The sequence below is a fragment of the Niabella hirudinis genome (genome assembly GCF_051201075.1).
Taxonomy (GTDB): Bacteria; Bacteroidota; Bacteroidia; order Chitinophagales; family Chitinophagaceae; genus Niabella; species Niabella hirudinis.
In genome coordinates this window covers 1-115,343 of the sequence record NZ_JBPEHJ010000004.1, presented here as the reverse complement: position 1 = coordinate 115,343, position 115,343 = coordinate 1, and the positions used below count along the sequence as shown (strand labels likewise).

Here is a 115,343-nt window from a genome sequence, read left to right as displayed (position 1 = left end):
AGAACGGGGCTTCTACGGGGAAGCTGTTTTTATAAAATACAGCATTGGCGAGGCCCAGGGTTACCTCCGGATCTGCTTTGGGCAGCACTTCTAAAAGGGTGCGGGAGGCTTCGTTCAATGTTGCTACCGACAGGTTCTTTGCTTCAAGGGCGGTCAGTATTTCTTCCCGGGTTGTTCCTCCGGCTCCGTTGGCCACCATGCTTAAGGCTATATGCAGGCTCAGGGGCGAAACGAACAGGTTTTCCTGGGGAAATACTGTTTTTTGCAGTTCCTTAAAAAAGGAGAATGCAAACCCCGATTGGGAGCCCTGAACGGTTGTGGCAACAACAACAGGAGTTGGTTTGTCTGACCGGGGATCTGGTTGTTCCTCTTTTGATGGAACTTTTTCTTTTGTGCAGCTGCCAAGTACCAGGGCTATGCCGCATATACCATAAAACGATCGCCATTTCATCATGGTCTGGCTGGTTTAAGTTGTTACATTGTTCCAGAACGCATGAATTGTTGCTTTCGCAACAGCAGGGGAATTAATTCCAGGTTTTTTTTTCTTTTTTGATCAGCATGGGCGCAAAAAGCAGGTAATACAGCACCATCCAAAGGTCCATTATCAGCACCCATTTGCGGAGATCGCGCTCGTTGAGCTGCTTCATTACCCGGGCAAAGATAAGCTGCTGGATGATGGATTTTCCTGCCAGGATGCCCAGTCCCACCCACCCACTGAACCCGATACAGCAGGCGACCACCAAAAAATAAAATAAAAAATGAGATAAGCTGTATAATCCTAAGATTATCTTGTGTTTTGGTTTATAGTACTTTGATGTGCTAAAATGACGGGTCTTTTGATATTTCCACTCCTTCCAGGTTGTTTTGGGGCTGCTTAGCGTATGCGCTGCGGGGTCAATTACGATGGCCGTATTTTTTGAATTGGCTACCTTATTGATGAAAAGGTCGTCATCGCCGCCCGGCAGATGGTTGATGGAGGAAAAGCCTTTATTGTTTAAAAAAAGGCTTTTTTTATAGCTCAGGTTCCGGCCCACCCCCATGTAGGGGATGCCGGCCAGGGCGTAGGACAGGTATTGGAGCGCACTATGGAAGGTTTCATAGCGGATCAGTTTATTCAGGAGCCCCGGATGTTTATGATAAGCGCCGTAGCCCAGTACAATATCGGCGCCATCTGCATAGGGTTCCTGCATTTTTTGCAGCCAGTGTTCAGTTGAGGGTACGCAGTCGGCATCGGTAAGCAGGAGAATTTCGTGCACCGCTTCGCGGATGCCCATCGACAAGGGATATTTTTTACCCGGGATATGTTGTGCGTTTTGCCGGAGATTCAAAATCGAAAGGCCACCGTATTTGGCATTCAGCTCCTGCAGGATAAACCTGCTGTCGTCAACTGAATTGTCGTTTACCACCAGTATCTGGTGGCTGCTGGTATACTCCTGGAAGATGAGACCGGGAATATTGCGGGCAAAATTGCGGGCTTCGTCCTTTCCGCATACAATAATGCTTACGGGCTGCTGCTGCGTGGTATTGCGTTTTTGGGGCCTGAAAAGCGCCAGCCGCAAAAAAAAATAAAAATAATAGAAGAGGAGAACAGCCGTAAAAAGCAGCAATGCAATAAATATAATATATCCAGGGGTTAGATCCGGCATGTCGCAAATATAGGTAACTTTTGTTCCTGGTTTCAGGTTTCAAATTTCAGGTTCAAAGTTTAAAGCCCGCCTGACCGGACGGGCAGGTTTCAGGTAAGATCCGTTGAACACCGGAAGCAGGCACTTTACTCCCGGTTTCCACGGCCGCCGTTTTCCGAAAACCAACAGCATCTTCATTTGAGTACTAAAATCTGATTTCTGATGTAATGAATGCCGGCCGGAGGATCCCAAATCCCAAATCAATGTCGTTTCCTTCACATAAACGTCTACTGTATTGCTCACGGATTTCTCAGAATAGTTGCAGGCAGCTCGTCAACTTTCCCTGTGTCATACTTTAAGGAAACGGTATTGATTGACCATTCACTATTGACTCATTCCCACATTCCCCATTTTCAAATTTCCACATTTTCACATTTTCAAATTCCTACATTCAGCCATTGTGTTAAATTTGCGGCCATTTATGGCGCAACTCAATTTTCAGCTACAGCATACGGATAGCGGGTCAGCCGCAAGAGCAGGGCTTATTCAGACCGACCATGGGTTGATCGAAACTCCTATTTTTATGCCGGTAGGCACAGCAGGGTCGGTTAAAGCGGTTACCCAGGCACAGCTCGAAAACGAGGTGCGGGCCCAGATCATCCTGGGCAATACCTATCACCTGTACCTGCGGCCGGGGTTGGAGGTGCTGGAGAAAGCGGGAGGACTGCACCAGTTTAACCAGTGGCACCGGCCCATCCTTACGGATAGCGGCGGGTTTCAGGTATTTTCACTGGCGGGCACCCGTAAGATTAAAGAGGAGGGGGTAACCTTTGCTTCGCATATCGATGGCAGCAAACACCTGTTTACCCCGGAGCGGGTAATGGACATTCAGCGGGTAATAGGGGGGGATATTATTATGGCGTTTGACGAGTGCCCCCCTGGCGGCAGCGAGTACAGCTACGCCCGCAAAAGTCTGGATCTGACGCATCGCTGGCTGAATCGCTGCTTTGACCGGTTTACGACTACACCCGATAAATATGGTTATACTCAAAACCTGTTCCCCATTGTGCAGGGCGCTACTTTTAAAGACCTGCGGAAGGAGTCCTGCGATTTTGTTACTCAAAAGGATGCCCCGGGCAATGCCATCGGCGGGCTGAGCGTAGGTGAACCGGAGGATAAGATGTACGAGATCTGCGACTGGTGTTGCCAGCATCTGCCGGCACATAAGCCCCGTTACCTGATGGGTGTGGGCACCCCCTGGAACATTCTTGAATGCATTGGCATGGGCATCGATATGTTTGACTGTGTAATGCCCACCCGCAACGGGCGTAATGCCATGCTGTTTACAACGGAAGGCGTCATCAATATCGATAATAAGAAATGGGAATTTGATTATTCGCCCATCGATGCGGGCCTACCCAACCCGATGAGCAACGGGTACAGTAAGGCCTACCTGCGGCACCTGTTCAAAAGCGGAGAGCTACTGGCTCTTACCATTGCCAGCGTGCATAACCTGGCTTTTTACCTTTGGCTGGTACAGGAGGCCCGCGGGCAGATCATCGCCGGCAGCTACAGCACCTGGAAAAATCAAATGATTGTTAAGTTAAAAACGCGGCTGTAAGGAATATCTTTTTTTCGGTTACTTTTACAGCTTATATATTTCATGAAGAAACTGGACTGGTACATATTAAACAAACTGTTGATATCGTTTGTCTTTTGCATGTTGTTGTTTACGGTGATTGCCGTAGCCATTGATACCAGTGAAAAATCGGATGATTTTGTAAAGTCGGGTCTTTCCTCCTGGCAGATCTTTACCAAATATTATATGGGGTTCATCCCGTATATCTGGAGTTTATTGTTTCCGCTGTTCGTATTTATCGCTGTTATCTTCTTTACCAGTAAAATGGCGCTGCGTTCGGAGGTGATCGCCATCCTTGCCAGTGGTACCCGCTTTACGCGTTTCCTACGGCCTTATATGATTGGCGGATTGCTGCTGGCTACCTTGCTTTTTTTTGGCCGGGCCTATTTTATCCCGATGGCCAATAATATTATGAGCAACTTCCGGAAGACGTATATTGATAAAAATGATCCGCTCAAGAACCGCTCAGAGAGTGCCTGCAGCACCTGCTTTTATAAGCGGGTAGATAGTATCACCTATATGGGAGTTAAGAATTTTGATGCCCTTACTCAAAAGAGCGGGGCGTTTTTTATGGACCGGGTGAAAAAAGGCAAGGTTGTGTACAACCTGCGTGCAGAATCAGTACGTTGGGATACGACCAAAAAAATGCGGAGGTGGGTGGCCGAAAACGTGGTAGAACGCCGCGTGGATAGCCTGGGAGAGCGGATCACCCACCTCAAAGAAAAAGTGGTGCGGTTAAATATGGCCCCGGACGAGCTGATCAAAGACGAATACCTGAAAGATAAACTGACCACGCCCGGACTAAAACGCCTGATCAAAAATGAGCAATTAAGGGGCACCGAAGGATTGAACGCTCTGAAGGTAGAATTGTATAAAAGGACTTCGACCCCTTTTACAGTGTTGCTGCTTACCTTTATTGGCGCTGTAATTGCCAGCCGGAAAACCCGCGGGGGAAGCGGTATGCACCTGGCCCTGGGAATCGTAATTGCGGCTGTATTCATTTTGGCCGACCAGTTTTCTACAGTGTTTTCTACTAAGGGAAGTTTTCCGCCGCTGCTGGCTGCCTGGATGCCCAACCTCTTCTTTTCTCTGGTGGCGCTCCGGCTCTACACCGCAGCGCCTAAATAATCTGATTTAAGAACGAAGATTTGAGACAGAAGCGATGAGCCCGATACGAAAGCGGTTCCGCAACGTCAACCGTCTTCACCTGGAACAGACCAGGCACCGGAGCATGTATTTTTAAACTGTTTTTCTTTTTTTTTGTTAAGCCTGTAATGTCCATTGAAAAATACTGAAATATAATTTGTTGTGGCAATTGCCTTTAACTATCTTTAGCGCAAACCATTTTTTTAATAGTTAAGACGAAGAGCATATATGGAAGAATTCAAAGTGAAGTTTAAAGAGCAGGCGGATAAGCTGGGTGCGGAGATCAAGACCCTGCTCCAGGAACATGGGAATACAGTTATCGGGGAAACCACGCTGGCGCAGATTTATCAGGGAATGCGGGGGATGACCGCGCTGGTGAGCGAAACCTCCCTGCTTGACGCCCAGGACGGTATCCGTTTTAGAAGACGTTCCATTCCTGAGTTGAGAGAACAGCTGCCAAAAGCCAAAGGGGGCACTGAACCGCTTCCGGAGGCCCTGTTTTACCTCATGATGATTGGCGAAATCCCCAGCGAAGAAGATGTGGAAAATCTGAGTGCTATTTTGCAACGGCGCAGCCACGTGCCAACCTATGTGTTTGATACCATGAAGGCCCTGCCGAGGGATACTCATCCTATGACGCAGTTTGTAGTGGGCGTTATGGCACTGCAGGCAGAAAGTGTTTTTGCGAAACGCTATGCAGCAGGATTCTCCAAAAAGGAATACTGGGAAGCAACATTGGAAGATACGCTCAACCTGATTGCACGGCTTCCGCATATCGCTGCATTTGTTTACCGCCGTAAATACAAGGGGGGTAAAGCAGTGCAACCCGATGGAATGCTCGACTGGGCCGCCAATTTTGCCCATATGTTGGGATACGACAATGAAGAATTTAAAGAACTGATGCGGTTGTACATGGTCATTCATGCCGATCATGAAGGCGGAAATGTGTCGGCCCATGCAACGCATCTGGTAGGCTCGGCATTAAGTGACCCCTACCTGAGCTATGCAGCCGGTATGAACGGTTTGGCGGGCCCCCTGCATGGGCTGGCAAACCAGGAAGTGATCAAGTGGATCTTCGAAATGCAAAAAGAATTGAATACGGAGGCGCCCACAGCGGAACAGATAGCCGAATATGTGAAAAAAACCCTGGGCGAAGGAAAGGTAGTACCGGGATACGGTCATGCCGTGCTGCGTCAGACGGACCCCCGCTTTACTGCTCAAATGGAATTTGGTAAAAAACACATGCCGGATGATCCGCTGGTAAATACGGTGTGGAGAATTTATGAAACGGTTCCCGGAATCCTGCAATCGCTGGGAAAGGTGAAGAATCCCTGGCCCAATGTGGATGCACACAGCGGCGCATTGCTGGTGCATTATGGAATGGAGGAATACGAGTACTACACTGTGCTCTTTGCCGTAAGCCGCGCGCTGGGCGTATTATCGAGCCTTTGCTGGGACCGCGCTTTGGGCATGCCGCTGGAGCGCCCCAAATCCGTAACTACTGCTGCCGTAAAACGCTGGCTGAATAAGGAGGTTGAAAACCTGGGCGATTAATTTTTTTTGGTACGGTTTTTTAGGGTTTGTAAGTAATAACCGATTATTAAAACTAAAATAAAAAGGAAGTTTATGAAAAATAGAGATAAGTACCTTTTGGGCATCGCCGGCGCTGCAGTGGCGGGCATTGCAATCGGGTTGCTGTTTTACACTGATGAAGGCAAAAAGACGCGTAAAAAAATGAAAAATACTGCCAATGATTGGGCCGACTCCCTGGGAAGCCTGATTGCATCGGGTAAGGAGAGCCTTTCGGATCTGTCGCATAAGGCCGCTGAAAAAGCTAAAAAAGGTTACAAGCGGTTTAAAGGCCAGACCCGGGATAGCTATGATGAACTTAAAGGCGAGTACAATGACCTGGCTGATGAGTATGCCAATAAGTAGGATGATATAAAAAATAATGGCTTTTTTATAAGCAGGTTGTCTGAAAGTTTGTTGTTGCGTCCGGAACCTTGGTTCAGAAAGAACAATATACTTTTGAGGCAGCCTTTTTTTGTAACTAATAAAACGCAAACTATGCTTGAACTGAAAGAGAAGCTGGAGACCGTTGCAGAAGATGTAGAGGGAATTGCAAAAACCTATTACCGGCTGTCAGTGCTGAATATTGTGGATAAGGGCAGTAAACTGGGATCCTCCTTTTTAGTCCTGGGGCTTGTTACAGGGCTTGCCTTTTTTATCTTTCTGTTTATCGGCTTTGGCGCCAGTTATTGGATCGGGCAGGCGCTGGGCAATCCCATGCTTGGTTTTTTTATTGTGGCGGGATTTCTCTTGCTTATTTTACTGCTGATACTGCTGCTGAGTAAAAAAACGATTCAGCCATTGATCCGTAATATCATCATCAAGAATATCTATGACTAAGCCCATTATTACTACGCATGAGGAGCTCATGCAGGAAAAGGCCCGGCTTAAAGCCAGGTTAAAGCAACATAAAACGGAGTTGCGGCAATCTGTTGAGGAAATAAAGGAGGCGTTTAATCCCATCAGCCAGGTGGCCAAAACCACTCGCAAAATCTGGAACGCCGATCGCTCAAATCCGTTGGTGTCAATGGGGGTTACCAGGCTTACGGACCTGGTGATCCGCAAAGGAATCCTGCGCCGGGCGGGATGGCTGTCGCGGTTGGTTGCTCCCGTACTGATCCAAAAAGTAGCCACCTACATCATCAGCGAAAAAGCCGCGGACAGGGTAGGGCAGCTGCTGCACCAGGCGGCATCCTGCCTGCGTAAAGCGGAGGCAGGAGGACAAAATACGGGCAATAAAAAAATGGCAAAGCCGGTGTAAACCGATGTAGACAGTTCCGCCTTGCAGGAAGCTGTGTAAACACATTCATGTTCCTGAACGATCCCCATTTGATACCCAAATTTGAAGTGATCCGATATTACCCAGAGACAAGGCAGCATAAAAAAAGTCTTACGAATATCGTAAGACTTTGATGATTAAGTGGAGGATATCGGAGTCGAACCGACGACCTCTTGCATGCCATGCAAGCGCTCTAGCCAACTGAGCTAATCCCCCCTGTGAAGTATTTCAAATCCGCTGGACCAACGGCCTTCTGCTGCTGGCGGAGCGCAAATATATATATTCCGGTTTATCAATCCAAAAATGTATTGACAAAATTCAGCGCCTGTCTGAATTTTAAATAAGCGCTCAATCTGCAACTTTTCAAAGAACAGCATTGCACGCTTAGAATGCTGTTTGAAAATGGCATTGGGGTAGTCCCTATAACTGCTATAGGCGTGCTTTAACGCGGCTTTAAAGGGGTAGTAATCCCGTTAATGCCATACTGTTTTGGCAACGCTAACGGACATCAACAAGTTCGGGAAGCGAAATTTCCAATGCGTTGGCCACTCTTAGTAACGTGCCAATTTTCAGGTTATGATTGCCCGCCTCCATCCGCGAGACATTTGACTTCTCCATTTGAATTTCCAGGCCGAATTCAGACTGCGACATTCCTTTGTCAGTCCTTAGCTGCTTGATTTTCAAGCCTAATTTCTTCAAAAGTTGCGCTTCCGTCACCAGTTGTCATTTGTGACAACAAATTTCTACCAAACCGCTACCTTTGGGGTTATCAGGAACAACATCAATTAATGTCAAATGAGAAAACTGCTGCAACCATCAGGATCAATCACCGAAATCATACAAGGAATAGGATTGGCCGCCATCGCCCTGCTATTGGTAGGGATCGCTGTTTTTATTATAAAGAGAAGAAGCCGGGAACAGTTCCGGCCCGAAAGTGATGAGCGTATAAAAGCGAAATATCCAGGCAGTAAAAACAAATGAGGCAGTATTAAAAGCCTTTCCTGCAAAATGTCCTTGCGGTATTTTGATCTGGTTTCCGGAAGCCGGGTGGTCTTTTTATTTATGGATAAATAAAAATTTCCTGTCGCGAAAAAAAAGTTGCCTAATATTTGAAAATATTATTTTTTTACGTTAAGTTTGATATGGTACTTATCAACGATTGTAAAAGAGCCAGGACGAGAACCAGACTTTAACCGAACTGTATGTGTGACAAAAAAATCATCAGACTATTTTTTGCTGTTCTCCTTATATCCATTACCTGCCGCCTTACCGCACAGGACAGCAGCAGGGTGCAACCGCAGGTTGTAAAGGATACCGTATTCAGAGGCCTGAACCGTCCGCCCACGGAGCTGTTGCCCTACCTGCCTGCCATCACGTTGCCGGCATTGCTGGATGCAAAAGTGGCCGGCGTTACCACTTTGCGGAAGTCTTCTGAGCCCGGCATACCCGCCTGGCTGCTGGTGCGGGGACTGCATGCGCCTGTTTCCAGGCAAAGCGATATCTATTCCATTGCGCCATTATATGTGGTGGATGGCATACCGTTGATACAAAACCATGCGTTTCCGTTTGGCATTAAGCAGTATGACTATGAACGGGTCGGTTCAGAAACGGACATTACCGCTATGTTAAACATCAACGATATTGAATCCATAGAGGTATTAAAAGATCCTGCAGATATTGCCTCCTACGGTGTGCAGGGCATCGATGGTGTGGTATTGATTCATAGCCGGAAGCCCAGCCCCGGAAAGTATCGCGTTCATGTAAATTTATACGGTGGGGTTTTGCTGCGCCCGGACAATATAAAAACCGCAAACGGCCGTTACGAGCGTGATTTCAGAAAGCCGTTTTATGATGCTTATGCCACGCCACAGCAGCAGGCTGCCTTTCCGGCCTATTTAGCCGACTCCTCCAATGCGGTTTATTATGGCCCTGCAAACTGGGATGATCTTTATTATCAAAATGCCTGGCAGCATTCCATCAACGCCGCCATCTCCGGTGGTACAGAGCGGGCTTATTTCAGGCTGGGCCTGGGCAATGTGCGCGAAAGCGGTATTATGCGCAATACCGGCGCCGACCGGTACAATGTGTCGGCCAACATTGGTATGGTGCCTTTTGATAACCTTACCGTAACCACACAAATACAACTGGGGCTTACAGACAGGACCCGCAACACCTTCCTGCGTGATCGTTTTGCAGAGCAGGAATACCTGCCCTCTCTTCTGGCGCCGCTTTCGCCCAATAAAGAATATTTGTCCAACTACTATGCATTGCTGGATCGCTGGTCCTTCGATAAAAACCAGGATCATTTCCTGGCCGGTATGATTAAAGCCGCCTACCAGTTAAAAAACTGGAAACTCAGTAGCTCCTTCCTGATGAACTATCATGATAATAACCGGGACCTGTATTTTCCTACTACGGTGAATGACGGCAATAATTTTGCTTCCTATTTTATAGGGCTGGATAAACGATCGGCCTGGAAAAACGAAATCAGCTATAAGGCCGGCCTTGGGGAAGATATCGTATTGCAGCTTACAGGTGCTGCAGAGGCACAGTGGGATCGCCGTAAGTACGATTATATAAAGGGATACCGCGGCGGATCCGATTTTGTCAAAATCATTGCCGGAGGCTCCTCTCCATCCTTCCAGGAAGGGACGGTATTTGCCTTTAAGGATTACCTGAACCACAACCTGGTTTCCTTTTCGGGACGTGCCAACCTGATGTTTAGAAACCGGTATGAACTTACAGCTGCTGTAAACCGGCAGGGATCTTCTTATTTTCAGAACGGGTACTGGTGGTTTACATCGCCTTCCCTGGCCCTGGCCTGGGATCTGAAAGACCAATGGGGGTTAAGCCCTGCATTTTCCCTGCTCAAATTGAAAGCCGGCATTGGCCGCACCGGCCGGTTATTTGATAACGATAGTTACGGATACGGACCCGTGTATACGGTAGATAACGGCTATAACGGGGCGCCGTTTATACCGTCTTATGGATCGATGCCTACACTTACGCTTCCCTTTAACCGGGGATATACCGGGTGGGGTATTGACTGGTCTTATGCAGACCAGGCCCATATTGGTTTTGAGCTGGGCATTGGCAACCGGTGGAATATTGCGGTGGCTTATTATTTGCGCAATGATAAAAATATGGTGGCCCCTGTACCGGTACCCACGGAATATGGTTTTACAAAGCAATATAAGAATGGGTTGGCAGTAAAGAACACCGGCCTGGAAGCCAATGTAGGAACCTCCATGGGAAACAGCACCTTTAAATGGAGCCCCAACCTGTTGCTGCATTGGAACAACAACCGTATTGCTGCCCTGCCCGATGGACTCAACAGCATTACAGCCGATGGCCGCCGTCTGCAAAAGGGACAAAGGGTAGATGCTTACTGGCTGCTGCAAAATGAAGGTGTTTATGATAGTGATGCAGCGGTGCCCCTCAACCCGGCTACCAATCAGCGTTTGACCTACTATGGTATTGCAATGAAAAAAGGCGATCCCCGATGGAAGGATGTAAACGGCGATTTTATTGTGGATGATAACGACCGGGTATTTCAGGGTAATATGTATCCCAAAATCAGTGGGGCCTTCAACCAGTCGTTCAGCTATAAAAACTGGGAATTGAACTTGCTCACCTCTTTTGCCCTGGGTAAATACCTGGTAAATGAGGCCACCGCCAACCGCTTTGATTTTGCTAACCGGGAAGTATCGGGCAGTATGAGCGGGGTAAAGGAAATTACCTTTTGGACACAGATCCCCGACCGTGAAAAATACCCGCTTTACAATCCATGGAGCCTGGTACAGCCTTACCAGCGGGACCAAACCCTGTTTTTGGAAAAAGCAGATTTCCTGAAGCTCAAATCAGTACTGCTTTCTTACAATATGAAGGATCTGGTCTGGGTAAAAAAAGCAAAGATCGAATCAATGAAAGCCTATATCACCGCCAACAACCTGTTTACTGTTACGCCTTATACCGGTCGCGATCCCGAGCTTTCGAACTACATGGGGTACGATGATGGGTACGGCATTCCCTTTGCCCGAAGCTTTTCCGTTGGCCTGCAGTTAGACCTTTAATAAAATAAGATTTCTATGAAATTGTACAATATTCTGTGGCTTTTTTTGATTGTTCTTTCTGCCCGTTGCGGAAAGGAATTGAACCTGCCCTCACGCCACCAGGTGCCTGAAAATAATATGTGGCAACAACGCAATGACGCCCGCTCCGGCGTGTTTGCCGCCTACGGGCTTATGCGCGCCGCCCTGGCCAACGAAAATGCTTTTTTTGCTTATGGAGAGCTGCGGGCCGGCAACTTTAAAGCGACCAGTCGCGCCGACATCAGTGCCGTAACCACGCAGCAGCTCAGCGCTCAGTTTGCTACCCTTGAGGAGTGGAAGGACTGGCGCCGTTTTTATGCGGTAATTGCGCAGGCCAACCTTTGTTTGCAAAAATTGCCGCAGGTGCTCCAAAAAGACTTTCGTTACAACGAGCAAAATATGAAGGTAGATATGGCTTCTGTACGTTTTCTGCGGGCCCTGGCTTACTTCTATATTGTGCGTATCTGGGGCGATGCGCCGTTGATTACAGATGCTGTAGACGGTAGCTTTGCCGGCCGGTCAAGAGATCCGCAGTCAAAAATACTCGACTTTGTTGAACAGGAATTTATTGCGGCGGCCGTAAACCTTCCGTGGAATTATGATGGCAACCAACCCGAGCAGATAGGTATTTATTATGACCAGGCGGGCAGCTTCTGGCTTTCCTGTATTGCATCCAAAGCCGCCTGTTATGCCATGCTGGCGCACTTGTATGCGTGGCGGGGCAACTATGCCGCCTGCGAGTCCAATGCAAGATTGGTATATGAAAATACCAGCCTGGGCAAGTATACGTTTACCTCATCCTCTACACTTACCGCAGAAACCAATGGTGTGTTCAGCGCCCTGGGTAATGGGGTTATTTTTTCGCTCACGGCAGATGCACGTTACCAGGAGTCGGCAGCAAAGGGACATATAGAAGACTGGACACTCAGTACACCGCTGGTAGATAAAACGGTGCCCGAGGTGTATATACCGGCCGATTCGGTTTTGCAGATCTTTAATGAGCCCAATGATCAGCGCTTTGCTATTAGCGTGGCAGGAGCGGTAAGCGGAGGCTATTTTCAGAATTTCAGCAACCCGGTACCGATGTTCAGCAAGATAAAGGCCCGCACATTTACCCAGGATCCGCTGTTCAATAATTTTCAATCGGCCATTGTCATTACGCGTTATGAAGATATCGTGTTGCTGAGGGCGGAAGCACTGTATTATCTCAATGATCTGAATAATGCCACGGTGTACCTGAATGCGGTGCGCACCCGGCGCGGGCTTGCCGAATTTAACCCGCAAACGGGAGGCAACCTGCTCAATGCCATTTTAAAGGAACGGCAACGGGAACTGCTGGGCGAAGGGCAACGCTGGTTTGACCTGGTGCGTAACCAGCGGGCGTACCTGTATGCCGGTTTATCAAAAGAGCAAATGGACCAGGGTGCAGGACTGTGGCCGCTTTCAAAGAACACACTGATCAATAACCCGTCCCTGCAGCAAAACAGTTACTGGAAATAATATTGAATATGAATACCATGAATACGGCAAAATATTATTACATGCTCTGCCTGCTGTTGTTGGTGGCAGGCGTTGCCTGCAAAAAAGACAGCACCTACCGGAATGATGACCCGGCCGGCAATAAGCTTCCTTACAACGTATATGAGTACCTGCAAAGGCAGGGGCGGGGTTTCGATTCGCTGCTTTTTATCATTAATAAATCCGGCTTAAAAGATACCCTGGCCACCCAGAATGTGACCTTCTTCATTCCTTCTGATGCCAGTATCAGCAGTGCCCTGGTCAATTATAACAACCGCCGCAGCGGTCAGGGCCTTGGCCCCGTGGCTTTGAAGGATATTGACAGCTCCTCGTTGCGGCAGCTGCTGGAGTATTATATAACAAGGGGCAGCTGGACGGCGGATGCCATTGCAGAAAACAGGGATGGCATCTACCTGCGTACCGTTGGAGACCGTACCACCAATGTTATACAGCAAACGGCCAGCACCGAAGGCGTAGAGAACGGAGGCAGCAATGTGCTCAAGTACAGCTTTACCTATAGCTCAAAATGGGAGGAAGACTGGTCGAGCAGCCGTACCAGTACTACCGACATCCAATTGTCCAATGGGATTGTACATGTGCTGGAGCCCGGTCATATTTTTGGGTTCGGCACGTTTCATATTCGTGCAGCAGAACGGCAGAACTATTGGAGCGACTACTATTATTACTCCGCCGGTACACTGTATTTACCCAATGGAACCACCCGGGCCTGGGGGCCGTTGGCTACAGCCGCTTTGCGGAATGGTAAGCGCGTATCAGCAGTGTCGGCTAATGAAGTGATTATGGACGGGGCCGACTATATTGGTAATGTGCTGTATAAAATAAAGATCACCTTAGACAACCGCGATAGTGTAACCGCCATAGATCCTGCAACAGCCCAGGCCAATGCTACGCTTAAAAAACATGGCCCCAGCTATTTTGACCGGGATAAATTTATCCTGCACCTCGATTATCAATACGACCAAACCAGCTCACCTGCGGGACGGTACATCATTATTGAAGACGTAAAACTGAATAAAAATTAACGGGCATGAACAAAAAACGCAATTATCTTTTAAGCGCTGTGCTGGCACTGGCACTGATTACGGGATGCAAGAAAACGCCTCCTGTAACAGAATACCTTAGTTCCAGAGTTGGCTTTGCTACAGATACGTACACGCCCATACTGGGAAGAAACCTCCTGGTGTTAACACAGTTTAATGCCGATAAGTCCAGCTATCCGCTCAATTTTGAACTGCGCAACCTACGCCATGCCGGTGGTAGCCCCGCTCCCGAGCTTACGGCATCGGTTACTGTAAAGGATTGGACGGGGCGTTATACAGGCCTCGAAACTTCCCTGGCCGAAATTGAAGCCAAGCGGCAGGAAGTGCAAAAGCCCTATTTCACCATCCGCCCCGGCTCGGGCGACCTGGTATTTGCGGCGGCTTCATCGGCCCTTATTCATGGAAAGCCCAATACGGATTCCCTTTATCTTTTTGATATTATGGTGTCTAATAATACCGGGGCCAGCAAGCTGTTTGCCAATCAGAAACTGCTCCCGTATAAAGAAATACCGTATGAGCCTTTTGAGTACAATAAAGAAACCCGGATGCCGCTTACCGAAAATTTTCAAACCTATCCGCCGGTCAATACAACTTCCATTACCGTTCCCAAACAGGTGCGTCTAAGTACTTCCACTAACCTCTATTATACTACAGACAGTCTTTTGCAGCCTTATATGACCGCGGTGTATTTTCGAAAAACAGGCAATGGAAGCTCACTTACTTTCCGTTTCCTGGATAAGGATTCGCTGCCCATCAACCCCGCTAAGTTCAGCAACACCAAATGGACGGAGCTGATACATGGGTTCAATATGCAAATGACCAGCAGCTATGTAAAATACGATGCGGCTTATCCCATACCGCTTACGCCTATTACTACCAAATATGCTTCGGGCGGCCTGGCCCGGGTATTGTTTGAGTATCCCCGCAGGGGCTTTGGCAACAGCCTGCGTAATGGCGTGTTTGGTCTCAATTTTTCTATTTATGAACAGGGAGACTGGGACATTGTCTTTCATTTCAAAAAGAACCTGAAGTTTGAGAACGATTAATAACTGCGAACAACAAAAGATATGAAAGGAACGATATACAGATTCATAGCCTGCTTATTCCTGCTGGGCATCGTAGGCGGCCAGCTGCAGGGCCAAACCATCAAGGCCACCGGTAGGGTAATAGCGGCAGATACGAAAGAGCCTTTGAACGGCGCTACCATCAGCGCCTGGAAAGGGCGGGTGCTCCGGGCTCTTATTACTACCGATCAGCTCGGAAATTTTAGTGTGCAACTCAAGCCGGGAGAGTTGATTGAGGTATCTTATGCAGGGTTTGTCACCGCAAGGAAGGAGCCTTCGGATACACTGCTGTTTGAACTGGAACGTTCTGCCGGCGATATGAACCAGGTTGTGATTGTAGGGTACCAGCGCAAACAAAAGGAAACCATCACGGGAGCCATCACGCGCATTACGGCGGATGATATCAAAGACATTCCTTCGGCCAACCTGGAGGAGCTGATGCAGGGCCGTGTGGCAGGGTTAAATGTGCAGATGAATACAGGAGCTCCGGGCTTCAGGGGCGCTGCCACCATCCGGGGGCTCTCCAGTATCGGAGCCACGGGAGCAGGCAATGACGCCTATGTAAATGCCAACTCGCCCCTGTATATTGTCGATGGTGTACCCATTGATGCAGATGCCGGTTTTGAATACGGCTTCCAGTCCATTGGGCCGGGTACCAGTCCGCTGTCGCTCATTCCCGTGGAAGATATTGAAACGGTAGATGTAATGCTCGATGCGCAGGCAGCATCGCTTTATGGTTCGCGCGGCGCCAACGGGGTTATTGTAATTACCACCAAGAAGGGTAAATCCAAAATACCCATCATCACCTATGTAGGTAATTTCTTTTTGAACACGGTGCCGCCCCTGCGCAATACCATCGGGGGGCAGGAGGAGCGCCTGCTTCGGGTAAATACCGTATACAATAATGGTGACTACGGGTATATTTACCAGATCAACAAACAGCCCTTTATTTCAGACAGTTTGAATCCCTTTTATAACAACGCTACTAACTGGCAGGGCATTTATTATACCCCCACTTATAACCACTCGCACAACCTTTCTCTTGCCGGCGGCGACCAGGTGCTGAACTATAAAGCAAACATGAACTATTATTCTGAACGAGGCGTTATCCGCAACACCGGTTTCGATCGTTATGCGGCTACCATGAGTTTAGGCTTCAACCCCAACGAAAAATTCAGGATCAATGCACAGGTTTTTGCAGCTATCGGCAACAAGCTGAAGGGGAGTGGCAACGGGCTTACCGAAGTGGGCGCAGGATCCAATGTGGCATCATCCCTGTTGCCGGGACCCTCTTTTTTCCTGGACGTATCCCAGTTCTCAGGGGCCATTTATAGTACCAATGATGCTAAAACACATAATTTTCGCTCCTTTGTGGATGCCTCCTACGAAATCATAAAAAATGTGCGGCTGAGTTCCAATACCAGTTATGATTATACCATGGACAGCGAAGACTTTTTTAAACCAGCAGCGGCGGATGCCAACCGTACCCGGCTTTATGGTTATTCTGCCCGGCGCTCCAGTTTGTATAACCGCAGCCAGGTCAATTATACGCAAACCTATAACGATCAGCACACCGTATACGCCTCGGTATTCAGCGAGTTAACAGTTGACAACAGCACCGGCTACGTAATTGAAAACCGCAATGGTCCCAACGATTATTACTGGGGGCCTTTTGGTTACAACTCCTGGTACTCCAACTATGCCGGAGTTCAATACAATAGCGGCCCGGGTACCAATGAGTATGAAACAACGCATACGATTGCGGTAGCGGCCAACCTGCAGTATAATTTTAATAAAAAATACATCATCGATTTTAGCTACCGGCAGGATGGAAGTTCCTACGCCGGCGCCAACAGCCGCTGGGCGCGTAACCCCTCCATGGGATTACGCTGGAATATAGAGAAGGAAAAATTTATGCAAAATGTAAAATGGGTCACTTCAGCCGCCCTGCGTTTTACCTATGGTATTAACCTGCGGCCTACATCCAATATTTATGCCTCGCAGGGCCAGTTTGGGGTAAGAGGCGCCTATAACAATGTGGTACGCATTGGCCCTATACTGGGCTACCTGCCTAACCCCGATCTGCGGCCGGAGCGCGTGGAGACCAAGAACCTGGGGGGCGATTTTTATTTATTTGCCAACAGGGTAGGCCTCTCTTTTAATATGTACGAAAAAAATATAGACGACCTTATTTACGAAACACCGCTGGCGGATGCTACGGGTTTTCAAAAAACATTTTCCAACGATGCGGCCCTTACCAACCGGGGGCTGGAGGTATCGCTTACCTTCCGGCCCGCCCGCCCCGGCAAGGATTTTAACTGGAATGTATATGTGAACGGATCGGCCATCAAACAAATTGTACGCCGGCTGCCGGCCAATGCCCTTGTTTGGTACAGCGATAATAACTCCGTAATTGCCCGTGTGGGTGCGGGGCAAAACAATTACCTGCTGATATCGCAGGGCGTCTTTGCCGCAGATAAGGATGTACCGGTAGATCCGGTAACGGGGCTGGGGTATCGTAATGGCTATACCACTTCTTATTTCCAGGCAGGAGATACGTACTTTAAAGATGTGGATGGCAACTATGTGATTGACGGAAACGACCTGCAGGTGGGCGGCAGCTTTGAGCCGGTTTTTACCGGGGGCTTTGGCGGCATGGTTATGTATAAAAACTTTAACCTTACGGTAAGTGGCTCCCTGCTGTTTGACCGGACCCTTCGCAATAACGCGCTTTCGCAGCGGCTGCGCAACTACCAGGATCCGCTGGAGCTGAAGGATGAAAACGGAGATGGTACGGTAGATCTTCCGGCCACTTTTGTAGATATCAGTGATGTGGATTATTACCGCGCGGGTCATACCAATGCCCGGTACCCCAATCCTTTTTTGGTGAACACCGGCACCGAATCGCTGAGGGACGGTCAGAGCCTGTTTGAGGAGGATGGTTCGTATATAAAATTCAACAGCGCCACGCTCGGGTATAATTTCAGCAAAACCTGGCTCAACAGCACCCTCCGGCTGCGCAATGCCCGGGTTTATTTTACGGTGAAAAACCCGTTACTTATTTCGCGCTACTCGGGCCCTAATCCCGAAACGGTAAACAGCCTCGGACGCGATTACTTAGGCAACTATCCCAATACCAGGGCCTATACCCTTGGGATAAACGTGGAGTTCTAAAAAACGAATTATAAAAAATAAATGATAGATACATGAAGTGGTTGCATCAAATATTATTCCTGCTGTTACTGACATCAGCTGCTGCATCCTGCAAAAAGTTCCTGAACGTGGAGCCCGCCGATCGTACCGGATCCAGCTCTTTCTGGAAAACAAGGGAAGATGTGGAAGCCGCTGTAATCAATTGCTACGGGTTTTTGTTTCAGAAGTTTAACGATTTCAACTCACCCGTAATTCCCGCTGTAGGCGATATGCGCTGCGGGGGCATTAATGGCAGCGTAGCCTCCGGTCAGTTGGGCCAGGGCTTCTATACCTTATCACAAAACGACCTGTCCAATACCACCAACCTGGGTGTGCCGGAGCGGTATCATCTCAATGATATTGATGACTGGGGGCCGTATTTTGAGTCCATCGCTAATTGTAATATCACGCTTGCCGAGATAGAGAAAATGAAAACCCTCAGTGATGCGGAAAAGAAGCGATACGTTGCCGAAGTAAAATTTGTGCGGGCCTTTACCTATTTTTATATCTGCCGTTTGTATGGTGATGTACCCTTTTATACCGAGCCTTACGATAAAACCCCCAGGCCCCGTACTTCCTTTATTACCATTTTTAATACTTTGATTGCCGAGCTGGATGGCGTAAAAGAAGACCTGCCCTGGACGGCTACCAACCCCTCCGATCTGGGCGTACGCGCCTGCAGGGCATCCGTGTATACGCTTATTGCACATATGAATATGTGGCTGGCTGGCTTTGATAAAGCCAACCAAACCAAATATTGGAAGGATGCAGCCGAAAAATGCGTGGCAGTAAAAAACAGCGGCGCTTTTGAGTTACTGCCCATTGAAGAAACCAAGCGTATTTTTAAGGGCAAAACCAAGGAGAGTATTTTTGAGTTTGAACTCAACCGCAATTTCGGAAACACCTCCCTCTACGTAAACCTGGGCCAGTGGATGACGCATTCACCCATTGTGGATTATGCGGCCAGTGACTTATACTTTGTGCGGTCGTTAATGGAACGTATTTACCCGCCAAACCTGCCGGATAAAAGAAGAGATACCTGGTTCTACCTTCCCTACGCCAATAACCAGACTTTTATGTTTTTAAAACAGATCAATGTAGCCGACCCAACCGGTTACTGGAGTTTTGAGGATAACCTGATGGTGTTTCGCTATGCCGATGTTTTATTGCTGGGGGCGGAAGCCCTGGCCAACCTCGGGACCGATGATTCCGAAGCCATCAGCCTGCTGAACATTGTGCGTACCCGGGCCGGTACGCCGCTGTTTATTGCCGGTGCAGAAGATCTGAAGGATGCCGTTTTCTGGGAACGGCAAAAAGAACTCATAGGGGAGGGCCACCGCTGGTACGATTTTGTGCGTACAGGGAGGGTAATGGATCCCAACCAGATCATTACCTCCCTCACGCAGGACCAGTTTGACCGGGGCGCCTGGACCTGGCCCATTGATGCCAAGGCCCGGCAAAATAACCCGGAGATTGTGCTCAACCTGTATTGGGTGCGGTAGCAATACTGTAGCGATGAAGCGATCGATTTTAATTCAAAAATAAAAACAATGAAGCAGAAAATTTACAGCCGAAGCAGACGCAACAAAATGTTGTCGTATTCTTTTTTTTTAGTAATTGTGGTTTTTAGCTTGGGATGGACTATTCAAAAGGAAAGAAAGATATTTGAAGATTGCGATGAAATTTCCTATAGCGGGTCAGGGAACCTAAGTGACCCGGATAAAATAAAATTTGAGTTTACCGATATTTATGCAAACGCGTTTTATTCGTTTACGGTCTCATCTGTTCATGGAAATTTTATAGTAGGGACAATTCCTGAAAGTCGTTATAATGTTACGGTGTATCATCCTCTAAGCAATTTTTCGTTACAAATAGGCGGAGAAACTCTTTCCGGCGTTCCATCTGATGGCGTTAGTATATCTGTTGATAGCGTCAAAACCGGAGGTTGTGATCAAATAATAGGTGTTTTTGACAATTGATCTGGCGTTTGAACATAATTTGTTTGATTGAAAAGTTTGAAACTATAAAAGGTGATCGTGTAAAAATAATAGTTCGATGAAAAAAATTCCACTAATCGCTTATCTGTGTGTTTTGCTGTTCCTTTCAGCATGTAACAAGCAGGAATATTTCAGGGATACCGGTCTGCAATCGGGTGTCTTTGATGAGAATATTTACGAGTTCCTGCAACAGCGCCCCTTTCTTTTTGATTCGCTGGTGCAGGTCATTGACCGCGCCGGTATGAAGGAGGCCCTGCAAAAGGAGGAAGTGACCTTTTTTGCGCCGCCCGACCGGTCGCTTATGCTGTTGATGAACGCCGTAAACGGCAACCGCTATGCAGCAGGAAAAGACAGCCTGGGCATTGCGGATATACCCGGCGACATCTGGCGCAAATACCTGGCCCGGTATGTGTTTAAAGGACGGTACCTGATGAATGATATCAGCCGTATCGACTTTGCAAGAGCAGCCCTGTATCCCGGCCAGAACATTGAATCCTACGACGGATATATCATGAATATGGGCGTGGTATATGGCGCTTATTCCGGCACGCAGGATGTGGGGCCGCGTACCATCTGGCTTACAGCTGTAGGCGATAACCTTACAGACCTGTCGCGTGCGCTCACCGAGCCGGTAGCTACCTCCAACCTGCAGCCCCAAAACGGAGTCGTGCATGCATTGGCGGGCATTATTTCTTTCGCCTATGGCTCCGATTTTGAGTCGGTGGTCAATGATAATGTGCCTTAGATACAGGCCGGTATGAGACGATGTTAAAAAAACGACTTTAAAGAGCAATTATGTATAAAACGAATTATATCCTGCTGGTTTTTTTGAGCGGTTGCCTGTTTTGGGGCTGTCGCAAAGATGCAGTGCTGGGGGCTTATCCCTACGGTTCAGACAAGGAGCCGTTGAATGTAAAGCTGAGTACCGAAACCCTGCGTCCCTCCATAAGTGCACCGGGAACTACGGTAACCCTTTATGGATCGGGCTTTGCGAAATATAAAAAAGAAGAGCTGCTGGTGCGGTTTAATGGCGCGCCTGCAGAAGTGCTTACGGTGTCTGACACCCGGCTTGATGTAAAAGTGCCGGCCAGGGCCAGCAGCGGAATGATCACGCTCACCATCAACAAACAGGTATTGGCCGGCCCGCTTCAGCAGATCAGCGGCCCGGTGGCTGCGGATGCCAGTTTTAAATCCTTTCCCGGCGCCAGCGGAGGCGTGGTCTTCCGCATACGTTTCCAGGATGATGGCAAGTACGTCATAATGGGTAGTTTTAACGACTACGACAATTCGGGCGAAGCCGATGGAATGAACGGGATGGCGCGCCTGAACCCGGATGGTTCTGTAGACCGCAGCTTTAAATCCCGCAGGGGCTTTTTGGGAGGAAGGGTGTTAGATGCACTGCCACTGCCGGACGGGCGTTACCTGGTGGCAGGCAGCTTTAGCCATTACCGCAATCGCTTTACAGGCCGGGTACAAAATATGATCACCCTCAACCAGGATGGTACACCGGATACCGTGCTGGTGCATTATACTGGTTTGGCGCAGGTAGACACGGTGCCTGCCCTGGGCCTCGGTTTTGATGCGCCCGTCACTGCCCTGCACCGGCAGACTGATGGTAAAATTGTGCTCACCGGTGACTTCCGCAAAGTGTATCGCAAAACCTATGGCGGTGTTTCCGCCGATGGTAAACGCGACTCAGTGCTGATAGATACCCTGCGTATTAATTACCTGGCCCGGCTAAATGCAGATCTGACGATAGATACCACCTATAATTTTGACCCGGCCCTGCCTGCCGGTAAGCCGGCCGTAAACGGCGCTATCAGCGACTCTTATCTCAACAGCGCCGACCAGCTGATGATTGCCGGTTCCTTTACCACATTCAACGGCGCCGCTGCCGTACGGCTGGCCCGGGTGGATACCCTGGGTGCGTTGGACCCCACGTTTAATGTGGGCACGGGCCCGGATAACACGGTATCCTCCATTGACCAGCTACCCGATGGAAGGGTGGTGGCCGCCGGCTATTTTGTAAACGTTGCCGGTAAACCGGTTAAAAAAGTAGCCCTGTTTTCGGCAACCGGAGCTTTGGATAATAATTTTGACCCCGGCGAAAGCACCGTTGGTTCCTTATCCCATATCCGTGTTTTAGACAACGGAAAAATATTGATCAGCGGCTTCTTCGATCTGTTTCAGGGTTATAAACGAAGCGGGGCTGCCATCCTGGAGCCCGATGGAAAATTAAGCGCCACCTACAATAATTTCGGAGGCTTTCAAAACGGCTTTATAGGAGCATCGGCGCCGCTTGCCGGGCGCAGTTCCCTGGTGCTGGTAGGGGCATTCACCAGCTTTGACTTAAAACCGGTATCGGGTATTGTTAAATTGAATTATTGATCGGATCCTGTAAATTCTTGGGAATATGAACAAATTAAAAACAATGGGTATGGGGCTGATAATGGCGATAGCGCTGTTGCAGGCTTGTAATAAACCCGTGCTGGTTGAAAATAACGGCGGGGGAGGCGGACCCGAAATCAGCCTGAAAAAGAAAAAGACCCTGCTGATTGTATGGGATGGGGTGTCAGGCTCCGCTGTTGAGGAAACCAATCTTGCCACCATCAACAAAATGCTGGATAACAGCGTGTACAGTTTTTACGGCCTTATTGATACCATTAGCAATGACGGTACTACCTGGGCCGACCTGATAACCGGCACACGGCTGAATAAGCACAATGTAAAAACGGAGAGCTTTGAAACGGCTGATTTTACACAGTATCCCAGCTTCCTGAAACGGATGAAGGACAATGATAGCCGGTTTAGAGCCGTGGCGTTTACCACGCTGCCCCTGCTGGCTACAGGATTGTTTGGTGCCGAAATGGAAAAACACCAACACCTGCCCAACAATGACATGGCAGCAAAAGACTCGGCGGTGAACCGGCTGAAAGCCGATGATGCAGACCTGCTGCTTGTAGATTTTTCACTGGCCGAACGTGCCGGTAAAACCTATGGCTTTGGCGCCGGCGTGACGCAGTACCGCACCGCATTGCAAACACTGGATGGCTATATTGATGAAATGATCTATACCCTGCAGCACCGGGATACTTACGAAAAAGAAGACTGGATGGTGGTGGTTACCTCTACCCATGGCGGCAGGCCGGATGGCAGCTATGGCGGCAATAATCCATTGGACCGGAATGTGTTCAGCATTTATTATAGCCCCAATCTGAAAAAAACGGCCATTCCACGGCCATTGATCAACCTGCCCTATGAAGGTAATTTTATATATTTTTCCAATCCGGGCAACCGTTATGCGCAAACAAGCCATACGGCCTATAAACTGGGAAGCCAGAATTTTACTATTGAGTTCCGGATGAAAAGCGGCGGAGGGAATGCAGACCCTTCATTCATCAGCAATAAGGACTGGAACAGTGGGGCCAACCCAGGCTGGGCCATTTTCAGAACCAATAATGCCAGTACCTGGGGCATTAACCTGGCCAACCAGTCAAGATCCCGTAAAGACCTTACCCAGATCGGTACCATAGCCGATAATAAATGGCATATGCTTTCGGCCTCCTTTAACCGTACGGGACTTTTATCTGCTTACCAGGACGGTATCCTGTCCAAAACTGTCGATATCTCTTCCATTTCATCCAGCAGCCTCGATGGCCCTTACCCGCTGGTGGTGGGCGATGATGGTACCCGGGTTTACAATGGCAGCGGTACCCGAGCCATCAACAGCTATATTACCAATGTGCGCATCTGGAATACAGTATTGCCGGCTGATGTTATAAAAGACTGGCAGTATATCGATATTAATTCCAGCCATCCCTTTTATAAAAACCTCATCGGGTATTGGAAGATGGATGAAGCCAGTGGGGCGCTGGTTAAAGATTATAGCAAAACAGGTGCAGATATGGCATTGACAGGCGATGCTACCCGCCCCTTTGTATCGGATATACTCAATCCCTCATCATTAGACAGCCGGCTGCTGACACCCGGTTTGGTCGACCATTCCTTCCGCATCATGACCTGGATGGGAATGCGGGTAGACTATGGCACATGGGGGCTGGACGGAAAAGTGTGGAGCGGGAATTAGGGGGGATTTGAGAATGTGAAGATTTGAAAATGTGAAAATATGGAAATGTGGGAATGTGAATCAATATTGTTTACTTAGGGGCGGCTGTTTAACTAAGATCAAGGCGAATTCCGCCAATCATAATCCAATAGTGGAGGATATTGCGGCTACGGTGGAACCGCTAAAATCTGCGTTTCAGGCCTGGTTATGACCGCCTGCCGGCAGTATTCTGTTTGCTGCTCGTTGTAGGCGTCATAACCGCCATTCCACTTGATTTTATCTTTCGCCCGCCCGTTCCGGTACGGGCGGGCTGTGACAGGAGAGAACTATTTTTGGAATGAGAAGTTTCCCCTTTTAAACCGTTATATCGCTTAGGAGGTCGTCTGCAAGGCAGCAAAAGAATCCCAATGCATCGCATACGCGTCAAGGTGATTTTTACCGCTGGAAGCTGCAACGCAGCGCTGATCCTATTAGTAAGCGATCATAGTTCCTTTTTCCGAAAGATCCCCGGGTGGGCTGGCAAGACGTAAAAACGGGAAGGGCATTGGGCCCGATACATCAGTTGCGCGCATCCGTTCTGTGAAAATCTGTGTAGTCTGTCAGCAATTGTGCCCGGATCTATGGATCCAGCGGGTCCATCGCATCCGTTTGCAGGCAGTTCTTATTAGGATAGTAAGCGGTTTGCTCCGCTGTTACCGGCTGCATATCACTGTAAGGAAGATAACCCAGGTCGCGAAGCGCCGTTTTTGTCATATTGCCGCGGATATAGGTGGTTTGGCTAACATCGGTAGCAATCAGCACCGGCTTCCCGGAGGGAATATGAAACCTGTAAATCATCCGGTTAGTATTGCGGATATTGGTGGTGGTATGCCGGGCATGAGGCTCAATAAAAACCGCTGTTTCGGGTATGGCCAGGGAGTCCGTAAGGTAGCGCTTCATTTCCACGGCCTCGTTATAAGGCGTCAAAAACGGGTGCACGTTGCCACCGGAAACTACAATAAACGGCGCCAATCCTTTTTTATACAATACGGCAGCTGCCTGGCAACGGCGGGCGCCACCCGGGTCCAGGGTTAATGCAGGGTCTTCCGGCCCAAGCCCCGGTACCAAAATGAGGCTGTAGGTATAACGGTTCCATTTGGTTTTGGCCAGTTGCCGGAAGGGGGCGCTGTTTATGCCCGCAGTCAACGGTTCAAAACGGGCAGCTTCAAAACGCCCGTTCAGTTCCAGCGCATGTATGGCAATGCGGAGCGGTGTGGCAGGCAGTTCCACCTGCCCGGCCATTTGCCCCAGCCAGGTTTTGAGCATTGCAGGGTACACTTTATTTTTTGCAGCAAACCGGATCGAATCAATTTTCGGATAGCGGGGCGCCTGTCCTATTACATAAACGCCAAAAATGCGGTTGATAGCTGTTGTTTCGGTTTCCCAAACCTTGCGGAGATAGGAAGTGTCCTTCAGCTGGTTAAAGCGGTAATAGGTTTCGCCTTTCTTCAGTGTGGCCACTGCTGTTTTAAGACGCGGGTTGCGCCCGTATTCCTTCACCCAGGCATCGCCGGCCTGCAGGATGAGCTGGGGCGACAGGTTAAAGGCAGCCGCATAACAGGATCTGTCCACGCAGTTTTGAACGGATTGCTGCAGCTGCAGAGCATAGTCGCGGGTAAGGGATTGTACGGCTGTTTGAAATGCGGGGCTTGTTTGCAGCGCTGCCAGCTGGTGTACCAGAGGAAAGTTCTTCTGCTCCAGTGTGGGCTTCAATGCCGCCCGGCTACCAAATGCCGCGGCATAAAGCGACTGGTAGCAGGACCGGTAGTCGGCTACATTTTTGGAATGACTTTCATACAGGAAGGGCCCATCGTAATGCACCTGGTCCAGCGCCTGCAGGATGGCTACCCAATTGTTCTCGCCCTTGCCGTTACAAGGGAAATAGTGGTTCTCTTCGCGGCCCGTGCCATCGGCTACGTGCAGCGTTTTTAGCCGGCTGCCCATGGCCAGGATAAGCCGTTCGGGGTACTTGATATGGTTGAGGTCAATAGCCGAATACACATCATGAGGCAGCAGGTTCATTACTTCAACCGCTTCTTCCACGGTACGCAGCAGCGGGCGCTCCCGTACAGGGCCATGCTCCAGCTCAGGGCCCAGCATGTTTTCGATGACCATGATGGCGCCCTGTTGTTTTACCAGCGGATTTAATTCCCCTACGGATTGCACCAGTTGCTTCTTGCGCAGGGCCCGTTCATTGCGGTTCAGAAACCAGCTGGGATGAAAAAGAACGATGTGCGGATTTAAGACGGCCACATATTTTAAGATACGCGTTTGTAAAGCTACTACCGCTTTCCGGTCGGCTTCATTGCCCAGCGAAAGGTCGATGTTTTTCCCATACGGCATGTGCACCGACCAAATCTGTATGCCTGCTTCTTCTGCGGCCTTTTTTGCCCGCTGTGCAATAGCCATGCAGGTTTCATCCGACTTTATAAAATTACGCGCGGTGTCTGCTATGCCGCCCATGCCAATTTCGATACAGTCGATGCCCGCGGCTTTTGCAGCCCTCATTTCCTCCGGGGTTATTTTGTCTAACCCGATATTAAAGCCCAGGCGCAGTGGTTTGGGAAAACCCGGTTGTGCATAGGACAGTTTGCAGGAAAGCAGCAGCAGGATGAAAATTCCTTTTTTAAAAGGGGTTATTGATTTCATATTTTGGATAATGCTAAGTAGGTAGGGGCTAAAAATAGCGCATTCAGTGCAGAAAACCATTATAAGCCCTACTTTTGGTTTGCTTTAAAGCGCAGCATTTATGAATTGTTTGATTGTTGATGATAATAAAATTGCACGCACCACGCTGAAACAGCTGGCATCGCAGGTGAGCGATCTGGAGGTAGTGGGGGAAGCTTCGGGTGCATTGGAGGCCAGCAACCTGTTGCGACATCGGCCCGTAGACCTGTTGCTGCTGGATATCGAAATGGAAGACATGACCGGGCTGGAGCTGACCCGCCTCCTGGGCGAGCGTCGTCCGGTGATCATTTTTATATCCGCCAAAAAGGAATACGCGATTGAAGCATTTGAACTAAATGTAGCCGATTATATTACCAAGCCGGTGCAGCCGGTGCGTTTTCTGCAGGCCATCGACCGGGCTCGTGAGATTATTGCCAGCAACCAGGAGCAGGTCAACATCCAGCAGGATGCCTTTCTTTTTATACGGGATTCCAACGTGGTAAAACGGCTGGGTTTTGATGAGATCCTCTATGCGGAGGCCATGGGCGATTATGTAAAATTGCATACCACTCAAAAATTCTATGCGGTGCACTGCCCGCTCAAAGCAGTAGAAGAGCGGCTGCCGGCACAGCAATTCATCCGCGTACATCGCTCCTACGTGGTGGCAGTGGATAAGATCGATAGCGTGGAGCAGGGCACCCTTATTATTGGCCGCAAACCCGTACCGGTTGCAGATGCGTACCGGGCCGCACTTAATAAACGGTTAAATGTGCTATAGGTTTTTCTTTTGTTTCAGGTTGGATCCGTTTTCAACCATCTGTCACCCTTTAAACCTGAAACAGGCATTCAGTGTCAAAAGGATCTGACCTCAAACCATGAACATCAAACCGTCTCCTGACCTGTCGATCCATTTTGCCCGTTCGGCGATTTTCCTGTTGCCGGCGATTTTTCCCCTGGTATTTTTAGCCTTCAGATAAATTCCCGTATCGTGAACACCTGGAAGATCATATATATGGCACTGTCGGTACTCCTGCTGATCGGGTTTGTATATGGATTGCTTTATGGATTATATGTATTCCGGAACGGGCCCGTCATTTTCCTGTTTTCGGCCCTGATCATTGCAGACCTGGTTGTTTTTGTAAAACTCTTCTGGAATATTACCACCAATCACCGGGATGACGCCTGACCGGCAGTGCGGTGGGTGCATAACATTTTTTGTAATCCTTTTTTTACCGCAAAGGACGCAGCGAATGCGCTAAGGTCGCAATGGCGGGTTGCTATTAAATATCCTTGCGAACCTCGCGAATTCCTTGCGCACCGTGCGGTTAAAGCCAGACTCTAAAAGAAGTTTGCAAGAATGTTATGCTCCCGGCGCGGGGGGTATGACTTTCGGATCAGAAATTTCCTGTAAGTTTGATCCCGGTTATGAAGTCTTCCTTTCGATACCTGCTGGTGGTTACGTTTATTGCGGCGGTCATCGTCATTGTATTCCTGCAGTTCAATTCCAGTCAAAGTATCAACCAGCTCATCAATGGCAATGAAGACCTGATGAATGTACTGAAACTGAAGATGGAGCTGCAGCAGGTACAGGAAAGCGTAACACAACTGGAAACGGAGGTAAAAAGTATTGTTATACGCGGGCAGAACCTGCAGGATGGTCGGTTTGAACAGCAGGCAAAAAAAGTCAGCCAATCGTTCCGGACACTCGATTCCTTTGAGGTTAATCCTCTTATTGGCGCGGGTATCCTGCAGCTGAAGCGCCGGGTAAATAAAAAGATTGAGCTAAACAGGGAAGTGCTTCGCACCTTTGCAGGTGATGGTAAGGAAGCGGCCGAGGCCCTGATCAACGATCAGGAAGAAGCGATGCTTTCTGATTCCATCCGCAGCCTGGCCCACCGCATCGACCAGCAATACCAGGTAAGCGTTACGCTGCTGATCCGGAGCGCAGACCAGAACGGGAGAAACGCAAAAACCTTTGGTACCATACTTGCTGCAATAGCAGCCATAGCCTCATTGCTCGCTTTTGGATACATCTCGTATAAAATGGGGGAGCAGCAACGGCTGATTCATCAGTTAAATTTGTCCGAACAGCGGGCACGCCGGTCTGCCGAGGCCAAAGAAAATTTCCTGGCTAACATGAGCCACGAAATCCGCACACCCCTCAACGCGATATTGGGCTTTGCAAGCCTGCTGCAGAAAAAGCCGGCGGATCCCGAATCGGGGCGCTACACCGGGCTGATACAAAAGGCCGGTGAAAATCTTTTGCAGATCGTGAACAACATTCTTGATATCTCAAAAATTGAAGCAGGAATGATGCCGGTAGAAAAAGCGGCATTTGATCTCCGGGAAACCCTGTCCACCATTGAACATCTTTACCGGCAGCGGAGCGCGGAAAAAGGATTGATTTTTTCTGTGCAGGTTGCAGATGCCGTACCGGCGGCTATTACAGGCGACCAGGTACGGCTTACACAGGTTGTTGTAAACCTGGTTAGCAATGCGATCAAGTTTACAGAGCGGGGTGGTATAACCGTAGCCGTTGACCTGGCCCGGCCGATGGATGATAAAGTGGTGCTGGCTTTTGTGGTGTCGGATACGGGTATAGGGATGGATGCGGCCGAGCGCGCGGCAGTGTTTGCGCGGTTTCGCCAGGGCGATGAGAGTATTACGCGTAAGTACGGAGGTACGGGCCTTGGACTTACCATTGTAAAAGACCTGGTGCAATTGCAGGGCGGCAGCATTGAGGTAACCGGTGAAAAAGGAGTAGGTACGGTGTTTACCGTTCGGCTGCCTTTTGAACTGGCAGCCGGGGCCGGCAAAAAAGATGGGAATCACTTGCCCGCAAAGCCGCTGCAAGCAGCCTGGCCCGGTAAAACGGTGCTGGTTGCTGAGGATAATGAAATGAACCGGTTGCTGCTGGCTCAGTTGCTCAGAGACTGGCAGATCGGTTTTGATATGGCATGCAGCGGAAGGGAGGCGGTGGAGCTTTTGAAAGAAAAATGGTACGACCTGGTATTAATGGATATCCAGATGCCGGAGATGGATGGTTATACCGCCACGGCGGAGATCCGGAATACCTTGCAGAATACCGTGCCCATTATTGCAATGACTGCAGACGCATTAACCAGCCAAAAGGAAAAATGTGCGCAGGCCGGTATGAACGATTACATTTCAAAACCGCTGGATGAGGCCGCATTACACCGGCTGCTGGCCCGGTGGCTGGAGCAGCCTGCCGATCCGGTATTAACCGAAGATAAACCGGCTGTCACTACCTCAAAAGAAGGTTTGCGTTATTTGCAGCTGGATTACCTGTTTACAATAAGCAGGGGCAACAGGGAATATGAAAAAGATATCATAGCGCAGTTTTGCGAAATGGTACCGGAGGAGTTGCAACGGATACAAGTGGCCTGGGAGCAGGGCAATACCGATCGGGTGCGCAAAACAGCCCACAGCATGAAAACAACCGTTGCCGCACTGGGGCTTACAGACCATGTAGAAGCCTACCTGTTGGTACTGGAATATATAGCGCCTTTTGATCCGTTGTTTTCACGGACCTACCAGGGGTTGAGCAGGGTTTGCGGGCATGCACTGGAAGAGGCTGCTGCTTACTACGCTGCCCATTATGGATGATGAAAATATATTGGAGAAGTGTTGAAATAGCCTGGTCGTTTTCTTTTTTAGTTTCAACGATTGTTTTTGCCGTTTCGTCTATTGCAGGTATAAGCATGGAGGTAACGGGTGTATCTTCATAATCTAAACAAAAACAAAAAATGAAAAAATTTTTTATCGCGCTGCTTGCGCTGATTACATTTAATCTATCGCAGGCACAAACAGCTCCGGCACAGGTAAAACCTGCAAAAGCGCATACTACAAAGCCAGCGGCTAAAGCCGTAGAGAAAAAAGCAGAAAAAAAGACGGTTACTGAAACAAAGACCGCCGCGCCCGTTGCAGCTCATCTGAAAAAAGATGGTACGCCGGATAAACGTTATAAAGAAAGCCAGCATTTAAAAAAAGACGGCACTCCGGATAAACGCTACAAAGAAAATAAGAAGTAAATACGTTTTGAGTTCTTGATTGTTAAGGTGCCCCCCGTTGCAAGCGGGGGGCTTTTTTAGGTTTGCTGAATGCACAGGGCTGGTTTGAGGTTTATGGTTTGTGGTTTCGCCGTTTTTGTCCTCCATTGACCATTGCCTTAAAATGCAGAAATTGATTTGCGAAGACACAAACCATGGTCAGGCCTTCAACGATCCGTTTTGCCGTTCCGTCTATTAGCTGCTTGAAGGGCCGGTGGGGCGGTGTAGCTTTAAACCAGGAAAACAATGGCGGGTACATCCCGTTTTACTTATGTATTTTTTAAACCAATTTTTTTTTCTACGTATACGGCCCCTACTTGTTATAATGGGTTGTTTATTATTGTGTACAAAGTCTCCTGCTCAATGGGGTTCGGATTTTAGGTTGGAGGCCAGCGAACTTTACAGCACGCATGGTACTCATTTTGCCGGTATGAGTATGTCTTATAACCGGTATTTCGGCGGCAGGTGGGCGCTGGGCGCCGGCATTGAATATTCCGGAACGGCTTATCACGATGATAACGGTTGGAATCTCTATCATCTCCGGTTTATACCATTGTACCTTGCAGAAAGTTTTAATGTGGTAACCTATGGGCGCTGGAGCACCTACCTGCGTTTGCAGGAAGGGGGCAGTTTTGCGCGGTATGACAAAGAATTTCAGGATCATCCCGGTACGCGCTACCGCATTCGTGAAGCGGGGCTTTACGGCTATGGAGGAGCCGGTACCCGTTATTGCGTTTCGGAGAGATCCGGTTGTTTCCTGGAAGCGGGTATAAAAGCCTTTCATCTTTCTTTTAACAATTTAGATGTGAATCCGCATGGTTTTGCATTAAAATTGGGCTATGTTTACCGGCTCAAATAACTGAACCAAATCTTTATGAAAGAGCGGATATTAAACCAGTTCCGGAAATTTTCGCCCAAAACTTATTGGAAGGAAATTTTGGCAGTACTTGTGATTCTGCTGGCTTTCGTATTCTTCAGAAGTGAGCGAAAAGAACTGCAGTCCATCCTGCCGCAGGTGCGGGCTGCAAACGGAAGCTTGATTTTTGCCGGGCTGCTGGTGTCGGCTCTTTATGTATTGCTTCAGGCATTGATGTATATCTATAGTTTCCGGGCGATGGGCATGCGGCTGAAGCTGATGGATGCTGTTGAGCTTTTTTTAAAAAGGAATTTTTTAAGTGTATTTCTTCCCGCAGGGGGCATCAGCTCCCTGGCTTATACCACATCGCAATTGCGTAAGCGGAACCTGAATGCTACACAAATTCACCAGGCCAGTGCTATTTATGGTTATGTGGGATTACTGACTGTTTTCATAGTTGGGGTGCCGGTGATTCTTTACTCCATCGGCAAACAGCAGCATACAGGAGCAGCGGGGCTTTCATTGTTGTTGCTGGGGCTATTGCTGGGGAGCGTGTTCCTGCTCGTATATGCCTTTAGAAGAAAAGGCAGATTGTACCATTGGATCAACCGGAAATTTCCTGCTGTTATCAATAATATTGATGAAATCTTTTCCGGAACCATCAATAAACAGCAGCTATGGCTTACCATTGCTGCTTCACTGGTCATCGAATGCTGTGGTATTGCGCATGTTTATATCAGCATTTATGCGCTGGGGGCTGCGCCATCCTTCCAGGTGGCTGCGGTAGGGTATACTCTTTCGGTGGTGTTGATGATCCTGTCGCCGTTCCTGCGCGGGTTGGGCGCTGTGGAATTTACGATGCTGTATATTTTTATGGGTTACGGATACCGGCATGATGAAGGGTTGGGCATCACCCTGCTGTACCGGGTATTTGAGTTCTGGATTCCTTTATTGCTGGGATTGTTTGCTTTTATATGGAGGGGGCGGCAACTGGCAGCACGCATTGTACCGGCGATCGCCATTTTTTTCCTGGGCATTGTAAATATTATTTCCGTGGCTACCCCGCCGCTGGCCGAGCGGATGCGGCTGGACCGGTATTACCTGCCTATGGAGGCCATACATGCTTCCAAGCTGATGGTGCTGGTGCTGGGCGTATCGCTGCTGGTTACATCGGCCTACCTCATCAAGGGACTGCGGGCAGCGTGGATCGCCGCGCTGATCTTTACCGTGCTTTCCGTTTTCGGCAATATTGCAAAGGCGCTGGACTATGAGGAGAGTCTGCTGGCCGGTCTTATCCTGGTGCTGCTGATCACCAACAGCAAGCAGTATCGTATCCGCGAAAATCCTAAATGGATCCGCATCGGCTTTGCCACTTTCTTTATCACGCTGATATCCGTTTGCCTTTTTGATTTCCTGAGTTTTTACTTTATCGATAAGCGGCACTTTGGTATCGATTTCAACTGGCGCCAGTCGGTTTATTATACACTCCGGAGCTTCCTGCTGTTTTCGGATGATGAGCTGGTTCCTAAAACTCATTTTGGACGCGACTTTATCAATATTACCCGGTTCCTGGGCGTATGCTCCTGGCTGCTCCTGGTTTATTCCCTGCTGCGCCCCAGGATTTTTAGAGATGCCATTCCGGATACAAAGACGGCGGCTGATGTTGCAAGGGAGATCCTCGAAGAACATGGCCGGTCGGCGGTCGATTATTTTAAAACGATGCCGGACAAACAGCTGTTTTTTTCCAGCATCACCAGTGGTTTTACAGCCTACCGGGTTGCCAATGATTTTGCCGTGGTACTGGAAGAACCGGTTTGTGCGGCGGAGGATAAGATAGATGTATTGAAGGAGTTTGAGGCCTTTTGTAAGCAGGAAGGTTTAAAAACAGCGTACTACCGGGTAGATGAAAGCAGCCTCCTGCATTTTGAGGATCTGAAAAAGATGAAGGTCTTTATCGGGCAGGAGGCAATTATGGAAGTAAGGCAGTTTACGCTGGAAGGAAAAGACCGTAAATCACTGCGCAACGGGCTGAACAGTTTACAGAAAAAAGGGTACGAAACCCTGCTGATGCAGGCGCCACACAGCGATGCCTTCCTGCAGGAGCTGGAAGCAGTATCCAGCGAGTGGCTGGAAAAATTTGAAAAAAAGGAGCTCGTGTTTTCGCAGGGTATGTTTAACCCGGAGGCCATACGGCAATCCGATGTGATCATCGTAAAGGATGCTGAAGGCGCGGTTCAGGCCTTCCTGAATATTATCAGGGATTATACACCTGAGGAATGTACTTATGACCTGATCCGGAAACGCCTGGAAGCTCCCGGCGGGTGTATGGATGCCCTCATCGTAAAGCTGACGGAATATGCCCGGGAGCGGGGATTTAAATATTTGAACCTGGGAATGATCCCGCTCAATGGACTGAATACTCCGGATAACCCGGCCGAGCGGATCATCAAATATGCTTCGCAACGTATGGGCAGTTTGCGGCATTATAAAACCCTGCGCGATTTTAAAGAGAAATACGCCACCATCTGGGAAAATAAATACATGATCTTTGGAAATGACTTTGATCTGCTTCAAATTCCTGGTGCACTCCGGAAAGTAATGAAGCCTTTACCGGATGCCGTTTAAAATGTTAAGAAATAATAAACAGTACAACATGAAAACAAGTTGTTTTCTCTTTGGAATGCTGTTCTTCCTGTATGCGGCGGCGGCCGGTGCGGCAGAGCTGCCGTTGAAAAACTGGAAGGGCAATGATAAAATGCCGCTGGTGCTTTATATAAGCGGCGATGGCGGGTTCAATAGCTTTACCAATGATTTTTGTAATGGAATCAGTCAGGCGGGATATGCAGTAACGGCTCTTAATTCCAGATCGTACTTCTGGGATAAAAAAACGCCGGAGCAGGCAGGAGCAGATCTGACCGCCTATCTTGAGGCGGCGCTCAAAAACCGGCCGAACCGGCAATTGCTGATCATTGGCTATTCTTTTGGGGCCGATGTAATGCCCTTTATCCTGAACCGGCTGGGCACACCGGCAAAAGGGCATGTACTGCGAACGATACTGCTGGCGCCCTCGGCTACCACCGATTTTGTGATCCGCATATCCGATATGTGGGGCAGCGCCAAAAAAAGAAGTATGGATGTGGTGGCCGAAATCAACCGGGCGGCAGGCCAGCGGATCGTAGCCATCCTGCCCGGCGATGACAAGAATTTTCCGGTACCCGCAGTAAAGTCTGGTAGCTTTAAGGCGGTTGTGTTAAAAGGCGGTCATCATTTTGGCGGCGATACAGCCGGTCTTGTAAAAATTGTTACCGGTTATTTCTGATGAAGCCTGTTTACCGGTATCTTGTCTTATGTTGGCTGCTGATAACAGCCGGCGCTTTACCGGCCCAGGTTAGGCAGGACACGGCTTTTATTGCCGGGTTTGATCGCGAAAATACGGTTGAGGTATATCCTGGATATTATACCACCCGGTTTAATTTTGCAGGCTTTGGAAAACGACCTGCACAGTTTCGCCTCACGGCCAATACCAACGCCTATGCTGGTTTTTTTGTCAATTATAAATGGCTTTCATTTCAATACGCCTGGGGCATTCCCGGTACCGAACTCGCAAAGGGGATAAGGCTAAAACACGCATCTTTTTCTTTTCAGTATAACCGGCCCCGGGTACGTTTTTATCCCTTCTTTGATGGATATGATGGGTTATTGCTGCAAACGGCAAAGCGGCACCCCCGGTTTGATTCGTTTCGCGGGATGCAGTTGCTGCGGGCAGGGGTACGGAGCTATTATTTTACTAATACCGGACGCTATGCCTATCGCGCCGGGCTTTCTTTTTCTGAGCGGCAGCTTAGATCGGCGGGAGGCTTTATTTTTAATGCCACTCCGCAATGGCAACAGATCAACTGGAAGAATCCATCCCGGGCGCTTATCAGGGATTCAGTCACCTACCACTTACTGGCCTCGGATCCGCAATGGCTAAGTCTGGTGGCAGGGGCGGGGTACAATTACAACTGGGTGTTTAACGATGGTAAATGGGTGGTATCGCCGGCGGTTATTGGTGGCATCGGAGGCATCAAGGAATTAAATAATACGCGTTTGGTGCAACCTATGCTGAACCTGCAAGGCTGGATAAACGCCGGGTACAGCGGTCCCGTGTTTTACGCTTGTATTAATGGCAGCATCCAGACCTCTCAAACCCATCTTCTTGTACGAAAACTAAACACCAGGGATGATGAGCTTTTTCTGACACTCGGCTACCGGTTTAAGAGCCACTCAAAAAAGGTACTGGGGTTGTTGTGAGGGGGACTAATTTGAAAATGTGAAAATGTGAAAATGTGAAAATGTGAAAATGTGAAAATGTGGGAATGGCTGATGGCTGATGGCTGATGGCTGATGGCTGCCAAACTTACTAAGATATGAAGGCCCCATTAATGCTCAAACCTCAAACGCTAAACTTGAAACCAATTATTATTTACCCCCATTGGCTTTCAGATCGGCCAGGCAGCTTGCATCCAGGGTAGGAGGACTGTTGCGCGATAGAAAACTGAATACATCGGTGGTTTCCGAGGCATAGTACATCAGGCATTGGTTATTGCTGCAATGATTGCCATGTGGCGCGTCTTTGTGTTCCGATTGCATAGCCGATCCAAGATCAACCAGTCCTAACAAGTGGCCTACTTCATGTTCCAATACGGTTGCTTCCAGCTTGGTGCGGCTGACCTGGCCAAAACTTCCGGAGTTTTCGTGGATCTTTTTTCCCATTAATGCCGCCGAGGTATTGCGGTAAGCGATGCCCAGCGTGCCGGCATCGGTATAGTCGCTGTTGCTGTAAAGGATATAGAGGCTGAGCCGGGTGCCGTTGTTAAATGCCGTTCGGTTTTTGTTTTCAATTTCCCGTACCTGGCTAAGAGAAAGGGTAGCGCTGCCCGGATCTGCTATGGCCCGGGTTGTGATCGTAATGCCGCCCGGTTTGTTAACGCGTATTGCAAGAAACTGCTGCAGCTGAACCAGCGCTGCAGGATCGGGGGCATAGCCGGCTATATATTGCACTTCAATCAGGAGCGCGCTGAAGCTGTTGTTGGTAAGAAGATCCTTTGCGGAAGCTCCAACGGGTTTGTTGTAGCTGGCTGCATCTTTATTGTTGGCAAAGGAAAGGTCTTTTTTGGAACAGGTTTGCATTGCAAGGCCTACTGTTATTAATGCAGCAACTGAAAGAAATCGTTTCATTGGGGGAGATTAAAGTCAGGCTCAAAAATATTGATTTATTGCCATAATTCCGAATACCCCGCTGAAGGGAGGGTGACATTTTTTTTACCCGGGCCTTGAGGCTGTTGCGGTAGCATTAAGAAGATTTGTGCTTCAGTGGCATCCCCGTTCTTTTAAAATCGCAGCAGCAATTTTATCAATAGGGAGGGTCATTACATCTGCCGAAAAATGCTCCCAGTCTACAAAGCGGAAGTTTTCAGTGATGGTTTCGGGGTAAGCAGGAGCACCGTTGTTAACCCCGTAGGGCAGCGGCGTAACAGGCCGTACAATATAATAAATGGAGATGAGCTGATGTTCATCGTTGAATGCTGATTGTTGAAAAAAATCGGTGGTGTACAGGTGGTCTGCCACTTCTACGGCTGCATTCATTTCTTCTTTGCACTCTCTTACAATACATTCCCGTGTCCCTTCTCCCAACTCCAGTCCGCCACCCGGAAACTTCGTAATCTCGCGGTTGTTAAAACAGATCCGTTCATCGCTCACCAGTACCTGCTTTTTTTCATTTACCAGGATGCCATATACACGGATGTTAAAGGATTTTAATGTCATTCAAGTATTTTTTTTCTGAATGCTAATATACCCAGTACCACGGCCAGTGCCAGGGAAAGTACCGCCACGATATAAAAGGCGTAGGGTGAATGCTCAAAACCACTGGGCACGTTCATGCCAAAGATGCTGGCGATGAGTACCGGGAAGCTGAGTACAATAGTAGCGATGGCCAATCTTTTTAATACCTGGTTTTGATTGTTGGCAATAATGCTGGCAAAAGTATCCATGGTACTGCTGAGGATATTGGTATAGATGTTGGCCATTTCCAGCGCCTGCGAATTGTCTACCATAAGATCTTCCAGCAGCTCAGATTCGTTTTCGGTAAGCTGCAGGAATTTTGTACGCTGCACTTTGGCCAGCAACAGTTCATTGGAGCGCAGTGCGGTTACAAAGTATACCAGGCTCTTCTGGATCTTCATAAGTTCCAGCAGGTGCTCGTTTTTATTGGCATCGTAAAGCTTTTGCTCAATAAGGTTTCGTTTCTGGTTGATCTCCTTCAGGTATTCCATAAAATTCTGAACAATCTTTTCGATGATCTTGATCACCATCATATTTTTCTTATCCGGCTGGCGGTTTTGAAACGTGTTCAGGAATTTTTTTATGGCCGGGTTTTCAAAAGAGTTTACCGTAACGATGTGATTGTGCGTAAGGATAATAATGATCGGGATGGTGATATAATAAGCATCACTTTCGTTGAAGGAATTGTTTTCGGTAGGTGTTTTGATAACGATGAGTTTTACATTATCGTCCTCATCATACCGGCTGCGCTCATCTATATCGAGTGAGTCCGTCAGAAAGTCGATCGGGATCTCAAGCTGTTCCGATAATTCATTAAACTCCTCTTGTTTTAAGGGAGGTACTACGTTGACCCAACTATCGTTCTCCGGCTCAAAAATTTCAACCGTATGATGATCAATGTTTCGGAAGTATTTAATCATGTTGATCCAGGCTTACGCTGCCTTCAAAAACCTTTATTGCCGGGCCTTTGAGCCAGATGTTGTTAAATGATCCGTTGGGTTCCCTGCTATAGCGTACATTTAATTTTCCGCCAAGGGTTTCAATGTTTACAGAATTAAACCCATTATCGTTATGAAAGTAAACCAGCGCAGCGGCGGTAACCCCGGTGCCGCAGGAAAAGGTTTCGTTTTCCACGCCCCGCTCGTACGTACGAACGATAAGCGTGTCCGGCTGCTTTACCTGCACAAAATTGACGTTGATGCCCTGTTCTGCAAAGTCTTTGCTGTACCGGATCTTCTGGCCTTCTTTGAATACATCAAGACTCATCACATCCGTATCCAATTGTACATAATGCGGGGAGCCGGTATTTAAGACAGCATCGGTTTTGTAAGCCTGGATGTTATCCACATCCTTCATTTTTAATACAACTTCTCCGTCTTCAATGGTGGCATCGTGCGGACCATCGGTGGCAATAAAATGGTAGGTCGCTTTTTTGATACCCTGGTCGTGGGCAAACTGTACAATACAGCGTCCGCCATTGCCACACATGGATCCCTCGCGGCCATCGGCATTATAATAGACCATTTCAAAGTCGTAGCCTTCTTTTCCATTAAGGAGCATGAAACCATCGGCGCCGATGCCAAAGCGGCGGTCGCACAGGTTTTTTATTTGTGCCCCGCTGAGGCCGGTGTAAGCACCCTGCCGGTTGTCGATTAAGATAAAATCGTTTCCTGTGCCCTGGTATTTATAAAATGTTATATTCATTGTTGATAGTGAATGGTGAATAATGAATGGGCATTGTTTGAAGGTTCTGATGCCATTGTAACCGGAACGATGAATGGAGCGTCGCAAGATAGAGGCTCCCTATTCTGTCGCCCGGTTAAAAATCATTTTTAAAGGTTTCCAAAAATTTTATAATTAACTTTTCTACCGCAGCCTTCCCGTCCCTGGTGAACTCCTTTGTGATCCGGTTGTCGACGATAGCGTTTATTGCCAGGCAATGGTGCCCCAGTAATTTTCCCAAACCGAAAATAGCGGAGGTCTCCATTTCAAAATTGGTGATCCGGTGTTGTCCGAAACTAAAATCGATAAGACGGTCTATGAGTTGCGGATGCCTTACACCCAGCCGCAGCACCCGCCCTTGTGGGCCATAGAACCCCGGACAGGTAACCGTAATGCCCTGGTGAAAACCGGTTACAAAATGCTTTAGCAGGGAAGGGGAGGCGCTGGTAATATAAGGAGTGCCCAATCCCTGCATTTGCACATGGGTAACAAAGGACTGGAGCAACTGGGTTTCCTCATCCGTTTCCTCCGGGCGGTAAAAGTTTAACAAATTATCAAGGCCCAGCCCGTGGGTAGCCGCTACAAAACCATCTACCGGGATGTCGGCCTGCAAAGACCCGGAAGTGCCCACTCTTATTATATTCAGGGAGTTCAGCTCCGGGCGTATCTCCCGTGTTTCAAGATCGATATTGACCAGGGCGTCCAGTTCGTTCATGACAATATCGATATTGTCGGGACCGATGCCGGATGAAAGTACGGTAAGCCGTTTACCACCTACGGTGCCGGTGTGACTTACAAATTCCCGGTGCTGGCGCCGGACTTCTACCGTATCGAAATATTTACTGAATTCGGCTACCCGGTCAGGGTCGCCTACAGTAACCACAGTACCTGCCAACTCCTCCGGGCGAAGATCCAGGTGGTAAACGCCCCCCCTGTTGTTGATGATCAATTCCGATTCTGCGATCCTGCTCATAAAAAGGTCTTTAATCTTTGCTATTATTTATCAAAAATATCCTATTTTTGCCAGCCTTCAAAGATTAAATGGTTAGTGGAAGGCCCGGATATAGGGCATTGTTTCTAAAAACCAGCAATCTGAGAGCAATGGTCTCGTGGCCGAGTGGCTAGGCAGAGCTCTGCAAAAGCTCGTACAGCGGTTCGAATCCGCTCGAGACCTCAGAAACAAAAAGTGAAACCCGCTGTAATGGCGGGTTTTTTCGTAGAACGCTGTCCCGTAGCGGGTTTGACGAGAAACGAACTATGTCATTTAATGTCTGTTGTTTTTAGTATTTCGGCGGAATTTAGAGAGCTATTCGGGAGTGGGAAACGACAGCGATGTATTACAGATGTAACAGAGGTCCTTTTTGAGTGATGAAATCTAAAAAGAGGCTGCCCCTTTCAGGACAACCTCTTTCATTACCGTCATTCACTATCAACTTCTCAGCAATAACTTCTCACCATAAACTTTTTACCATTAACTTCTCACTATCGCCTTCTCACTATCGCCTTCTCACTATTGCCTTCTCACTATTGCCTTTTCACTATTGCCTTCTCACTATCGCTTTTTCACTATTATTTTCCTCCCAGATCCTTTATCCTCAGGTTCCGGAATTTAACAAAGGAGCCATGTCCAAGGAATCCGATATGCCCGGTTTTATTCAGCAAGCCGGGGTGCTTTTTGTGATCCGGTGTTTCGGTATTGTTCTTGCTGGCCTTGGCAATATCGCCGTCTACAATCGTTTTGCCGTTTACGATCACTGTAATCCGGTTGCCTACCGCTCTTACTTCTTCATAGTTCCATTCGCCCACCGGTTTTAAATAGCCTCTTAAAGCAGGTATGATACCATAAACCGAACCGTGGTACTGGTAAGGCTGAAGGTCCTTATAGATGGGGGCTTCGTTGTCGAGGATCTGCAGCTCCATACCCTCGTAAGCAGCGTCGCCGGTTAAGGGCGCGCGGATGCCTAAGCCGTTGTTAGCGCCCGGTGTTAACTGAAATTCGAAACGCATCACGAAATCGCTGTATTCCTTTTCAGTATATACGTTGCGGTTGGCACCTTCGGGAACGGCAACTGTAGGATCGCATACGATAGCGCCCTCCTGGGCAAAATAACCCTGGGTGTTACCGGTCCATCCCTTCATATCTACACCGTTAAACAAGGGTATAAAACCTTCTTTCTTTTCCTCGCTGCTGAGCACATAGGGCTTCGGGCGGGGAATTTCACGAACATATACATCACGGAATTCGAGGCGTGTGCCGTGCGCCTGCAGTTCGATGGCTTCTTTATCAAAGATCGGGATATTGCGGTCCCAGTAATTTTCCAATGTCACATTGTTGGTTACCAGTTTCCCGTTGAGGTACACGGTTACTTTATCTCCAATCATTTTGATGCGGAAGGTGTTCCATTCGTTAATGGGGTTATCGGCAAAAAGCAGTGGGGTGCTCCTGTTCTTTTTATTGTTGTATAAACCTCCGGAGCCTACCTGTGCGCCTACATCGGTGCGGGAAGGATCCCAGGTCTGTACCTGCGGTGATCCTCTTAAATACACGCCGCCATCGCCCTTAGCTTCCATTCTCCAGTCAACAAACAATTCAAAGTCTTCATACATTTTGGTGGATACCAGGTTGTCGAACCCTTTGCCTTCAAATACCAGTTTGCCATTCTCCACCCGCCAGTCCTTACGCATTTGTTCATCGGCTTTCTTTTGCGCTTCGGCCAGTTTTTCGGGCGACATTTTTGCCCGGGCAATGGGGTTTTCTACCAAACCCTTCCATCCTGTAAGATCCTTGCCGTTAAACATGGATACATAACCGGGTTCTTTGGGGAGGCCGGCCAGCTGTTTTACCCAGGCGGCCTTTTGGTACGAGGCTTCTCCATCCTTATTAAGTGAGATGGCCTTGTTTACGATGCCTTCTACCAGCGGCCCGTACAGGTCGGTATGGTCGGTTACGATGGATAATACAGCCTGTACGGCGGCTTGTTGCAGGGCCGCATCATCCAGGTATTGGGATGCAAAGATGAGTGACAGCAGGGAACTGTTACTGCCGATGCCTCTCAGGATATTTGTTTTTTGTCCATTGCTGGTTGCCAGATCCATGGCTTTACGGAACATTAGTATCTTTTGATCCACGGGGTTTTTGGACCGGTTAATACCGGCGATAAAACTATTTAGCGCTTCATTTTTGAAAGCGGTATTTGCCGGATCTTTGGCAATGGTGTACAGCGCATCCAAAGATGTAAAATCGCTCCAGGAAGCCAGCGCTTTCAGTGCTGCGGCCTTTTGATCCTGCGCACCGGTATTGAAGTCGCTTTTTACCACATCCAGGGCCTCTTTACCGCCAATATCCCCCAGTACGGAGTAGTAGTGGGTTTTGTTGCTGCCGGCATTGCTCATCAATTCTTTTACGGCAGCTACTTGTTCAGCCTTTGTCTTTTTTCCTTTAATAGCGGCAAACAGCGCTTGTTGCAGCGCATCAGCTTCTTCTGTATTGGTTGCTTTGTTCAGCAGTCCGGCAATCTTTGTTTCATCGCCGCCGGCGGCTATATAAGGCAGCGCCTTTATGGCCGCCAGGCGCACGGCAGCATCGGTATTGGTGGCATCGGCAAAAACAGCCGTAGCATATTTTTCACCACCACGGCGGGCTACCATATCTACTAAGGCAGCGCGGGCGGACCCGGAGGCCTGGGGAATCAGGGCGGCTGCCTGGCGGGCAACATCATCGCCTTTAATGGTCATTAGCGCATTTTTAGCCGCATCGGCAACAGATGCATCGCCGGCTCCAATCAGGTTCAGCAAGGGGGCAATAGCCTTGCCCTCACCGGCGGCGGCAATGGCTGCAATAGCTGCCAGCTGTACCTGTTTCTTTCCGGAGCTCAACAGGCTTGTTAATAAGGGTAATGCGGATTGATCTTTATGTGCGCCAAATACGTACAGCAGATCTGCCTGCTGATCAGGGTCGCTGGTCTTTTTAACGGCATCCTGTATTTGAGCAGAAGTTTGGGTGTTATAGGATTGTTCCAATAATGCCACGGCAGCAGCCTGATATTGTTTGTTGCTGGAAGAAAGCGCTGAAAGCAATTCAGGACGGGCGTTTTCGCCGGCTGATTTATAAAGCAGGGCCAGGGCCGCGTTCCTGAAATGACCCGGCAGGTTGTTCATCGCTAATAATTCGCGAGCTGTTTTTTCGACAGCTGGTCCGGCTGCGGTATTATTGAGGTAACGCAGGTAGGAGTTAACGGTATTGGAAGCTTCGGGTTTATAGTTTACTTTTTGAGCAGCTGTTTTAAAGATTCCGGCGGATTGTGGATCGCCGATCACCGCAAGGGAATACAGCAATGCTTTTTGTGCATTTATATCCTGCAGCGTGGGGTAAAGTTGCTGCAGCTTTTTGGCCGCAGGCGCATACCTGATATCGCCCAGGGCTTTGATCAGCGTGATCTGCTGGCTGCCTTTTGCGGAGGACAGTGCATACAGCAATGCATTGGCTGCGGTTGTAGTATTTACCCGAACCAGCACCCGTGCAGCAGGATCACTGAGGCGTTTGCTCAGCAGGTAGCTTTTTACTACCGGCACGGCTTCATCACCCGCAATGTATTGCAGCTCCTGAAGCAGGAAGTCTTTTACTTCATCGTTTTTGGCGGCTTTGATCCCGTTTAGGAGGGCTAATGCCGCGGTGCGTTTGGCAACACGGTCTGTTCCCTTGCCCAGGTATTTTGTAAGTCCGCTAATGGCATAGCGTTCGGCTTCATCGGTACGTTTGCCCGGGGGCTGTACGGCCGCAATGATCTTCTGGTAACCGGGGGCGCCAATGCTGATCAGCTCTTTTATGGCGGCATCCAGCGCGGATGAACTTTGAGGCGGCAATTTCATCAGGAGGTCGGCCACTTTTGTTGCCGTAGTTCTTACATCTGTTTTTTGCTGGGCAGGGGAAACGCCCGCCAGTAAAAGAAGTATAAAAGTTAATATTGTAAATTTTTTCATCGTCTGTTTTTTTGGAGAATCATCAAATGGACCAGGGGCCGCGCATGGGCTGGTGAATGAGAGCGTTGGCAGCGGCATCGTTTATGAATTCCAGTTTTACCGGGTCAAATTCCAGGGAGCGACCCAGGCGTACGGCGGTAATGGCCAGGTTTACGATGGTAGCGGATCGGAAGCCATTGTCTTCATTCAACGCAAATTTCTGGCGGGTTTTTACAGCCTGCGCAAAGTCGGTCAGTTGCGGCTCAGGGTCGGGCATGGCCGCCAGTTTTTTATCAAGATCGGGGATGGTGGTACGAAATCCGTTAAACACTTTTCCTTTTGGCCCTTCAATATAGGCGGCATTGGTATCGCGGTTTTCGCCATCAAGGATGATCTTACAGCCATCTTCATAGGTTAGTTCTATGCGTTTCCAGGTGCCTGCAGCATCGGGGTCTTGTTCAGGGGCGTCCACATCAACCCTTACCGGACTGGTATGATCCTTTCCTAAAAAGTATTGCACGGGGTCAAGGTAGTGCTGCCCCATGTCGCCCAGCCCGCCGCCATCGTAATCCCAGTAGCCGCGGAAAGTCTGGTGCACCCTGTGTGGGTTATACGGTTTAAAGGGTGCGGGACCCAGCCAAAAATCATAATCCAGCTCCTGGGGTACCGGCTGTACATCCAGGGAGGTTTTTCCAACCCAGAAAAATTTCCAGTTAAAGCCTGTAGCCGCGTTTACCGTTACCTTTAAGGGCCAGCCCAGCAGACCGCTTTCCACCAGCTTTTTGATGGGTTTTACAGTAGTATTCATCCCATAAAAATTATCTTTAAACCGGAACCAGGTGTTGAGCCGGAACATGCGCTCATTTTGCTGAATCACTTCCCGTACCCGTTTACCTTCGCCAATCGTGCGGGTCATGGGTTTCTCACACCACACATCCTTGCCGGCATTGGCCGCATCCACACTCATAATACCATGCCAGTGCGGGGGGGTGGCAATGTGCACAATGTCGATGGCCGGATCCTGCAACAGCTCCCGGTAATCGTGATAGGTTTTGGTTCCCTTGGGCGATTTGCCCAGGGCCTGCGCCAGGTGCTTTTTGTCCACATCGCAAATGGCTACCAGGCGCGCGCCGGGGTAACCAATATGCCCCTGACCCATGGAGCCTACGCCAATGATGGCCTTGGTAAGCTGGTCGCTGGGGGCAATATGCCGGGGCCCTCCCAGCACATAGGAAGGCACAATGGTAAATGCCGCAAAGGATGCAGCACTGTTCTTAATAAATTTTCTGCGATTCATATGTATGTTTAATGGCTTTAAGAAGTTAGTAAACCGTTAATGCTGGTGCTAAAGATAAGCCGGACAATTAAATATCTAAAATAATCAATGCTGTTTTTTTGTATCTTTTTAATTAAGAAGTCGGTTTGGTAAAAATTATTATTATAAAAACCTGTCTTTTTGTAAAAAATGACAAAAGTGCAATCCCTGATGTAGCGAAATATATTCTTAAGAACCACTGGTAAACTACCGCAATAGCCAAAACTTTCTGATTTTTTGTTAACCTGTTGAAGGCAGCTGAAACCAGTAATATATAGAAGGGGTGTTCATTTGTTGTCCGTTTGCCGGAAGAGAGGCCTTCTTATAAAATTTTCAATGCCAGGCAACCCGCTGTTTTAGATTTGCATTTTATGATATAAGTACCACCGCTTTGAGTTTGGAAGATATACTAGAGGATTGTAGACTAAGGGACCGGAATGCCCAGCGGCAACTATTTTATGCATTTGCACCCCAGATGCTGGCAGTATGCACCCGTTATGTAAAAGTGAAAGAGGATGCAGAAGAGCGGATGTTGCAGGGTTTTGAAAAATTCTTTGCGCAGATCGATTCGTTTTCATTTCGGGGTGAGGCGGCTTTTACTGCTTATCTGAAGCGGATTATGGTGAATGAATGCCTGATGTTGTTGCGAAAACGGCGCATTGTTTTTGAAGAGATGGAGGATCAGGATTTTGTAATGGTACAGGAAGAAACAGCCCTTGAGCGGCTTTCGGCAAAAGAAATTTTTGAACTGATTTTAAAACTGCCGGAGGGCTATGCAACCGTATTTAACCTCTTTGTAGTAGAGGACTTGAGTCATAAGGAGATTGCACAGTTATTAGGAATTACAGAGGGTACATCAAAATCGCAACTGAGTAAGGCCCGGAGTTTATTGCAACAAATGATGCGGACACATGAAAGATAAAGATCGATCCATAAGAGATCAGATGAGCGATTTCCGGATAGGGGATTATGATCCGGATGCCGGTTGGGCTCAACTGGAACAGCGCCTGCATCCCCATAGAAAACGGATCGGGTACTGGAGATATGCGGTGGCAGCCTGTTTGATGGCGCTTTCGGTTGGAGCTTTTTTATACCGATCCCATGCTCCGGAAACCGCGGAAGAGGCGCTCCATACCATGCTTGGTTTAAACCTACCGACCGATTCCCTGGTTGTGAACGCTCGTGCGGTGATGAACCCGGGTATGCAGAAAAAGAAGGCTGTTTCAGCGCTGTCTCAAAAGATGACTTCGGTTGCAAAACGATCACACAGCGTCATACCACCACCGGGTGATATACCAGTTGACGCTATTGCAGCAATAAATCCAGAGCCCACAACAGACCACCTGGTGCTCCATCCCGCGCCGGTAAATGTTGTAGTGCAACCGGCAGCGCCTGCTACTAAGTCACAAAGCAAACTGCCTGTTTTGACCGAAGATGCATTTGGGGCCATTGTGAACCTGGAGAAGCCCAGGCTGGAAAAACAAAAGCGGTTTTTGAAATACCTCGCTGGAAGGGGGCGGCAGACAGATTACACTGCAGAGAAGCTTTCATCATCATCAACCATTGTTAAATTTTAATCAGCATGAAAAAGGGATTTTTATTATGCATGGTCCTTATCCTGTGTTTGAACGCTGCACGCGCACAAAAAACTTACTGGGAGGTATCATCATATATGTTTGAAAATGCGGCGCAGCATAAGGGGATCAGCCTGGAACTGGGTGACGGCAATCAACTGATTGCTTATACAAATAATGCGGTAACTATCGGAAATGGTATGGATTTCAGAGAAATTCTGAAAGCATTTTTCCTGAATTATGATGTTATACGTGATAGTGTTAATGAGTCATTGTCAAATAAACTACATTTTTTCTATAACCCCGGCGGGAAAAACGGTCTTACCCTTATTCAGGGCAAGGTCTGGTCTCCACAGTACCTGGTTGTGGATGGCAAACCGGCTACTATGAAACAGGGAAAGGATACCATTAATATTTACCCGCGGAACCGGGAACAGCAAAGCGCTTCCGTTTTTTCGTTTGTCGTGAACCACATTGAAGACCTGCGGGCGTACCTGACAGTAAATACGATTAATGATTTTATTGAAGTGGTCAATAAAGATATTGGCGGGCAGGGTAGCACCTATAAACCGGTAGCCCGGGGAGTGAATTTTCATACATTTGATTTTCAATCAAGGTTTACAGGGACGTACATCATTAAGAATGGAGCTGTAGAGGGAAAACTGCAACCGGTTGTTTTCCGCAGGAGGAATATATCCTTATCGGTAGCTGCATCACTACAAAACTTTAAAAGTTACATGACTCCTTCATTTAATACCAGTTTTGATTTATACCTGAAAGGGACCTCCAGGAATGAATATATACGGCTTGGTGCGTACTGGGAGCCGGTATTCCTGTTCGATAAAGGCATGAATGGAAAATTGCAGACCTTTCGCAATGATTTTGCCGGACTGATTTATGAATACCGGCGGAGCGCCGGTAATAACCGGCTGGGGTTTTATGCGCCTATCTCTATTGCCTACCTGGTAAGACGCCGGGGCGATTTTTTTGAAAAAAATACCTTCAACTTTGGAATCGGCGGTATTAAATATGGAGCGATGACCCTTCGCCCCTTTATGTATTTTAATGATTTTTTCAGAAACGTTTCACCTTCGGTGCAGGTATCCGTTAGCTGGAGCCGGTAAGAACTGTAATTTAACGAGATGCCCGGATTTGTTACAACTGCAAGCTTTCGGGAAACGGCCGGTTCTTCATCATTTCTTTAGTATAAAAATCACTACTGCATAAAAAAGCGCCAATCCCCCGGATTGGCGCTTTTGAAATATGAAACCGGATGTTGTTGAAGCGATCCTGATTTTTTGCTCTTAATAATGCCACCGCACAAAGGCTTCCATGGCCGCATAATGCGTTAAGCCCAGGTCGGCATAAATACCGGCAGTATTGGCGTTCCGCTCTTCAGCACGCTGCCAGAACTCGCGGTTGTCTGATCCCTGGAAGGGGACCATGTCCTTTTGCGACTGGTGAATAAAGATGCCGAAACGCTTTTTCAGTACCTGCTCCGGGCTCATGGGGATGGCCATTTCTATATCTTCAATATTCCACTCCTGCCATGCACCCTTATACAGCCACAACCAGCAGTCGTTGATCCATTCATCGCCTTCTTCACGGAGCCTTTGTAAAGCAGCTTCTACGGCATTAAAACATACCAGATGCGTGCCATGCGGATCGGCAAAATCGCCGGCGCAATAAATCTGCTGCGGCTTTAATTTGCGCAGCAACTCCATTGTAATAAGGACGTCCTTTTCACCCAACGGTTTCTTTTCAATGGTGCCCGTTTCATAAAAGGGCAGGTTCATAAAATGGATATTGCTATCCGGGATGCCTACATAACGGCAGGTAGCGCTGGCTTCTCCGCGGCGTATCAGTCCTTTTATTTCCCGGATCGTAGGCGTGTCGATCTGGTTGGGTTTTTTACCAGCCACATATTTACGCGTTTGGGCAAGGATCTTGGCCGGTTTATCAGAATCGATCTTTGCAATGGTATTAAAACCAACGGCAAAATCCAGGAAGCGGGTTACAAACTCATCGGTTACAGCAATATTGCCCGAGGTCTGGTAGCCCACATGCACATCGTGCCCCTGATCGTGCAAACGCTGAAAGGTTCCGCCCATGCTGATAATGTCATCATCCGGGTGGGGGGAGAAGATCAGCACCCGTTTGGGGTAGGGTACGGAGCGCTCCGGGTGCGAGGGGATCACCGCATTGGGTTTTCCGCCAGGCCAGCCGGTAATGCTATCGCGCAGCATATAATAAACCTCCAGGTTGATTTCGTAGGCATTGCCTTTCTCTACCAGCAGGTCGCTTAATCCATATTCGTTATAATCTTCATTGGTGAGGGACAGCACCGGCTTCCTGAGTTGCAGGGCCATGTGCACCACAGCTTTTTTGATCAGCCGGGGTGTCCACTCCACATCACCCGTAAGCCAGGGCGACTTCAGCCGGGTGAGTTCTGATGCTGCCGGTTCATCTACAATGAATTTTACATTGGGATGGCCCTGCAGCAGGGATGCGGGTACGTGTTCCGTTTCGTCCTCTTCCACAGCTGCTTTTACGGCTTTTGCCTTGCCGGCGCCCCAGGCCATCAGTACGATCTGTTTGGATTTTAATATAGTACTGATCCCCATGGTAATGGCCATGCGGGGAACTTCTGAAATGTTGGCAAACTCGTAAGAATTGGCGATCCGGGTGGAATTGTCCAGGTTGATCAGGCGGGTTTTTGTATGGATACCGGATCCGGGTTCGTTAAAACCGATATGGCCGTTGTTGCCGATCCCCAATATCTGAAGGTCGATGCCCCCGGCCTTGTCGATCAATTGCTCGTACGCTGTACAGGCCGCTTTTACATCTTCTTTTTTCACTTCCCCATTAGGGATGTGAATGTTTTTGGGATTGATATCAACGTGGTCAAACAAATGCGTTCGCATAAAGCGGTTGTAGCTCTGGATGGCTTCCTTGCTGATGGGATAGTATTCATCCAGGTTAAAAGTGACCACATTTTTGAAGCTCAGCTTTTCTTCTTTGTGCATCCGCACCAGCTCCGCGTACAGCGTTTTGGGGCTGGATCCTGTAGCCAGGCCAAGTACACATTTTTGTTTTGATTTTTGCTTTTGACGGATCAGGCTGGCAATGGTTTTGGCAATGGCCAGTGAGCCTGCCTTCAGATCCGGTACGATCTGCACCTCAACTTTTTCCAGTGTATCCAGGCTTTGTTTAGCAGTTTGTGACTTAGGCATTTTATATTATTTTATTTTTTGTAAATAGAGTGGAGTAACGGCGGGTTACTTTCCAAAATAATTGGCGCCCCAAAGGTCATACCGTTTTTTCTGGGTTTCCAGCCGTTTTTTAAAATCATCGTAATTGCGGTCCTGGATGGGTTTCCACAAGGCCTCGCTTAAGGCGCTCATTCTGGGAAACAACATATATTCCGCTTTTCGCGGGTTGCTGATATATTCCGTCCACAGGTTGGCTTGTCCGCCCCAAATCAGGGGGCGCTCATCAGCCGTGAGGCTATCCGGAACTACTTTCCAGTTGTATACTTTTTCTATGGGTAAGGAGTTCCGGTTGTTGGTAATGGTAACAGAGTCTTCTTTAGGCGACTGCTGATAATCGAAATAAACGTAGCTGTTGGGTGTCATGATCACCTGGTGTTTCTGGCGGGCGGCCGTGATACCGCCTTTTTCGCCGCGCCAACTCATTACGGTAGCATTGGGGGCCAAACCGCCTTCGAGGATCTCATCCCAGCCAATAATATTTTTACCTTTGGCATTGATGAATTTTTCCATTCGCTGGATGAAATAGCTTTGCAGGTAGTGTTCAGGGCTATGCTCTTTATCCCCTTTGATGCCCAACTCCTGGATTCTTTTCTGACACAGCGGGCATTTTTCCCAGTTTTTTTTAGGGCATTCATCACCGCCAATATGTACATATTTGGAGGGGAAGAGCGGCAATACTTCGTTCAGCACGTCTTCCAGGAATTTGAAAGTGCTTTCTTTGCCGGCGCAAAATACATCCTGGTATACGCCCCAGGCCTGCTGTACCTGTTTGCCCGTTTTATCACCGGCCCAGGTGCTTTGTTTGGGAAAGTAATCAAACGTGGGTTTATCAGGAAAACAACTCAGATAAGGATAGGCTGCAATGGCCCCGCCGCCATGGCCGGGCATTTCTATTTCAGGGATTACGGTAATATATCTCTTGGCGGCATAAGCTACAATATCCTTTACCTCAGCCTGGGTATAAAAACCGCCATAGCGTTGGTTGTCGTTTCCCTTACCAGGGAAATTGCCGATAATAGTGCCATTACGCCATGCACCAACAGAGGTGAGTTTTGGATATTTTTTTATTTCGATCCTCCAGCCCTGATCTTCGGTAAGATGCCAGTGAAAATAGTTCATTTTATGCAGGGCAATATAATCGATGTACTTTTTTACGAAGGCCACGGGGAAGTAATGACGGCCTACATCCAGCATGAGCCCCCTGTAGGCCAGATCCGGCGCATCGGTGATAGACACGGCAGGAATGGAGAGCGTATTGCTTTTTTCTACAGGCAGCAGTTGGATTAAAGACTGGGTTCCGTAAAAAGTGCCTGCTGCAGAGTTGCCGGTGATCCGGATGGATGTGGGAGTGGCATCGAGCGTATAGCCATCCCCGGAAGCAGATTTGGTGGTTAACAGGATGCCTTTGGATCCTTTGGAAACCACCGGCAGGGAAAATCCGTAATAGGATTTGAGGTAGGTATTAAACAGCGCCGCAATGTTCCGATCGTCTTTTGATACAGCAACAATCGGAGTAGTGCGGTTGAGTATAAAAGATCCGCTTTTAGCAACAACGGATTTGGGTTGCGGAATAATACTGATTTCCTGTGACCGGAGATTTAATAGCGAAAGGCAGGCAAAGAAGCATAAAACAATACGCATAACAGGACTTTGATTTTTGTGGGCCAAGGTAAGGATTTTTTGAGTTAGAAATTAAGAAGGCGCAATGCAAACGATTGTCTTATTTTCGCGGTTAACGCAGTTAACACAAATATTAGAATCTACAGGAGTTTTTATACAGGAATGACGAATATTGAAATTATCGGATCTTTTTTTGCAGCCTTTGGAAACCGGGACCACCAGGCCATGAACGCGCTGTATACTGATGATATCGTTTATAGCGACCCGCTTTTTGGAATGCTGGAAGGGCAGGAGGTAAGGGATAAATGGGAAATGATCTGCAGGGGGCTCCGCGATTTTCGGTTAACTGTTATTAAAACGGAAGAGATTGATCAGGAGTATGCTACCTGCCTGTGGAAAGCAACCTGGTACTCGTCCCGTTCAAAAAAAACGATCGTTTTTGAAGTCAAATCATTTATGCGCTTTGGCGGGGGAAAGATCATTGAGCATAGCGATGGGTTTAGCCTTACCAAATGGATCGCCCGGACTTACGGGCTAAAAGGACAGTTTTTTGGCTGGCTTAATTTTATGAAACGGAAGGTACAGCAGGAACACCGGCAGCAGCTGGGACGGTTTTCCGCATCCAAACCGCTGTTTTCAACGGGCGATAACCCTGCTCAGCTTTCTGATTCTTTTGATCAATAGGAGATTTGTCCCGCCTTTGCGGATGAGAATGTGGAATGGTGAATTGTCTACAGGCAATTGTCAATAGCTTCAACCACATGCAACCAGGTTCAACAATCTTTAACCCTGTTCAGCAAACAAAAACAGATGCACTTCCTTTTATACAGACCCTGATATGTCGGGGATAAAAAGGGATCGGTTTTCCTTATGCTGAGCAAAGACGAGGTATAAGTTTAGAATTTTACATTGGATATTTTGAATTCCCTGCTGGGGAATGATTAATTTCGAAAAAAAATAGAGATTATGATCAACAGGAAGCGCTTTCTTCAACTTGGGTTGTTATCCGGGGCTACATCATTGTTGCTGAAAAACGGCCGTGGGCAGGTGGTAACCCAGAATGGTCCGGTAGTAATATCTACCTGGGATGCAGGACTGGCTGCTAATAAAGGTGCCTGGGAGGTTCTTTCTCGGGGAGGAAGCGCACTGGATGCGGTGGAAAACGGGGTTAAAATAACGGAAGCATCGCAGAACTGCTGTGTAGGATTGGGGGCCAATCCGGACCGGGAAGGGATTGTTACACTTGATGCCAGTATTATGGATCACCAGTTCAACTGTGGCAGTGTGGGATTTTTGGAGCGGATCAAACATCCCATTTCAGTGGCCCGCCGTGTGATGGAAAAAACACCGCATGTAATGCTGGTGGGCAGCGGTGCTCAGCAGTTTGCAGTGGAAGAAGGGTTCCCCCTGGAACCACAGAAACTATCGGCCGATGCTCAGAATGCCTATAAAAAATGGCTGGAGAACTCAAAATATGAACCGGCAATCAACCGCGAAAATAAAAGCCACGGCCCTTTTGCACCGCATAGGTTCGACAATGGCGAATGGAATCACGATACAATCGGGATGCTGGCCATGGACGTAAAAGGAAATCTCAGCGGCAGCTGTACCACCAGCGGCATGGGTTTTAAGATGCGGGGCCGGCTGGGCGATTCGCCCATTATTGGCGCCGGGCTGTTTGTAGATAACGAGGTGGGAGCCTGTGTGGCCACCGGGCAGGGCGAAGACGTGATCCGGGTGGCCGGTTCGCATAGCGTGGTGGAAATGATGCGTCAGGGATATGGACCCGAAGTGGCTTGCCGGAAGATCATTGAGCGTATTGTAAAGATCAAGAAAGCTGATGCTCAGAAGATACAGGTTGCCTTTATCGCCATAAATCACAACGGCATCGTGGGCTCCTATGCCATACACAAAGGGTTTAACTATGCCATAAAGACAAAAACAAAAGAAACTCTTGTTGACTCCAATTATCATTTTACTTCCTGATATTAAACAACCCCAACAACATCTCACTAAAAAACATTTCACCAACAACATTTCACTAACGACATCTCACCAACAACATCTCACTAAAAAAAACATGCCACATATCTATAATGAATTTACCATCGAGATAGCAACTACGGATTTTGAATCGACAAAGAATGCTGTTGCGGGAGGTGCCGACCGTATTGAACTTTGCGCCAACCTGGGTGAGGGGGGAACTACTCAGTCTTATGGGGTAATTAAAACCTGCCGGGAAAAATTTGATGTTTCCATTTACCCCATCATCCGGGTAAGAGGGGGCGATTTTTTATATACGGATGAGGAGTTTGATTGTATGCTGGCGGATGCCATTAATTGTAAAAACCTGGATTGCGATGGCGTGGTGGTTGGTTTTTTGAAAGCGAATGGTGAAATTGATACAGAGCGTACTGCCCGGATTGTTGAATCTGTTTACCCGCTGGGCGTTACCTTTCACCGGGCGTTTGACCGGTGTAAGGATCCGCGGGAGGCATTGGAGCAGATCATCGGCGCAGGGTGCGAGCGGATCCTCACCAGTGGGCAGCAACTTACAGCCCCGGAGGGAGCGCCGCTGATCCGGGAGTTGAATGAGCAGGCCGCCGGAAGGATCATTATTATGCCCGGAAGCGGTGTTCGGACAAACAATATAAAAGCACTGGCCGATAGCACTGGCTGCACCCAGTTTCACAGTTCGCTCCGGGAAATGGTTGCTTCAAAAATGAAGTTCAATACACCCGCATTTGCTAATGACGGGGAAAGTATACGTTATTCAGGAATAGACCCCGCAGCGGTTGCCGCATTTAAAAAAGCACTGGCCTGAGCCGTAGCTGCAACCAATTATTTTTATGTTTTACAGAACGATCCTGCTGCTGATCTGCTCCAATGTTTTTATGACACTGGCCTGGTATCATCATCTGAAAAATGAGAACTGGCCGCTGTGGAAGGCGATTTTGCTAAGCTGGCTGATCGCATTTCTCGAATACTGCCTGGCCGTACCGGCCAACCGCATGGGACAGAAAGCAGGGGTAAACCTGTTTCAGTTGAAAATCACACAGGAAGTGATTACATTGGCGGTGTTTACTGTTTATGCCATAGCTTTTGCCAACAATGCCTTTCACTGGAAATACCTGGTGAGCTTTTTATTAATGATCGGCGCTGTATATTTTGTATTTGCGGATATTAAGTAGGGAATGGCCACAGAGGCGCCGAAACACAGAAGTATTTTTCTATTGGCGTTTGCAGCAAATGGATGCTGCAGGGCCGGGATATTCACCAGGCTTAAAGGCAGGTGTATCGTATTTTCGGGGTTCAGATGGATGCGGAACCTGGGCCGGTGCCGAAATCCATTCAGCGCTTCGGCGTTTCAGTGGCCATTATTAAACTCAGTTTCGCTTTAGAGCATAGATTTCCCCGTTACCCTTAATCACATTTTCTAAATACAGGCTGTCTCCCCGTACGGTGACCTTATAATTTGTGTTTAAAAGTGCAGGAGCATTTTGCCCTGTGTTATGGTTCGTAAATTTTGCACTGTCTTTTTTAATCGTATAATCACCAGACAGTGAAAATATAGTGCCTGGTTTATCTTTTACTTTAGCCTCCCATGATGTTCCGTTTAAGGAAATTTCCATGTCGAAGGGGTAGATGAGTATGTAGGTCAGGGTAACAAATTGCTGCTGCCCGCTGTAGTGGCCTCTTAATGTTCCGGGATTGATGGTGCTCTTTTTAGAGCAGGCTGCAAGCAATATTATACATACAATGGCAAGGATCGTTCTCATCTGGCTTTGATTTTATAAGATAATAACGCCGTAGAATAGCAAAACGTAACAAAAGGGTATTATTTTACAAAAAAAGGAGGCTGTATCAAAAGTAGCTATTTTGTCATGCCGTCCCGATCGGGATTGTTTCGGTATCTAAAGATGATTGCTCGTCAATAGATTTTGAAACAAGAATAGATCCCGGGTCAAACCCGGGATGACATCTTCAGAACGACATCATGCTGTAAAGCGGCTTTTGATACGGCCTCTGGAAATATGTTGAGCTATTGCCCTTATTTTAAAACGCTGCTGAAATGTGCAGCCACCTTACCGGCAGTGCCTTTGGTTACTTCCTGCTTAACGGGTGCGGGCTGTTTGGCTACATCATTGCCCTCTACCTGGGCCAGTGTGGGTGCAATAACCAGGGAAACGATCGACATCAACTTGATAAGGATGTTCATAGAAGGTCCGGACGTGTCTTTGAACGGATCGCCTACCGTATCGCCGGTTACAGATGCCTTATGCGGATCCGATTTTTTATGATACATTTCGCCGTTGATCTCCACGCCTTTTTCAAATGATTTTTTGGCGTTATCCCAGGCGCCGCCGGAGTTATTCTGAAACATACCCAGTAATACACCGGATACGGTTGCTCCCGCCAGGAAACCACCCAGGGCTTCTGCACCAAATCCCGGTAAAAAGCCGATGATGATGGGCGATACGATGGCAATGGCGCCCGGTACCACCATCTTCTTAAGAGAAGCTTCGGTGGAGATGGCTACACATTTGTCGTATTCCGGGGTTGCCGTTCCTTCCATAATACCCGGGATGGTTCTAAACTGTCGTCTTACTTCTTCTACCATGGCCATAGCGGCTTCGCCTACTGCGCGGATGGCCAGCGCGGAAAAAATAAACGGAATCATAGCGCCCAGGAACAGGCTGGCCAGCACGTTGGCTTTATAAATATCAATACCTTTAATACCGGCTACTCCAACAAATGCGGCAAATAATGCCAGGGCTGTTAATGCTGCAGAAGCGATAGCGAATCCTTTACCGGTGGCTGCGGTGGTATTGCCAACAGCATCGAGCACATCCGTTTTCTCCCGTACTTCTTTGGGCAACTCGCTCATTTCGGCAATGCCGCCGGCATTGTCGGCAATGGGTCCAAAGGCGTCAATCGCGAGCTGCATGGCGGTAGTTGCCATCATGGCAGCGGCGGCAATAGACACACCATATAAACCGGCACATTTGTAGGAGGCTACAATGCCCGCAGCCAAAACGAGGATGGGCAAAAAGGTAGACTCCATGCCCACAGCCAGGCCGCCAATTACGTTTGTGGCATGGCCGGTGGAAGATTTTTTAATAATAGAATTTACCGGGCGCTTGTCCATTGCCGTGTAATATTCCGTAATAACGGTCATTAAAGCACCTACGGCCAGTCCTACCACAATGGCGCCCAGCACGCCGGCCTTTGTAAATACGAAACCGCGCAGTTCCATTTGCTCCGGCAGGATCCAGTATACCAATCCTGCGGATGCCAACGCCGTTAAAATAATGGATCCCCAGTTGCCCATATTCAGCGCTTTTTGAACGGTGTGGGTACTGATACCCGCGTTTTCGCTGATTTTCACAAAAAAGGTTCCAATAATCGAAAATAAAATACCGATTCCGGCAATGAGCATCGGCAGTACCACGGGAGAATAGCCTCCCAGGAAATCGGCGCCATCTGCCACATTGATCTGCTGTCCCAATACGATTGTGGCCAGTACTGTAGCCACATAGGATCCAAAAAGATCGGCGCCCATACCTGCAACATCCCCTACATTGTCTCCAACGTTGTCGGCAATAGTAGCCGGGTTACGGGGGTCATCTTCGGGGATGCCTTTTTCTACTTTACCCACCAGGTCGGCGCCCACATCAGCAGCCTTGGTATAAATACCACCGCCTACACGGGCAAATAATGCAATGGATTCGGCACCCAGCGAAAAGCCGGTCAGTACCTCAATGGTTGTCAGCATCTCCGAAGAATTCAGGTCGGCATCCGGTGCAAAAAAGTGTTTCAAAATAATATATAAGCCGCCCAGGCCCATAACGGCCAGCCCCGCCACACCTACACCCATCACCGCTCCGCCGCCAAAAGAAACGTTCAGCGCTTTGCGCAGGCTGGTTCTGGCAGCGTTGGCGGTGCGCACATTAGCAAATGTTGCAGCCCGCATACCGATATAACCGGCCACGGCACTTAATACCGCCCCAATAATAAAAGAAACCGAAATCATCCAGTGGGAGTGTGGATTGGCATTGGCCAGTACTCCCAGTAAAATGGCAACAATTACCACAAAATAGGCAAGGATCTTCCACTCTGCCTTTAAAAAAGCCATAGCACCCTCGGCAATATGGTTGCTGATCTCTTTCATTCTTGGTGTTCCTGCGTCCTGTTTAACAACCCATCGGAATTTTATCAACGTGTAAATGAGGCCGATAACGGCCATGAGAGGTACTAAATAGATCAGATGTTGCATATAAATTTTTCTACATTAATATATTATAAAGGCATGAGCAAGGCTGCAAATATAAGTGTTGCATTCAACAAGTGAAGGGTTATTTTTGATGCTGCAATTAGCAATTTATTGAAGCGGTAACGGTTTTTATTTAAACTTTTAAATCATTTGTAAAGGTTTTTTGAAAGCTATGAAAGAGATGGACCAGACAGGCATATTCCGGTAAAATAGGATGCGGCTAATTTTGGTTGCAGGAGGGCTGTAGAAGCCTGTTTTATGACAATTGTTGAAATGCATTCCCGATGTTTTCGATGATATCCGTGGCAGTCATAGCTTCCATCCCGCGGGGGGCCGCAGCCAGGTCGCCAGCCAGCCCATGCATAAAAACGCCCATAATGGCGGCTTCTTTTGCGGAATACCCCTGTGCCAGAAGGGCGGTCAGCATCCCGGTTAATACATCACCGCTGCCGCCCTTGGCCATCCCGGCATTGCCCGTGATATTGAAAAAACCGGCCCCGTCCGGAAGGGCAACCAGGGTGTGATGTCCTTTTAAAACTATTACAACATTCAATTCCATTGCTTTGGATAAGGCCACCTCCATTTTTTTAAAATCATTTTCCTGTTCCCCAAAGAGGCGGGAGAATTCCTTTGGGTGGGGTGTAAGGATGCTCCCGGGGGACAAGAGGTTTAAAAGACCGGGGCTTTCTGCGATGATATTCAGGGCGTCTGCGTCCAGCACCAGCTTTAGGGCTTCATGTTCCAGCAGTTCCCTGAGAAAGTATTTTGTTTTGACACCCGTGCCGATCCCGGGCCCGATCCCGATAGCTGAAAAAAAACCTGGCTTGTAATCCAGCCTGGTTATATGCGCTGCTTCGGGGTCGGGAAGAACCATGGCTTCTGGTGCAGCTGTTTGCAGTATCGAAACGCTCCGCCCGGGCACATGAGCCGTTACCAGCCCGGCGCCGGTTCTTAAACAGGCCCGGGTACTTAAAACGGCGGCACCGGTTTTTCCGTAACTGCCGGCGATGATCAATGCATGACCGAAATTACCCTTATGCGCAAAAGCGGTGCGTGGCCGGTAAATACGCCGGACCATTGTTTGATTGATAATATTGAAAGGGGTATCAACAAGGTCCGGGTAAGAAGGATGCAGATTGATGTCGATGAGGTGAACCTGTCCGAACCAGGGTGCATTCTCTGCCATAAGAAAAGCCTTCTTTAGCACCTGGAAGGTGAGTGTATGCCGTGCCCGGATGATGTTATGGCGGGGGGAGGATTGATCGCAGAACAGGCCGCTGGGCACATCAATGGATATTACCGGTACTCCGGAGCTGTTCAGGTGGCCAACGAGCAGGGCCGCCAGCCCGGTTAGCTCCCGGTTCAGACCTGTTCCAAAAAGTGCGTCAATCAGTATACAAGCCTCGGGAATTACCGGCAGGTCTTTTTCTGACCGGACCTGGTAGATAGGAATGGCCGACAAATGGTGCAGGATCCTGAAGTTGGAGATATAATCATCAGAACCTTTTGCATCCGACTCCAGTATGAATACTTTAATGGGCTTGCCTGCGTTATAAAGCAGGCGGGCAATGGCCAGTCCATCGCCACCATTGTTCCCTTTTCCGCAAAAAATGTAATAGGTACCGGCAAGCGTATGCTGCAACAGCCAGCGGGTACAGGCATTTGCCGCCCGCTCCATCAGTTCCAATGAAACAATGGGTTCATTTTTAATGGTGAATTCATCCCACTGCCTTATTTGTGTTGCACTCAGTAATTTCATGGCTGATTCTAAAGATAGGAATCTTTAAATAAAATGCGGGGTAAAGAACCCCGCATAGATGGTATAACTAAAAACAAACAAGATCCTAAAAATCGAACTTCAGCCGAATGCCCATGCCGGTATAGTTCAGTTTTTGATCCGATACATTCTTCATGGGCACTTTCAGGAAAGGCTCAATGGCCACATTATTTTTATTGGTGACTTTTTGTTTGTACCCGAAAGACAGGTTATAGAATCCCAGGAAGGGGGTTCTTTCTTTTTCAGATGCCTCCGGGGCGGCGCTGGAAACAGTAGATGTTATGATCTGTATGTTTTTATCCTCTTTTAAAATGCCCTGATTGTTTTCGACAGAGATCTGCTGGTTTTCGGCATCCTTATAATAATACAAAGCATTGTCTTTAACCACCACCATACCGGAAACGCCGGCCGTTGCATAAAGCCGGCTGGTGAAATTGTAGCTGATATCCACCGGTATGTCAAAGCCGCTCAGAGTGGCATTTACCCGTTCCAATTGTTGCTGAGGCGCCGCCGCACTCTTACTAACAAGGCTTCGGGCGGTAGATTTGGCAAAAGTGCTCCCGGAACTGCCGTTTAATGCGGCACCCGAAGCAGAAAAGGAAACATCAAAATCGCGTGACGCGGTCATCTTATTGTGCGCAATACCGGCGCTGACCTTTATTTTATCGTTCACCGCATAGCCGAGGGCAATTCCATAGCCCATATTTACATCGCTTTCTCCAAACATGGGGGAGATGTATACACTGGGCGTCCATCTCTTTGAGCGTTTGTTGTCTGCTGCTTCGGGCAACTCATGTGCAAACAACGGTGTGGGGTTATGGGGCCGGTTAACAAACGGCTTTGTTATTTCCCTGCCCGGTGTAACCTGGTTGGGTGGAGCTGGTGCATTTGAAGGGGTTTGTCCGTTTTCCGTCCGCTCTCTTACCGGGGCGGCAGGTGGCGCCGGCGAAACGGGTAGGATGTCATTTTGTGCTATCTGCCGGTTGTCATTACCGGCAAACGAAACGGCTGCCGGTTGCTTCTTCCGGGAAACCGGTAAATGCTCCTCCGGTGAAGGGGTGGGGGCATTGTGCTGCGCCGATGCGTTCTGACCCGGATCCGGAGAAATGTTTTGAAGAGGCGCCGGTGCCGTTTTTACAAAATCCGGCGGGTGATTGCTGCCTCCGGGCATAAAATAATAGGCCGCCAGGAATATTCCTGCCAGCAGCGCTGCTGCAATAGCAACACGCCTCCAGAGGGGAACGACCCGGCCCCTTTTTGAAGAAGATGACTGCAGGTGCTGCCGGGAAAACTGCTCCCAGGCGCCCTGCCGGTATGCTTCCTCGTGGCTTCCGAGTACCTCTTTAATATGTTTTAAAAAATCATCCTGATGGTCTTCCATGACTTTTCATTAAAAATGTTTTATATAGAGCGCTTTTAATTTAGTTTTTGCCCTTGAGAGATATACCCGGCAAACATTTTCCGAGATCTGTAATACCCGGGCAATCTCTTCGTGACTGAATCCTTCAATCTCGTATAAATTAAAAACGGTTTTCTGAATTTCCGGCAGTTGGTTCAGCAGTGACATAATATCCTTTACTTCACTGCTATATACTCCTCCCGAGGAGGGGTGGGATGACTCCGGGAAATGGTTTTCCGAAGGTTCCTCCTGCAGGAAATGCATTTTCTTTTTCCTCAAAAAGTCGATGGCTGTTCTGGATGCAATCCGGGCAACCCAGGCTTTAAAGGATTGTTCGATATCTGCCGAATACCCCGGTGCTTTAAAAGTGCCCAGGTTGTTAAAAATTTTTACAAAAGAATCGTTTACCAGCTCTTCTATAAATTGATAGTCATTTACATAGCGCCTCACCACGCCTTTTATAAAGCCATAATAGCCTTTATAAAGCGCTTCTTTGTGCGGTACTGAATCCTGCTCACATTTTTTCAGCACCAGTTCCAGTTCGGCGTCCTGTATACCCAATTCCCTTGTTATGTTTTACCTTCTTTTAAATATACCAAAAATCAGCCAACCCATTTTTTGCAACGGCGGCTGATTTTTTATGGAAATATGGGATATCCTAATAATAATGCGCCATTGTTTCTACAATCAGTTTTCCGTTGTCAGTGTGCATTGATTTATATCCTGATGTCCAAATAGTATATTGATTTCCATTATATAAGTTCTTTAAATCCGAGGTTGCGAGAACCGTGTTGGTGCCAGCCGCCCTTACTTCGAATTTGATGTCTTTTTCCGACTTGAAGCTTACAAAGGTACTTACATTTTTGTACCCGATGTGCTGGGCAACGGGAGTAGTGTTCCCTTGTATGTACAGGTCAACGGGGCCGGCATCCGGGCTCATATTGGCAAGACGCAATAAAACCGAGTCGCCCTTTGGTGCCATTACGCTGTCGCGTACCAGTACCGCACTCATTTTACTGAGGGTATCCACTATAAATATGGAATACCGTTTTTTAGGTTCGAAGGTTACATTTTTTGAGAACAGGCTGTCCGATTCTCCGCGGTTAAATACATATAATGTACGGTCGCCGGAGTAAACGCGTGTATAATTGGTCCGGTAGGTGTAATAGAACTCATTCAGCAACCAGCGTTGCGTTCCCTTAAACTGGATGTCTAACGGGTTGCTCAGGGGGGCGCCGTTGATAATGCTTACTACTGCTGCATTCTGAAATTCGGGACTTTCATAATAATTGTCGCGGTCCTTTAAGCAGGAACTTAACAATGCAAGGGTCAGCAATAAGGAGCTGCCCAGGAATACTTTTTTCATCTTTATTCTATTTTGAGAGATACAAATGTTGTTCTGATAGAAGTAACGCAGCAATGAATACAAACGCAACACCAATTATCAAAAATCCCGGGGAGGCAAAGAAAACCCGCCCGGGAAAGCCCCTGCGGGTGAACCTGAAAAGACGGAAGAATGCTACCAGAAAACCGTATAAAGGGCGGCAAGGATACCACAGATAATAACGGATCCCATCAGGAAGCCCGGTGAAATCTTAAAGAGCCGGCGATCTACCTCTATTGTTGCCGGCACAGCGGCCCGGGGCGCTGTCAGGCTGACGCCGGTCATCAGCAGCACCACGCAAAAGAAAGTAATGGTCATCCGGTCCAGGAATGGGTAGTCCGGGAAGGCTCCATTGGTCCATGCGGGTAAAAACTTCAATACCGTGGATATCGGGATTGTAAGCACGGCACCCGCCAGCGCTGCGCCGGCTGTTGTACGCTTCCAGAACATTCCCAGGAGGAAGATGGCCAGCACACCGGGCGAAAAAAAGCCGACATACTCCTGGATGAACTGGTAGGCCTGATCCAGCGATTTGAGCGCCGGGGTTACAAGAGCGGCCAGCAACATGGCCAGGATCACCGCCCAACGGCCAACGCGTACCAGTTTTTTTTCGGAAGCCTCCTTGTTGAAGAACTTTTTATAGATATCCAGCGAAAAAATAGTTGAAATACTATTGGCCTTCCCCGCCAGGGAGGCTACAATGGCCGCTGTAAGCGCGGCAAAAGCCACGCCTTTTAAGCCCTCCGGAAGCAGGTTCATAAGCGTGGGGTAGGCATGGTCCGGCTTAATGGCGCCTGCTGCATCGGTCATTTCCTGGTGAAACATCCCGTTTTTATGCAGTACAAACATCGTGATGCCGGGCAACACCGCAATAACGGGTATCAGCAGCTTCAGGAAAGCGGCAAATAAAATGCCTTTACGGGCGGTTTTCAGATCGGCGCCAAGGGCACGCTGCACAATGTACTGGTTGCAGCCCCAATAAGCCAGGTTATTGATGAGCATGCCGCCAATCAGGACCGACATACCCGGCAGTTCATAATAATGGGGATCTCCTTTTTGAAAGATCATGTGAAAATGGGCGGGAGCTTCTTTTCTCAGGATGCCGAGGGCTTTCCAGATATTGCCATCGAACCCGAACCGGTCTGCAAGAAGCGATAGGGCAAGATAGGCGGTAATAAGACCGCCAATGATCAGTACAATTACCTGTACCACATCCGTATAGCCGATTACCTTCATCCCTCCAAGCGTAACAATAACTGAAAAAAGGCAAAGCCCGATAATGCAGGCTTCAAAACTGAAGCTGCTGATGGAGGAAATAGCCAGGGCACCCAGGTAAATGATGGAGGTGAGGTTAACGAATACATATACCAGCAGCCAGAAGATGGCCATAATGGTACTCACTTTATCGTTGTACCGCACGGAAAGGAACTGCGGCATGGTAAAGATCTTGTTTTTGAGGTATATGGGAATGATGAAAACAGCTACGATAATCAGTGTGGCGGCGGCCATCCACTCGTAGGAGGAAATGGCTAATCCCAGGGCAAAGCCGGAACCGCTCATGCCAATAAAGTGTTCGGCAGAAATATTGGATGCGATCAGCGATGCCCCAATGGCCCACCAGGTTAACGAGCCTTCAGCAAGGAAAAAGTCTTTTGAATTGGCCGTGGCCGATTTTTTACGATGATAAACATAGTAACCATAGGCCGAGACGGCAATAAAATAAACCAGGAAAACAATATAGTCAAGGAGTTGTAGTTGATGCATGGCGGGGTTATTTCCTGTAATAAAAAATCCGCCGATCCGGTTTTGCCGGTCAGCGGATTGCTTACATTATATAATGAAGCTGTTTCAACAACTTCAATTAAAATTTTAAAGTCTCCGGAAGATATTCTTTAACCAGGTTTTCGTAATAAGGCCGCAATTTTTCCCAGTTGGGCGGCTCAGGATTCTTTGAATAAAGATCGTAGGGGTTGAAAAGTTTTACCCAGCGCAGCATTTTTTTGTCGTGGTCGTCTGTTAAGTATCCGTAGGCGCCTTCCCTGTGCCATGCATAAAAGGAGTGATAGCGCAGCATGTACAGGCCTTCTTCCGGCAAATGCTCTTTCATGATCTGGTAAATATATTCATCATGCCCCCAGGACATGTGCACGTTCCGGAGCCCGCACCCGGCCTCATATACACCCAGTTTGGTACTGTATTTCGGGTTGTCGTAGTCGGGGTTCTCTTTAAAGAATTCGGGGTAAACAATCTTATCGGAGTAGGCGCACCCCACGGGGAACGTATCGCCCACCACAGCCCACTGCGGTTCTCCAAAAAGGCAAAGCACTTTTCCCATATCGTGCATCAGCCCTGTGAGCACCATCCAGTCCGGATGACCGTCTCTCCGGATGGCTTCCGAAGTTTGCAAAAGGTGCTGAAACTGGTCCAGGTCGGTATCGGGGTCCGAATCGTCTACCAACTGGTTCAGGAAATCAAATGCAGCCCATACGGTCATTTCCTTCCGGTTGAATTTCAGAAAATCGTTCCTTTTTTTCATTACGAAGTCGTGGGTCTGAAAGGTATGGTTCAGCCGGTAAAACTCCTTTACTGTATCCCGCTGGGGATCGTCATAGTTGCGGTAGGCTTCCGTTGATTTTGAGGTGGCGATGGCATCCGGATCGGGGTATCTTTTCAATAAATCATCTTCCCATTCATCAAGACTGGCCAAAGGGGTATTATGCGTGTTTGTCGTACTCATAATGGCGGTTTTATTTAATTAAGAAATCCCGATCGTTTAATCCTTCTAAACTAATCATTTTATTTTAAATAATTTATGAAATTTGAGGGTTTACCTGTATGCCACAGGCAATTTTAACAGAATAAAGGGACCGGTCCTTATACTTCATTACTTAGGTATCCGGCTTATTTTGTAATTTTTTCATTCATATTTATATATTTATAAATAAGTATATGTTTAATAAAAATTCGTATCTTTAGTTATGGCTACTATGAAAAACCTGTCGATGCCTGCCATGGGCCGGTATATCGACCCGCTGACCGACTTCGGATTCAAAAGGATATTTGGTTCTGAATCTCATAAGGATTTGCTGATCGCATTTTTGAATGAGCTGTTTAAAGGCCGTAAAACGATACGCGACCTGGCGTATAGTCTCCAGGAAAATGGTGGTCCGGCAAAGCATCATCGAAAAACCATCGTTGATCTCACCTGTATAGGTATGGAAGGCGAAACGTTTATTATTGAAATGCAGCGTGCAGGGCAGAAATTCTTTGCGGATCGCGCGGCCTTTTATACCGCCAGCAGATTGTATGAGCAGGGACCAAGGGGACGTAAGCATTGGAATTTTGAATTAAAGGAGGTATATTTTATTGGTTTAATGGACTTTGAATTTGAAGATTCACGTCCTGGAAAATACCTGCGTCATGTACGGCTGGTTGAGGAAGAGACCGGAAAAGTGTTTTATAAAAAACTGGGATTTATATTTTTAGAGTTACCCAATTTTAATCTTGAAGCGGCGGAGCTCAAAACCGATCTGGAGCGTTGGATGTATATGTTGCGAAATATGGCGAAAATGGAAAAAATTCCAGTATCTTTATGTACAGAAGTATTTCAGAAGTTGTTTACTATAGCTGAAATAGCTAACTTAAAAAAGGAGGAGTATATGTTGTATCAGAGAGATCTTTTGGATAAATGGACCGAGTATTCCGTATTAAAAACTGCGGAGGAAAAGGGATTAGAGAAAGGTGCCGAACAAAAAAGCTACCAGGTGGTATGTAACCTGCTTTCCAGTACAAATTTTGATGTGGCTAAAATTGCGGCGCTGGCAGGTGTTACTGAATCCTTTGTAAAAAAGGTGAAAATATCACTGAAGAACAAAAAATAAATCGCTAAATAACATAATTGAAAGCTGTCCCGGTTCCCGGTAACGGCTTTTTTTTATGAGCCGGAGCGTGGGGACGGAATTCGGAAAGAGAAGATGGCTGGATCTTATGCCGTTCCTGTTGGGACAAATTTTTAAACAATGCTAACGATTGATGGCTGCTGGCTGATAGCTAACGCCGAAATTCCCCGGAGTTTCCTTTAAAAAGTGTACCTTTGCAGCCCCGAAAATAGGGGTATCAGCATGAAGAATATACGGAATTTTTGTATTATAGCACATATCGACCACGGGAAAAGTACCCTGGCAGACCGGCTGTTGCAGGCCACCAATACCATCAGCGACCGTGAGATGATGGACCAGGTGCTGGACGATATGGACCTTGAGCGGGAAAAAGGAATTACCATCAAAAGCCACGCTATCCAGATCAATTACCGCTCAAAGGCCGATGAGGATTATACACTGAACCTGATCGATACCCCGGGCCACGTAGACTTTAGTTATGAAGTAAGCCGTGCGCTGGCGGCCTGCGAAGGCGCTTTGCTGCTGGTAGATGCTACCCAGGGAATACAGGCGCAAACGATCAGCAACCTGTACCTGGCTATTGATAATGACCTGGAGATTATCCCTGTTATTAATAAGATTGATATGGACGGGGCTATGATCGATGAGGTGAAGGACCAGATCATTGACCTCATCGGCTGCAAACCGGAGGATATTTTGCTGGCCAGCGGAAGAACCGGGCTGGGTATTGATGCTGTGCTGGAGGCCATTGTGGAAAAAATTCCGGCTCCGAAAGGAGACCCCGGGGCGCCGCTTCAGGCCCTGATCTTCGACAGCGTTTTCAATAGCTTTCGGGGGATCATCGTTTACTACCGGATCCTGAACGGGGCGCTAAAGAAAGGCGATAAGGTAAAGTTTGTAAGCACCGGCCAGGAATACGAAGCCGATGAAATCGGGATCCTGAAATTGAAAATGACCGAGCGGAATGAGGTGCGCGCCGGCGATGTAGGCTATATTATTACCGGCATTAAAAATGCCAAAGAAGTAAAAGTAGGGGATACCATTACCCTGGCCAGCAATAGCAGCCCGCTTGCGATCAGGGGGTTTGAAGAAGTAAAGCCCATGGTATTTGCGGGTATTTACCCGGTTAATACGGATGAGTTTGAAGAGCTGCGCGATTGTATGGAAAAGCTTCAGCTCAATGATGCATCATTGACATTTGAGCTGGAAACCTCGCAGGCGCTTGGATTTGGCTTCCGGTGCGGTTTCCTGGGGATGCTACACATGGAGATCATCCAGGAGCGGCTGGAGCGGGAGTTTAAGCAGACCGTGATTACCACCGTGCCCAACGTAAGCTTTATTGCATATACGACCAGGAACGAGAAGATTGTGGTAAACAATCCGACAGAGTTTCCGGATCCTGTAAAAACCGAGCGCATTGAAGAGCCGTACATTAAAGCGCAGATCATTACAAAACCCGATTATATAGGTAATATTATGACCCTCTGCCTGGGTAAGCGGGGGATCCTGGTTAATCAGAGCTATCTGACTACATCGCGCGTGGAGCTGATCTTTGAAATGCCATTGACCGAGATTGTGTTTGACTTTTATGATAAGCTCAAATCCCAGACCCGTGGGTATGCTTCCTTTGATTACCACCCGCTTGGGTACCGCGATAGTGATATTGTGAAGATGGACATCCTGCTGAACAATGAAAAGGTGGATGCGTTGAGTGCATTGATCCATCGCGGACGTGCGCAGGATTTTGGGAGAAAACTTTGCGAAAAATTAAAAGAATTGCTGCCCCGTCAGCAGTTTCAGATCGCTATACAGGCGGCCATCGGTGCAAAGATCGTGGCAAGGGAAAATATTTCGGCCATGCGCAAGGATGTTACCGCCAAATGTTACGGGGGCGATATCAGCCGTAAACGGAAGCTGCTGGAAAAACAAAAAGAAGGGAAAAAAAGAATGCGGCAGATCGGCAACGTAGAAGTGCCTCAGGAAGCATTTTTGGCGGTGTTGAAGCTGGATGATTGAGAGGGGTGAGAAGTGTATAGTGAGAAGTGTATAGTGAGATGTGTATAGTTGAAAGTGAGCAGGTAAAGGTGAAGGTGAAGGTGAAGGGGACATATTTTATGAGGCATTTGCTTTTCATTGGTACCAATAAATTCAAACGGAAATAAAGGCAGGATGAAGAAGACAGCAGTTATTGTAGCAGGAGGTACGGGAACAAGAATGGGTGCCGGGTTGCCCAAACAATTTTTATTACTGAAGAACAGGCCTCTTTTATATTATACGATTGATACGTTTTTGAGGACCTATGAAGACCTGGATATTATATTGGTATTACCGGAAGCATATACTGATATGGGACAGGAAATCATTGATGCCTATTTTGATAAAGAGCGTGTACGCATTACCATTGGCGGTATCAGCCGTTTTGAATCGGTTAAGAATGGCCTGCAGCTGGTAGATGATGAAGCTATAATTTTTGTACATGATGCCGTGCGGTGCCTGGTTTCGCAGGAACTCATCCGCCGTTGTTATGAGCAGGCTGTGGAAACCGGCAGCGCTGTTCCGGTTATCGCTTCCAGCGACAGCGTGCGGCTGCTTACCGAAGATGGAAGCGATGCCCTTGACCGGGAAAAAGTAATGTTGGTGCAAACCCCGCAGGTCTTTCACAGTAAACTGCTGATTCCGGCTTTTTCGATTGGACAAAAAGAAAAATTCACCGATGAAGCCTCTGTTGTGGAGGCTTTTGGTATGAAAGTTTCACTGGTGGAAGGTGAGAGGGACAACATGAAGATTACGCACCGGATCGACCTGCTGATTGCGGAACAATTGCTGTCCTGCGAATAAATGTAAGGTTACCCTGAAGACGTCATCCCGGGCTTAACCCGGGATCTACTCTTGTTTCAGGGTCTGCTAAATGGGGCAGGCATAGATGCTGAAATAAATCCAGCATGACTACGACCAATGGGAATGCACCCGTTGTAAAAGCCTGTTTGAAGTTTTGGATGGCTATGGATTCAAAAGCAACTTTCCCGTACGGTGGCCGCCCTTCATAGCACGAAGGGCTTCTTTTGCATCGGACAGTACATATACTTTTTCTACGGTTGTTTTCAATATTCCATCGGCAACTTGTTGCATAATTTGTTCCAGGCGTTCAGCGTTGGGGCCACTAAAGATCATTTTTGCTGCAACCTGGTGCTGAGCGGCTATTTCCTCTGAGGGCGGTTGTACAAGGCTGATGAGCCGGCCTCCCGGCTTGAGGACTCCAAATGAATCTTCCTGGGTTTTGCCGCCAATAGTGTCCAGTACAAGATCAATGTCCTTTGCCATTGTTGTAAAATCCTGTACTGAATAATCAATAAAAACAGCGGCGCCCAGTTCTTTAATCCGTTGTTCATTTTTTCCGGATCCCGTGGCGATTACAAAAGCGCCGGCAGCGTTTGCCAGCTGTACGGCCATCGAGCCAACAGCACCGGATGCGCCATGGATCAGGATCTTTTCGCCGGGCTTTAATCCGCCTTCATCAAAAATGGCTTTGGAAGCGGTTAATGCTGCTATGGGGATGGCCGCTGCTACTTCAAAGGATACCGGACCGGGCTTTTTTGCCATATCCCCCGCCTTTACTACGGTATATTGGGCATAACAACCACCAAAGTTTCCCGGGTTGCCGCAAACAGCATCGCCGGGTGCAAAACGGGTAACGCCCTCGCCGGTAGCTTCCACAATGCCCGAAAGTTCTGAGCCGGGTATTACCGGCAGCTGAACGCCTACCTCTCTTCCATATACTTCTATGACCTTTTGATCATAAGGATTTACGGCAGCAAAAATTACTTTAACCAGTATTTCTCCCATCCCGGGCTGTGGGATGGGTACCTCTTTAAATTGCAGGTTATCGATATTCCCAAATTGTTCAAGTACGATTGCTTTCATGTATACAGGTTTGAATAAAGGATGATCTTTTGACTGAACGCTGTTTAAAAATAGGTTTCCCTGGTACCGTTCTCCACCAGATGGGTATTGTAAGCCGGAAATAGTCGGCGCTACTATTTTGGGGGAAATCCTTTTTTTAATAACTTCTAAGTTACTGCTTATCCTTTAGTTCATCCAGTTTTTTCTGTATCAGCTGTTTGTCGCTCTCAGATTTTGCTGTTTGTAATGCTGTATGAAAAAGGCCGGTTGCTTTTGCGGGATCTTTACTGCTGTATAAGGTACCCAGCAATACAAAATAGAAATGGCTATCTGTCAGGTTTAATTTTTCTGCTTCTACAATGGCTTCCTCTGTTCCATTAGCTTTGGCAAGCGCGTAAGTGCGGTTAAGCGCGGCAATGGGAGAGTATTCCAGCATGAGCAGCTTATTATACAGTTGGAGGATCGCCTCCCATTTTTCCCGGGTATCTTCGGGGTGCGTATGCCAGTAGGCGATCCCCGCCTCCAGGTGAAATTTGCTGATGCTGTTACCGGTTGCAGCCTGCTGGAGATAAAAAAGCCCTTTTTCGATCAGGTCTTTATTCCAAAGCCGGGTGTCCTGGTCTTCATAAAGAATGTTTTCTCCCTTTTGATTGATCCTTGCTTCAAAACGCGATGCGTGAAAGCACATCAGCGCCAGAAGCGCCCTGGCAGCAGGGGTGGCGGTAAGCGGGTTTTCAAGGAGGATGCAGCAAAGACGCATGGCTTCTGTGCAACACTCCTTTTTTAGCGGATGCTGGCCCGAAACCGAGTAGTACCCTTCATTAAATAAAAGATAGAGCGCGGTCAATACCGTCTCCAAACGATTTTCTGCCATTTGAGCAGAAGGGGGGACAATAAGGATGTTCTCCTCCCGCAATTTTTCCTTAGCGCGTTTCAGCCGTTTATAAACGGTTTCTTTATTGGTTAAAAAAGCATCGGCGATCTCCTGTACGCTGAAGCCGCAAAGCAGGTTCAGCGCCAGTGCAATCTGCGCTTCTATTGAAACGGAAGGATGACACACGGTAAAGATCATGGCCAGCTGGCTGTCTGCAATGGCCGTTACGGAAAGATCAATATCGGCGCCGGTATCTGCCGGCCGGGTTTTGAGATCGGGAGCGATCTTTTTTTCAAAAAGATTGTGACGTTTTAAATAATTCCGGGTCTTATTTTTAGCAACCGTGTACAACCAGGCTGTAGGATTTTCGGGAACTCCCTTCATGCCCCAGAGCTCTGCGGCGGTTAAAAACGTATCGCTTACAATGTCTTCCGCTACTTCGATGTAATCTATGCCAAAACGATTACAGAGTACAGCAATGATTTTGCTGTACTCTGTCCGAAACAGGTGGGGAATAAGCTCGGATTGCTTCATAAGCTACATTGCGCTGATTTCACGCACTTCAACTGATCCGCCAATGCTGTAAACAGGGCATCCCAATGCAATTTCAGCGGCTTCATCAATAGACTCCGTTTTAACTACGATATAACCACCCAGGCTTTCTTTTATTTCGCAAAACGGACCATCGGTTACTACGTGGCCGGGCCGGATCACCCTGCCGCCGGTTTCCAGGCGGTTGCCGCGGTCGGCCAGCTTGTTTTGTGCGGCAATGCCGCCGATCCAATCCATCCATTTTTTAGTCATCAATTGCATTTCTTCGGGTGAACGTTTGGCATATTCTACATAATCAGCCCGGAAGAGAAATAGAAAATCTTTCATAATATATTTTATTTAAGGGTTAATTGAATTGTCCTGGCTGGTAAGTTCCAACGGGGGCGCCAAAGGCAATATTTATGCGATTGTAGCTGTTAATGGCCATAACGCCAAACGTCAGATCTACCAGCTCCTGATCCGAAAAATGTTTTTGAGCTTCTTTGTAAACAGGATCGGGCACCAGGCTGCTTTTAATGGTAGTAAGGGCCTCGGCCCAGGCCAGCGCGGCCCTTTCCTTATCGCTATAAAAGGGGGCTTCCCGCCAGGCGTCCAATACAAATAGCCGCTGCTCTGTTTCTCCCCCCGCACGCAGGTCCTTGGAATGCATATCCAGGCAAAAAGCACATCCGTTAATCTGCGACACCCGGTAATAAATCAGGTGCAGCAACTGCGGATCGAGGGCCGATTGTTTCAGGTATTTTCCAAGGGGGTACAATGCGGCAAATCCTCCTTTACCAATTTCCTGCAGATTGATTCTTTGTTCCATAATTTCAATTTTTTGGCCCCGCAGAGCGGGACGGGTTATTCAATGTTTTATAATATCATAACAACCGGCTGGTATGAAATTGGACAAACCAGGAAAATTATTTTTTAAAAATTTTGTAAGGCCATTTAAGATGGTTCCATTTTGCAAAGTAATAGGGCTCCGGAACGGCTCCGAATTTCTTATAAAAGGCTGCAATCCCCGGAATATTGCTCCCTTCAAAATCCAGGATGAGGTCCGAACCTGCAAACTCCCGGATAAGCGTATCGTATAAGTGATAGTTGGCATGGGTCCGTCTTCCCACTGGTGGGGTGGCGGAACACAGATTGTAAATCCGCTGCCCATCAATAAAAAAAAGGCTAACGGCCGCCAGTGTGCCTCCTGCGGTGGTTACCCGCCGGGTAAAACAGGCTCCTTTTTTTTCCAGATCGACAGCAAGGGCTTCCAGTTTGCAGAAAGCCGCAGTGGCTACTCCCATCCGTTGCTGGTAGAGCCTCCGGTACGTTTCAACAGCCATCCGGATATCCGTATGTGTGTCATACACCAACTGATTTTTTGCCGCTGGCTTCAGACTGTTGTTGATCAGGCTATGGGAATACTGTGCTCTGATATCCGCATAAGCCGGGCCCAGCGGTAGTATATAATTACGAAGCCCGGGGGTAGCAGAGCCGGTGGATACATTCAGGAAGATTTCTGCAAACGGGAAGAGTTGTTGAGCATAATTCAAAAAGGCTGCTGTAACCACCGGTAAAAGCGGCGCATTCGAATACAGGCCCAGTTGCTGTGTAAACCGGGGTTGTGCCAGGTAGGTAATGCCATATTTTCTTTTTATGGTAAGCGGCATTACCACCGAATGGTCTGAATTGATGAGGGCGCCCCAGCCGGGCGACAGATGGTCCAGCCAGGAACTTAAAGCGTACAGTCGGTATTGCGGGCTGTTTTTTATAAACGAATCCCAGCGATCCGTATCGATATGTGCGCGTTCATAAAACCGGATATTTGAAGATGGGTTCAATGCGATTATTTCCCTTTTCCCTGTAAAAGTATCCGAAAAGTATGCAATAAAATTTTAAGGTCCAACAGGAGTGAAATATTTTCGATATAGATCAGGTCGTACCGGTTGCGTTCGATCATCTCTTCGGTATTTTCGGCATAGCCAAATTGTACCATTCCCCAGCTGGTGAGGCCGGGCCGGGCCTTAAGCACATATTTATAGGAAGGAAAGCTTTTTACGATCTGGTCAATAAAATAAGCCCGTTCGGGCCGGGGGCCTACCAGGCTCATATCGCCTTTGAGGATATTCCACAGCTGGGGCAGTTCATCCAGGCGCCATTTTCGCATTACCTTTCCCCACCGGGTAATACGGGGATCGTTCCTGGAGGACAGCAGCGGGGTGCCGGCTTCTGCATTAACGGTCATCGACCGGAATTTATAGAGGGTGAATGGTTTCCCTTTGTATCCGATGCGCTCCTGCTTGTAGATTACAGGGCCGGGGCTGCTGAGTTTTACACGCAAGGCTACAAAAAGGTATAGCGGCAACAACAGGATCATACCACAGAAAGCACAGGCTACATCCAGCACCTGCTTGATATTGGACTGCCAGTTGCTGAGCAGTGTATTGGGAATATTTACCAAACCCCCGCCCAATAAACTGCCAACCTTTACGGAGCCCGACAGAATATCCAGTGTTTTGGGAACAAGGTTGATCTCCACATCTTTTTCACTGAGCCGGACCAGGATATCTTCAACAGGCATCTTAGGTGACGATCTGTTTTTGTTAATGATGACCATTTTTACCTGGTGTTGTGCAATGATCGCCTCAAGGTTTTCCAGGGACCCGAGCCGGGGCAGGGTAACCGGGTTGGCCAGGCCGGTGGCCACGGGTTCAATGTAGCCGATATAATGATAGGCAGCCTCGGACAACCCTTTGGCGGTGCTGGCCACTATGCCGTTGACGGAAGGCGTTTCACTAAGGAGCAGCGTATTAAAAACAACCGACCGGTTTTTAATCTGGTGCTTTACGATGGCGAGCAGTACCCCTCTGAAGATACAGGTAATGGTACAGTGTAAAAAGATCAGCCGGAACAATAAATGGAGAATGCCGATGTATAAATGATATTTGAGTTCGGGGAAGATGAAAATAAGCGCTGCGCTCCCGATAAATGAACATACAAGTGTAACCAGGAATTCTTCAGCCCTTGATTTTTTGTAGAGATTATTGTAGCTGCCGGCCAGCGTAAACAGCAGCAGCCACAATACGGGAACAATAAAGACTGTAACCAGCCAGTCTGCCGATTCCAGGTTCCCCGGGCCCCGGCGGAGCAGGCTGATAAAGATCAGCCAGGATAAAGCAGCACCCGCATAATCCGCCAGCAGGTACCAGGAGGCGGAAATGCTTTTTCTATTGTTCACTAATTCTTTATTGTATTATTGCCGATTTTTTCCAATATCTGGTGAGCGACGTCCATCGCTTTTAATCCATCGATCTCAGATACCAGGGTTTGCGTGTTATTAAGAATGGCATCCCGGAACTCTTCCAGCTCTTTTTTAATGGCGTTTACTTCCGGAACAGGAGGGTTGGCCATGGCAATGGTTTTTTTACCGCCTCCGGGCGTGTCAATATCAAAAGCAAATACATGGGCGTCCGTAGCTTCTTTTAGCTTGATGATTTCTGTTTTCTTATTCAGAAAATCGATGCCGATATAGGCGTCCTTCTGGAACAACCGCATTTTTCGCATTTTCTTCATGGAGATGCGGCTGGAGGTTAGGTTGGCCACGCAGCCGTTATCAAATTCTATGCGCACATTTGCAATGTCCGGTGTTTCTGTAAGTACGGCCACGCCGCTGGCGGATATGCGTTTTACATCGCTTTTTACAATACTCAGGATGATGTCGATATCATGGATCATCAGGTCCAGTATGACGCTTACTTCTGTGCCCCGGGGGTTGAACTGCGCCAGGCGATGCACTTCAATAAACATGGGTTTTAACGCCGCATCCTTTAATGCAAGAAAGGCCGGATTAAAACGCTCCACATGTCCCACCTGTAATTTAATATTGGATTCTTTTGCCAGTTTTACCAGCTCCCGCGCCTCATCCATGGTATCGGCAAAGGGTTTTTCCACAAATACATGGCGCCCCATTTTGATGGCTTTTTCGCACCACAGATAGTGGAAGGTAGTTGGCGTTACAATATCAATTGCATCGCAGAGCCCCAGGAAGGCATCAGCATCAAAAAAGCGCCGGATCTTGTATTTTTCAATTACTTCATTTGCAGTTTCCTCATTCGGATCATAGAACCCAACTACCTCAACGCCTTCAATTTCCAGCCAGTTATTCAGATGAAATTTTCCCAGATGGCCCACGCCAACAATCCCTATTTTTAACATATTTATATTTATGTGTTCAAAGATACTCGAATGCTGTTACTCCTGCATACTATATTTCGGTAATTTCCCTCCAGCTCAGTGCGTGTATGCCTAACGCTTTTTCTTCGCTTTGCTCGCCGCCATAAACCAGGATGCATTGACTACCGGGTTTGTTTTTTTGCCAGTATTTAAAACCCCGGATCAGATCGGTATTGAATTTTTTAGCTGCTTTTATTTCAACGGCGATCGTCTGGTCGTTTTTTGTCAATAATAAATCGATCTCGTTGCCGGCGCTGTCCCTAAAAAAATACAGGTCTTCATTGATCCCGGCATTAAACCGGTTTTTTTTAATTTCGGTAATGATCCAGTTTTCAAAAATGCTCCCATACAAGTGGTGTTTTTCAAGAGCGGTGGCTGAGCTGATGCCCAGTAAATAGCAAAGCAGTCCGGTATCGTAAAAATAGAGTTTGGGCGCTTTGATAATTCTTTTGTTGAGATTGTTATACCAGGGCTGTAATAAATAGATAATATAGCTGCTTTCCAGCACACTCAGCCATGCCTGGATGGTTTTGGTGTCAACACCAATATTTTTTGCAATTTCATCCCGGTTTAGCAGCTGGCCGGCACGGTTGGCGCAAAGCATTAAAAAGCGTGTAAAGTCGCCAAGATTTGAAATATTTCTCAACAGCCGTACGTCCCGCTGTACATAGGTTTGAACGTAGGAGGCCATCCATTTACCCGGATTCAGTCCCTGATCCCATATTTCGGGATACCCCCCGGTAACGATGAGTTTATTCACCTGCCCCGGTACCTGTTTTGCCTGTGAAAGTTCGGCATAGGAGAAGGGCAGAAGCTGCAGGTGGCCGATGCGGCCCGCCAGCGATTGAGAAATCTGCTCCTGCAGCAGGAAATTATTGGAACCGGTCAGTATAAATTGTCCACGGTCTTTTTTATTGTCCAGCAACTCCTGCAGGTATCTGAAAATTTCGGGTAGCCGCTGCACCTCATCTAGGATGGCTCCATCGGGGTACTGTTTCAGAAATGCTTCGATGTTTTCCCCCGCTATCGCCTGTACCTTTGGATTTTCAAGGCTGACATAGGGTTTGGTTTTGAAAACCATACGGGCCAGGGTGGTTTTGCCGCTTTGCCGCGGGCCAATGATGCTGACGGCCCGGAACTGGCGGGCAAGTAGTCCTGCTTCATGGGCAATGGCCCTGGTTATTGCTGATTCCATTTTCACAAATTTATGCAATTGTGGAATATGATTCCATTTTTACATATTTGTGTAATTATGGAATTATATTCCATTTTTACAAGTTTTTGTAATTGTGGAATTGGAGTCTGTTGGGAGATGCCTGAAGGGGACGTGTAAGGAAGGTATTGAGCCGGCCCAGGGCCCAAAAAAAGCGGTACTGAAAAACCAGTACCGCCTGTTGACCCATAAGGATTCGAACCTTAACTGACTGAACCAAAATCAGTAGTGCTACCGTTACACCATGGGTCAATCCTTCCTTTCTGCTGACATCTGTCAGATTTGGGAGTGCAAATATAGGGAATCCTGATGTTGTAACAATATGTTTCGCAATATTTTTTTGTTTTTTTATTTTTAATGCAGGATTTGATAGGCGTGCTGGTTTATTGAAACTTAATCAGTTAAATTTGTTTCTATTCAATTCATTTTTAAAACGATTATATGAAAGTTACTGTAGTAGGTGCCGGGGCGGTTGGAGCTACCTGTGCTGACAACATTGCCCGGAAAGAATTGGCATCCGAATTGGTTTTGTTGGATATCAAAGAAGGAGTGGCCGAGGGTAAAGCGATCGACATGATGCAGACGGCCGCATTATTGGGATTTGATACCCGGATAAAAGGAGTTACCAATGACTATGCCGCTACCGGGCATTCGGATGTAGTGGTGATCACTTCGGGGTTGCCCCGTAAACCCGGAATGACGCGGGAAGAACTGATTGGGGTAAATGCGGGCATTGTAAAAAGTGTTACCGAAAACATTTTGAAATATTCCCCTGATACCATTCTCATCGTGGTATCGAACCCAATGGATACGATGAACTATTTGACCCTCCAAACCTCCGGTCTGCCCAAAAACCGGGTATTGGGGATGGGTGGGGCGCTGGATTCGGCGCGTTTCCGGTATTACCTGAGCCAGGAACTGGGATGCTCGCCTGCCGACCTGAATGCCGTGGTGGTTGGCGGACATGGAGATACCACGATGATCCCCCTGATCCGGCATGCCACCTGGAACAGCACGCCCGTTACCAACTTCCTTTCGAAAGAGCAGCAGGATAAAATTGTAGCAGATACGATGGTGGGCGGCGCCACCCTTACAAAACTGATCGGCACTTCTGCCTGGTATGCGCCCGGTGCCGGAACGGCCGCCATGGTGGAAAGTATTTTGAGAGACGAGAAAAAACTGATCTCCTGCGGCGTGGCCCTGGATGGGGAATACGGACAACAGGATATTTCATTGGTGGTGCCGGTGATCCTCGGCCGCAGCGGATGGGAACGCATCATTGATTTTAAGCTTTCGGACGAAGAGCAGGCCGCCTTTAACAAAAGCGCTGGTGCTGTACGGAATATGAATGAGGTATTGAAAACACTTTAATATCCCGTTATTCACAAAAGATCCCGGTGCAGTTGCTGAACCGGGATCTTTTTTATACAGATCAAGGGGTAAAAAAGTGAATCGGTTCACTTTAAAAGACCATTTTTTGATAAAGGCCCAGGAAATGTAAAATAATAAATATCCAATGTAAAATGCAAAAGTGGATCCTGTCAAAAACCGACAAGCTTCTTGTCCTAAACGAATACTCCTTTTTCATTTTACATGCTTCATTTGGTACCGGCCCGAAGAGCCAGGGCCCCGCGTAACATCAGAACGGATTTCAAAAAAAGAGTATATTCACCCTAATAATATTCTATGAAGCTGAAAGTTTTTTTTCTTCCCGCATTTGTCTTTTTGATGCAGGTTGCTGCAGCCCAGCAGTTTCAACCCGTGTTTGATGTAAAGGAGTACGAAGCCTTCCTGTCGATGGCGCACTATGAAAGCAGCATTCCGGACAAGGAAGCGCGGGCGCATCAGCAAGACCCGTATAAACTGGCATACAAATCGCCCGAGGTAGGCATGAAAAACCTGTGGTGGCTGTATACCAACGAATTTAAGCAGGCGGTCATCGTGATCCGTGGTACGGTAGGCGACAAAGCAAGCTGGATGGAAAATTATTATTGTCCTATGATTCCGGCAACGGGATCATTGCAATTAAATGCTTCAACAAAATTTGACTACAAGCTGGCGGAAAGCAAAGAAGCTTATGTACATGCCGGCTGGACGATTGGAATGGCCTATCTCGTTATGGATATGATGCCAAAAATCAAGGAGCTGTATCAAAAGGGAGTACGCGATTTTTTTATTTTCGGGCATAGCCAGGGAGGGGTTTTAAGCTACCTGGTAAGTTCTTATTTCTATTACCAGCGGAAGGCAGGAGCGCTGCCGGCAGATATCCGGTTTAAAACCTATAGCAGCGCTGCGCCCAAACCGGGCAATGCGCAGTACGTGTATGATTTCGATTTTATCAATAAGGGCGGCTGGGCATATTCGGTTGTGAATGCTGCAGACTGGGTACCCGAAACCCCTTACAGCATTCAGCAGATTTCGGATATGAATGCGGTGAATCCCATTGTCGAAATCCCCGGAACTCTTAAAAAGCAAAAGCTTTTGCTGCGGCTGGTTGGCAATATGTATTACGGCAAACTAAACCGTAAAACAAAAAGGGCGCAAAAAGTATACACGAAGATCCTGGGACATAAGCTTTACAAACTGGTCATCAGGAAAATATTACCCGGTTTGAAAGAGCCTCAATATGTTTCCTCGATGAGTTATATGCGCGCGGGTACACCGGTGGTGTTGATGCCAGATGCGGCCTATTATCAGAAATTTGGTACCAATACCGCCGATAAATTTGCGCATCATCATCTGGGGCCTTACCTCTATTTGTTGCAGCAGCAGTATGGGAAGTGATCTGTTGGGCTATGTAGAGTGAAAAGTTTAGAGTGAAAAGTTGGGGGTGAAAAGTTTAGAGTGAAAAGTTTGGAGTGAAAAGTGGGGATGAAATTTCAAGCCCCATTCTCAGATTTGAAGCATGGCGGCTAACCGCCTACTTCTCTATCCTGTAACACCAGCGGAACAATTTTCCCTCAAAGTCGAAAGGGGTGGTGGCCCGGGTAATATCTTTTATTTTATCGGTTTGCAGTTTATCCGATTCCAATACAAATGTTCGTGCATTGGTGCTAAAGTACAAAACGCCGCCGGGAGCCAGGATGCGCAGGCAGTCATTGATCAGCGATACATGATCCCGCTGTATATCCAGTATGGTTTCCATCCGCTTGCTGTTGCTAAAGGTAGGCGGATCCATTACAATAAGATCGTAAGTCCGGGATGGTACCTGCGCTAAGTACTGGAGCACATCGGCCTGCACAAAGGAATAACCGGGCTGGGCGAGCCCGTTCAGCTGCATATTCCGCTCTGCCCATTGCGTATAGGTATTGGAAAGGTCTACGGTCGTAATGGCAGCCGCTTTTCCGGCGGCGGCATAAACGGAAAAAGAACCGGTATAGGCAAAGAGGTTTAAAACACGTTTGCCGGTGCTTTCCTCCTGTACCATTTTGCGGGTAATGCGGTGATCAAGAAAAAGGCCCGTGTCCAGGTAGTCATCGAGGTTCACAATAAATTTGAGGCCATTTTCCTCAACGTTGATCTCGTGCCGGCTCGTATCCGTTTTCTGGTACTGCCCCTGGCGACCGGCTTTGCGCTGGCGAAGCTTGACGTGGATCTTTTCGGGGGCAATGCCTGTTACTTCAGCAATCACATGGATCGTTTGCGTCATCCAGTGGTGATGCAGGGCTTCATCCAGGCCATGATTCCGTTTGTACTCAGCAATATAGATATGTGTGTCATATAATTCAATACAGACCGGAAATTCCGGCAGGTCATGATCATAGATACGGTAACAGCTGATGCGCTGTTTATGAGCCTGTTTGGAGCGGTGCCGGTAAACCTTCGTTAACCGGTTTCGGAACATGATCAACTTTTCTTCGTTCAAGTTTGTTTTTTTTACGAAATTAGCCTTTTACAGGGATGCTTTACGCAATTGTTGATATTGAAACGACCGGCTCTTATGCCGCAGCCAGCGGTATTACGGAAATCAGTATACAGGTCTTGGATGCGGAGGGAACGGTACTGGACCGGTTTGACAGCCTGGTAAACCCCGTGCATGAGATTCCCCGTTATATACAGGCGCTCACGGGTATTAATAACGAAATGGTGGAGCAGGCGCCCCTGTTTGAGGCAATTGCGGAGCGGGTATATACCTTGCTCCATGACAAGATTTTTGTAGCTCACAGCGTTAATTTTGATTATTCGTTTGTAAAAAGCCAGTTGCAGGCCTGCGGGTATGAATTAAATACCAATAAGCTTTGTACGGTGCGATTGAGCCGGAAGTTATTGCCGGGGCGGGCATCTTATAGCCTGGGGCGACTTTGTGAAGCCCTGGGCATCAGTCATTACAACAAACACCGGGCGGGCGGAGATACGGATGCAACGGTCGCATTGTTCCAATTACTGCTGCAAAAAGATACGGAAGGACATATCTTCAAAAGTCTGAAAAAGACTTCGAAAGAACAGGCTTTGCCTCCCAATGTGCCCAAATCAGAATTTGAGCAGCTGCCCTATACCCCGGGGGTGTATTATTTTCATGATGACAAAGGAAAGATCGTCTATGTAGGTAAGGCCAAAAATATCCGTTACCGCGTGAGTAGTCATTTTAGCAATAATTCCACGGGGCGGCAGAAACAAAATTTTATGCGCCATGTATACCATATCAGTTACGAAGAATGCGGTACCGAGCTGATGGCGGCGGTAAAGGAGTCAACAGAGATCAAAAGGCTGTGGCCGCGTTTTAACGCCTCGCAAAAGCGGAGAGAAGACCTGTACGGGATTATATCGTATGAAGACCAGAACGGCTATTTAAGATTGGGGGTTGATAAAATGGTACCGGGTAAGGCGTTGCTGAGTTCATTTCATTATATGGAAGGTGCTAGGGCATCGCTGCGACAATTGGTGCAGGAATATGATCTGTGCCCGCGTTTGTGCTTTATTACAGAAGCCTTGTACGATGAAAAAATGCACCGGCTGCTTTGCCGGGGCGCCTGTGAAAAAAGAGAGCCGCCTGAAGTGTATAACGGACGGGTATTGCAGGCTATCGGGCACTTGCGGAACCTTCCGTCATTTGCTATTATGGATAAAGGAGTGCATCATGACGAACGATCCTGCATCCTGGTTTGGAAAGGGAGCTTTTATGGTATGGGATTTATCCCGGACGATCTCTCATTCGAACGCCCGGAACAGTTGCGCCAACAGGTAACGCCCTTTAAGGAAAACAGTACCATCACGAATATGCTGTTTGCTTATGCTAAAAGATACCCATCAAAAATTATCCGGTTTGAACCGCCAGACCTGGCCGAATGTGATTAATTTTAGCCCACTTAAAATAATATAAAATACAATTTAGTATGACGATCAAAAAAATGACATTGCTGTTGCCCATGGTATTGCTGATGTTTGCGTTTCAACCTGCTAAAAAGAAGAAAGTGATCTTTTTTGGAGATTCCATTACCCAGCAGGGAGCACGCCCCGGCGGCTACATTACCCGCATTGATAGTATGAGCAAGGTGGAGCGCCTGGCAGATCAGTTCGAATTTGTAGGCAAGGGGATTGGCGGTAACAAAGTATACGACCTGTTTCTGCGGTTTCAGCCGGATGTGCTGGATCAAAAGCCGGATATAGTGCTGGTATATGTTGGTATCAATGACGTGTGGCATAAAGCCTCCGCGGGTACCGGAACGGATTATGATAAATTCGGGAAGTTCTATGATGCGATTATTTCCACATTAAAAAAACAAGGCATTCAGCCGGTGGTTTGTACGCCTTCTGTAATTGGTGAGCGGAATGATTGTACCAACCAGCAGGACGGAGACCTGAACCAATATGCTAAATGGATCCGCGAATATGCGGCAAAAAATGCTGTACCGCTGGTAGACCTGCGCAAAATATTCCTGGATTACCTGGCAAAAAACAATCCGGAAAATATGGAAAAAGGGATCCTTACCGTAGACCGGGTTCATTTAAATGAAAAAGGAAACCAGCTGGTGGCCGATGCCATGTGGAAGGTGATTAAAACCCTGAAGTAAACTTCAGGGAATGTAAAATAATCAATGTAAAATTTTAAATGTAAAAGTTTGAGTGCCTGTTGCTGCTCAATGTTCTGATTACGGAATGCGGTTTTGTTTTTGTATTCTAAATGGGCACACAGGCGCGGCGCGCAGGTAACCCTTATAAAGATGAGTGTTTCGTGTGCCGGCCTGTACCGCAACGAATTACCGGTGCCCTGCCCTCCAACGGTCATCCGGGCGGGCATCCAATGAAGCATGTAAAATGAAAAAGGAGTATTCGTTTAGGAAGAGGAACTTGTCGGTTTTGACGGGGCTCCACTTTTGCATTTTACATTGGATATTTTATATTTTACATTTCCTATCCCTGCACTTCCGCCAGGTAATAATTCTTTTTCCCTTTTTGCAGGAGGATGTAACGGCTATGCAGTAAATGTGCAATGGTAACCACCAGTTGCAGATTTGCTACTTTTTCGCGGTTCAGGCTGATGCCGCCGCCCTGGATCAATTTCCGGGCCTCTCCCTTGCTGGGAGCTACCCCCGCGTCTGCCAGCAACGTTACAATGTCGATACCCTGCTCCAGCGCAGCCGGGGAAACAACGGCTTTAACCACGCCTTCCAGAGCCTCAAGGTCCTCAATGCTCATTTCGGATGCGGGCTTGCTTTGGTTGGCAAATAGTTTCTCCGTGGTGGCGATGGCCTTTTCATATTCCTCTGTTCCATGTACAAAACAGGTGATTTCCCGGGCCAGGGTCTTTTGAAGAAGGCGTTCCGCAGGGTTTTGCCGGTGCCGGCCGGTCAGGTCGTTAATAAAGGGTTCCTCCAGGAAGGTAAAGATCTTTATCCAGGATGCCGCATCCTCATCGCTGGTATTGAGCCAGAACTGGTAAAACTGGTAGGGGCTGGTCTTTGCCGGGTCCAGCCATACATTTCCTTTTTCGGTTTTCCCAAATTTGGTACCATCGGCTTTCCGGATGAGGGGGCAGGTAAAGGCAAATGCTTCTTTTCCTGCCTTGCGGCGTATGAATTCCGTTCCGGTGGTGATATTGCCCCATTGGTCGCTTCCGCCCATCTGGAGCTTTATGTTTTGTGTGGTATACAGGTGATAGAAATCAAAGCCCTGCATCAGTTGATACGCAAACTCCGTATAGCTGATGCCTACTTCGCCTTCAAAGCGTTTTTTAACGCTGTCTTTGGCCATCATATAGTTAACGGTAATATGTTTTCCTGCATCCCTCAGGAATTCCAGGAAGCTGATGCCTTTAAACCAATCGTAGTTATTGACCATAATAGCGGCGTTGGGGTTGGATGGCGAAAAATCCAGGTATTTTTCCAATTGTTGTTGGATCCCCGCTACGTTTGCCGCAAGAGTTTCTTCATTAAGCAGGTTCCGCTCTTCGCTTTTGCCACTGGGATCGCCAATCATGCCGGTAGCTCCGCCCACAAGGGCAACGGGGCGATGCCCTGCTTTTTGCAGATGTACCAGTAGCAGGATGGGTACCAGGCTCCCAATATGCAAACTGGTTGCAGTGGGGTCAAAACCAATATACCCCATGGTCATTTCCTTATCCAGTTGCGCCTCCGTGCCCGGTATGATGTCCTGGATCATACCTCTCCATCTCAATTCAGATATTATGCTCATAATCTATAGCCCTTTTATAAAGGCTGCAAAGGTACGCATCTGTACTTAAGAATGGATGTTTGACAGGCACATAAGATTTTCACCCGATTGGGCGAATAATTAGCATAACTGATCCAAAAGCTGATGTTTGTAAATGCATTATGCCTAATTTCGTTGCAGATAATTGTACTTATTAGAAAATAGAGAACCCTAAACTTAATCTGATAGAATGAAAGCATTGAAACCATGCTTTTTACTGCTGTGGTTACTGGTCGCCCTCGTTTCAGGAGCCCAGTTCCGGAAATATTCCAATGAGTTCCTGAATATCGGTGCCGGTGCCCGGGGATTGGGCATGGGAGGTGCACAGGTGGCTTCGGTGGCTGACGGTACCGCCGGTTACTGGAACCCGGCCGGCCTGGTAAATGTACAGGATAACCCACAGGTAAACCTGATGCATGCGGAATATTTTGCAGGTATTGGCAAATATGACTATCTCAGCGTGGCGTTACCCACAACCAGCTCCAAACGGACATTGGGTATTACCGCTCTCCGGTTTGCCGTGGATGATATCATGAATACGCTGTTCCTGGTAGAGCCTGATGGATCGCTGAACTATAATAATATCAAATCTTTTTCCTCTGCGGATTACGGGTTTCTTCTGTCCTATGCGCAAAACCTGAAACGCACAGAACACAAAAGCGTCAATTTTGGCGTCAATGCCAAAGTGATTCACCGGAGCGTAGGCAGCTTTGCCAAGGCCTGGGGATTTGGCCTGGATGCCGGGTTGCAGGTTGTAAAGGATCGCTGGAGGTTTGGGATCGTGGGACGGGATATTTCAACCACCTTCAACAGTTGGGCGTTTAATTTTACCGAAGAAGAAAAAGAAGCCTTATACCTGGCCAAAAATGATATTCCCGTAAAATCGACCGAAATGACTTCCCCGCGTTTAATACTGGGGGGCGCCCGTGTATTCCCATTGGGCAAAAGGTCGGGACTTTTGGCAGAAGCAAACCTGGATCTGACTTTTGACGGGAAACGGAATACCGTAGTGAGCGGCGACCCGGTAAGTGTGGATCCCAAACTCGGAATTGAGTATAATTATAAGGATATTTTTTTTATAAGGGGTGGGGTCAACAATTTTCAAAAAGGACTTGCCGATGGCGACACCTTGAATCAAAAAAAAGTATGGATTTTTCAACCCGGTGTAGGCGTAGGGTTCCGGATCCAGTCCTTTATGATCGATTATGCGTTCACCAACCTGGCCAACCAATCGAACCCCCTGTTTACACATGTGTTCTCTCTCAAAATGGATATCCGGAGAAAAAGAAACGAAAATTAACGAATGAAAAGACTGCTTATTATAGGATTCCTGATCTTTTCCATTGCTGCGGGTGCACAGCAGTTCGGTAATGAATGGATTGATTATAACAAAACCTATTACAAGTTTAAAATAGCCGCCAACGGGTTATACCGTATACCGGCCACAACGCTTGCGGCTGCCAGCCTGGGGGCTGTAGATGCCGCACAGTTTCAGTTATGGCGCAATGGGGTGGAGATACCCATTTACACTTCCTCCGGATCGGGCGCTCTGGGGGCCGGTGGCTATATTGAGTTTTTTGGTCAGATGAATGATGGCAAGGCTGATAATGCCCTGTACCGGTTGCCGGATCAGCAGCTTTCGGATGCCAAAAGTCTTTTTACAGACACAGCGGCTTATTTTTTGACCGTTAACCCGGCGGGTGGAAACAAAAGGCTGAATAACACAACTGCAAATATACCGGTGGGAGCGGTGCCGGAGCCGTATTTTATGTATCAGGCGGATACAAGCTTTAGCGAGCAGATCCATCTGGGAAGGCCCGAAGGTTCCGGCGTGGGTACGTTGTATGTGGCTTCTATCGAAGAAGGGGAAGGCTGGGCTTCTGCAGATATCAGCGAGGGACAGTCTAAAAGTTTTCAACGAAACCTGTACGCCTATACTGGTGCAGGAGCGCCGGATATTACCGTAAAGCTGAACGTAGTGGGTGATAATCTGATGTCGAGGAAAGCTCAGCTTACCATCAACGGGAATACGGTATTTGACCAGGCGCTTTTAAATTTCAGTTATGCAAAATTGTCGAAGGTAGTGCCGTTAAGCGCCCTTTCCGGTGGAGCCGAAAGCTTTGTGATTACCAATGCTGCATCGGGCTCCAGCCGCATGCGCGTGGCCTTACTTGGGGTTAGCTATGCCCGCAAATTTGATTTTGGCGGAGCGGCAAACTTTTCGTTCACCCTGCCCGCCCGCAGTACCGGGTACTACCTGGAAATCTCCGGCTTTAATGCCGCCGGCAGTACCCCGGTTTTATACGACAGGGCTAACGGGCGCCGCTATTTGGTTGATGCGGGCAACCCATCGCTGCTAAAGGTTTTTTTACCTGCGGCTTCCCAGGCGCAGGACCTGGTATTAATAAGCCAGGCGGCGGCAAATACCCGGCAGGTGCCTGCCCTGGAATCCCGTACGTTTATTAATTATGGCGCGGCGCAAAACCAGGGTAATTATTTAATGATTACCAACAGTGCATTGCTTGCGGGCAGCAACGGCTCCCGGCCTGTAGACGATTATCGGAGTTACCGCGCTTCTGCAGCCGGTGGCGGGTACAATGCGAAGATCTACCTGGTGGATCAGCTCACGGATCAGTTTGCCTATGGGATCCAGTATCATTCCCTGTTGGTACGCAACTTTTTGAGGTTTGCCCGAAGCAAATTTGCATCGCCGCCGCAGCAGGCCTTTCTTATTGGTAAAGGTGTTTCTTATGTTTCTTCAAGGGTGTATCCTTCCAATGAGCTGGCGCCACAGCTGGCACAGCTGAACCTGGTGCCTACTTTTGGTTACCCGGCATCCGATGTATTGCTGGCTGCCGAAGGCAGCAGCTCGCAGCCTCTTACACCCATTGGGCGAATTTCCGCGGTGAACGCTAATGAGATCACTATTTACCTTGATAAAGTAAAGCAATATGAGCAGCAACTGGCATCCACGCCACCGGGGATCAGCGAAAGTGCCTGGAAGAAAACCGTTATTCATATTGTTGGAGCCAATGATCAGGCTACGCAGGATCTCCTGGCAAGTATGCTGAATCAACATCGGAAAATTATTGAGGATACGCTTTATGGCGCAGCGGTAGAACCCTTTGTAAAAAACAATACCTCCGGTAATGTGCAGCAACTGCTGTCAGAAAGGCTGGCCCAGCACATCAACTCCGGGGTCAACCTGCTCACTTATTTTGGTCATTCTTCCGCAACAACGCTTGCGTTTAACCTCGAGGACCCGGGCAATTATTCCAATCCCGGCAAATACCCGATGTTTAATATGATGGGCTGTAACGTGGGAGATATTTTTGGTTATAGCGCTTCCCGGCTTTCCAGTGTAGAAACCGTTTCGGAAAAATATGTGCTGGCAAAGGACCGGGGTTGTATAGGCATGATGGCCGGTACCAGCCTGGGATATATTTCAACGCTGGATAACTATAACACCCGGCTCTATACTCTTTTGTCGCAAAACGATTATGGTAAAACGATCGGGGAACTCATGACCAATGCCATAAAGGAAGTGTACAAACGGGAGGGGGGCGAAACCGATTTTTTGCAAAGGGCACAATGCGAAGAATACACGCTGAACGGCGATCCGGCCATCCGGTTATATCAGTTTGATAAGCCGGATTACGCCGTTGAGGATGCGTCAGTAACAATTGCTCCTAATTTTATATCGGTGGCAGAAACAAATTTTACCGTAAAGGCCCGGATTAATAACCTGGGGAAAGCTATTAATAAGGCGCTGATCGTAGAACTTCGGCGCACATTGCCCAATGGGGCTTCATCTGTTTTTAAAAGAGACACCCTGTCTCCGGTTCGCTTTGCCGATTCGCTGGAGTACACTATACCCATCGATCCGGTAAAAGATAAGGGCCAAAATAAGATTACCGTCTCCTTAGACCCCGAAAATACCATTGCCGAATTGAATGAAGGCAATAATGTTATCGTAAAGGATGTGTACATCTATGAAGATGAAATCCGTCCCGTATATCCCTATAATGATGCTATTATTAACCAGCCCGCAGTAAAACTGGCAGCCTCCACGGCCAACCCCCTTGGGGCTTCGAGAGCTTATATGATGGAAATGGATACCACGGCGCGTTTCAATTCCCCGGCAAAGATTACAAAAACACAAACATCCTCCGGGGGGCTGCTGGAGTTTGATCCCGGCATTGGTTTAACAAATAACACGGTGTATTACTGGCGGGTGGCCAGCAAACCGGCAGGCAATGAAACACCCCACTGGAACGGAGCCTCGTTTACTTATATCAACCAGGGTAGTGCCGTGGGGTATAGTGTATCAAGCCCATACCAGTTTGAAGGGATTAGTGCCAATTCTTCCATTAAATATAATAACAACCGCTGGAATTTTGACACCGTAAGGCATGAGATTGTAATGAAAAATGGCGTATTCCCTACTGCGGCTACCAATGATGGAGACTTCTCAGTGGAGCTTGACGGGATAATGACCACCGAAAGCGCCTGCGTTGGAAGCTCGCTGATCTTTGTCCTGGTGAACCCTACAACATTTAATGCAGTCCTTAATCCCGATCAGAAATATAATAGTGCGGCACTTTGTAAAACGAACCGTATTGCCAATTTTGAGTACAGCTACATGACGGCTTCTTCAAGAAAAAACATCATGGATTTTATGGACTCAATCCCGGACAATATGATTGTTCTGGTGAAGAATGTTCCTAATAATGATGTTGACGGTTTTATCGCCGACTGGCAAAAGGATACCACGCTGTACGGATCGGGCAAATCATTATACCATAAGCTAAAGAATGTAGGGTTTGGAGCCATTGACTCCTTTTACCGGAAAAGAGCGTTCATGTATGTTTATCAAAAGAACAATGCCGGTTTTGTAACGTCAACATCGGTATCTGATGGCATTTATGACAAAGTTTTGCTGAAGACGACTGTTGATCTGCCTTCCTACACGGGCGTATACCAGTCTGATCTCATCGGTATTGCAAAGGAGTGGAAGGAAATTAAATGGACGGGCGATGTGGACAACGCCGGAGCAGATCAGGCCAGCATGGATGTTATTGGGGTAGACAAAAATAATAACGAAACGGTTTTAATCAGTAAATCTACTCAGAAGACATTGGACCTGTCATCTGTTGCCGCTAAACAGTATCCCTATTTGAAATTGCAGCTGACGGTGCAGGATACAGCACAGGCTACTCCCTTTCAATTAAAGAGCTGGAGCGTTAACTATTTGCCGGCGCCGGAAGGAGCCATTGCCCCCAATGTTTATTTTGTACTAAAAGATACCCTCGATGCAGGTGAGCCTCTAAATGCAGGGATTGTATTTAAAAATGTGAGCGCCTATAAATTCGACAGTCTGAAGGTGAAACTAACCATCCGTAACAAAAGTAATGCGGAAACGATCTTCCAGGTTCCGGATCAAAAGGCGTTGCTGGCCGGTGATACCATTAAATTGTCTGTTCCGGTAAGTTCAAAACAACTGGGCGGAACCAACACGTTATTCCTTGAGTTTAATCCTTCCAATGCGCAACCCGAGCAATATCATTTTAACAATTTCCTGTACAAAGATTTTTTTGTGCGAAGTGATACCACCGGGCCTTATATGGATGTTACTTTTGATGGTCTTCATATATTGAACAGGGATATTGTATCGGCCCGGCCCGATATCCTGGTAAAGCTCACCGATGATGCCAAATGGCTGTTGCTCGATAACCCGGACCTGCTGCAGGTTCAGCTGGTAGATAAAACCAGGAATATTACCTACAACTATAAAGCCGGTACGGATACGCTCCGGTTTACCCCGGCGGGCCAGGGAAGCGAAAATACGGCAACCATGAACTTTAAGCCGCATATGGAGGATGGTGATTACGACCTGGTTGTTTCAGCAAAGGATCAGAGTGGCAACACCTCCGGGCAGGTACAATACCGGGTGGGGTTCCAGGTAATCAATAAGCCCATGATCTCCAATATGCTCAATTATCCCAATCCCTTTACCACTGCCACGGCTTTTGTATTTACACTAACAGGATCTGAAGTGCCGCAGAATATCCGGATCCAGATCCTGACGATCAGGGGCCAGATCATCAGGGAGATTACCAAAGCCGAATTAGGGCCCCTGCGGATTGGCAGAAATATTACAGAGTTTCGCTGGGATGGAACCGATCAGTATGGACAAAAGGTGGCCAACGGGGTATACCTGTATCGTGTTATTACAAACCTGAACGGGAAGTCGCTGGAAAAATATAAGGCAAAAGACGATAATACGGATAAATACTTCAATAAGGGCTATGGTAAGATGTATTTTATGCGATGACGGTTGTTGAATAACATCAGGAAGCTTACAATGATTATAGTGATGTGGAGAATGATTGATGATCCCATAACAAGGGGCCTGGAATAACGGAATTCAAGGATCCCCTTTCCGCCGGGAACTACACAGTTCAAAAACGGATTGCCGGCTTTTATGAGCGGAAGCGGCTTTTGGTTATATGTTGCGGACCAACCGGGAAAGTTCGCTTGTAGCAGCGTGACGGTTTTATTTTCCGGTAAATCTGTTTCTATGATTACTTTATCTGGCAGTTGACGCACTATTTTTAGCCGGGCTGTGTAGTTTTGCGAATCTGGTTGAACAAATACAAGCGTCTTATTCTGCACAAATGTTTTGCCATTGCTGGTGCTTAGAAAGGCGGCTACCTGCTTTATTTCTATCGGCTTTGTATATCCCTGTTTCGTGCTTACTTCCTGGCGAAAAATGTTGATGTTTTTCCAGGGATTACCCTTGCCATCAATTGTATCCGTTCGCACATCGGAAGGAACTTGGGATTGAATTCCAAAACTGGTGGACGCCTTTTGAATTGCTTTGATATCGGAAAATGTATAGCTGCTGACGGTAAAAAAGGGTAGACAAAAAAACGTGTTTAATACAATATTAAAGAGTAGAACCGCAGCGAAAAGTGATTTTCTTTTTAAAGTTAACAACAGGCCAACGATTGTTGCAAGCTGAATAAGCGCGCTTAGACCGGTAAGTTGCTGGTGAGTGATGAAACTGATTGACAGGTTCGCGGACCCCCTCCAGGCATGAAATAAGGATGGTGCATAAGTTGCCGCAATGCCCGTGCAAATTAGTAATAAAAAGATTAATGATCGCTTAATATGCCGATGATACAGCGCCAATATGTCGTTAAGCCGGATATTGTTAAAGTTTATTGCAAGGAATATGGTGATACCGAAAATGAAAAAATAACGTAATAGCCCCGGATGCCGGAAATAACTTAAGCCTGGCAAATAATTTAATATTCCTCTTAGGGGGGTGAGGTCACCGAAGGAAAGAACCAGAAAACAAAGGGCAAACAAAAGCGTAATACCCGATTTCCAATTTTGCGATCTGGAAAAAAAAGCAATGGGCAGTAATAAAAGCGGGAGCACTCCCATGTAGGAGGCGATAACAGTGCCCTCAGTATTAGGATAACTGCTTTTTATGGCTGAAAGTGGAAGCAGAAGGTTTCCTAAAGCGGAAGGTGGAAGATAATTGGATTGGGAAAAAGATGAACCCGGCTGTAGCGGTGTACTTCGGTCCAGATAGGGGAGTACCTCCAGCGAATAATAGAGTGGGAAAAAAATGAGCAGAAGGGTGAAGACTGCCGCAAGCAAAACGTATATAAAAGTGGATGATGTTAATTTTTTACCGGAAAAGTATTGATAAGCAAATTTCAGACAGAAAAACGCAGCAATTATATAGCTGCCAACAATTGAGAGATAAACATGTAATGAAGTAAAGAAAAGATAATAGGCAAAAGCAAATAAACCGGCATATTTTAAAGACGGTTTTTGAAATAATTGCAGTGAAGCGTAGCATAAAAGCGGAAACAATGGCAAAATGGTTAGGTAAAAAGGCCATTGGGAGGAGCCTGCTGTAAACCCGGAAAGCATGTAGCCCGCCGCCAGAATTAACGCAAGACTGCTATCGTTCATGAAAATAGTTGAAAGCAACTTATACATCATCCACCCCCCGGTTATTATGTACAAAATAAATTGCAGTTGTAGCGATATAAGCGGGTCGGGGATAATAAGATTAAATAATACCACCGGCGTTGCATAAATGCCCCAGCTAAAAACCGTTTGTAATGGAAAGCCCGTTGCCCATGTGTTCATCCAGGTTGGGTAGTGTCCGGCCCTCAAACTCGTGTTGATAAAAAAGTTGATTGGGTAGTCGAAAACCAGTACGTCATTTTTTAATGCCAGCGTCATACTGCAAACTGGAAAGAAGGCCACCATTGCCAGGGCTGCAAGCGTTATATATGGAGCAAATCTTTTACCCATTGAAATTGCTGGTTGCCAGGCGGGAGATATACTTCCCGATCACATCAAATTCAAGGTTTACCTCATCGCCTTCCTGCAATTGTCCCATATTGGTATGGGCCAGGGTATAGGGGATGATGGCAACGGTAAAATGGGTGTCGGTTACGTCAAATATCGTCAGGCTGATACCGTTGAGACTGATGGATCCTTTTTCGATTACCAGGGGGGCAAATTTGCGGTCAAATTCAATGGTATATTCGGTACTGCCTTCCTTTGGTGTCAGCTTCCGGCAAACCGCCGTGGTATCTACGTGCCCCTGCACAATATGACCATCCAACCGGCCATTCATCATCATGCAGCGTTCGAGGTTTACAAGGGTGCCGGGCCGCCAGTGGCCCAGGTTGCTTACCTCCAGGGTTTCTGCTATGGCCGTTACCTGGTGCCGGTCTTCTTCAACGGCTTCCACTGTAAGGCAAACGCCGTTATGGCTAATGCTTTGATCTACCTTAAGTTCCTTCGAAACGGTGCTGCTGATCCAAAAGGTGATATTGGTACCATTTTCCCGCCGGGAAACAACCGTCCCCGTTGCTTCAATAATTCCTGTAAACATCTGCCAAATTTCCGGGAAGAAATTTGAAATTTAATATTTGATAGTTGATATTTTTTTCCCTACTTTTGCATCCCGATAGTTAAGATCGGAATTAAAAACGACCGAAAGGAGGTATAAAATTTTATGTTAATTATTGATTCTAAAGACTGCGAAAACATTGACAAGGCTTTAAAGAAGTACAAGAAGAAATTCGAAAAGTCAAAAACTTTGTTGCAATTGCGTGAGCGTCAGCATTTTACGAAGCCTTCGATAAAAAGTCGTGGCCAGCGTTTAAAAGCAATTTACAAGCAGCAGATCGCAAGCGGTAAAATAGAATTATAAAATAGTTGATATTTTATATAATATTGTAACCCTGGGTAGTTTTCCCGGGGTTTTTTTATGCCTGAAATATTGTCCAACCATATTGAATCCTTTATCCGCTATCTGCAATTTGAAAAGAGATATTCCCGGCATACCATAACAGCCTATGCATCGGATCTGCGGAAATTTTCGGCTTTTATCAGCAAGACCTATGGCCCATTGCAGCTGGCGGAGATCGACTATGGCTGTGTCCGGAGCTGGCTGGCGGACCTAATGGAAGAGGAGGAGAAGGTTACCCCCCGGAGTATCAACCGGAAGATTTCCACCCTGAAATCCTTTTTTAAATATCATATAAAGATGGGCGCTGCAGGTGAAAATCCCATGTTCCGGATAGTTGCTCCCAAAACCAGCAAGCGGCTGCCTTCCTTCGTAAACGAGCAGGACATGAAGGCGCTGAACGAAGCGCTCACGCATTCGGCCGAGGATTGGAAAAGCCTGAATGCAAAAATGCTGATCCAGATTTTTTATGGAACGGGTATGCGCTTAAGCGAGCTCATCCAGTTAAAAACCAGCCAGGTTGATGCTTCAAGGGCGCAGGTCAAAATCCTGGGGAAGGGAAACAAGGAGCGGGTACTGCCGCTGGACCCGGTGCTGCTGGGCGCTATACAGGAATATGATCAGCAAAAGAGGAAACAGTTTGCCAGCCTGCCGGATGAATTGCTGGTGACGGAGAAAGGGAAAAAGCTGTACCCCAAATATGCCTACCGGCTGGTACGGAAATATCTTTCGGCCATTGCCACACTGGATAAAAAAAGCCCGCATGTACTGCGGCATAGTTTTGCCACTCATTTGATGAATAACGGAGCAGAAATAAAGGCCGTAAAGGATCTGCTGGGGCATGCCAGCCTGGCTGCTACCCAGGTGTATACCCATAATTCCATCGAAAAGCTTCAGGAAGTATACCGGAAAGCACACCCCAAAGCGCGCTGAAAAATGACGTTAAATTCTATTAAAAATTAGCATTTAATTTTAGGAATCGATATCTTTTTTATTTAACTTTAGGTTAAAGAGTTTTAGGTCTTTGACATAGGGAAATATCGATTATTCACTTTTAAATTCAACGATCATGAATGTGAACATTCAAACCGTTAATTTCAACGCAGATAAAAAGTTGATTGAGTCTATCAACCACAAAATGGAAAAGTTAACTACCTTCCAGGATCGCATTATTGGTACGGATGTCTATTTGAAATTAGATAATATCGTGCACAATATTAAAGACAAGATTGTAGAGATCAGGGTACAGGTACCCCGGCACAGTTTTTTTGTAAAAACCACCAGTAAGTCTTTTGAAGAATCTTTCGAGAATGCATTTGATTCATTAGTAAACCAGGTAAAAAAACGTAAAGAAAAAATGATTGCTTAAATCATGCACGCATAAAAGGAACAATAATTTAATGATCCATATTTGTTGAGCCCCGCTCCGGTTTTCCGTGGCGGGGCTTTTATTTTTCCGGAGGTTAACAAATGATTAACCCTGCAGGATGCTGCTATTGGCCCAAAATCAACCTCTTATTAGCAAACAAGATCAGCTAAATTGCGTAAACTACACAGTGTTAGTTATTTAAACGTTTATTTTTTCTCTTGTTATGATAGTTTGGCACAATTTTATATTGTAAACAGTTAGATTTTTAATTCGGACTTTAAACGTATCTACTATGATGAAGAAAATTATACCTTTTGCTGCTATTGCAATCATGATATTGGCAATGGCATGCCGCAACACGAAGAAAGAAGACAGTACAGGCGCCATTCCGGTGCAGGATACCCTGGGTTTGGCAGAGTATCAGAAATGGAAAATGGAAAATGAAGTACGTAATCGCCTGGAGCAGGAACAGCAGCTGGAAAATGCCGGGGCTGTGGCGGCGCCTGCAGCAGCTGCGCGGTCATCTGCATCAAGCTCAAGAAGAAGTTCCGGAAGCAGCAGCAGCAGGGGAACTACTTATAGAAGCGGTGGCGGTGATGGCGGTTATTCTTCTGGTTCCTCAGGAACGGTGGCCCAGGCCCCGGCTCCCCAAAAAAGAAAGGGAATGAGCCATACCGCTAAAGGCGCCATTGTAGGGGCTGCCTCAGGTGCCATTATCGGTGCCGTGGCTAACCGTAAAAACCGCCTGGGCGGTGGGGTTGTTGGTGGCGTAATTGGCGCTGCAACCGGCGCCGGCGTAGGAGCCATTGTTGATAAAAAACAACGGCAGCGCGATGGCTACTAATAAAAGTATTTTATAAAACACAAAAGCGGCCCGGGCAAATCCGGGCCGCTTTTGTGCGGTATCTATTGTTGGCAGAGTATTTGTTTATATCTGTTATTATCAATTCTGGAAAAATAATTAAAGTATGAAAAAAACATTAGGTTTAGTTGTAGGCGTAGCCTTGCTGGCTGCATGTAACAGTTCCGAAACCGCTTCTTCTGAGAACGCTGCCGACTCAACAGCTACTGCCATGGTAACGGTAGACACCAATGCCGTTGCTCCTGTGGAAACGGTTTTGTATAGTGAGGGCGATGTTATATTAAAGGAAGGAAAAGTATTGGTGTATACCAACGGAAACTGGGTGACTGCCGATAAAGAAATAAAGCTGGACAACGGGGTTGTAATCACTCCCAATGGAACTGTAAAAAGCAAGGATGGGAAGGTTGTTGTATTGCAGGAAGGGGAGTATGTGAACAAATCCGGCAACTTCTTTGACCGTACGGGTGCCGCCATTGAGAATGCCTGGGATAAAACAAAAGAGGGGGTGTCTAAGGGCGCCGAAGCAACCAAAGATGCCGCCCAGAAGGCCGCTACAGCAACCAGGGAGGGAGTAGAAAAAGGCGTGGATGCCACAAAGGATGCTGCGCATAAAACCGGCGAAGCCATTAAGAAAGGAGCGCAGAAAGTGGGAGATAAGACCAAGGAGGTCGTAGAAGATATTAAAAAATAGCTCTGAAAATTTTTTCGATTATGTTTTGATGAGGGGGCCGGGTAACCGGCCCCTTTTCTTTTTGAAACGAAAGGCACTGCGGAATCCTGTCATTTGGATTTTGGTATTTAGTATTCGGATCACGGCTTGCTGCCACCTTTCACATTTCACTTGTCAGTGGGTAAGAAATGAAATCTTGATGGTTTGATCTTCGATCCTGGTAAGTTCGCCAACACTATGCCGGACTACGCAATGTTTTGATTAATGCGGCAAATTCCTCCTGCTCGTAACCCGCTTTTTTTGCTCTTTGCAGCCAGTTTGCGGCAAATTGGGGAAACTCACTGTTGATGCCGCTTAGCTTTGCAGTGGACAGGATTCTGTCTATTGCGCTAATGGAAATGGCGAGTGGGCTTTGCGATATTCTAAAATCACCGCTACTGATTACCGCACCCTCATGTTTCAGGAACTCGCCCATACCCGGTGCTATTTCAGCAATAATATTACCATATTCCTTTACGTCAAAGTTTTCAGATTCAGCGATGAGCGCGCCATGAAAGAAACCGATGGCCGCGCCATAGATATAGGAAAGCGTAGCGGTATCAAGGGCGGCAGCAGCGGCAATATTTTTGCCCAGGTATTTCAGGTTCCCGCCCAAAATTTTTAAGGTGTCTTCAATTGCTGTATATTTTTCCATATTGCCTGAGAATAATATGGTGGTATCGGGCTGTGCCATTTGTTCCGGCGCCACCTGTATAGCTCCATCCAGGTAATATGCCTGTTTATCCCTGAACCAGGCTTCACTTTGGCGTGCCTCCTGTGCCGTACCTGTTGTTAATTGTACAATGATTTTGTCGTTCAGCGCTGTTTCCGTTTCGAGCGTGGCAAAAAGAGCCGTTGCTATAGCATAGTTGTGTACGATGACAATGCTCAGGGGGCTGGCTTCAATGGCCTCCTGTAGCGTTTCAGCGAAATTGGCGCCTTCTTGTGCCAGTTGTTGTGCTTTTGCTGCCGTCCGGTTGAACACGGTGACTTCAAACCCCTTTTGCAGATAGAGCTGCGCAATTTTTATGCCCATTGGGCCAAGACCGATAATGCTGATTTGATTTTTACTTGTTGTCATTTTGTTGTTGTATTTTATTTATTTATTCAAAGGTTGATTGCGCTAACCTGATGCGCGTGGTGCTGATGTACCAGGGATGCTGCCTTATTTACATTTAGCGTAAAACGCGCCGTGTGCAAAACTTTGCCGGCTGTGATTTGCTTTCAGGTTTTCAGCTGCAAGCCTTACGGTTTCAGCTATCCTGCGTTGCCGGGTTTCAGGTTTCTTTGCATTTTGTATCCACTCCAGGATGACTCTTTTTGATGATGGTGAAAATTTTTCAAAATGCCCAAACGCTGTGCCGTTCCGGTTAAATAGTTCCTGCAAATCTGCGGGTATAACCAGGTTCTGAACATCTGTCAATGCATCCCAGGTTCCTGTTTTCTTTGCCAGGTCTATCAGCCGTTGCCCGCTTTCGGTCATCAGGCCAAGGTTTGTCATCCTGTTTACCCGTTCTTTGTTGATGTTGCTCCAGTTGCTTTGGGGTTTTCGTTGCGAAAAAGTCAGGTAGAAACTTTCCTTGTCCCTTTTTTTTGCTTTGCTATCAATCCAACCAAAACATAAGGCTTCCTCCATGGCTTCAGCTATTTCAACGGATGGCGTTGAACTTCCTTTATGGTACAGCACCAGCCATACCGAATTTTCTTTGTCGTGGTTGGCCGATAGCCAATTTCTCCATTCCGTCCTGCTCTTTGCTAAAACGACATTCTTTCCGTCTTTGATTTCCATTAGTGTAAATGAGTTTTTTTTCCGGCAAGAACGTCCAGGTAATGAATATTTGTCATAATGCCGAGAATGTTCCCAAAAGGATCAACAACGGATGCGGTTACGAAGGCTCCCTTGCCCCCGCTTCTGTCAGTGACAGGCTGATAGAGCGTTGCTCCCAGTGACAGGAGTTGGTCGAGTGTCTCCTGCAGATTATCGACATGCCAGTAAACGATGGCTCCTCCGGGGTTGCCGGTAGCTCCATCCGGAGCATATTTGCTGTCGATAATGCCCAGCTCATGCTGATAGTCTCCAATTCGAAATTCAACATAACCGGGCGCCTTAAAATAGGGCGCTATCTTTAGAAATCCGGCGTACCATTGGGTTGCGGCTTCCAGATCAGACGCATAAAAACTCAGGGTTGTTAAACCACGCAATGTTGTTTCCATATTATATGTATTTTAATGAACCGCTTTAAAAACAGTGTACGTCAAAAGTACCGACCCGTATCCGGGCGCCACTCTACATATGTTGAGCAGGATGAAAATATTTAAATGACTCCTAGCTCTTTGCGTATGCGGCTTAGTTGTGTGGGGGTAATACTCAGGTGAGAGGCGATATACTGCAGCGGGATCCTTTTTTCGATGCCCGGATGTGCCTGAAGGAGTTTTAAATAGCGTTCGGTTGCAGTTTCTGTAAGCAGGGAGATCTCTCTTTGCTCATTGTCTACAATCCATTTTTGCTCCAGGTAAGCAATATAGAGATTTTTAAGTTCGTCATTTCCATTGACAGCTGCCTTGGTTTTCAGATACGGTAAACAGAGGGTTACGGTATCTTCAATGGCTTGTAACATAAACTCGGTAGGCACTTTCAAAATAAGTGAAAACCGGGTACTGGCGAAATCATTTTCCAGGTAAATGTATTTGTTCCATGTATTTCCAGCGTTGTCGATAAAATAGGACCGCAACGCGCCTTTGCATATAAAGTGAATATCATTGCCCTGCCGGCCACTGTGGAGTAATACGTCATCTTTTTTAAATTTCCTGAATTGAATAAACTGTTCCAGCAAGATAAAGGCACTTTCGGATATGGAATAGTAACCTGAAATGGCCTTTTTAAACCCGGATATATATTCAGGGCTGGGGTCTGCTTGCATAGTAACTGTTTTTGCCGGGTATCAACACATCGGAAACTATTATTGGATTCCGGCTTCAAACTTAACGATTATGTCAGATATTTTTATGACTTATGCGATTCGCCAGGGTCGGCAGCGGGGTGAGAAGTGAGGTGTTGCTGGTGTTTGGTATTTGGACCCCGTACTGTAGCTTACTTTTCACGTTTCACTTGTTTGCGGGTGAGAAGCAAGATGTTGCCGGTATTTGGGTCCCGTACTGTAGCTTATTTTTCACATTTCACTTATTTGTGGGTGAGAAGTAAGATGTTGTCGGTATTTGGATTCCGTATTGTAGGTTACTTTTTACGTTTCACTTGTTTGCAGGTGAGAAGCAAGATGTTGCCGGTATTTGGGTCCCGTACTGTAGCTTATTTTTCACATTTCACTTATTTGTGGGTGAGAAGTAAGATGTTGTCGGTATTTGGATTCCGTATTGTAGGTTACTTTTTACGTTTCACTTGTTTGCAGGTGAGAAATAGAATGTTGATGGCTTAGTTCTCCGATGTTACAAAGCTGGCGATAGTTCCCCCGGGTCCGGCCAGGTAAGCCGTCTTTGTGGGTCGGTTAATATAAATCGAATTGAACGGCCGTTCGGAAATTGCTTCCCAGTTTAGCCCCCCATCATTGGTCATGTCCACTCCGTTCAGGCCACAGGTAATCCAGGCGTTTTTACTAAATGGGGCGATGGCACTTCGATAGCCGCGGGGCCCGTTTTGGGGTTGCAGGAAGCTTTTGCCGCCATCCTTACTGATCAGCAATATGCTGTCTCTGCGGTCCGGGGCCTGGAAGTCGCCACCGGCAATCATCAGCAGCTGACCAAAAGCGGCAATGCTGTTGGCCCCGGTGCTTTGTGTCCCCTGCATCAGGGGAAGGCGGGTGATGATGCTACTGCCATTAAAGATTCTCGAATGGACGCCGCCGCTTACCATTAACGGCTTTTGTCGGGCTATAACCAAATTACTGCCGCTGGAGGCAAAAAAGGCTTCACCCGGCAAGGCCGCGGGTCCGGGTACCGGCGTCCAGGAATTACCTCCATCTGTTGTTTGCGCAATAAATAGTTTGTTTTGGACCGGATCGCCGATTACATATCCTGTTTGTTTATTTGCAAAGGCCATCGCATCCAGAAACATAGCGGTATCCCGGTTCTCAAACACCGTTTTCCAGGTATGGCCATCATCGGATGTTTTAAGAATATAAGCCGGGCTGGCAATAACCATGATCAGTGCTGTATGTTCATCCAGCACTTCGATGTCCCTGAAATCCTTTGTTTCAAATCCGGCTACCTGTTTCCACTCCCAGGATCTGCCTGCATCAGTGGAACGGCCAACATAGCCGTTGCTGCCACTTGCCCATATCGTATTTTTAAAAACGCCGATTCCCCGGAGGTTGGTAGCGGTTCCGCTGGTTAGTATTTCCAGGTTTTGCGAAGCCGCTCCCGCGCTGCAAATGCACAGGAGAACAAGAAGCAGGTATCTGAGCATATAAACGATTTGGGAGCTAAGATACCGTGTTTTTGCGGTCCGTCATTTATGATGCATCTTCATCATTTTTCCTTTCCATTTCCGCATGGCCTCACCATTGATCTGCATACCCAGGCTCATGGTCAGGTTCCGGTTGGTAAATGAAGGCGTTTCACCGGGTATATTGGGCTTTTGTTCAACGAACCCGTGATAATAGTTGATCTCGTGGTTGAGATAAAACCCTTCAAAAACGCGGATATTTAATCCCAGGGAAGCATTGCCGCCTGCATCGATCTTTGTATTCATCGCCTTGGTGGTATAGCGCCCGGCAAAAGCGTCCTCGTCTGTTTTAAAAAAAGATTTGCCGCCTACAAGAAACTGTACAGAAGGCCCGATGGTAAGTCTTGGCCGTACCCGCTGGTTGGCATCTCCAAAATTAAAGCTGGCAAAAACGGGAACCTTAATGTAGTTGGCCCGCCCGATGAGCCGGTTGTCGTTGTCTTCATCTTTAAAACTGGCGCCCTGGCTGCTAAAAAAAGTACCAAAGCCAATGCCGGCAACATCTGTAAAATTGTAAGTGGCTGTACGGCCCAGTTCAAATGTAGGGTGAAACTGGCGTTTGGCATCGGCCGGCTTATTGCCAACCGTCCAGCTATGACCAAAAGCCGCCCGGTCGCCAATATTCCATCCGGTTTGCGCGGCCAGGGGCCAGGCGCCCGCTATTAACAAACCTGTAACAATGAATAAATGTTTCATATATAAAGTGTTATTTATGAATAAGCCGGCAAAACCGTGCCAAAAAGATTGATTTTGTTGGTTTTATGGTCGAATTGTCGTTGAAACAATAAATATTTATTTTAAGATCCTGTTTAAATTTTAAACAAGCTCCGAAAGAACGCAAAGTTGTGCCATTTTTTTTGTGACAAATAAAAATTGCCACAACAATTGTAGCATTGTGTCTGGTGTGCAATAAGTTCCACGTTTACCCCGTATTGTTCAAATTTATAGTTGTATGCACTCATATATCTTTGCATACTGCCAATAGTTTGCTAATTTTGCAATCTTATTTTATTGAATTTTAATGAATATGATCGATATAACATTTCCTGACGGAGCCCGGCGTTCCTATGAAGCCGGGGTTACGGCGCTGGATGTGGCCAAATCTATTTCAGAGGGATTGGCCAGAAAAGTAATTGCTGCAAATGTAAACGGGGTTGTTTGGGATGCCACCCGTCCCATTGATACCGATAGCAACCTGATCTTATTAACCTGGAACGATGCTGATGGTAAAAAAGCATTCTGGCACTCAACGGCCCATTTGATGGCCGAGGCGGTAGAAGCTTCTTTTCCCGGTGTGCAATTTTGGGTGGGGCCTCCGCTGGACTCGGGCGGATTTTATTATGATATGGACCTGGGCGATCGTAAACTGTCGGAAGAAGACCTGGGCGCCCTTGAAAAGAAAATGAACGAACTGGCAAAGCTGAACAACCCCTATATCCGTAAGGAAGTGGCTAAAAGCGAAGCTATACAATACTTTACAGAGAAAGGCGATGGGTACAAACTGGATCTGCTGAGCAACCTCGAAGACGGCAATATTACCTTTTATACCCAGGGCAATTTTACCGATCTGTGCCGTGGGCCGCATATACCGGCAACCGGTATCATTAAAGCGCTTAAACTAACCAGCGTAGCCGGCGCCTACTGGAAGGGCGATGAAAAAAATAAAATGCTGACCCGTGTTTACGGCATCAGTTTCCCCAACCAGAAAGAACTGGATGAATACCTGCAGATGCTGGAGGAAGCCAGGAAGCGGGATCACCGGAAGCTGGGCAGGGAGTTGGGTATCTTTACCATGGATGATGATGTAGGCCAGGGGCTGCCGCTGTGGTTGCCCAATGGAACCATCGTGATTGAAGAGCTGGAAAAGCTGGCCAAGGAAACGGAAGATGCCGGCGACTATAAGCGGGTGGTAACACCGCATATTGCAAAGGAGAGTATGTACCTTACCAGCGGCCACCTGCCGTATTATCAGGACAGCATGTATCCGCCGATGGAGGTAGACGGGCAGAAATATTACCTCAAAGCCATGAACTGTCCGCACCACCACAAAATATTTGCTGCGGAGCCTAAGAGTTATAAGGATCTTCCACTGCGCCTGGCGGAATATGGTACCTGCTACCGGTATGAGCAGAGCGGGGAATTGTTTGGGTTGATGCGGGTGCGTTGTCTGCACATGAACGATGCGCACATTTATTGCAGCAAAGAGCAGTTTGCCGATGAATTTCGTGCGGTAAATGATATGTACCTGAAGTATTTTAAGATCTTCGGGATCGACCGGTATGTGATGCGGTTGTCTTTACACGACCCCGAAAAACTGGGACAGAAATACATTAACGAACCGGAACTGTGGCTGGAGACCGAGGCGCTGGTGCGGAAAGTGCTGGTGGAGTCCAATATCCCCTTTGTGGAGGTAAAGGGAGAGGGCGCGTTTTATGGCCCTAAGATCGATGTACAGATCTGGAGCGCTATTGGCCGCGAGTTTACGCTGGCCACTAATCAGGTGGATTTTGCACAGGGCCGCCGTTTCAACCTGCAGTATACTACTGCGGATAACGGTCATGATGTGCCCTTGATCATTCACCGGGCGCCGCTGGGTACCCATGAACGGTTCATTGGATTCCTGCTGGAACACTACGCGGGAAAATTCCCGGTATGGCTGGCGCCGGTACAGGTAAAGGTCCTGCCCATCAGTGATAAGTTTGAGGCGTATACCAGGGATGTTTACCGGGCCTTGCGCAGGGCCGGTATCCGGGCGGAGATAGATGAGCGTAATGAGAAGATCGGTAAAAAGATCCGGGATACCGAACTGATGAAGATCCCTTATATGCTGGTGATTGGTGAAAAGGAAATGAACGATGGCAAGGTGGCCATCCGCAGACAGGGTAAGGGCGACGCCGGTACAAAAACCATTGAGGAATTTATTGAGGGCGTTAAAGACGAAATTGCTGACAGGGCGGATGCGGCGGTATAGGGTTCGATGTTTCAGGTTTAAAGTTTCAGGTTTCACGTTTCAGTTGAAGCCGGTTTTATGCTTGATGTTCCATTTCCACATTTCCACATTTTTAAGATTCAGGTCTCGGTTTTTTACATTTATTATTTTACATTTTATATTTTACATTTCCAATGAGTTTTACCGTAGCTATTGTAGGCAGACCCAATGTGGGAAAGAGCACACTCTTTAACCGTTTGCTGGAACAGAAGAAAGCGATCGTTGATGATGTCAGCGGTGTAACCCGCGACCGTCAATACGGGATCAGTGAGTGGAACGGTAAAACCTTTAATGTAATTGATACCGGTGGGTTTGTACATGGGAGCGAAGATGTTTTTGAAAAAGAGATTGCCAAACAGGTATTGGTGGCTGTGGAAGAAGCCAATGTAATCCTGTTTATGACCGATGCGGCTACGGGCATTACCGATCTGGATGATGCCATGGCAAAAGTATTGCGCCGAAGTACCAAGCCCGTTTTCCTGGTGGTAAATAAGGTGGATAATAATGAGCGTCTGCTGGAGGCTAATGAATTTTACAGTATGGGACTGGAACAGCTGTTTTTTATTGCAGCGGCCAGCGGAAGCGGAACCGGGGAGTTACTGGATGCTGTTACGGACCTGATGACAGACGAAGTGGGGGTGGATGAGCATATTGCCCAGCTTCCTAAATTTGCGATCATTGGCCAGCCCAATGTGGGCAAATCATCACTTCTTAATGCATTAATTGGAGAAGAGCGTACCATCGTAAGTAATGTTGCCGGTACTACCCGCGATACCATTCACACGCATTATAATCTGTTTCAGAAGGAGTTTGTTTTGATTGATACGGCGGGTATCCGCCGCAAAGCCAAGGTACATGAGGACCTGGAGTTTTATTCCGTTATTCGCGCCATCAAGGCCATGGATGAAGCGGACGTTTGCATCCTGCTGCTTGATGCTGAAAAAGGAATTACGGCCCAGGATCTGAACATCTTTAGTCTTGCCGCAAAAAAAGGCAAAGGCATCGTGTTGCTTGTTAACAAGTGGGACCTGGTACAGGATAAGAAGACGAATACGGCCAAAGAATACGAAGACCTGCTAAAAAAACGGCTAGCTCCGTTTAGCGATGTACCCATCCTGTTTGTATCGGCCACCGAAAAAACAAGGATCTATAAAGCTATTGAAACGGCGCTGGAAGTATACCAGAACCGGCAGCGCCGGATCCCTACCAGCAAACTAAATGAAGTAATGCTGAAGGCGGTGGAAGCCCATCATGCACCGGTAGTAAGAGGTCATGCGATCAAGATAAAATTTGTAACACAGTTGCCCACTGTAGTACCCTCCTTTGCCTTTTTCTGCAATTTCCCGGATGATGTAAAAACACCTTACCGGAACTACCTGGAAAATCAGTTGCGTAAAAATTTCGATTTTAGCGGAGTCTCCGTACGTCTGTTCTTTAGAAAAAAATAACCGTTGCAAAGGGTTACTTTCCGGTTGAGGCGGAATAATAAAAAAATAAGATCGTTATGAAAAATGGATTGAAATTGACCGCTTTAGGAATGGTGTTATTGCTGGCGTCCTGTGATCTGAGCTCCGGAAACAATACGGAGGCGAACCAGGACTCATTGTCATCTGATTCTATTTCAAAACTTACGGACAGTACCACAAAGGCCGTTTCCGAAACCTTGTCGGAGGCCGGCAAGAATGCAGACAGCTCGCTGCGAAGCCTGGGTGATTCATTGAAGGCAGACCTGAAAGATGCCGCCGGCAAAGTAAAGGACCGTTCGGTAGAGTTGGGAAGTAAAGCCAAAGAAAAAGCCCGGGAAGGCATCAATGCGGTAAAAGAAGGCGCCGAAAAGATTAGCAATGCCGCAAAAGCGGGTGTTGAGGCCGGCAAAGAAGCGTTGAAAAAATAGGCGGCACGCGGGTTTTTTGTTTTGGAAGTGCAAAAGAGATTTCAGAGGGGGTCAAAAACACATCGGATGCGGTTCACAAAACGGTGGATGACGCCCGCAAGACACTCAAGGGAGCGTAAATGCGTTTAAACCCCGCTGAATTTCAGATCTCACCTGACGCGGAAATAGTTGTGCCTGATGGCATATAACACCAGACCCACCCGCGACTTTTGTTCCAGTTTTTCAAAAAGGCTGTCCCGGTAACCATCAATGGTGCGTGCGCTTACAAACATACGGTCGGCAATTTCCTTATAAGTAAGGTCGCTGCAGCAAAGGCCCAGGAACTCTTTCTCCCTTGCAGATAGTTTTATTGGGTTGCCGGGTTCATCTTTTGACCGGTTCATGGTAAAAAGCAGTTTTCCGGTGACCAGTTTTGATAAATGGTAGCCATCGGCACTAATATCCCGGATGGCCCGGAACAGCTCCGGCGGGTCGGCATCCTTCAAAATATATCCTTTGGCGCCGCAGCGCAGCATTTTGATCACCATTTCCTCATCGTCATTCATGCTGAGCACAAGCACTTTTGCCAGGGGAAGATGCTGCTCAATCCACAGCGCCGTTTCATAACCGTCCATTTCGGGCATGTGCACATCAAGCAGCACTACTTCGGGTTGCAGGTTTTTATGCGCGATAGCTTCAATAAACTGCCGGCCATTGTCGGCTTCCAAAACAACGGAAAAATCGTCTTCTTCACCAAGGATATTGGAGAGGCCCTTTCGCAACATAGCATGGTCGTCCACAATGGCAATCGATACCGGCTGGAGCATAGTTAGTTATTTAGCTGCTTCTAATGTTATTTCCACTGTTGTACCCTGGTTAATGGCGCTGGTAATGTTTAGCTCCGCCCCAATGGTATGGGCCCGGGTTTTCATGTTCAACATTCCGATACCACTGGCCCCGGTGCCCTCTAAATTAAATCCTTTTCCGTTATCCTGTATAAAAACTTTAAGTCCGCACAATTCATAATCGATCCGGATATTTACGATAGTGGCGGCTGCATGTTTGATGATATTGTTCAGCGCTTCCTGCACCATGCGAAAGAGGATGATCTCTTTTTTCGGATCGGGCCGGAAGAGGGGTGGCTGGCTTTTGAAGAAAACTTCGAAGATGCCTGTTTTATTAATGCGTTCCGCTTCGTTCCGGATGGCTTCGGTAATGCCGATACTGCTTACTTTTTCTCCCAGCAGGGTTTTGGAAATGCTGCGTATCTGGTCGATGCTGGCGCTGAGGAGCTCTTTGGTCGTTTCAATCTTTTCCTGGTCTTTCGTGTTGCCAGGGTCCTTCAGGGTATTAAGGTTGAGTTTGGCTAATGAGAGCTGCTGGCCAATATTATCGTGCAGCTCACGGCTGATGCTATCAAAAGCCTGTTCCTGGATCTCGATTTTTGAGTGGAGCAAATCTTTTTCAAAGGCCGATTGCATATCCTCTTTTTCTTTGGCATGTTGAAAGCGGCGGCGCTGGTATTGCATTATAAAATATACAATGCAGCCAACAAGGGCCCAGAAAATAATGATGCCCGCAATGATGACGATGATCACTTCGTTGTATTTGTCGTTTTCACCTGGCATATAAAAGCGTAAGCAAACAGGGTGTACATGATGATGTTGGTAACCTGGAGCACGGGTTTAAGACTTTGCGCCAGCCATTCAAAATTACTGCTCAAAAAATTATACATTCCCATATAGGGCACCCCGGTGGTGTAAAATATCATGATCCCGGTTGTAATCCAGAACTCGCTGCTTTTGGCGATGGAATAATTAGGCGGCAGCCATTTGAAAAGCTGGTAATAGTAGGAGAGGCCAAAAAAAATCATGCAGCTGCCCCCCAATAAAAAGGTATAACTGTTCCATTGCAAAATATTAAAGAATCCAAATACAAAAAGGTACCAAAGCAGGGGAAACAACAGCAAAAACACGTTGATGCTTTTTTTTATGATTTCGCTATTAATAACTCCCTTAAAAAACAATGTATAGAAAAGGAATTCAATCAGCATAAAAAAATTGTACTGGGGCAGCACATTGGTATTGATGGAGAACCGGTTCCTGAAAAATATAACGCTGGTCTCCAGCACGGTGGTGTAAAGCACTAATATAAAAATGCGCTTTACCGGAGGGGATTCCATTCTTTTAAACACAACGATGCCTGCAGCGAGGGCGAGGAACAGACTCGCCAGGTATAGATATTCCAGTATTTCGGTCATGCTCCTGTTAGTTGATAGCGTCCAGCGATTCCATATTGCCTTTCTTTGGCGGCGGTGTGGGGCTGCCTGTGTCAAAAGAAACGATGGCGTCATCGGTAAGTGCTTTGTTGCCCACAGAAATCTTTATCATTTGTGCCAGGAATTCTTGTTTCTTTTTGGGGTTGTTTTCCTTCTGGAGATTTGTAAGCAACGTATTAAGCGGGTCTAGTGCTTTGCCTCGCAGGCCTTCGATGGCTGCTTTAATTGCTTCAATAAATTGGGTGGCATTTTTAGGGGTTGTATAATCGGAACCATCGGAGTTAGCAAAAATAAAATCAATCCCCAGCCGGGACCGGACAGTATCGGGTTCCTGATCAAGGTGGGTGAATAATCGCATTTTAAGGGAAGATGCAGGTATACAGTCGATGTAATCGATCATTTGCTTCACTTTATCCCGGTTAAAAAAAACATGTTTTGTTTCTTTGCCATATTTATTGCGCAAAGCCGGATCCAAAGTGCCATTGAGCGTCAAACGTTTTTTGGTTCTGTGCGGTTTTTGAAAGTTCCTGACATAACGAGCGGCCCGTTTTCTCTTGATGGTTTCAAAGGGCTCTTCAGCATTGGGGTCAAATATATAAAAGGTGTTTTTTGAGTAGTCGGCTGCCGGATGTGGTCCTTTCTTGTCCTTCTTGTCTTTGGTAGGTGTAAAAATGAAAACCAGTTTCCACCTGTTTTGCTGGTCGGGCAGGGGCTGATAGAAATTTTCCTTCCAGCGGGTACCTAAATAAATGCGCATCCCGGAGGCGTCTTTCATTTTTATAATGTGATTGCTAAGGAAATTTTGAAAATCGGTTTTTTCTTTAATGAAAAGTAAATCCGCTTCGGGGCCTTTTTTTGACCTGTTGGCAATATTGTCGAGGATCTTTTTTTTGACTCCCTCATAGGTGTTCCTGCGGTTACGGGCCTGATCAGCGCCAATGGCAATGGAAAATTGCCGGCATATACATTCCAGGCATTTTTCCGCATCATTAGTTTTTATTAGCTGCCGGGTTTGGCCATGAATGGGCACCAGGGCCGCCGCTGTTATATACAAGAGCAATACCAGGCGGAGATGACAGTTTGTTTTTCTCATAATCGTATCATTTTATAACGAAATTATTCCGCAAAATAAACAGCGCCGTATGCCGGCACACCCGTTTTTTCACGGTATTTTACCCCAGTTTCTTAAACCAAAATTAAAGGTGGTTGAACGATTGTTTTATGCAAAATGAAGCAGCAGTTTTGCCATGGAAACAAGCGTATGATTCCTTCTTTAAAATTAAGTAAAATGAAATTCAGAATCAAAATATTTGGGTGCATAACATTTTTCCGATTCGTGGGGACACGAATCAGGGCGACCAGCCGTGGTCCCGTCAATGCGCATGCGCGTCAGGTTAATTTTTGCCCTGGGAGCTGCAGCGCAGCGCTGATGCTGTTAGTAAACGATAATACGGGTAATAAAGGTGCAGCGCACCGGTAATCATTGCGGTTTGTACAAGCGGTGTACAGGAAATTACCGCCGCGCTGCGGCTACGGGAGGTTTTGGAGGTTCATCGTTATAAGGGTCAACGGCGCGCTGCGCCTGTTTGGTATTAAAAGATGCGATCTTTTTGGCGTGAAAGGCTTGCCCGTACTACATTTCATGGCAACATGATCTGTTCTTAACTTGATGCGCATGCATCAATGCGGGATCTCCACGCGCCACTTCAGGTTAAATATTTGGTGTATGGCATGTCGCTACACGTCTTTTTATAAAAAATAGTCCCCTGTGGAAACAGGGGACGCAACCAAAACTAACTGCTTATGAGAAAATTGACTAACTTGTATCTGTTTGATAAAATATCCATTTAAACAAATCCGGGAATATGCAGGGTTCTTAATACTGCAAAAAGATACGTTTAAAGGGATTTGGTTTAGTGCAAGGATGATGCCAAAATTGCCAATATGGCGAAAAATAGTTGTTGCCAGCCGCATTTCTTTGTGCAATAAAAGTGTTCGGACTAAATACGATGTTATGGTTTCAGCAATTCAAAAGGAGAAAGCGGAACGTTTTCTGAAGTGGCATTATGACGATGAGATCCTGGTTCTGCTAAATTCGTGGGATACGGGTAGTTCCCGGTTAATTGAGGCCTGCGGTTATAAAGCGATTGCAACCACAAGCATGGGCATCGCGGCCGCCCTGGGTTATCCCGATTGTCAGGCAATATCATTGCCGGAGATGATTCATGTAATAGCCGGAATTACAGCAGCCGTGCAGGCACCGGTAACAGCAGATATAGAAGCGGGGTATGGGACTCATTTGGAGGAGATACTGGAGTCGGTTAAAAAGATTATTGCAACGGGGATCGTTGGAATTAATATTGAGGACAGCATCGATCTGAACCCGGTGCTGATCGATGAAATGGAGTTTTGTGAAAGAATTGCTGCAATCCGTTCATTGTCCGATTCATTGGGCTTTCATCTGGTTATTAATGCAAGGACGGATGCGTTTTATACCTCGACCGGATCACCGGAAGAAAAGCTATCGGAATCAATAAGGCGTGGCAACCGGTACCGTGAGGCGGGCGCCGACTGCATATTTGTTCAGCCCGTATGGGAAAAAGAAACCATTGCAACATTGGTGAAGGAAATTCATGCGCCTGTTAATATTCTTGCAAATCCCACTATAGGGGGCGGAATGCCGCCATCGGTGCAGGAATTGCAGGACCTGGGCGTTGCCCGCTTAAGCCTGGGCTCCGGCCTGATGAAGGCCACCCTGGCCTTAATTAAAAGGGTGGCTGATGAGCTGCTGGTCCAGGGGAGCTATAATGTGTTATCAGCTGCTATGACGCCGGTTACGGAAACGGCATTGGCCTATAAAAGGGCAACAGGATCGTAGCTGCTATCAGAAAATGCGTCCCGGTCTTTTTTTTCTACCGCTTTTTCGTGGTTATATCTTAACCGCAAAGGCCGCCAGGGCTCCGCAGGGGACGCAAAAACCTTCCATCGATCATTGCGGATTCGTTGTGTCCTTTGCCCGCCCGGATGACCAGCCGGACGGGCGTTAAAAAGAAGATTATAAAAAATGTTATCCCCCTCATTGTTTCGTATATTCTAAAGGCAAACTGTATATTTGTGGAATACAAAACAGGAAATGGTGTCTTCCTGACCCAACCGCTCACGCCTTTGGCGGGATCTGATGGCGCCTACAAATAGTAATATTCTATTACACCATTAAATCTATTTGTAGGATGTACCGGTTTAAAACAGAACAGGGAAAAATCTTTTATCAGCTGGCGCACTGGACCATTCGCCTGGTTCCGCTTTCTTTTGCTATAGGCTCACTTGTGGCATTGTTTTTATGGCTGCTGGACTGGGCTACCCACACGCGGTGGCAGCATTTGTGGCTGCTTTTTTTATTGCCACTGGCCGGTGTTTTTATATGGGCCCTTTATCATTATTTTGGCAAGGATTCAGAAGCCGGTAATAACCTGGTGATGGATGAGGTACATGAACCCGGTGGCGGGGTGCCGGTTCGTATGACTCCTCTGGTACTTGCGGGAACGATTATTACACACCTGTTTGGTGGTTCTGCCGGCAGGGAGGGTACCGCCGTGCAGATGGGGGGCAGCATCGCTGATCTTTTTGCCAGATGGTACCGGATCACTAAAGAGGACCGCAGTATCCTGCTGATGTGCGGGATGGCGGCGGGTTTTGGCGCTGTATTTGGCACCCCCGTGGCAGGAGCGCTTTTTGCGATGGAAGTGCTGTTTATCGGTCGCATGAAATATCATGCGCTGATTCCCTGCCTGATTTCAAGCCTGCTGGCGCATGTTGTTTGTATCAGTTACGGTATCCATCATACGAAGTATGCTATTGATACACGAATTTCAGAGGCGGTTACCACCTGGATTCCCGGTTTTACATTTGATCTGTTTCTTTTATTAAAGGTGATTGCTGCAGGCATTGCGTTTGGTCTGGCAGGTATGGCTTTTGCCCGTTGTACCCATTTATTCAAACAGGGTTGGACAAGGCTGATACGGGTTAAATGGCTGATACCGGTGGCGGGGGCTTTGGTGATCGTTGGCTTCAGTTATGCACTGGGCAGTTTTGATTACCTGGGCCTGGGGGTGGTAAACCCGGATGAACATAATAGTATTGTGAGCGCTTTTGCGCCCGGCGGGGTAGATACCTGGAGCTGGCTGTGGAAATTGCTGTTTACGGCTATTACATTAAGCGCGGGTTTTAAGGGTGGGGAAGTAACCCCCTTGTTCTTTATTGGCGCGGCCCTGGGAAACACGATTGCGGCATTGAGCGGCGCCCCGGCCGATCTTTTTGCGGGGCTCGGTTTTATAGCCGTGTTTGCGGCGGCTACTAATACCCCTATTGCCTGTATGGTAATGGGGGTAGAGCTGTTTGGCAGCGAAAATATTCTCTATTTTGCGGTAGCTTGCTTTACCGCGTATTATTTTAGCGGGCATTCCGGTATTTATAAGGCGCAACGGGTGGCGGTTCCGAAAGTTCACCGGACAGGAACGTGGGAGGAATAAACCTGTGGAAGAATTGTTTAATGTTTAAAGTTCCAGGTTCGTTCCGTTTTTATGCTTGATATGACCGATCGCTACGGGAAACTTATCTGTTGATACCCTGAAGGCAGCGATGATCCGATAGGTCGCTTTGCCTATTTTGAAAATGTGCCCGCCCAATAGGAACCGTGAGGATTCACATTCCCAAGTCTTCAAATTATTCCTTTAGCATCCAGCCATTATTTAACAATACTTCTTTTTTTGAAAGGTACCAGGATCGACCTTTGTCATTATTCCCCTGGAAGAACAGGTAATACCGCTGGTTTTTTGCTTTAAATATATCCGGATGTCCCGACTCGCTTTCGTTCCAGCTGCCGGGTTGGCCGTTGGGCAAAAAAGGCCGGGCCGATAAACGCTGCCAGCGGATACCATCAGTACTCCGCGCGAGGCCAACCTGTTGCGGCTCGTTATTATAGGCTCCGGCATAAAACATATAGAGGTATTTGCCTTTTTGTATGCAAGCGGCGGCTTCAATACAGTTTTTTTCCCAGGGAAGTTCGGGCTTCAATATTGCGCTATCGGTAAGCTGGGTCCATTCTTCGCGGTTAAAACTGGTATTCAGGCTGGCTGTGGCTGCAACACCCTGCATCTGTACCCGGTAGTCCGGGTCGCGTGTGGCAAAGTACAGAAAGTACCGGTTCTTAAAAGCCACCACCTCTGCGTCAATTGCCCTGCCACAGGTCCAGCTGCCTGTGGGCCGGAAGATGGGATTGGTGCTGTTCCGCGTAAAGTGAATACCGTCCGTGGATATGGCATGGCAGATGGCATCATTTTTTCCATTGCCATAGGTTTGGTAAAACAGGTTTACCCTGCCGTCTTTTACAAGAGCGCCGGGAGCACAAAGCCCGTTCTTTTCATAGTCGGCGCCGGGCTTAATAGTGCCAGCCTTTTTCCAGTTAGTAAGGTCCTGGCTCTCTGCGATGCCGATGCTCCAATTTTTGTTATCAGAGCCGGGTACCGAATAGTACATCAGGTATCTTCCTTTAAAATAGATCACCTTGGGGTCTTTGGCAACCGGCTTTGCGATCACCCCTGAATCGCTGTAATACATCTGCGGCCGCTGTTGTGCCATAACAACCGCACCCGCAAAAACAAAACAGGTAATAAGAAATCCTCTTTTAAAATGGTTCATACTGCAAACGTTTTTTGGAAGCGGTACAAGATAGGAAGAAAATGATGTTTTTTGGTATCTGCTGTTTTGCCGTTGATAATAGACGGGTATCTATTTTATCAAAATGGCTGTTCTCTTAAATGAGGCTTTCAAAAGTCGCTTTACAGCATGATGCCGTTCCGAAGATGTCATCCCGGGCCTGACCCGGGATCTATTCTTGTTTCAACATCTATTGACGAACAATCATCTTTAGATGCCGAAACAAGCTCAGCATGGACTACTGCAACTCCTATGTCATTTGTCCGATGCTTCCGGGTTAAAGGTTCTGCTGAGCGCTAAAATCTAAATCCCCGGAATCTGAATACCCAATGCCATTTCTGATTTCTGACAAACTCACTAAGATACGAAGAGCGCGTTAATGGTTGAACTTCAAATCTCAAACTACTGGTGTCCGGGGAAAAAAGTAAGTGTAAATAAAAGAAGGAGGCTTTTGGGCCTCCTTTTAAGTAGATTTAGGTTACCACACACAAAATCTACGTAT

The 115,343-nt window shown here is 47.5% G+C and carries 95 protein-coding genes, 3 tRNA genes and 1 riboswitch (1 of these 99 running past the window's edge); of the genes, 52 read left to right on the top strand and 46 right to left on the bottom strand.

The annotated features are described in order from the left end of the window. Together GGU45_RS09475 and GGU45_RS09470 are read right to left on the bottom strand one after the other, a co-directional pair. A protein-coding gene (locus GGU45_RS09475) for a serpin family protein (RefSeq protein ID WP_435224124.1) crosses the window boundary here: on the bottom strand, nt 1–454 show its 5' portion. It extends 794 nt beyond the left edge of the window; the window shows 454 of its 1,248 coding nt (coding positions 1–454); it begins with the start codon at nt 452–454; its stop codon lies beyond the left edge, outside the window. Nucleotides 455–524: 70 nt separating this feature from the next. Continuing rightward, the gene (locus tag GGU45_RS09470) at nt 525–1,646 is read right to left on the bottom strand and encodes a glycosyltransferase (RefSeq protein ID WP_435224122.1); all 1,122 of its coding nucleotides are present in this window, start codon (nt 1,644–1,646) and stop codon (nt 525–527) included. A gap of 460 nt (nt 1,647–2,106) precedes the next feature. Here GGU45_RS09470 and tgt point away from each other — a divergent pair, with 460 nt between their 5' ends. The 6 genes from tgt to GGU45_RS09440 all read left to right on the top strand — a co-directional run bounded on the left by tgt (nt 2,107) and on the right by GGU45_RS09440 (nt 7,240). Continuing rightward, complete coding sequence (tgt, locus tag GGU45_RS09465) at nt 2,107–3,246, top strand: tRNA guanosine(34) transglycosylase Tgt (protein WP_435224120.1); 1,140 nt, start codon at nt 2,107–2,109, stop codon at nt 3,244–3,246. A 42-nt stretch (nt 3,247–3,288) separates the two neighbouring features. Then, a complete protein-coding gene (locus GGU45_RS09460) occupies nt 3,289–4,392 on the top strand; it encodes an LptF/LptG family permease (protein ID WP_435224118.1) in 1,104 nt (367 codons plus the stop codon). Nucleotides 4,393–4,638: 246 nt separating this feature from the next. Continuing rightward, complete coding sequence (locus tag GGU45_RS09455; RefSeq protein WP_435224116.1) at nt 4,639–5,964, top strand: citrate (Si)-synthase, eukaryotic; 1,326 nt, start codon at nt 4,639–4,641, stop codon at nt 5,962–5,964. 72 nt (nt 5,965–6,036) lie between these two features. Continuing rightward, nucleotides 6,037–6,345, top strand: a complete 309-nt coding sequence (locus tag GGU45_RS09450) for a YtxH domain-containing protein (RefSeq protein WP_435224114.1) — start codon at nt 6,037–6,039, stop codon at nt 6,343–6,345. A gap of 132 nt (nt 6,346–6,477) precedes the next feature. After that, nucleotides 6,478–6,819 carry a phage holin family protein gene (locus GGU45_RS09445; protein WP_435224112.1) on the top strand — a complete coding sequence of 114 codons (342 nt, stop codon included), beginning with the start codon at nt 6,478–6,480 and terminating at the stop codon, nt 6,817–6,819. Further along, nucleotides 6,812–7,240: a hypothetical protein gene (locus GGU45_RS09440; RefSeq protein WP_435224111.1), complete on the top strand. Its 429-nt coding sequence runs from the start codon at nt 6,812–6,814 to the stop codon at nt 7,238–7,240. The genes GGU45_RS09445 and GGU45_RS09440 overlap by 8 nt, the downstream gene beginning before the upstream one ends. A gap of 160 nt (nt 7,241–7,400) precedes the next feature. Here the strand turns inward: GGU45_RS09440 and GGU45_RS09435 are convergent. After that, a tRNA-Ala gene (locus GGU45_RS09435) sits at nt 7,401–7,474 on the bottom strand. A 282-nt stretch (nt 7,475–7,756) separates the two neighbouring features. Beyond that, nucleotides 7,757–7,975, bottom strand: coding sequence for a helix-turn-helix domain-containing protein (locus GGU45_RS09430; RefSeq protein ID WP_435224109.1), 219 nt, complete (start codon nt 7,973–7,975; stop codon nt 7,757–7,759). Nucleotides 7,976–8,053: 78 nt separating this feature from the next. Between GGU45_RS09430 and GGU45_RS09425 the strand changes: the two genes are divergently transcribed. The 11 genes from GGU45_RS09425 (at nt 8,054) to GGU45_RS09375 (ending at nt 24,268) form a co-directional block, all read left to right on the top strand. Next, the gene (locus tag GGU45_RS09425; protein ID WP_435224107.1) at nt 8,054–8,239 is read left to right on the top strand and encodes a hypothetical protein; all 186 of its coding nucleotides are present in this window, start codon (nt 8,054–8,056) and stop codon (nt 8,237–8,239) included. 221 nt (nt 8,240–8,460) lie between these two features. After that, a complete protein-coding gene (locus GGU45_RS09420) occupies nt 8,461–11,331 on the top strand; it encodes a SusC/RagA family TonB-linked outer membrane protein (RefSeq protein ID WP_435224105.1) in 2,871 nt (956 codons plus the stop codon). 15 nt (nt 11,332–11,346) lie between these two features. Next, the gene (locus GGU45_RS09415; protein ID WP_435224103.1) at nt 11,347–12,849 is read left to right on the top strand and encodes a RagB/SusD family nutrient uptake outer membrane protein; all 1,503 of its coding nucleotides are present in this window, start codon (nt 11,347–11,349) and stop codon (nt 12,847–12,849) included. 8 nt (nt 12,850–12,857) lie between these two features. Next, a complete protein-coding gene (locus GGU45_RS09410; protein ID WP_435224101.1) occupies nt 12,858–13,910 on the top strand; it encodes a fasciclin domain-containing protein in 1,053 nt (350 codons plus the stop codon). Nucleotides 13,911–13,915: 5 nt separating this feature from the next. After that, on the top strand, nt 13,916–14,974 hold the full coding sequence (locus GGU45_RS09405) for a DUF5007 domain-containing protein (protein ID WP_435224099.1): 1,059 nt from the start codon (nt 13,916–13,918) through the stop codon (nt 14,972–14,974). A 21-nt stretch (nt 14,975–14,995) separates the two neighbouring features. After that, nucleotides 14,996–18,166 (top strand): SusC/RagA family TonB-linked outer membrane protein, encoded by a 3,171-nt coding sequence (locus tag GGU45_RS09400; protein ID WP_435224098.1) that lies wholly within the window; start codon nt 14,996–14,998, stop codon nt 18,164–18,166. Between the two features lie 32 nt (nt 18,167–18,198). After that, nucleotides 18,199–19,686, top strand: a complete 1,488-nt coding sequence (locus tag GGU45_RS09395; protein WP_435224096.1) for a RagB/SusD family nutrient uptake outer membrane protein — start codon at nt 18,199–18,201, stop codon at nt 19,684–19,686. Nucleotides 19,687–19,734: 48 nt separating this feature from the next. Further along, nucleotides 19,735–20,163, top strand: coding sequence for a hypothetical protein (locus GGU45_RS09390; protein WP_435224094.1), 429 nt, complete (start codon nt 19,735–19,737; stop codon nt 20,161–20,163). A 76-nt stretch (nt 20,164–20,239) separates the two neighbouring features. Continuing rightward, nucleotides 20,240–20,926, top strand: coding sequence for a hypothetical protein (locus tag GGU45_RS09385; protein WP_435224093.1), 687 nt, complete (start codon nt 20,240–20,242; stop codon nt 20,924–20,926). Between the two features lie 50 nt (nt 20,927–20,976). Further along, on the top strand, nt 20,977–22,569 hold the full coding sequence (locus tag GGU45_RS09380; RefSeq protein ID WP_435224091.1) for an IPT/TIG domain-containing protein: 1,593 nt from the start codon (nt 20,977–20,979) through the stop codon (nt 22,567–22,569). 25 nt (nt 22,570–22,594) lie between these two features. Beyond that, entirely contained in the window at nt 22,595–24,268 is a 1,674-nt protein-coding gene (locus GGU45_RS09375; protein ID WP_435224090.1) for a LamG-like jellyroll fold domain-containing protein, read from the top strand. A gap of 597 nt (nt 24,269–24,865) precedes the next feature. Here the strand turns inward: GGU45_RS09375 and GGU45_RS09370 are convergent. Continuing rightward, the gene (locus GGU45_RS09370) at nt 24,866–26,935 is read right to left on the bottom strand and encodes a TIM barrel protein (protein WP_435224089.1); all 2,070 of its coding nucleotides are present in this window, start codon (nt 26,933–26,935) and stop codon (nt 24,866–24,868) included. A 100-nt stretch (nt 26,936–27,035) separates the two neighbouring features. Here GGU45_RS09370 and GGU45_RS09365 point away from each other — a divergent pair, with 100 nt between their 5' ends. The 8 genes from GGU45_RS09365 to GGU45_RS09330 all read left to right on the top strand — a co-directional run bounded on the left by GGU45_RS09365 (nt 27,036) and on the right by GGU45_RS09330 (nt 36,172). Continuing rightward, nucleotides 27,036–27,731, top strand: a complete 696-nt coding sequence (locus GGU45_RS09365) for a LytR/AlgR family response regulator transcription factor (protein WP_435224087.1) — start codon at nt 27,036–27,038, stop codon at nt 27,729–27,731. Nucleotides 27,732–27,941: 210 nt separating this feature from the next. Then, nucleotides 27,942–28,139, top strand: coding sequence for a hypothetical protein (locus GGU45_RS09360; protein WP_435224085.1), 198 nt, complete (start codon nt 27,942–27,944; stop codon nt 28,137–28,139). Nucleotides 28,140–28,378: 239 nt separating this feature from the next. After that, complete coding sequence (locus GGU45_RS09355) at nt 28,379–30,580, top strand: response regulator (protein ID WP_435224083.1); 2,202 nt, start codon at nt 28,379–28,381, stop codon at nt 30,578–30,580. A gap of 140 nt (nt 30,581–30,720) precedes the next feature. Then, entirely contained in the window at nt 30,721–31,005 is a 285-nt protein-coding gene (locus tag GGU45_RS09350) for a hypothetical protein (RefSeq protein WP_435224081.1), read from the top strand. 448 nt (nt 31,006–31,453) lie between these two features. Beyond that, entirely contained in the window at nt 31,454–31,882 is a 429-nt protein-coding gene (locus GGU45_RS09345; protein WP_435224079.1) for a hypothetical protein, read from the top strand. A 15-nt stretch (nt 31,883–31,897) separates the two neighbouring features. Beyond that, entirely contained in the window at nt 31,898–34,504 is a 2,607-nt protein-coding gene (locus GGU45_RS09340; protein ID WP_435224077.1) for a phosphatidylglycerol lysyltransferase domain-containing protein, read from the top strand. A gap of 28 nt (nt 34,505–34,532) precedes the next feature. Next, nucleotides 34,533–35,198, top strand: a complete 666-nt coding sequence (locus GGU45_RS09335; RefSeq protein WP_435224075.1) for an AcvB/VirJ family lysyl-phosphatidylglycerol hydrolase — start codon at nt 34,533–34,535, stop codon at nt 35,196–35,198. Then, on the top strand, nt 35,198–36,172 hold the full coding sequence (locus GGU45_RS09330) for a DUF4421 family protein (RefSeq protein WP_435224073.1): 975 nt from the start codon (nt 35,198–35,200) through the stop codon (nt 36,170–36,172). The genes GGU45_RS09335 and GGU45_RS09330 overlap by 1 nt, the downstream gene beginning before the upstream one ends. Before the next feature lie 168 nt (nt 36,173–36,340). Here GGU45_RS09330 and GGU45_RS09325 read toward each other — a convergent pair whose 3' ends face one another. From GGU45_RS09325 to GGU45_RS09305, 5 genes are all read right to left on the bottom strand, one after another. Continuing rightward, nucleotides 36,341–37,099, bottom strand: a complete 759-nt coding sequence (locus GGU45_RS09325) for a M12 family metallo-peptidase (protein ID WP_435224071.1) — start codon at nt 37,097–37,099, stop codon at nt 36,341–36,343. A 132-nt stretch (nt 37,100–37,231) separates the two neighbouring features. Continuing rightward, nucleotides 37,232–37,687: an NUDIX domain-containing protein gene (locus tag GGU45_RS09320; protein ID WP_435224070.1), complete on the bottom strand. Its 456-nt coding sequence runs from the start codon at nt 37,685–37,687 to the stop codon at nt 37,232–37,234. Beyond that, nucleotides 37,684–38,625: a magnesium transporter CorA family protein gene (locus GGU45_RS09315; RefSeq protein WP_435224068.1), complete on the bottom strand. Its 942-nt coding sequence runs from the start codon at nt 38,623–38,625 to the stop codon at nt 37,684–37,686. The genes GGU45_RS09320 and GGU45_RS09315 overlap by 4 nt, the downstream gene beginning before the upstream one ends. After that, complete coding sequence (gene dapF, locus GGU45_RS09310) at nt 38,618–39,409, bottom strand: diaminopimelate epimerase (RefSeq protein ID WP_435224067.1); 792 nt, start codon at nt 39,407–39,409, stop codon at nt 38,618–38,620. Before dapF ends, GGU45_RS09315 begins: the two co-directional genes overlap by 8 nt. Before the next feature lie 115 nt (nt 39,410–39,524). Next, nucleotides 39,525–40,400: a nucleoside phosphorylase gene (locus tag GGU45_RS09305; RefSeq protein ID WP_435224065.1), complete on the bottom strand. Its 876-nt coding sequence runs from the start codon at nt 40,398–40,400 to the stop codon at nt 39,525–39,527. Between the two features lie 130 nt (nt 40,401–40,530). Here GGU45_RS09305 and GGU45_RS09300 point away from each other — a divergent pair. Continuing rightward, nucleotides 40,531–40,601, top strand: a tRNA-Cys gene (locus GGU45_RS09300). Between the two features lie 395 nt (nt 40,602–40,996). On the opposite strand, the gene GGU45_RS09295 is transcribed toward GGU45_RS09300, so the two are convergent. Beyond that, a complete protein-coding gene (locus GGU45_RS09295; RefSeq protein ID WP_435224063.1) occupies nt 40,997–44,407 on the bottom strand; it encodes a DUF1080 domain-containing protein in 3,411 nt (1,136 codons plus the stop codon). Nucleotides 44,408–44,429: 22 nt separating this feature from the next. Beyond that, nucleotides 44,430–45,683, bottom strand: a complete 1,254-nt coding sequence (locus GGU45_RS09290; protein WP_435224061.1) for a Gfo/Idh/MocA family oxidoreductase — start codon at nt 45,681–45,683, stop codon at nt 44,430–44,432. A gap of 415 nt (nt 45,684–46,098) precedes the next feature. Between GGU45_RS09290 and GGU45_RS09285 the strand changes: the two genes are divergently transcribed. The 3 genes from GGU45_RS09285 to GGU45_RS09275 are packed head-to-tail and all read left to right on the top strand — an operon-like array spanning nt 46,099 to nt 48,399. Next, nucleotides 46,099–46,623, top strand: coding sequence for an RNA polymerase sigma factor (locus GGU45_RS09285; RefSeq protein ID WP_435224059.1), 525 nt, complete (start codon nt 46,099–46,101; stop codon nt 46,621–46,623). Further along, nucleotides 46,613–47,278, top strand: a complete 666-nt coding sequence (locus GGU45_RS09280) for a hypothetical protein (RefSeq protein ID WP_435224057.1) — start codon at nt 46,613–46,615, stop codon at nt 47,276–47,278. Before GGU45_RS09285 ends, GGU45_RS09280 begins: the two co-directional genes overlap by 11 nt. Before the next feature lie 5 nt (nt 47,279–47,283). Further along, on the top strand, nt 47,284–48,399 hold the full coding sequence (locus tag GGU45_RS09275; protein ID WP_435224056.1) for a hypothetical protein: 1,116 nt from the start codon (nt 47,284–47,286) through the stop codon (nt 48,397–48,399). Nucleotides 48,400–48,579: 180 nt separating this feature from the next. On the opposite strand, the gene nagB is transcribed toward GGU45_RS09275, so the two are convergent. Then, nucleotides 48,580–50,508: a glucosamine-6-phosphate deaminase gene (gene nagB / locus GGU45_RS09270; protein WP_435224054.1), complete on the bottom strand. Its 1,929-nt coding sequence runs from the start codon at nt 50,506–50,508 to the stop codon at nt 48,580–48,582. A 45-nt stretch (nt 50,509–50,553) separates the two neighbouring features. Next, nucleotides 50,554–52,188 carry a beta-N-acetylhexosaminidase gene (locus GGU45_RS09265; protein WP_435224052.1) on the bottom strand — a complete coding sequence of 545 codons (1,635 nt, stop codon included), beginning with the start codon at nt 52,186–52,188 and terminating at the stop codon, nt 50,554–50,556. A gap of 141 nt (nt 52,189–52,329) precedes the next feature. Here GGU45_RS09265 and GGU45_RS09260 point away from each other — a divergent pair, with 141 nt between their 5' ends. The 4 genes from GGU45_RS09260 (at nt 52,330) to GGU45_RS09245 (ending at nt 55,358) form a co-directional block, all read left to right on the top strand. Continuing rightward, nucleotides 52,330–52,851 carry a nuclear transport factor 2 family protein gene (locus GGU45_RS09260; protein WP_435224051.1) on the top strand — a complete coding sequence of 174 codons (522 nt, stop codon included), beginning with the start codon at nt 52,330–52,332 and terminating at the stop codon, nt 52,849–52,851. 282 nt (nt 52,852–53,133) lie between these two features. Then, nucleotides 53,134–54,153, top strand: coding sequence for an isoaspartyl peptidase/L-asparaginase family protein (locus GGU45_RS09255; RefSeq protein WP_435224050.1), 1,020 nt, complete (start codon nt 53,134–53,136; stop codon nt 54,151–54,153). 94 nt (nt 54,154–54,247) lie between these two features. Beyond that, nucleotides 54,248–54,991 (top strand): copper homeostasis protein CutC, encoded by a 744-nt coding sequence (locus tag GGU45_RS09250; RefSeq protein ID WP_435224048.1) that lies wholly within the window; start codon nt 54,248–54,250, stop codon nt 54,989–54,991. Nucleotides 54,992–55,016: 25 nt separating this feature from the next. Further along, nucleotides 55,017–55,358, top strand: a complete 342-nt coding sequence (locus tag GGU45_RS09245; protein WP_435224046.1) for a DMT family protein — start codon at nt 55,017–55,019, stop codon at nt 55,356–55,358. A gap of 195 nt (nt 55,359–55,553) precedes the next feature. Here GGU45_RS09245 and GGU45_RS09240 read toward each other — a convergent pair whose 3' ends face one another. The 8 genes from GGU45_RS09240 to GGU45_RS09205 all read right to left on the bottom strand — a co-directional run bounded on the left by GGU45_RS09240 (nt 55,554) and on the right by GGU45_RS09205 (nt 65,738). Then, complete coding sequence (locus GGU45_RS09240; protein ID WP_435224044.1) at nt 55,554–55,946, bottom strand: hypothetical protein; 393 nt, start codon at nt 55,944–55,946, stop codon at nt 55,554–55,556. 272 nt (nt 55,947–56,218) lie between these two features. Further along, the gene (locus GGU45_RS09235) at nt 56,219–58,444 is read right to left on the bottom strand and encodes a sodium-translocating pyrophosphatase (protein WP_435224042.1); all 2,226 of its coding nucleotides are present in this window, start codon (nt 58,442–58,444) and stop codon (nt 56,219–56,221) included. Between the two features lie 253 nt (nt 58,445–58,697). Beyond that, a complete protein-coding gene (locus tag GGU45_RS09230) occupies nt 58,698–60,200 on the bottom strand; it encodes an NAD(P)H-hydrate dehydratase (protein WP_435224041.1) in 1,503 nt (500 codons plus the stop codon). Nucleotides 60,201–60,285: 85 nt separating this feature from the next. Next, nucleotides 60,286–61,599, bottom strand: coding sequence for a hypothetical protein (locus GGU45_RS09225; protein WP_435224039.1), 1,314 nt, complete (start codon nt 61,597–61,599; stop codon nt 60,286–60,288). Nucleotides 61,600–61,608: 9 nt separating this feature from the next. Continuing rightward, nucleotides 61,609–62,178 (bottom strand): RNA polymerase sigma factor, encoded by a 570-nt coding sequence (locus GGU45_RS09220; RefSeq protein ID WP_435224038.1) that lies wholly within the window; start codon nt 62,176–62,178, stop codon nt 61,609–61,611. A 97-nt stretch (nt 62,179–62,275) separates the two neighbouring features. After that, a complete protein-coding gene (locus GGU45_RS09215; protein WP_435224037.1) occupies nt 62,276–62,983 on the bottom strand; it encodes a DUF4397 domain-containing protein in 708 nt (235 codons plus the stop codon). A gap of 153 nt (nt 62,984–63,136) precedes the next feature. After that, complete coding sequence (locus GGU45_RS09210) at nt 63,137–64,765, bottom strand: sodium:solute symporter family transporter (protein ID WP_435224036.1); 1,629 nt, start codon at nt 64,763–64,765, stop codon at nt 63,137–63,139. 97 nt (nt 64,766–64,862) lie between these two features. Next, nucleotides 64,863–65,738, bottom strand: a complete 876-nt coding sequence (locus tag GGU45_RS09205) for an inositol oxygenase family protein (protein WP_435224034.1) — start codon at nt 65,736–65,738, stop codon at nt 64,863–64,865. A gap of 241 nt (nt 65,739–65,979) precedes the next feature. Between GGU45_RS09205 and GGU45_RS09200 the strand changes: the two genes are divergently transcribed. From GGU45_RS09200 to GGU45_RS09190, 3 genes are all read left to right on the top strand, one after another. Further along, nucleotides 65,980–66,882, top strand: coding sequence for an Rpn family recombination-promoting nuclease/putative transposase (locus GGU45_RS09200; protein ID WP_435224032.1), 903 nt, complete (start codon nt 65,980–65,982; stop codon nt 66,880–66,882). Nucleotides 66,883–67,122: 240 nt separating this feature from the next. After that, nucleotides 67,123–68,916, top strand: coding sequence for a translation elongation factor 4 (gene lepA, locus GGU45_RS09195; RefSeq protein WP_435224030.1), 1,794 nt, complete (start codon nt 67,123–67,125; stop codon nt 68,914–68,916). A gap of 153 nt (nt 68,917–69,069) precedes the next feature. Then, a complete protein-coding gene (locus tag GGU45_RS09190; RefSeq protein ID WP_435224028.1) occupies nt 69,070–69,738 on the top strand; it encodes a 2-C-methyl-D-erythritol 4-phosphate cytidylyltransferase in 669 nt (222 codons plus the stop codon). Nucleotides 69,739–69,900: 162 nt separating this feature from the next. On the opposite strand, the gene GGU45_RS09185 is transcribed toward GGU45_RS09190, so the two are convergent. The 9 genes from GGU45_RS09185 to GGU45_RS09145 all read right to left on the bottom strand — a co-directional run bounded on the left by GGU45_RS09185 (nt 69,901) and on the right by GGU45_RS09145 (nt 77,903). Continuing rightward, the gene (locus GGU45_RS09185; RefSeq protein ID WP_435224026.1) at nt 69,901–70,821 is read right to left on the bottom strand and encodes an NADP-dependent oxidoreductase; all 921 of its coding nucleotides are present in this window, start codon (nt 70,819–70,821) and stop codon (nt 69,901–69,903) included. Between the two features lie 151 nt (nt 70,822–70,972). After that, nucleotides 70,973–72,208 carry an RNA polymerase sigma factor gene (locus GGU45_RS09180; RefSeq protein WP_435224025.1) on the bottom strand — a complete coding sequence of 412 codons (1,236 nt, stop codon included), beginning with the start codon at nt 72,206–72,208 and terminating at the stop codon, nt 70,973–70,975. A 3-nt stretch (nt 72,209–72,211) separates the two neighbouring features. Then, complete coding sequence (locus tag GGU45_RS09175; RefSeq protein ID WP_435224023.1) at nt 72,212–72,553, bottom strand: YciI family protein; 342 nt, start codon at nt 72,551–72,553, stop codon at nt 72,212–72,214. Between the two features lie 19 nt (nt 72,554–72,572). Next, nucleotides 72,573–73,034 (bottom strand): carboxymuconolactone decarboxylase family protein, encoded by a 462-nt coding sequence (locus GGU45_RS09170; protein ID WP_435224021.1) that lies wholly within the window; start codon nt 73,032–73,034, stop codon nt 72,573–72,575. Between the two features lie 97 nt (nt 73,035–73,131). Beyond that, entirely contained in the window at nt 73,132–74,046 is a 915-nt protein-coding gene (locus GGU45_RS09165) for a GNAT family protein (protein ID WP_435224019.1), read from the bottom strand. Between the two features lie 5 nt (nt 74,047–74,051). Continuing rightward, nucleotides 74,052–75,443: a sugar transferase gene (locus GGU45_RS09160; protein WP_435224017.1), complete on the bottom strand. Its 1,392-nt coding sequence runs from the start codon at nt 75,441–75,443 to the stop codon at nt 74,052–74,054. After that, entirely contained in the window at nt 75,443–76,420 is a 978-nt protein-coding gene (locus GGU45_RS09155) for a Gfo/Idh/MocA family protein (protein WP_435224015.1), read from the bottom strand. Before GGU45_RS09155 ends, GGU45_RS09160 begins: the two co-directional genes overlap by 1 nt. Nucleotides 76,421–76,469: 49 nt before the next feature. Beyond that, nucleotides 76,470–77,633 carry an ATP-binding protein gene (locus GGU45_RS09150; protein ID WP_435224013.1) on the bottom strand — a complete coding sequence of 388 codons (1,164 nt, stop codon included), beginning with the start codon at nt 77,631–77,633 and terminating at the stop codon, nt 76,470–76,472. A 199-nt stretch (nt 77,634–77,832) separates the two neighbouring features. Then, nucleotides 77,833–77,903 (bottom strand) — tRNA-Gln (locus GGU45_RS09145). 189 nt (nt 77,904–78,092) lie between these two features. On the opposite strand from GGU45_RS09145, the gene mdh reads away from it, so the two are divergent. Beyond that, a complete protein-coding gene (gene mdh, locus GGU45_RS09140; protein ID WP_435224011.1) occupies nt 78,093–79,022 on the top strand; it encodes a malate dehydrogenase in 930 nt (309 codons plus the stop codon). Nucleotides 79,023–79,337: 315 nt separating this feature from the next. Next, nucleotides 79,338–80,435, top strand: a complete 1,098-nt coding sequence (locus GGU45_RS09135; protein WP_435224009.1) for a lipase family protein — start codon at nt 79,338–79,340, stop codon at nt 80,433–80,435. 136 nt (nt 80,436–80,571) lie between these two features. Here the strand turns inward: GGU45_RS09135 and GGU45_RS09130 are convergent, their stop codons facing one another. Then, entirely contained in the window at nt 80,572–81,516 is a 945-nt protein-coding gene (locus tag GGU45_RS09130; protein WP_435224007.1) for a class I SAM-dependent methyltransferase, read from the bottom strand. A gap of 35 nt (nt 81,517–81,551) precedes the next feature. On the opposite strand from GGU45_RS09130, the gene GGU45_RS09125 reads away from it, so the two are divergent. Both GGU45_RS09125 and GGU45_RS09120 read left to right on the top strand, forming a co-directional pair. Beyond that, nucleotides 81,552–82,946: an exonuclease domain-containing protein gene (locus GGU45_RS09125; protein ID WP_435224005.1), complete on the top strand. Its 1,395-nt coding sequence runs from the start codon at nt 81,552–81,554 to the stop codon at nt 82,944–82,946. A 38-nt stretch (nt 82,947–82,984) separates the two neighbouring features. Continuing rightward, complete coding sequence (locus tag GGU45_RS09120; protein ID WP_435224003.1) at nt 82,985–83,662, top strand: SGNH/GDSL hydrolase family protein; 678 nt, start codon at nt 82,985–82,987, stop codon at nt 83,660–83,662. A 340-nt stretch (nt 83,663–84,002) separates the two neighbouring features. Here the strand turns inward: GGU45_RS09120 and tyrS are convergent, their stop codons facing one another. Continuing rightward, on the bottom strand, nt 84,003–85,283 hold the full coding sequence (gene tyrS / locus GGU45_RS09115) for a tyrosine--tRNA ligase (protein ID WP_435224001.1): 1,281 nt from the start codon (nt 85,281–85,283) through the stop codon (nt 84,003–84,005). A gap of 208 nt (nt 85,284–85,491) precedes the next feature. Here tyrS and GGU45_RS09110 point away from each other — a divergent pair, with 208 nt between their 5' ends. Both GGU45_RS09110 and porU2 read left to right on the top strand, forming a co-directional pair. After that, a complete protein-coding gene (locus GGU45_RS09110) occupies nt 85,492–86,601 on the top strand; it encodes a putative type IX sorting system protein PorV2 (RefSeq protein WP_435223999.1) in 1,110 nt (369 codons plus the stop codon). 3 nt (nt 86,602–86,604) lie between these two features. Beyond that, nucleotides 86,605–91,635, top strand: a complete 5,031-nt coding sequence (porU2, locus tag GGU45_RS09105) for a putative type IX secretion system sortase PorU2 (RefSeq protein ID WP_435223997.1) — start codon at nt 86,605–86,607, stop codon at nt 91,633–91,635. On the opposite strand, the gene GGU45_RS09100 is transcribed toward porU2, so the two are convergent. Both GGU45_RS09100 and GGU45_RS09095 read right to left on the bottom strand, forming a co-directional pair. Continuing rightward, nucleotides 91,608–93,641 carry a hypothetical protein gene (locus GGU45_RS09100; RefSeq protein WP_435223996.1) on the bottom strand — a complete coding sequence of 678 codons (2,034 nt, stop codon included), beginning with the start codon at nt 93,639–93,641 and terminating at the stop codon, nt 91,608–91,610. The genes porU2 and GGU45_RS09100 overlap by 28 nt on opposite strands. Further along, nucleotides 93,634–94,230, bottom strand: coding sequence for a riboflavin synthase (locus GGU45_RS09095; protein ID WP_435223994.1), 597 nt, complete (start codon nt 94,228–94,230; stop codon nt 93,634–93,636). The genes GGU45_RS09100 and GGU45_RS09095 overlap by 8 nt, the downstream gene beginning before the upstream one ends. A 123-nt stretch (nt 94,231–94,353) precedes the next feature. Here GGU45_RS09095 and rpsU point away from each other — a divergent pair, with 123 nt between their 5' ends. From rpsU to GGU45_RS09070, 5 genes are all read left to right on the top strand, one after another. Further along, nucleotides 94,354–94,551 (top strand): 30S ribosomal protein S21, encoded by a 198-nt coding sequence (rpsU, locus tag GGU45_RS09090; RefSeq protein WP_435223992.1) that lies wholly within the window; start codon nt 94,354–94,356, stop codon nt 94,549–94,551. Nucleotides 94,552–94,608: 57 nt separating this feature from the next. After that, nucleotides 94,609–95,520 (top strand): tyrosine-type recombinase/integrase, encoded by a 912-nt coding sequence (locus GGU45_RS09085; protein ID WP_435223990.1) that lies wholly within the window; start codon nt 94,609–94,611, stop codon nt 95,518–95,520. A 136-nt stretch (nt 95,521–95,656) separates the two neighbouring features. Further along, entirely contained in the window at nt 95,657–95,956 is a 300-nt protein-coding gene (locus GGU45_RS09080) for an HPF/RaiA family ribosome-associated protein (RefSeq protein ID WP_435223989.1), read from the top strand. A gap of 292 nt (nt 95,957–96,248) precedes the next feature. Continuing rightward, on the top strand, nt 96,249–96,800 hold the full coding sequence (locus GGU45_RS09075; RefSeq protein ID WP_435223987.1) for a YMGG-like glycine zipper-containing protein: 552 nt from the start codon (nt 96,249–96,251) through the stop codon (nt 96,798–96,800). Between the two features lie 124 nt (nt 96,801–96,924). After that, nucleotides 96,925–97,509, top strand: coding sequence for a DUF6799 domain-containing protein (locus tag GGU45_RS09070; protein ID WP_435223986.1), 585 nt, complete (start codon nt 96,925–96,927; stop codon nt 97,507–97,509). A gap of 214 nt (nt 97,510–97,723) precedes the next feature. Here GGU45_RS09070 and GGU45_RS09065 read toward each other — a convergent pair whose 3' ends face one another. From GGU45_RS09065 to GGU45_RS09040, 6 genes are all read right to left on the bottom strand, one after another. Further along, a complete protein-coding gene (locus tag GGU45_RS09065) occupies nt 97,724–98,608 on the bottom strand; it encodes an NAD(P)-dependent oxidoreductase (protein ID WP_435223984.1) in 885 nt (294 codons plus the stop codon). A gap of 84 nt (nt 98,609–98,692) precedes the next feature. Next, nucleotides 98,693–99,316, bottom strand: coding sequence for a YdeI/OmpD-associated family protein (locus GGU45_RS09060; protein WP_435223982.1), 624 nt, complete (start codon nt 99,314–99,316; stop codon nt 98,693–98,695). Then, entirely contained in the window at nt 99,316–99,741 is a 426-nt protein-coding gene (locus tag GGU45_RS09055; RefSeq protein WP_435223981.1) for a VOC family protein, read from the bottom strand. The genes GGU45_RS09060 and GGU45_RS09055 overlap by 1 nt, the downstream gene beginning before the upstream one ends. A gap of 101 nt (nt 99,742–99,842) precedes the next feature. Continuing rightward, nucleotides 99,843–100,448: a Crp/Fnr family transcriptional regulator gene (locus tag GGU45_RS09050; protein WP_435223979.1), complete on the bottom strand. Its 606-nt coding sequence runs from the start codon at nt 100,446–100,448 to the stop codon at nt 99,843–99,845. Nucleotides 100,449–100,957: 509 nt separating this feature from the next. Further along, a complete protein-coding gene (locus tag GGU45_RS09045) occupies nt 100,958–101,947 on the bottom strand; it encodes a WD40/YVTN/BNR-like repeat-containing protein (protein WP_435223978.1) in 990 nt (329 codons plus the stop codon). A 42-nt stretch (nt 101,948–101,989) separates the two neighbouring features. Beyond that, complete coding sequence (locus GGU45_RS09040) at nt 101,990–102,682, bottom strand: outer membrane beta-barrel protein (RefSeq protein ID WP_435223977.1); 693 nt, start codon at nt 102,680–102,682, stop codon at nt 101,990–101,992. Between the two features lie 331 nt (nt 102,683–103,013). Between GGU45_RS09040 and thrS the strand changes: the two genes are divergently transcribed. The 3 genes from thrS to GGU45_RS09025 all read left to right on the top strand — a co-directional run bounded on the left by thrS (nt 103,014) and on the right by GGU45_RS09025 (nt 106,869). Next, on the top strand, nt 103,014–104,957 hold the full coding sequence (gene thrS, locus GGU45_RS09035) for a threonine--tRNA ligase (protein ID WP_435223975.1): 1,944 nt from the start codon (nt 103,014–103,016) through the stop codon (nt 104,955–104,957). Between the two features lie 152 nt (nt 104,958–105,109). Then, a complete protein-coding gene (der, locus tag GGU45_RS09030; RefSeq protein ID WP_435223974.1) occupies nt 105,110–106,423 on the top strand; it encodes a ribosome biogenesis GTPase Der in 1,314 nt (437 codons plus the stop codon). 56 nt (nt 106,424–106,479) lie between these two features. After that, nucleotides 106,480–106,869, top strand: coding sequence for a hypothetical protein (locus GGU45_RS09025; RefSeq protein ID WP_435223973.1), 390 nt, complete (start codon nt 106,480–106,482; stop codon nt 106,867–106,869). Nucleotides 106,870–107,018: 149 nt separating this feature from the next. On the opposite strand, the gene GGU45_RS09020 is transcribed toward GGU45_RS09025, so the two are convergent. The 4 genes from GGU45_RS09020 to GGU45_RS09005 are packed head-to-tail and all read right to left on the bottom strand — an operon-like array spanning nt 107,019 to nt 110,219. Then, on the bottom strand, nt 107,019–107,675 hold the full coding sequence (locus GGU45_RS09020) for a response regulator (protein WP_435223971.1): 657 nt from the start codon (nt 107,673–107,675) through the stop codon (nt 107,019–107,021). A 6-nt stretch (nt 107,676–107,681) separates the two neighbouring features. Beyond that, nucleotides 107,682–108,476 (bottom strand): sensor histidine kinase, encoded by a 795-nt coding sequence (locus GGU45_RS09015; RefSeq protein ID WP_435223969.1) that lies wholly within the window; start codon nt 108,474–108,476, stop codon nt 107,682–107,684. Then, complete coding sequence (locus tag GGU45_RS09010) at nt 108,443–109,108, bottom strand: hypothetical protein (protein ID WP_435223967.1); 666 nt, start codon at nt 109,106–109,108, stop codon at nt 108,443–108,445. The genes GGU45_RS09015 and GGU45_RS09010 overlap by 34 nt, the downstream gene beginning before the upstream one ends. A 7-nt stretch (nt 109,109–109,115) precedes the next feature. Continuing rightward, nucleotides 109,116–110,219: a hypothetical protein gene (locus tag GGU45_RS09005; protein ID WP_435223965.1), complete on the bottom strand. Its 1,104-nt coding sequence runs from the start codon at nt 110,217–110,219 to the stop codon at nt 109,116–109,118. A 921-nt stretch (nt 110,220–111,140) separates the two neighbouring features. Here GGU45_RS09005 and GGU45_RS09000 point away from each other — a divergent pair. Together GGU45_RS09000 and GGU45_RS08995 are read left to right on the top strand one after the other, a co-directional pair. Continuing rightward, on the top strand, nt 111,141–112,004 hold the full coding sequence (locus GGU45_RS09000; RefSeq protein ID WP_435223963.1) for an isocitrate lyase/PEP mutase family protein: 864 nt from the start codon (nt 111,141–111,143) through the stop codon (nt 112,002–112,004). A gap of 242 nt (nt 112,005–112,246) precedes the next feature. Next, nucleotides 112,247–112,321: riboswitch (Fluoride riboswitch) on the top strand. 35 nt (nt 112,322–112,356) lie between these two features. Continuing rightward, nucleotides 112,357–113,655, top strand: coding sequence for a voltage-gated chloride channel family protein (locus tag GGU45_RS08995; protein WP_435223961.1), 1,299 nt, complete (start codon nt 112,357–112,359; stop codon nt 113,653–113,655). A gap of 193 nt (nt 113,656–113,848) precedes the next feature. Here GGU45_RS08995 and GGU45_RS08990 read toward each other — a convergent pair whose 3' ends face one another. Beyond that, complete coding sequence (locus GGU45_RS08990; RefSeq protein WP_435223960.1) at nt 113,849–114,823, bottom strand: family 43 glycosylhydrolase; 975 nt, start codon at nt 114,821–114,823, stop codon at nt 113,849–113,851. Nucleotides 114,824–115,343 lie beyond the last annotated feature (520 nt).

Coding starts and splice junctions, on each gene's coding strand:
- GGU45_RS09445 (WP_435224112.1), top strand. CDS start 6,478: ATGCTTGAACTGAAAGAGAAGCTGGAGACCGTTGCAGAAGATGTAGAG.
- GGU45_RS09110 (WP_435223999.1), top strand. CDS start 85,492: ATGAAAGCATTGAAACCATGCTTTTTACTGCTGTGGTTACTGGTCGCC.
- GGU45_RS09410 (WP_435224101.1), top strand. CDS start 12,858: ATGAATACCATGAATACGGCAAAATATTATTACATGCTCTGCCTGCTG.
- GGU45_RS09330 (WP_435224073.1), top strand. CDS start 35,198: ATGAAGCCTGTTTACCGGTATCTTGTCTTATGTTGGCTGCTGATAACA.
- der (WP_435223974.1), top strand. CDS start 105,110: ATGAGTTTTACCGTAGCTATTGTAGGCAGACCCAATGTGGGAAAGAGC.
- GGU45_RS09255 (WP_435224050.1), top strand. CDS start 53,134: ATGATCAACAGGAAGCGCTTTCTTCAACTTGGGTTGTTATCCGGGGCT.
- GGU45_RS09170 (WP_435224021.1), bottom strand. CDS start 73,034: ATGGAACAAAGAATCAATCTGCAGGAAATTGGTAAAGGAGGATTTGCC.
- GGU45_RS09340 (WP_435224077.1), top strand. CDS start 31,898: ATGAAAGAGCGGATATTAAACCAGTTCCGGAAATTTTCGCCCAAAACT.
- GGU45_RS09060 (WP_435223982.1), bottom strand. CDS start 99,316: ATGGAAATCAAAGACGGAAAGAATGTCGTTTTAGCAAAGAGCAGGACG.
- GGU45_RS09125 (WP_435224005.1), top strand. CDS start 81,552: ATGCTTTACGCAATTGTTGATATTGAAACGACCGGCTCTTATGCCGCA.
- GGU45_RS09315 (WP_435224068.1), bottom strand. CDS start 38,625: ATGATTAAATACTTCCGAAACATTGATCATCATACGGTTGAAATTTTT.
- dapF (WP_435224067.1), bottom strand. CDS start 39,409: ATGAATATAACATTTTATAAATACCAGGGCACAGGAAACGATTTTATC.
- GGU45_RS09260 (WP_435224051.1), top strand. CDS start 52,330: ATGACGAATATTGAAATTATCGGATCTTTTTTTGCAGCCTTTGGAAAC.
- tgt (WP_435224120.1), top strand. CDS start 2,107: ATGGCGCAACTCAATTTTCAGCTACAGCATACGGATAGCGGGTCAGCC.
- GGU45_RS09135 (WP_435224009.1), top strand. CDS start 79,338: ATGAAGCTGAAAGTTTTTTTTCTTCCCGCATTTGTCTTTTTGATGCAG.
- GGU45_RS09050 (WP_435223979.1), bottom strand. CDS start 100,448: ATGCAAGCAGACCCCAGCCCTGAATATATATCCGGGTTTAAAAAGGCC.
- GGU45_RS09395 (WP_435224096.1), top strand. CDS start 18,199: ATGAAGTGGTTGCATCAAATATTATTCCTGCTGTTACTGACATCAGCT.
- GGU45_RS09400 (WP_435224098.1), top strand. CDS start 14,996: ATGAAAGGAACGATATACAGATTCATAGCCTGCTTATTCCTGCTGGGC.
- GGU45_RS09415 (WP_435224103.1), top strand. CDS start 11,347: ATGAAATTGTACAATATTCTGTGGCTTTTTTTGATTGTTCTTTCTGCC.
- GGU45_RS09070 (WP_435223986.1), top strand. CDS start 96,925: ATGAAAAAAACATTAGGTTTAGTTGTAGGCGTAGCCTTGCTGGCTGCA.
- GGU45_RS09180 (WP_435224025.1), bottom strand. CDS start 72,208: ATGAAGCAATCCGAGCTTATTCCCCACCTGTTTCGGACAGAGTACAGC.
- GGU45_RS09460 (WP_435224118.1), top strand. CDS start 3,289: ATGAAGAAACTGGACTGGTACATATTAAACAAACTGTTGATATCGTTT.
- GGU45_RS09210 (WP_435224036.1), bottom strand. CDS start 64,765: ATGCATCAACTACAACTCCTTGACTATATTGTTTTCCTGGTTTATTTT.
- GGU45_RS09085 (WP_435223990.1), top strand. CDS start 94,609: ATGCCTGAAATATTGTCCAACCATATTGAATCCTTTATCCGCTATCTG.
- GGU45_RS09385 (WP_435224093.1), top strand. CDS start 20,240: ATGAAAAAAATTCCACTAATCGCTTATCTGTGTGTTTTGCTGTTCCTT.
- thrS (WP_435223975.1), top strand. CDS start 103,014: ATGATCGATATAACATTTCCTGACGGAGCCCGGCGTTCCTATGAAGCC.
- GGU45_RS09225 (WP_435224039.1), bottom strand. CDS start 61,599: ATGGAAGACCATCAGGATGATTTTTTAAAACATATTAAAGAGGTACTC.
- lepA (WP_435224030.1), top strand. CDS start 67,123: ATGAAGAATATACGGAATTTTTGTATTATAGCACATATCGACCACGGG.
- GGU45_RS09185 (WP_435224026.1), bottom strand. CDS start 70,821: ATGAAAGCAATCGTACTTGAACAATTTGGGAATATCGATAACCTGCAA.
- GGU45_RS09265 (WP_435224052.1), bottom strand. CDS start 52,188: ATGCGTATTGTTTTATGCTTCTTTGCCTGCCTTTCGCTATTAAATCTC.
- GGU45_RS09075 (WP_435223987.1), top strand. CDS start 96,249: ATGATGAAGAAAATTATACCTTTTGCTGCTATTGCAATCATGATATTG.
- GGU45_RS09290 (WP_435224061.1), bottom strand. CDS start 45,683: ATGAATCGCAGAAAATTTATTAAGAACAGTGCTGCATCCTTTGCGGCA.
- GGU45_RS09345 (WP_435224079.1), top strand. CDS start 31,454: ATGAGTATGTCTTATAACCGGTATTTCGGCGGCAGGTGGGCGCTGGGC.
- tyrS (WP_435224001.1), bottom strand. CDS start 85,283: ATGAGCATAATATCTGAATTGAGATGGAGAGGTATGATCCAGGACATC.
- GGU45_RS09305 (WP_435224065.1), bottom strand. CDS start 40,400: ATGAGCAGGATCGCAGAATCGGAATTGATCATCAACAACAGGGGGGGC.
- GGU45_RS09175 (WP_435224023.1), bottom strand. CDS start 72,553: ATGAAAGATTTTCTATTTCTCTTCCGGGCTGATTATGTAGAATATGCC.
- mdh (WP_435224011.1), top strand. CDS start 78,093: ATGAAAGTTACTGTAGTAGGTGCCGGGGCGGTTGGAGCTACCTGTGCT.
- GGU45_RS09235 (WP_435224042.1), bottom strand. CDS start 58,444: ATGCAACATCTGATCTATTTAGTACCTCTCATGGCCGTTATCGGCCTC.
- GGU45_RS09200 (WP_435224032.1), top strand. CDS start 65,980: ATGGCTACTATGAAAAACCTGTCGATGCCTGCCATGGGCCGGTATATC.
- GGU45_RS09045 (WP_435223978.1), bottom strand. CDS start 101,947: ATGCTCAGATACCTGCTTCTTGTTCTCCTGTGCATTTGCAGCGCGGGA.
- GGU45_RS09120 (WP_435224003.1), top strand. CDS start 82,985: ATGACGATCAAAAAAATGACATTGCTGTTGCCCATGGTATTGCTGATG.
- GGU45_RS09425 (WP_435224107.1), top strand. CDS start 8,054: ATGAGAAAACTGCTGCAACCATCAGGATCAATCACCGAAATCATACAA.
- GGU45_RS09320 (WP_435224070.1), bottom strand. CDS start 37,687: ATGACATTAAAATCCTTTAACATCCGTGTATATGGCATCCTGGTAAAT.
- GGU45_RS09245 (WP_435224046.1), top strand. CDS start 55,017: ATGTTTTACAGAACGATCCTGCTGCTGATCTGCTCCAATGTTTTTATG.
- GGU45_RS09040 (WP_435223977.1), bottom strand. CDS start 102,682: ATGAAACATTTATTCATTGTTACAGGTTTGTTAATAGCGGGCGCCTGG.
- GGU45_RS09150 (WP_435224013.1), bottom strand. CDS start 77,633: ATGGAATCAGCAATAACCAGGGCCATTGCCCATGAAGCAGGACTACTT.
- GGU45_RS09365 (WP_435224087.1), top strand. CDS start 27,036: ATGAATTGTTTGATTGTTGATGATAATAAAATTGCACGCACCACGCTG.
- GGU45_RS08990 (WP_435223960.1), bottom strand. CDS start 114,823: ATGAACCATTTTAAAAGAGGATTTCTTATTACCTGTTTTGTTTTTGCG.
- GGU45_RS09470 (WP_435224122.1), bottom strand. CDS start 1,646: ATGCCGGATCTAACCCCTGGATATATTATATTTATTGCATTGCTGCTT.
- GGU45_RS09335 (WP_435224075.1), top strand. CDS start 34,533: ATGAAAACAAGTTGTTTTCTCTTTGGAATGCTGTTCTTCCTGTATGCG.
- GGU45_RS09325 (WP_435224071.1), bottom strand. CDS start 37,099: ATGAAACGATTTCTTTCAGTTGCTGCATTAATAACAGTAGGCCTTGCA.
- GGU45_RS09390 (WP_435224094.1), top strand. CDS start 19,735: ATGAAGCAGAAAATTTACAGCCGAAGCAGACGCAACAAAATGTTGTCG.
- GGU45_RS09055 (WP_435223981.1), bottom strand. CDS start 99,741: ATGGAAACAACATTGCGTGGTTTAACAACCCTGAGTTTTTATGCGTCT.
- GGU45_RS09010 (WP_435223967.1), bottom strand. CDS start 109,108: ATGACCGAAATACTGGAATATCTATACCTGGCGAGTCTGTTCCTCGCC.
- GGU45_RS09080 (WP_435223989.1), top strand. CDS start 95,657: ATGAATGTGAACATTCAAACCGTTAATTTCAACGCAGATAAAAAGTTG.
- GGU45_RS09215 (WP_435224037.1), bottom strand. CDS start 62,983: ATGAAAAAAGTATTCCTGGGCAGCTCCTTATTGCTGACCCTTGCATTG.
- GGU45_RS09455 (WP_435224116.1), top strand. CDS start 4,639: ATGGAAGAATTCAAAGTGAAGTTTAAAGAGCAGGCGGATAAGCTGGGT.
- GGU45_RS09280 (WP_435224057.1), top strand. CDS start 46,613: ATGAAAGATAAAGATCGATCCATAAGAGATCAGATGAGCGATTTCCGG.
- GGU45_RS09355 (WP_435224083.1), top strand. CDS start 28,379: ATGAAGTCTTCCTTTCGATACCTGCTGGTGGTTACGTTTATTGCGGCG.
- GGU45_RS09020 (WP_435223971.1), bottom strand. CDS start 107,675: ATGCTCCAGCCGGTATCGATTGCCATTGTGGACGACCATGCTATGTTG.
- GGU45_RS09440 (WP_435224111.1), top strand. CDS start 6,812: ATGACTAAGCCCATTATTACTACGCATGAGGAGCTCATGCAGGAAAAG.
- GGU45_RS09370 (WP_435224089.1), bottom strand. CDS start 26,935: ATGAAATCAATAACCCCTTTTAAAAAAGGAATTTTCATCCTGCTGCTG.
- GGU45_RS09295 (WP_435224063.1), bottom strand. CDS start 44,407: ATGAAAAAATTTACAATATTAACTTTTATACTTCTTTTACTGGCGGGC.
- porU2 (WP_435223997.1), top strand. CDS start 86,605: ATGAAAAGACTGCTTATTATAGGATTCCTGATCTTTTCCATTGCTGCG.
- GGU45_RS09065 (WP_435223984.1), bottom strand. CDS start 98,608: ATGACAACAAGTAAAAATCAAATCAGCATTATCGGTCTTGGCCCAATG.
- GGU45_RS09005 (WP_435223965.1), bottom strand. CDS start 110,219: ATGAGAAAAACAAACTGTCATCTCCGCCTGGTATTGCTCTTGTATATA.
- GGU45_RS09095 (WP_435223994.1), bottom strand. CDS start 94,230: ATGTTTACAGGAATTATTGAAGCAACGGGGACGGTTGTTTCCCGGCGG.
- GGU45_RS09450 (WP_435224114.1), top strand. CDS start 6,037: ATGAAAAATAGAGATAAGTACCTTTTGGGCATCGCCGGCGCTGCAGTG.
- GGU45_RS09375 (WP_435224090.1), top strand. CDS start 22,595: ATGAACAAATTAAAAACAATGGGTATGGGGCTGATAATGGCGATAGCG.
- GGU45_RS09275 (WP_435224056.1), top strand. CDS start 47,284: ATGAAAAAGGGATTTTTATTATGCATGGTCCTTATCCTGTGTTTGAAC.
- GGU45_RS09025 (WP_435223973.1), top strand. CDS start 106,480: ATGAAAAATGGATTGAAATTGACCGCTTTAGGAATGGTGTTATTGCTG.
- nagB (WP_435224054.1), bottom strand. CDS start 50,508: ATGCCTAAGTCACAAACTGCTAAACAAAGCCTGGATACACTGGAAAAA.
- GGU45_RS09015 (WP_435223969.1), bottom strand. CDS start 108,476: ATGCCAGGTGAAAACGACAAATACAACGAAGTGATCATCGTCATCATT.
- GGU45_RS09190 (WP_435224028.1), top strand. CDS start 69,070: ATGAAGAAGACAGCAGTTATTGTAGCAGGAGGTACGGGAACAAGAATG.
- GGU45_RS09250 (WP_435224048.1), top strand. CDS start 54,248: ATGCCACATATCTATAATGAATTTACCATCGAGATAGCAACTACGGAT.
- rpsU (WP_435223992.1), top strand. CDS start 94,354: ATGTTAATTATTGATTCTAAAGACTGCGAAAACATTGACAAGGCTTTA.
- GGU45_RS09380 (WP_435224091.1), top strand. CDS start 20,977: ATGTATAAAACGAATTATATCCTGCTGGTTTTTTTGAGCGGTTGCCTG.
- GGU45_RS09230 (WP_435224041.1), bottom strand. CDS start 60,200: ATGAAATTACTGAGTGCAACACAAATAAGGCAGTGGGATGAATTCACC.
- GGU45_RS09000 (WP_435223963.1), top strand. CDS start 111,141: ATGGTTTCAGCAATTCAAAAGGAGAAAGCGGAACGTTTTCTGAAGTGG.
- GGU45_RS09155 (WP_435224015.1), bottom strand. CDS start 76,420: ATGTTAAAAATAGGGATTGTTGGCGTGGGCCATCTGGGAAAATTTCAT.
- GGU45_RS09405 (WP_435224099.1), top strand. CDS start 13,916: ATGAACAAAAAACGCAATTATCTTTTAAGCGCTGTGCTGGCACTGGCA.
- GGU45_RS09420 (WP_435224105.1), top strand. CDS start 8,461: ATGTGTGACAAAAAAATCATCAGACTATTTTTTGCTGTTCTCCTTATA.
- GGU45_RS09100 (WP_435223996.1), bottom strand. CDS start 93,641: ATGGGTAAAAGATTTGCTCCATATATAACGCTTGCAGCCCTGGCAATG.
- GGU45_RS09240 (WP_435224044.1), bottom strand. CDS start 55,946: ATGAGAACGATCCTTGCCATTGTATGTATAATATTGCTTGCAGCCTGC.
- GGU45_RS09205 (WP_435224034.1), bottom strand. CDS start 65,738: ATGAGTACGACAAACACGCATAATACCCCTTTGGCCAGTCTTGATGAA.
- GGU45_RS09350 (WP_435224081.1), top strand. CDS start 30,721: ATGAAAAAATTTTTTATCGCGCTGCTTGCGCTGATTACATTTAATCTA.
- GGU45_RS08995 (WP_435223961.1), top strand. CDS start 112,357: ATGTACCGGTTTAAAACAGAACAGGGAAAAATCTTTTATCAGCTGGCG.